Source organism: Streptococcus macedonicus ACA-DC 198 (genome assembly GCA_000283635.1).
Classification (GTDB): domain Bacteria; phylum Bacillota; class Bacilli; order Lactobacillales; family Streptococcaceae; genus Streptococcus; species Streptococcus macedonicus.
In genome coordinates, this window is record HE613569.1 from 952,571 (window position 1) to 1,067,913 (window position 115,343).

At 37.4% G+C, this 115,343-nt stretch carries 98 protein-coding genes and 11 pseudogenes (2 of these 109 running past the window's edge); 40 read left to right on the top strand and 69 right to left on the bottom strand.

Going from position 1 to position 115,343, the window contains the following annotated elements; translation table 11 throughout:
* The 4 genes in view from SMA_RS04875 to SMA_RS04890 are tightly spaced (at most 39 nt apart) and all read left to right on the top strand, a layout consistent with a single transcriptional unit that may run on beyond the window.
* On the top strand, positions 1-277 hold the final stretch of the coding sequence (locus SMA_RS04875; protein WP_014294501.1) for a nucleoid-associated protein. Its footprint begins 701 nt before the window's first position; the window shows 277 of its 978 coding nt (coding positions 702-978); its start codon lies beyond the left edge, outside the window; the stop codon is at positions 275-277.
* Positions 277-879: a lysozyme family protein gene (locus SMA_RS04880; RefSeq protein ID WP_014294502.1), complete on the top strand. Its 603-nt coding sequence runs from the start codon at positions 277-279 to the stop codon at positions 877-879. The genes SMA_RS04875 and SMA_RS04880 overlap by 1 nt, the downstream gene beginning before the upstream one ends.
* A 39-nt stretch (positions 880-918) precedes the next feature.
* Entirely contained in the window at positions 919-2,643 is a 1,725-nt protein-coding gene (locus SMA_RS04885; RefSeq protein WP_014294503.1) for an ABC transporter ATP-binding protein, read from the top strand.
* 1 nt (position 2,644) lies between these two features.
* Positions 2,645-4,381, top strand: coding sequence for an ABC transporter ATP-binding protein (locus SMA_RS04890; protein WP_014294504.1), 1,737 nt, complete (start codon positions 2,645-2,647; stop codon positions 4,379-4,381).
* A gap of 138 nt (positions 4,382-4,519) precedes the next feature.
* Here the strand turns inward: SMA_RS04890 and SMA_RS04895 are convergent, their stop codons facing one another.
* Entirely contained in the window at positions 4,520-5,974 is a 1,455-nt protein-coding gene (locus tag SMA_RS04895) for an alpha-amylase (RefSeq protein ID WP_014294505.1), read from the bottom strand.
* 814 nt (positions 5,975-6,788) lie between these two features.
* On the bottom strand, positions 6,789-7,397 hold the full coding sequence (locus tag SMA_RS04905) for a TVP38/TMEM64 family protein (RefSeq protein ID WP_014294508.1): 609 nt from the start codon (positions 7,395-7,397) through the stop codon (positions 6,789-6,791).
* Positions 7,398-7,764: 367 nt separating this feature from the next.
* On the opposite strand from SMA_RS04905, the gene guaA reads away from it, so the two are divergent.
* From guaA to SMA_RS04960, 11 genes are all read left to right on the top strand, one after another.
* On the top strand, positions 7,765-9,327 hold the full coding sequence (gene guaA / locus SMA_RS04910; RefSeq protein ID WP_014294509.1) for a glutamine-hydrolyzing GMP synthase: 1,563 nt from the start codon (positions 7,765-7,767) through the stop codon (positions 9,325-9,327).
* Positions 9,328-9,551: 224 nt separating this feature from the next.
* A complete protein-coding gene (locus tag SMA_RS04915) occupies positions 9,552-11,585 on the top strand; it encodes a DNA methyltransferase (protein WP_014294510.1) in 2,034 nt (677 codons plus the stop codon).
* 1 nt (position 11,586) lies between these two features.
* Positions 11,587-14,373, top strand: coding sequence for a DEAD/DEAH box helicase family protein (locus SMA_RS04920; RefSeq protein WP_014294511.1), 2,787 nt, complete (start codon positions 11,587-11,589; stop codon positions 14,371-14,373).
* The gene (locus SMA_RS11480; protein ID WP_158309478.1) at positions 14,366-15,151 is read left to right on the top strand and encodes a hypothetical protein; all 786 of its coding nucleotides are present in this window, start codon (positions 14,366-14,368) and stop codon (positions 15,149-15,151) included. The genes SMA_RS04920 and SMA_RS11480 overlap by 8 nt, the downstream gene beginning before the upstream one ends.
* A 131-nt stretch (positions 15,152-15,282) precedes the next feature.
* A complete protein-coding gene (locus SMA_RS04930; RefSeq protein WP_014294295.1) occupies positions 15,283-16,539 on the top strand; it encodes an ISL3 family transposase in 1,257 nt (418 codons plus the stop codon).
* 242 nt (positions 16,540-16,781) lie between these two features.
* The gene (locus SMA_RS04935) at positions 16,782-17,102 is read left to right on the top strand and encodes a hypothetical protein (RefSeq protein ID WP_014294513.1); all 321 of its coding nucleotides are present in this window, start codon (positions 16,782-16,784) and stop codon (positions 17,100-17,102) included.
* Entirely contained in the window at positions 17,099-18,172 is a 1,074-nt protein-coding gene (locus SMA_RS04940; protein ID WP_181878411.1) for a helicase HerA domain-containing protein, read from the top strand. Before SMA_RS04935 ends, SMA_RS04940 begins: the two co-directional genes overlap by 4 nt.
* 1 nt (position 18,173) lies before the next feature.
* Entirely contained in the window at positions 18,174-18,761 is a 588-nt protein-coding gene (locus SMA_RS04945; protein ID WP_014294515.1) for a hypothetical protein, read from the top strand.
* 127 nt (positions 18,762-18,888) lie between these two features.
* Positions 18,889-19,500, top strand: coding sequence for a replication protein (locus SMA_RS04950; RefSeq protein WP_014294516.1), 612 nt, complete (start codon positions 18,889-18,891; stop codon positions 19,498-19,500).
* A complete protein-coding gene (locus SMA_RS04955) occupies positions 19,493-19,699 on the top strand; it encodes a DUF3173 family protein (protein WP_014294517.1) in 207 nt (68 codons plus the stop codon). Before SMA_RS04950 ends, SMA_RS04955 begins: the two co-directional genes overlap by 8 nt.
* A 1-nt stretch (position 19,700) precedes the next feature.
* Positions 19,701-20,933, top strand: coding sequence for a tyrosine-type recombinase/integrase (locus tag SMA_RS04960; RefSeq protein ID WP_014294518.1), 1,233 nt, complete (start codon positions 19,701-19,703; stop codon positions 20,931-20,933).
* 257 nt (positions 20,934-21,190) lie between these two features.
* On the opposite strand, the pseudogene SMA_RS04965 reads toward SMA_RS04960, so the two are convergent.
* Positions 21,191-22,033: pseudogene (locus SMA_RS04965) on the bottom strand (IS110 family RNA-guided transposase); the annotation flags it as partial.
* A 46-nt stretch (positions 22,034-22,079) separates the two neighbouring features.
* Between SMA_RS04965 and SMA_RS12030 the strand changes: the two are divergent.
* From SMA_RS12030 to SMA_RS04990, 6 genes are all read left to right on the top strand, one after another.
* A complete protein-coding gene (locus tag SMA_RS12030; protein ID WP_504739123.1) occupies positions 22,080-22,724 on the top strand; it encodes a GbpC/Spa domain-containing protein in 645 nt (214 codons plus the stop codon).
* 54 nt (positions 22,725-22,778) lie between these two features.
* Positions 22,779-23,306: an LPXTG cell wall anchor domain-containing protein gene (locus SMA_RS12035; protein WP_014294520.1), complete on the top strand. Its 528-nt coding sequence runs from the start codon at positions 22,779-22,781 to the stop codon at positions 23,304-23,306.
* An 89-nt stretch (positions 23,307-23,395) separates the two neighbouring features.
* Positions 23,396-24,721, top strand: a complete 1,326-nt coding sequence (locus tag SMA_RS04975; protein WP_014294521.1) for an MATE family efflux transporter — start codon at positions 23,396-23,398, stop codon at positions 24,719-24,721.
* Positions 24,722-25,253: 532 nt separating this feature from the next.
* Complete coding sequence (locus SMA_RS04980; RefSeq protein WP_014294522.1) at positions 25,254-26,849, top strand: type I restriction-modification system subunit M; 1,596 nt, start codon at positions 25,254-25,256, stop codon at positions 26,847-26,849.
* Position 26,850: 1 nt separating this feature from the next.
* Positions 26,851-27,435, top strand: coding sequence for a restriction endonuclease subunit S (locus SMA_RS04985; protein WP_014294523.1), 585 nt, complete (start codon positions 26,851-26,853; stop codon positions 27,433-27,435).
* 6 nt (positions 27,436-27,441) lie between these two features.
* Positions 27,442-30,387, top strand: a complete 2,946-nt coding sequence (locus SMA_RS04990) for a type I restriction endonuclease subunit R (protein WP_014294524.1) — start codon at positions 27,442-27,444, stop codon at positions 30,385-30,387.
* Between the two features lie 44 nt (positions 30,388-30,431).
* On the opposite strand, the gene SMA_RS04995 is transcribed toward SMA_RS04990, so the two are convergent.
* The 3 genes and pseudogenes from SMA_RS04995 to SMA_RS05000 form a co-directional block, all read right to left on the bottom strand.
* Complete coding sequence (locus SMA_RS04995) at positions 30,432-31,358, bottom strand: site-specific integrase (protein ID WP_196479525.1); 927 nt, start codon at positions 31,356-31,358, stop codon at positions 30,432-30,434.
* A gap of 62 nt (positions 31,359-31,420) precedes the next feature.
* A complete protein-coding gene (locus SMA_RS12380) occupies positions 31,421-31,990 on the bottom strand; it encodes a restriction endonuclease subunit S (RefSeq protein ID WP_448169451.1) in 570 nt (189 codons plus the stop codon).
* A pseudogene (locus tag SMA_RS05000) lies at positions 31,973-33,106 on the bottom strand (restriction endonuclease subunit S); the annotation flags it as partial. The gene SMA_RS12380 and the pseudogene SMA_RS05000, both read right to left, overlap by 18 nt.
* A gap of 167 nt (positions 33,107-33,273) precedes the next feature.
* Here SMA_RS05000 and SMA_RS05005 point away from each other — a divergent pair.
* A complete protein-coding gene (locus SMA_RS05005) occupies positions 33,274-33,972 on the top strand; it encodes a GntR family transcriptional regulator (RefSeq protein ID WP_014294527.1) in 699 nt (232 codons plus the stop codon).
* Positions 33,973-34,284: 312 nt separating this feature from the next.
* Here SMA_RS05005 and SMA_RS05010 read toward each other — a convergent pair whose 3' ends face one another.
* A complete protein-coding gene (locus SMA_RS05010) occupies positions 34,285-34,905 on the bottom strand; it encodes a MurR/RpiR family transcriptional regulator (protein WP_014294529.1) in 621 nt (206 codons plus the stop codon).
* On the opposite strand from SMA_RS05010, the gene SMA_RS05015 reads away from it, so the two are divergent.
* A complete protein-coding gene (locus SMA_RS05015; protein ID WP_039670785.1) occupies positions 34,876-35,166 on the top strand; it encodes a Gfo/Idh/MocA family oxidoreductase in 291 nt (96 codons plus the stop codon). The two genes, SMA_RS05010 and SMA_RS05015, sit on opposite strands and share 30 nt — an antisense overlap.
* 64 nt (positions 35,167-35,230) lie before the next feature.
* Here SMA_RS05015 and SMA_RS05020 read toward each other — a convergent pair whose 3' ends face one another.
* Together SMA_RS05020 and SMA_RS05025 are read right to left on the bottom strand one after the other, a co-directional pair.
* The gene (locus SMA_RS05020; RefSeq protein WP_014294530.1) at positions 35,231-35,488 is read right to left on the bottom strand and encodes a Txe/YoeB family addiction module toxin; all 258 of its coding nucleotides are present in this window, start codon (positions 35,486-35,488) and stop codon (positions 35,231-35,233) included.
* A pseudogene (locus tag SMA_RS05025) lies at positions 35,481-35,645 on the bottom strand (type II toxin-antitoxin system Phd/YefM family antitoxin); the annotation flags it as partial. The gene SMA_RS05020 and the pseudogene SMA_RS05025, both read right to left, overlap by 8 nt.
* Positions 35,646-35,764: 119 nt before the next feature.
* Here SMA_RS05025 and SMA_RS05030 point away from each other — a divergent pair.
* The 6 genes and pseudogenes from SMA_RS05030 (at position 35,765) to xerS (ending at position 41,178) form a co-directional block, all read left to right on the top strand.
* Complete coding sequence (locus SMA_RS05030) at positions 35,765-36,097, top strand: putative DNA-binding protein (protein WP_009854181.1); 333 nt, start codon at positions 35,765-35,767, stop codon at positions 36,095-36,097.
* Between the two features lie 70 nt (positions 36,098-36,167).
* Positions 36,168-37,733, top strand: a complete 1,566-nt coding sequence (gene ffh / locus SMA_RS05035) for a signal recognition particle protein (RefSeq protein ID WP_014294532.1) — start codon at positions 36,168-36,170, stop codon at positions 37,731-37,733.
* Positions 37,734-38,288: 555 nt separating this feature from the next.
* Positions 38,289-38,651: pseudogene (locus SMA_RS11355) on the top strand (group II intron reverse transcriptase/maturase); the annotation flags it as partial.
* Between the two features lie 323 nt (positions 38,652-38,974).
* Positions 38,975-39,205, top strand: coding sequence for an ATP-binding cassette domain-containing protein (locus SMA_RS12040; RefSeq protein ID WP_014294534.1), 231 nt, complete (start codon positions 38,975-38,977; stop codon positions 39,203-39,205).
* Positions 39,206-39,311: 106 nt separating this feature from the next.
* Positions 39,312-39,830, top strand: a complete 519-nt coding sequence (locus SMA_RS12045) for an ECF transporter ATPase (RefSeq protein ID WP_014294535.1) — start codon at positions 39,312-39,314, stop codon at positions 39,828-39,830.
* Positions 39,831-40,107: 277 nt separating this feature from the next.
* Positions 40,108-41,178 (top strand): tyrosine recombinase XerS, encoded by a 1,071-nt coding sequence (gene xerS, locus SMA_RS05050; protein WP_014294536.1) that lies wholly within the window; start codon positions 40,108-40,110, stop codon positions 41,176-41,178.
* Positions 41,179-41,285: 107 nt separating this feature from the next.
* On the opposite strand, the gene SMA_RS05055 is transcribed toward xerS, so the two are convergent.
* From SMA_RS05055 to ylqF, 14 genes and pseudogenes are all read right to left on the bottom strand, one after another.
* Complete coding sequence (locus tag SMA_RS05055; protein WP_014294537.1) at positions 41,286-41,966, bottom strand: XRE family transcriptional regulator; 681 nt, start codon at positions 41,964-41,966, stop codon at positions 41,286-41,288.
* An 82-nt stretch (positions 41,967-42,048) separates the two neighbouring features.
* The gene (locus tag SMA_RS05060) at positions 42,049-42,996 is read right to left on the bottom strand and encodes a sensor histidine kinase (protein ID WP_014294538.1); all 948 of its coding nucleotides are present in this window, start codon (positions 42,994-42,996) and stop codon (positions 42,049-42,051) included.
* Entirely contained in the window at positions 42,993-43,655 is a 663-nt protein-coding gene (locus SMA_RS05065) for a response regulator transcription factor (protein WP_180384465.1), read from the bottom strand. Before SMA_RS05065 ends, SMA_RS05060 begins: the two co-directional genes overlap by 4 nt.
* Before the next feature lie 87 nt (positions 43,656-43,742).
* The gene (locus tag SMA_RS05070; RefSeq protein ID WP_014294540.1) at positions 43,743-45,722 is read right to left on the bottom strand and encodes an FtsX-like permease family protein; all 1,980 of its coding nucleotides are present in this window, start codon (positions 45,720-45,722) and stop codon (positions 43,743-43,745) included.
* A 1-nt stretch (position 45,723) separates the two neighbouring features.
* Positions 45,724-46,476 (bottom strand): ABC transporter ATP-binding protein, encoded by a 753-nt coding sequence (locus tag SMA_RS05075; protein ID WP_014294541.1) that lies wholly within the window; start codon positions 46,474-46,476, stop codon positions 45,724-45,726.
* Between the two features lie 494 nt (positions 46,477-46,970).
* A complete protein-coding gene (locus SMA_RS05080; RefSeq protein ID WP_014294542.1) occupies positions 46,971-47,801 on the bottom strand; it encodes an IolE/MocC family protein in 831 nt (276 codons plus the stop codon).
* A 32-nt stretch (positions 47,802-47,833) separates the two neighbouring features.
* The gene (gene trmFO / locus SMA_RS05085; protein WP_014294543.1) at positions 47,834-49,171 is read right to left on the bottom strand and encodes a methylenetetrahydrofolate--tRNA-(uracil(54)-C(5))-methyltransferase (FADH(2)-oxidizing) TrmFO; all 1,338 of its coding nucleotides are present in this window, start codon (positions 49,169-49,171) and stop codon (positions 47,834-47,836) included.
* Between the two features lie 211 nt (positions 49,172-49,382).
* Positions 49,383-50,103: pseudogene (locus SMA_RS05090) on the bottom strand (DUF3307 domain-containing protein).
* Positions 50,103-50,770 (bottom strand): annotated as a pseudogene (locus SMA_RS05095) (SatD family protein). Before SMA_RS05095 ends, SMA_RS05090 begins: the two co-directional pseudogenes overlap by 1 nt.
* A 117-nt stretch (positions 50,771-50,887) precedes the next feature.
* Positions 50,888-53,029: a type I DNA topoisomerase gene (gene topA / locus SMA_RS05100; RefSeq protein WP_014294544.1), complete on the bottom strand. Its 2,142-nt coding sequence runs from the start codon at positions 53,027-53,029 to the stop codon at positions 50,888-50,890.
* A 94-nt stretch (positions 53,030-53,123) separates the two neighbouring features.
* A complete protein-coding gene (dprA, locus tag SMA_RS05105) occupies positions 53,124-53,966 on the bottom strand; it encodes a DNA-processing protein DprA (RefSeq protein ID WP_014294545.1) in 843 nt (280 codons plus the stop codon).
* Positions 53,967-54,039: 73 nt separating this feature from the next.
* Entirely contained in the window at positions 54,040-54,591 is a 552-nt protein-coding gene (locus tag SMA_RS05110; protein ID WP_014294546.1) for a sugar O-acetyltransferase, read from the bottom strand.
* Between the two features lies 1 nt (position 54,592).
* Positions 54,593-55,372, bottom strand: coding sequence for a ribonuclease HII (gene rnhB / locus SMA_RS05115; RefSeq protein ID WP_014294547.1), 780 nt, complete (start codon positions 55,370-55,372; stop codon positions 54,593-54,595).
* Positions 55,359-56,213 (bottom strand): ribosome biogenesis GTPase YlqF, encoded by an 855-nt coding sequence (gene ylqF / locus SMA_RS05120; RefSeq protein ID WP_014294548.1) that lies wholly within the window; start codon positions 56,211-56,213, stop codon positions 55,359-55,361. The genes rnhB and ylqF overlap by 14 nt, the downstream gene beginning before the upstream one ends.
* 243 nt (positions 56,214-56,456) lie before the next feature.
* On the opposite strand from ylqF, the gene SMA_RS05125 reads away from it, so the two are divergent.
* Positions 56,457-56,867 carry a DUF4231 domain-containing protein gene (locus SMA_RS05125; protein WP_014294549.1) on the top strand — a complete coding sequence of 137 codons (411 nt, stop codon included), beginning with the start codon at positions 56,457-56,459 and terminating at the stop codon, positions 56,865-56,867.
* Between the two features lie 192 nt (positions 56,868-57,059).
* Here the strand turns inward: SMA_RS05125 and SMA_RS05130 are convergent, their stop codons facing one another.
* The 4 genes from SMA_RS05130 to SMA_RS05150 all read right to left on the bottom strand — a co-directional run bounded on the left by SMA_RS05130 (position 57,060) and on the right by SMA_RS05150 (position 61,014).
* Entirely contained in the window at positions 57,060-57,377 is a 318-nt protein-coding gene (locus SMA_RS05130) for a hypothetical protein (RefSeq protein ID WP_014294550.1), read from the bottom strand.
* Positions 57,378-57,894: 517 nt separating this feature from the next.
* Positions 57,895-59,433, bottom strand: a complete 1,539-nt coding sequence (locus tag SMA_RS05140) for an ABC-F family ATP-binding cassette domain-containing protein (RefSeq protein WP_014294552.1) — start codon at positions 59,431-59,433, stop codon at positions 57,895-57,897.
* Between the two features lie 169 nt (positions 59,434-59,602).
* A complete protein-coding gene (locus SMA_RS05145) occupies positions 59,603-60,157 on the bottom strand; it encodes an ECF transporter S component (RefSeq protein WP_014294553.1) in 555 nt (184 codons plus the stop codon).
* Positions 60,154-61,014: a pyridoxamine kinase gene (locus SMA_RS05150; protein ID WP_014294554.1), complete on the bottom strand. Its 861-nt coding sequence runs from the start codon at positions 61,012-61,014 to the stop codon at positions 60,154-60,156. The genes SMA_RS05145 and SMA_RS05150 overlap by 4 nt, the downstream gene beginning before the upstream one ends.
* A gap of 125 nt (positions 61,015-61,139) precedes the next feature.
* On the opposite strand from SMA_RS05150, the gene SMA_RS05155 reads away from it, so the two are divergent.
* Positions 61,140-62,399, top strand: a complete 1,260-nt coding sequence (locus tag SMA_RS05155) for an aminotransferase-like domain-containing protein (protein WP_014294555.1) — start codon at positions 61,140-61,142, stop codon at positions 62,397-62,399.
* A gap of 80 nt (positions 62,400-62,479) precedes the next feature.
* Here the strand turns inward: SMA_RS05155 and dapA are convergent, their stop codons facing one another.
* The 5 genes and pseudogenes from dapA to SMA_RS12050 all read right to left on the bottom strand — a co-directional run.
* Positions 62,480-63,415, bottom strand: a complete 936-nt coding sequence (gene dapA / locus SMA_RS05160; RefSeq protein WP_014294556.1) for a 4-hydroxy-tetrahydrodipicolinate synthase — start codon at positions 63,413-63,415, stop codon at positions 62,480-62,482.
* A gap of 102 nt (positions 63,416-63,517) precedes the next feature.
* The gene (locus SMA_RS05165) at positions 63,518-64,594 is read right to left on the bottom strand and encodes an aspartate-semialdehyde dehydrogenase (RefSeq protein WP_014294557.1); all 1,077 of its coding nucleotides are present in this window, start codon (positions 64,592-64,594) and stop codon (positions 63,518-63,520) included.
* A gap of 346 nt (positions 64,595-64,940) precedes the next feature.
* Entirely contained in the window at positions 64,941-66,533 is a 1,593-nt protein-coding gene (gene cls, locus SMA_RS05170) for a cardiolipin synthase (RefSeq protein ID WP_180267101.1), read from the bottom strand.
* Positions 66,534-66,642: 109 nt separating this feature from the next.
* Positions 66,643-68,313: a formate--tetrahydrofolate ligase gene (locus tag SMA_RS05175; RefSeq protein ID WP_014294559.1), complete on the bottom strand. Its 1,671-nt coding sequence runs from the start codon at positions 68,311-68,313 to the stop codon at positions 66,643-66,645.
* Between the two features lie 133 nt (positions 68,314-68,446).
* Positions 68,447-68,726, bottom strand: a pseudogene (locus tag SMA_RS12050) (GtrA family protein); the annotation flags it as partial.
* Positions 68,727-68,853: 127 nt separating this feature from the next.
* Between SMA_RS12050 and SMA_RS05180 the strand changes: the two are divergent.
* From SMA_RS05180 to SMA_RS05195, 4 genes are all read left to right on the top strand, one after another.
* Positions 68,854-69,540, top strand: a complete 687-nt coding sequence (locus SMA_RS05180) for a phosphopantothenate--cysteine ligase (RefSeq protein WP_014294561.1) — start codon at positions 68,854-68,856, stop codon at positions 69,538-69,540.
* Positions 69,533-70,078 carry a phosphopantothenoylcysteine decarboxylase gene (gene coaC, locus SMA_RS05185; RefSeq protein WP_014294562.1) on the top strand — a complete coding sequence of 182 codons (546 nt, stop codon included), beginning with the start codon at positions 69,533-69,535 and terminating at the stop codon, positions 70,076-70,078. The genes SMA_RS05180 and coaC overlap by 8 nt, the downstream gene beginning before the upstream one ends.
* 111 nt (positions 70,079-70,189) lie before the next feature.
* Positions 70,190-70,762, top strand: coding sequence for an ECF transporter S component (locus SMA_RS05190; protein ID WP_014294563.1), 573 nt, complete (start codon positions 70,190-70,192; stop codon positions 70,760-70,762).
* Positions 70,763-71,004: 242 nt separating this feature from the next.
* Positions 71,005-72,720 (top strand): phospho-sugar mutase, encoded by a 1,716-nt coding sequence (locus tag SMA_RS05195; RefSeq protein WP_014294564.1) that lies wholly within the window; start codon positions 71,005-71,007, stop codon positions 72,718-72,720.
* Positions 72,721-72,901: 181 nt separating this feature from the next.
* Here the strand turns inward: SMA_RS05195 and SMA_RS05200 are convergent, their stop codons facing one another.
* The 5 genes from SMA_RS05200 to gyrA form a co-directional block, all read right to left on the bottom strand.
* Positions 72,902-74,161, bottom strand: a complete 1,260-nt coding sequence (locus tag SMA_RS05200) for an NRAMP family divalent metal transporter (RefSeq protein WP_014294565.1) — start codon at positions 74,159-74,161, stop codon at positions 72,902-72,904.
* Between the two features lie 172 nt (positions 74,162-74,333).
* A complete protein-coding gene (locus SMA_RS05205) occupies positions 74,334-75,302 on the bottom strand; it encodes a DUF1002 domain-containing protein (protein WP_039670830.1) in 969 nt (322 codons plus the stop codon).
* Between the two features lie 87 nt (positions 75,303-75,389).
* Complete coding sequence (gloA2, locus tag SMA_RS05210; RefSeq protein ID WP_014294567.1) at positions 75,390-75,803, bottom strand: SMU1112c/YaeR family gloxylase I-like metalloprotein; 414 nt, start codon at positions 75,801-75,803, stop codon at positions 75,390-75,392.
* A gap of 57 nt (positions 75,804-75,860) precedes the next feature.
* On the bottom strand, positions 75,861-76,607 hold the full coding sequence (locus SMA_RS05215; protein ID WP_014294568.1) for a class A sortase: 747 nt from the start codon (positions 76,605-76,607) through the stop codon (positions 75,861-75,863).
* A gap of 1 nt (position 76,608) precedes the next feature.
* Positions 76,609-79,065, bottom strand: coding sequence for a DNA gyrase subunit A (gyrA, locus tag SMA_RS05220; protein ID WP_014294569.1), 2,457 nt, complete (start codon positions 79,063-79,065; stop codon positions 76,609-76,611).
* 201 nt (positions 79,066-79,266) lie between these two features.
* Here gyrA and SMA_RS05225 point away from each other — a divergent pair.
* Together SMA_RS05225 and SMA_RS05230 are read left to right on the top strand one after the other, a co-directional pair.
* Positions 79,267-80,254: pseudogene (locus SMA_RS05225) on the top strand (IS30 family transposase).
* 168 nt (positions 80,255-80,422) lie between these two features.
* Positions 80,423-81,412, top strand: coding sequence for an L-lactate dehydrogenase (locus tag SMA_RS05230; protein ID WP_014294572.1), 990 nt, complete (start codon positions 80,423-80,425; stop codon positions 81,410-81,412).
* A gap of 60 nt (positions 81,413-81,472) precedes the next feature.
* Here SMA_RS05230 and nox read toward each other — a convergent pair whose 3' ends face one another.
* From nox to SMA_RS05275, 8 genes and pseudogenes are all read right to left on the bottom strand, one after another.
* Positions 81,473-82,840: a H2O-forming NADH oxidase gene (gene nox / locus SMA_RS05235; RefSeq protein WP_014294573.1), complete on the bottom strand. Its 1,368-nt coding sequence runs from the start codon at positions 82,838-82,840 to the stop codon at positions 81,473-81,475.
* Positions 82,841-82,970: 130 nt separating this feature from the next.
* Positions 82,971-84,212: pseudogene (locus SMA_RS11360) on the bottom strand (IS3 family transposase).
* A 71-nt stretch (positions 84,213-84,283) separates the two neighbouring features.
* Complete coding sequence (locus SMA_RS05250) at positions 84,284-85,240, bottom strand: ABC transporter permease (protein ID WP_014294576.1); 957 nt, start codon at positions 85,238-85,240, stop codon at positions 84,284-84,286.
* A 1-nt stretch (position 85,241) separates the two neighbouring features.
* Positions 85,242-86,294, bottom strand: coding sequence for an ABC transporter permease (locus SMA_RS05255; RefSeq protein WP_014294577.1), 1,053 nt, complete (start codon positions 86,292-86,294; stop codon positions 85,242-85,244).
* Positions 86,287-87,825 carry an ABC transporter ATP-binding protein gene (locus SMA_RS05260; protein ID WP_014294578.1) on the bottom strand — a complete coding sequence of 513 codons (1,539 nt, stop codon included), beginning with the start codon at positions 87,823-87,825 and terminating at the stop codon, positions 86,287-86,289. Before SMA_RS05260 ends, SMA_RS05255 begins: the two co-directional genes overlap by 8 nt.
* Positions 87,826-87,988: 163 nt before the next feature.
* Positions 87,989-89,053, bottom strand: coding sequence for a BMP family lipoprotein (locus SMA_RS05265; RefSeq protein WP_014294579.1), 1,065 nt, complete (start codon positions 89,051-89,053; stop codon positions 87,989-87,991).
* A gap of 188 nt (positions 89,054-89,241) precedes the next feature.
* Entirely contained in the window at positions 89,242-89,904 is a 663-nt protein-coding gene (gene deoC / locus SMA_RS05270) for a deoxyribose-phosphate aldolase (RefSeq protein ID WP_014294580.1), read from the bottom strand.
* A gap of 490 nt (positions 89,905-90,394) precedes the next feature.
* Positions 90,395-90,988: a class I SAM-dependent methyltransferase gene (locus tag SMA_RS05275; RefSeq protein WP_014294582.1), complete on the bottom strand. Its 594-nt coding sequence runs from the start codon at positions 90,986-90,988 to the stop codon at positions 90,395-90,397.
* Positions 90,989-91,101: 113 nt separating this feature from the next.
* Here SMA_RS05275 and coaA point away from each other — a divergent pair, with 113 nt between their 5' ends.
* Positions 91,102-92,022 (top strand): type I pantothenate kinase, encoded by a 921-nt coding sequence (gene coaA / locus SMA_RS05280; RefSeq protein ID WP_014294583.1) that lies wholly within the window; start codon positions 91,102-91,104, stop codon positions 92,020-92,022.
* A gap of 74 nt (positions 92,023-92,096) precedes the next feature.
* Positions 92,097-92,348: a 30S ribosomal protein S20 gene (gene rpsT / locus SMA_RS05285; protein WP_081498578.1), complete on the top strand. Its 252-nt coding sequence runs from the start codon at positions 92,097-92,099 to the stop codon at positions 92,346-92,348.
* A gap of 136 nt (positions 92,349-92,484) precedes the next feature.
* Here rpsT and SMA_RS05290 read toward each other — a convergent pair whose 3' ends face one another.
* From SMA_RS05290 to SMA_RS05300, 3 genes are all read right to left on the bottom strand, one after another.
* Entirely contained in the window at positions 92,485-93,825 is a 1,341-nt protein-coding gene (locus tag SMA_RS05290) for a sensor histidine kinase (RefSeq protein WP_014294585.1), read from the bottom strand.
* A complete protein-coding gene (locus SMA_RS05295) occupies positions 93,815-94,489 on the bottom strand; it encodes a response regulator transcription factor (RefSeq protein ID WP_014294586.1) in 675 nt (224 codons plus the stop codon). The genes SMA_RS05290 and SMA_RS05295 overlap by 11 nt, the downstream gene beginning before the upstream one ends.
* 197 nt (positions 94,490-94,686) lie before the next feature.
* Positions 94,687-97,230 carry a M1 family metallopeptidase gene (locus SMA_RS05300; RefSeq protein ID WP_014294587.1) on the bottom strand — a complete coding sequence of 848 codons (2,544 nt, stop codon included), beginning with the start codon at positions 97,228-97,230 and terminating at the stop codon, positions 94,687-94,689.
* A gap of 300 nt (positions 97,231-97,530) precedes the next feature.
* On the opposite strand from SMA_RS05300, the gene SMA_RS05305 reads away from it, so the two are divergent.
* Positions 97,531-98,787 carry an ISL3 family transposase gene (locus tag SMA_RS05305; RefSeq protein ID WP_014294588.1) on the top strand — a complete coding sequence of 419 codons (1,257 nt, stop codon included), beginning with the start codon at positions 97,531-97,533 and terminating at the stop codon, positions 98,785-98,787.
* An 83-nt stretch (positions 98,788-98,870) separates the two neighbouring features.
* Here the strand turns inward: SMA_RS05305 and phoU are convergent, their stop codons facing one another.
* From phoU to SMA_RS05415, 21 genes and pseudogenes are all read right to left on the bottom strand, one after another.
* A complete protein-coding gene (gene phoU / locus SMA_RS05310) occupies positions 98,871-99,524 on the bottom strand; it encodes a phosphate signaling complex protein PhoU (protein ID WP_014294589.1) in 654 nt (217 codons plus the stop codon).
* 30 nt (positions 99,525-99,554) lie between these two features.
* Positions 99,555-100,313, bottom strand: a complete 759-nt coding sequence (pstB, locus tag SMA_RS05315; protein ID WP_014294590.1) for a phosphate ABC transporter ATP-binding protein PstB — start codon at positions 100,311-100,313, stop codon at positions 99,555-99,557.
* Between the two features lie 11 nt (positions 100,314-100,324).
* A complete protein-coding gene (gene pstB / locus SMA_RS05320) occupies positions 100,325-101,128 on the bottom strand; it encodes a phosphate ABC transporter ATP-binding protein PstB (protein WP_014294591.1) in 804 nt (267 codons plus the stop codon).
* A gap of 10 nt (positions 101,129-101,138) precedes the next feature.
* Positions 101,139-102,026 carry a phosphate ABC transporter permease PstA gene (pstA, locus tag SMA_RS05325; protein WP_014294592.1) on the bottom strand — a complete coding sequence of 296 codons (888 nt, stop codon included), beginning with the start codon at positions 102,024-102,026 and terminating at the stop codon, positions 101,139-101,141.
* Positions 102,016-102,933, bottom strand: a complete 918-nt coding sequence (gene pstC / locus SMA_RS05330) for a phosphate ABC transporter permease subunit PstC (RefSeq protein ID WP_014294593.1) — start codon at positions 102,931-102,933, stop codon at positions 102,016-102,018. The genes pstA and pstC overlap by 11 nt, the downstream gene beginning before the upstream one ends.
* Before the next feature lie 9 nt (positions 102,934-102,942).
* Positions 102,943-103,809 carry a phosphate ABC transporter substrate-binding protein PstS gene (locus SMA_RS05335; protein ID WP_014294594.1) on the bottom strand — a complete coding sequence of 289 codons (867 nt, stop codon included), beginning with the start codon at positions 103,807-103,809 and terminating at the stop codon, positions 102,943-102,945.
* A 143-nt stretch (positions 103,810-103,952) separates the two neighbouring features.
* Positions 103,953-105,263 (bottom strand): RsmF rRNA methyltransferase first C-terminal domain-containing protein, encoded by a 1,311-nt coding sequence (locus SMA_RS05340; protein ID WP_014294595.1) that lies wholly within the window; start codon positions 105,261-105,263, stop codon positions 103,953-103,955.
* Between the two features lie 675 nt (positions 105,264-105,938).
* Complete coding sequence (gene gorA / locus SMA_RS05350; RefSeq protein WP_014294598.1) at positions 105,939-107,294, bottom strand: glutathione-disulfide reductase; 1,356 nt, start codon at positions 107,292-107,294, stop codon at positions 105,939-105,941.
* A 12-nt stretch (positions 107,295-107,306) separates the two neighbouring features.
* Positions 107,307-107,639: a DUF6568 family protein gene (locus SMA_RS05355; protein WP_039670838.1), complete on the bottom strand. Its 333-nt coding sequence runs from the start codon at positions 107,637-107,639 to the stop codon at positions 107,307-107,309.
* A gap of 116 nt (positions 107,640-107,755) precedes the next feature.
* Positions 107,756-108,078, bottom strand: a pseudogene (locus tag SMA_RS05360) (putative quinol monooxygenase).
* A gap of 136 nt (positions 108,079-108,214) precedes the next feature.
* Positions 108,215-109,040: pseudogene (locus SMA_RS05365) on the bottom strand (ZIP family metal transporter).
* A gap of 108 nt (positions 109,041-109,148) precedes the next feature.
* Complete coding sequence (locus SMA_RS05370; RefSeq protein ID WP_014294601.1) at positions 109,149-109,706, bottom strand: DNA-3-methyladenine glycosylase I; 558 nt, start codon at positions 109,704-109,706, stop codon at positions 109,149-109,151.
* A gap of 17 nt (positions 109,707-109,723) precedes the next feature.
* Positions 109,724-110,482, bottom strand: coding sequence for an inositol monophosphatase family protein (locus tag SMA_RS05375; protein ID WP_014294602.1), 759 nt, complete (start codon positions 110,480-110,482; stop codon positions 109,724-109,726).
* Positions 110,472-110,747, bottom strand: coding sequence for a UPF0223 family protein (locus SMA_RS05380; RefSeq protein WP_014294603.1), 276 nt, complete (start codon positions 110,745-110,747; stop codon positions 110,472-110,474). The genes SMA_RS05375 and SMA_RS05380 overlap by 11 nt, the downstream gene beginning before the upstream one ends.
* A gap of 83 nt (positions 110,748-110,830) precedes the next feature.
* On the bottom strand, positions 110,831-111,235 hold the full coding sequence (locus tag SMA_RS05385; protein WP_014294604.1) for a Spx/MgsR family RNA polymerase-binding regulatory protein: 405 nt from the start codon (positions 111,233-111,235) through the stop codon (positions 110,831-110,833).
* Between the two features lie 42 nt (positions 111,236-111,277).
* A complete protein-coding gene (locus SMA_RS05390; RefSeq protein ID WP_044563042.1) occupies positions 111,278-112,210 on the bottom strand; it encodes a bifunctional riboflavin kinase/FAD synthetase in 933 nt (310 codons plus the stop codon).
* 15 nt (positions 112,211-112,225) lie between these two features.
* Positions 112,226-113,104, bottom strand: coding sequence for a tRNA pseudouridine(55) synthase TruB (gene truB / locus SMA_RS05395; RefSeq protein ID WP_014294606.1), 879 nt, complete (start codon positions 113,102-113,104; stop codon positions 112,226-112,228).
* A gap of 85 nt (positions 113,105-113,189) precedes the next feature.
* Positions 113,190-114,545: a DUF438 domain-containing protein gene (locus SMA_RS05400; protein WP_014294607.1), complete on the bottom strand. Its 1,356-nt coding sequence runs from the start codon at positions 114,543-114,545 to the stop codon at positions 113,190-113,192.
* Positions 114,538-114,777: a DUF1858 domain-containing protein gene (locus SMA_RS05405; protein ID WP_009854267.1), complete on the bottom strand. Its 240-nt coding sequence runs from the start codon at positions 114,775-114,777 to the stop codon at positions 114,538-114,540. The genes SMA_RS05400 and SMA_RS05405 overlap by 8 nt, the downstream gene beginning before the upstream one ends.
* A gap of 81 nt (positions 114,778-114,858) precedes the next feature.
* Complete coding sequence (locus SMA_RS05410) at positions 114,859-115,290, bottom strand: GNAT family N-acetyltransferase (RefSeq protein ID WP_039670845.1); 432 nt, start codon at positions 115,288-115,290, stop codon at positions 114,859-114,861.
* Positions 115,291-115,341: 51 nt separating this feature from the next.
* A protein-coding gene (locus SMA_RS05415) for a DUF2130 domain-containing protein (RefSeq protein WP_014294609.1) crosses the window boundary here: on the bottom strand, positions 115,342-115,343 show a 2-nt sliver of it. 1,513 nt of this gene lie beyond the right edge of the window; only 2 of the gene's 1,515 nt are visible here; the start codon falls outside the window, past its right edge; its stop codon straddles the right edge of the window (only 2 of its three bases are visible, at positions 115,342-115,343).

The following is a 115,343-nucleotide window of genomic DNA, read 5'->3' on the forward strand; positions in this document are numbered from 1 at the left end:
ATTGGCAGACCAACTTTTTGATAGTAATTTGACTGCTCGTTTAACTTTTGTTGATGAGTTAAAAGAAAGTATTCCAGAACCAATTCAGGTAGCAGATATTGACCATTCACGTCAGACGAAAAAATTGGAAAATCAGAAGTTATCCCTATCCAATGGTATTCAACTGATTGTACCTAATAATGTCTATGACGACGCTGAATCGGTAGAATTTATCCAAAATCCAAATGGAACTTATTCTATCTTGATTAAAAATATAGAGGATATTCAAAATAAATAATGTTTAAGTTCTTAAGACTCCTAATCATACTGGGCTTTGTCATTTTTTGTGGTTACCAAACGTATGTGGTTCACGAAAATGTGCAAAATGTTTTACAGTATAAAGATATGGTCAAGGAGATTTTAGACGACAACGATACCACCGCCAATGTTGATTTGGTCTTGGCGATGATTTACACGGAGACCAAAGGCGATGACGGTGACGTTATGCAATCAAGCGAAAGTTCAGACGGTGTTGCTAATTCTATTACGGATAGCCAGACCAGTATTCGTCAAGGCGTGACGGTACTTTCAGAAAATCTTACCTTGGCAGATGAAGCAGGAGTAGATGTTTGGACAGCTGTGCAAGCTTACAATTTTGGAACTGCTTATATTGATTACGTGGTAAAAAATGGTGGCGAAAATACGATTGCTTTGGCAACGGCTTATTCTCGTGATGTTGTCGCTCCAAGTCTTGGAAATACAACAGGAGAAGCTTATTTTTACTATCATCCCCTTGCCCTTATCTCAGGCGGAAAATTATATAAAAATGGTGGGAATATTTACTATTCTCGCGAAGTTCACTTTAATCTATATTTGATTGAATTGATGAGTTTATTTTAAAGTGGCATCAGAGCCAATGCTCTATTAGAAAAGAGAAGAATGAAAGAATTAGGTCATTATTTTAAAGGGTACCTCAAGGAGACAATCTTGGGTCCCCTTTTCAAATTGTTTGAAGCATCTTTTGAGCTTCTAGTTCCGATTATTATTGCTAGAATTGTTGATACTATTATCCCTCATCATGATAAAAATCACCTTTATATGATGATAGGGCTGTTATTTTTACTGGCAATTGTTGGGGTGCTTGTGGCTATTACGGCACAATATTTTTCTTCCAAGGCTGCCGTTGGCTACACACGTCAGTTGACAAAGGATTTATTTAAAAAAATCATGGGCTTGAGTAAAGAGGACCGTGACCAGCTGACAACATCTAGTTTAGTAACCCGTTTGACAAGCGATACTTACCAAATTCAAACGGGTATCAACCAGTTTTTACGTCTGTTTTTACGAGCACCGATTATTGTTTTTGGTGCGATTATTATGGCATCTACCATTAGTCCTAAAATAACGATTGACTTCTTGTTAATGGTGGTGATTTTGTTTGTGATTGTCTTTACCATGTCGCACTTGCTCAATCCGATTTACGCAAAGATTCGTCAGGCTACCGATAGAATTGTCAATATGACACGCCAGCAATTAGAAGGTGTACGTGTGATTCGTGCCTTTGATCAGGTTGCAGCAGAAGAACAAGAATTTGCGGCAGCCAACCAAGATTATACTGACTTGCAAATTAAAGCTGGTCACCTATCAAGTCTCGTAACGCCGTTGACTTATCTGGTGGTTAATGGTACATTGATTTTGGTGATTTGGCAAGGAAATCTTGAAATCAGTCGTGGGCTTTTGTCACAAGGAATGTTGATTGCTTTGGTGAATTACCTGTTGCAAATTTTGACGGAATTGCTCAAAATGACCATGCTTGTCACATCATTGAACCAATCTTTTATCAGCGCTAAACGTATCACAGAAGTATTTGAAAAGGATTCTGAAGATTTGGCAACTGAGCTGGTACAAAGCGAGTCTGCATTTGCTTTGGTGGTCAAAGACATGACGTTCACCTATCCAACCGCTGCCAAGCCGTCGCTGTCACATATTGATTTTAGTGTGAACGCTGGTGCCTTTTTAGGTGTGATTGGTGGAACAGGCTCTGGGAAATCAACTTTAGTCGAACTTCTCACTCATTTTTACACACCGCAAGAGGGAAGCTTAACTATTTTTCAAAATCAGCACTCTCCTAAAACACTTGGGGAATGGCGTTCTTGGGTCAATGTGGTACCACAAAAGGCAGAGCTATTTCAAGGAACAATTCGTTCAAATTTGACTTTGGGAATTCGTGATGAAGTTAGTGATAATGAGCTCTGGAAAGCTTTGAATATTGCTCAAGCTAGTGATTTTGTGTCAGAAAAAGAGGGACAATTGGATGCCAAGGTTGAGGCATTTGGGCGTAATTTCTCTGGCGGACAACGTCAACGTTTGACAATTGCGCGTGCGCTTGTTAGAAAAGCGCCGTTCTTAATCTTAGACGATTCGACATCAGCGCTTGATTATTTAACAGAAGCGAAATTGCTATCAGCCATTCATAAGGAATTAAAAGAAGTGACTCTTGTTTTGATTTCACAACGCACTAATAGCTTGAAAGCAGCTGATAAGATTTTGCTGCTAGATAAAGGACATCAACTTGATTTTGCCAGCCATGATGAGTTACTCAAGCAAAATGATGTTTACCGCGCTATTCATTACTCACAACACCAAGAAGAAAAGGAAGCGTAAGATGAAGGCAAAAAATCAAAATCATACTAGCCGCCGTTTGTTCAAAGATCTTTTATCAGAAAAAGGACTTGTTTTTGGTGCCACACTTGGAACGATTGCACAAGTCTCTCTGACCGTTTATTTGCCTATTTTGATTGGGAATGCGGTGGACGTTGTTTTATCTCCGAAATCAATTAGTTTAATTGTGCCAATTGTAGCGAAAATGATTGTTGTTGTCGCTTTGAATACCTTGGTGCAATGGGTAAATCCGTTGATTTATAACCGTCTAACGTTTGGTTATATTTACACATTGCGTCAAAAAGTCATGGAAAAATTAAACCAGATGCCGATTTCTTATCTTGACAAGAAAAGTTCAGGTGATTTGGTTAGTCGTGTGACAACTGATGCCGAACAATTGAGTAATGGCCTGTTAATGGTGTTCAATCAATTTTTTATTGGTATTCTAACGATTATCATTACCATTGTGACAATGGCTGATATTGATTTGTTAATGCTTGGTTTGGTGCTAATTTTGACACCATTATCACTTTTCTTAGCACGTTTTATCGCTCAAAAGAGTTATCATCTTTATCAAAATCAAACAAAATCACGCGGGCAACAAACACAGTATATTGAAGAAATGATTCGTCAAGAAAGTTTACTCCACACCTTCAATGCGCAAGATATGGCTATTGACACTTTCACGACGATTAATGATACTTATGCTGATTACTCACAAGGAGCTATTTTCTATTCTTCAACGGTTAATCCGTCAACGCGTTTCATTAATAGCTTGATTTATGCTCTTTTGGCAGGGGTAGGGGCACTTCGGATTATGTCAGGTGCTTTTACAGTTGGGCAATTGACAACTTTCTTGAATTATGTCAATCAATACACCAAGCCATTTAATGATATTTCATCCGTTTTGTCAGAATTGCAGAGCGCCATTGCCTGTGCAGAACGTCTCTACGCTATTTTAGACGAAGAAAATGAGCCTCTTCCAGTAAAAGCTCATCTTAATACAGATAGTATCCAAGGACAAATCGAATTCAAAGATGTATCGTTTGGTTATACTAGCCAAAATACCTTGATTAACCACCTTAATTTATTAATCCCAGCAGCTTCAAAAGTGGCTATCGTTGGACCAACAGGTGCAGGAAAATCAACTTTGATCAATCTTTTAATGCGTTTTTATGAAGTCAATAGCGGAGCTATTTATTTGGATGGTGTTTCTATAGCAGATTATCCTGTGTCAGAATTGCGCCAACAAATCGGTATGGTATTGCAAGAAACATGGCTGAAAGTTGGAACGATTCACGATAATATTGCATATGGAAATCCTGATGCTACACGAGAAGAAGTCATTGCTGCCGCAAAAGCAGCTAATGCTGATTTCTTTATTCGTCAGTTGCCAAATGGTTACGATACTTATCTGGCTGATGCAGGATCGTCATTGTCGCAAGGACAACGTCAGCTGTTAACGATTGCTCGAATTTTTGTCAAACTACCAAAAATCTTAATTCTTGACGAAGCCACTTCATCTATCGATACTCGGACAGAAGTATTGATTCAAGAAGCTTTTGAAAAATTAATGCAAGGAAGAACAAGTTTTATCATTGCACACCGCTTGTCAACCATTCAATCAGCTGATCTTATTGTAGTCATGGTAAAGGGTGACATTGTTGAACATGGTACGCATGATGATTTAATGGCAAAACAAGGCGTTTATTACCAAATGCAAACAGCCCAAGCAGCGTAGAAAAGATGTGAAAGTTGCCATCACTATTTACGTAAATATAATTACGTAAATAGATGTAAGAATTTTTCAATTCTCAGTTTAAATTAGAAAAGAAATTCCCTTAGAAATCGCTATTCTAAGGGAGTTTTTTTGTATTTATTAGTGATTTGGCACCCACGCGCTGACAGATTTTTCATTAACAGGAAAAACGCCATAACCTTGCGTATCAATGGTGACCTCGGTCTGATTATTTTCTAAGACATCTGTAAAAATGTGGTTAGCCCATTTCTCGCCAACAAATAAGCGTTTTGAAGCAGCGTTAGCATTACTGATGAGTGTAGCTAGTGCTGTGGGGTGTTCATCATCCCCAAGACAAGTCCACGCAATGCAATTGGGGTCATCAAAGTAATCTTCTTCCTGTCCATAGACAGCTGTTTGACGAAGCTGTAATAATTGGTCAATCTCTTTTTTGAAATTTTCTTGTGCAAATTCGCCAGAAATACCGTAGTAATCACCATAGAAAATACAAGGCAATCCAGTCTGACGAAGTAGAATCAAAGCGTAAGCAGCAGGCTTAAACCATGCTGCAATAGTTGATTCCAAAGCTTGCCCACGTTGTGTATCATGGTTATCGACAAAAGTAACGGCAGAATCTGGGTGATTCTTGACCAAGGTTTGGTCAAAAATTGTCCGCAAATCATAAGTTTCCATTTCTTGGCTAGCTTCAAAGAGATTTTGATGAAGGCGGACATCTACCAAATCAAAACGATAATCGGTATTTTCCAAGTAATTGTTGTTAGACTGTTCATCACCATTCCAAAATTCACCAAAGACGTAGAAATCGTCGCCGTATTTTAATTTCATATCACGGATAAAATTACCCATGAAGAAAGAATCAATGTGTTTGATAGCGTCTAATCGAAAACCAGCGATACCAGTTGTTTGAACAAACCAATCTGCCCAATCGTAAATGTTTTTAATGACTTCAGGGTGTTTGAAATCCAAATCAGCATACATCAGATAGTCATAATTCCCATTTTCACCGTCAACTAAATCTTGATTTGCCCAACCTTTATTGTCGCCTAGAATTTTAAAAATTCCAGTTTTTCCAGTTTTGACATCATAATCTATTCCTGTAAAATGATACCAGTGCCACTCAAAATCATTATAGGTTTTATGTCGACCTGCAAAAGTAAAATTTGTCCAACCTTCGATTTCAAAAGGCTCACCAAGAACCTTTGTGCGGTCCTCTGGCGACACTTCGACAACAGTAAAGATTTCGGTGTGGTCAGCTGCTGCCTTGTGATTCAAAATCACATCCGCTAAGGGCTCAATACCATTTTCTTTTAAGCTAGCAATGGCAGCAAGATAATCGGCTTTAGTTCCATATTTGGTTCGAATCGTTCCTTTTTGGTCAAATTCTCCGAGGTCGAAAAGGTCATAAACACCATAGCCAACATCGCCAGCGTGTGTAGCCTTAAAAGCAGGAGGTAACCAGATTTTAGAAATGCCCTTTTGAGCTAGTTCGGGAGCATCAGCTGCTAATCGTTGCCAATGTTTCCCGTCATTTGGTAAATACCATTCAAAATATTGCATCAAAGTTTCGTTTGTCATAATAAAGCTCCTAGGAGAAAGACTTTTTTCTTTTATTTTACCAAAAAGATAAAATAAGGCAAGCGTTTGCGTAACAAAAAAATATCTCTCCCTATTAAAACAAGCAAATAATTCTGGTATAATATTTTCAAAAATGATGTAAAGAGGAGTTTAGGAATGATGAAAAATCCATGGGAAACAATTAAGCTAGATGATTATGAAAATCACATGAAACTGGCTTCTGTCAGTTAATTAAAAGCAATGAATCAGATGATGAAAGGGCAACTTGATTATCCTGTATCTAGTGTCATGATTCTTGGAGTTACTGGTGAAAATGGACTTGAACATATTCAAAAAAACAAGGTTCAAGAAAATCTATGGTATTGACGTTAATCAGCATTATTTGGACCAAACAGCGGAACGATACGCTGATTTGGCAGACATTTTGGATTGCAGATGTTTTGCTTTAACAGCTGACTTAGCAAATCTCCCTCGATCGGAATTAGTAATTGCTAATTTATTGATTGAATATATTGGTTATTCATCTTTTCAAAAGATAATCCAAAAAGTTGCTCCAAAATACGTGTCTTGTATTATTTAGCAGAAACCTCAAAAGGATGTTTGGGTATCTGATTCACCTTACTTGCATTCATTTGATTCTCTAGACAGCATTCATCATCAGATTGAAATCAGCAAATTAACGGACACAATGTCCAATATTGGTTATACAAATATAGAAACCTCACGTTATCAATTAACAGATAAAATGTCTTGATTCAATTAGACTTTGAGAGAAACTAAAAAATCTGAGAAACAGATCTCAAATTTTTTAAGTCTAAAGAAAATGTAGTGCCCATTCACCACCGTAAATGAGAATTAACACGTGTCCGATAATGGAAATTGGTTTACAGAGGATAATGATTTTTGAAAGAGTTTTGAAGGACATATTGCTAAACGCGGCTAACATCACAAGTAAATCAGCAGGTGCAAAGGGTGATATCATACATAAAATAAAAATGATAGTAAAGGATTTATGGGTGGCAACCAGTTTTTGATATTTCTTGAAGGTTTCCTCTTTGACGAAAAGCAGGCAAAATCGTTTCCCATACCAACGTGTTAGTAAAAATAAAATAGTAGAACCAAGGATAATACCAATGCAACTCGTTAAAATGCCAACAACTGGATGAAAAGTCATGACAGCTAAAACCATAGTCAAACTAATAGGGACGATTGGCACAACAACCTGCATCATTTGTAAAAGAGTGAAGAAAAGTGCTCCTAAAAATTTATCTTGCCCCACAAGCGTTTGTAATTTGGCTTGATTAGTTAGATAGCCATGCTGATAAAGCCAAATCATAAAGAGACAAGAAGCGATAAAAACAACAGCTGAAATGATATGAATCAAACGCTGCACAAGTTTGTAATTGTTAAACAGAAATCTCATCTCCAATCTTATTTAATGATATTTATTGTAAAACTTTTTACTAACATCAGTCAACTTTTTAAAATTCATTTATCACTTTTTAAAAAATAGGTCTTAAGACGGATGTATCCTATCCTAGAAAGTCATATAATATCATCATCCTAAAAACTTTTCATATAACTCCTAAGTAAGTGGTTTTCCAGCCGCTTGCTTTTCTTTTTGTAAAATTACATTTTCGTCAGTCATCTATTAAGAAGCAGACATCTGCAGCTTAATATTGTCAAAACTTCATAAAGTTATTAAAAATCTACTGCTAAATGCATGAAATTATGCTACAATTAAAAAGAATACTGTTAGCTTAGGGCTGACTTTAATAGAAAGGGTAATAATGACTGACAATTCTAGTTTGAATGATGTTCAAAAAATCATTGTTCTTGATTATGGTAGCCAGTATAACCAATTGATTGCACGTCGTATCCGTGAATTTGGTGTGTTCTCAGAATTGAGAAGCCATAAAATCACAGCAGAAGAAGTGCGTGCGATTAACCCAATTGGTATCGTACTTTCAGGTGGTCCAAATTCAGTTTATGCTGATAATGCCTTTGGTATTGATGAAGAAATTTTTGAATTGGGTATTCCAATTCTTGGTATCTGCTATGGTATGCAATTGTTGACTGACAGACTTGGTGGTAAAGTTGTTCCAGCAGGTCAAACTGGTAACAGCGAATACGGTCAATCAACACTTCGCTTAAAAGCAAATTCAAAATTATTTGCTGACACACCAGATGAACAAACCGTTTTAATGAGCCACGGTGATGCAGTTACCGAAATTCCAGAAGGTTTCCACCTTGTTGGTGATTCTGCTGATTGCCCTTACGCGGCCATTGAAAATACTGAGAAAAACATTTATGGTATCCAATTCCACCCAGAAGTTCGTCACTCAGTATATGGTAATGATATTTTACGTAACTTTGCTTTCAAGATTTGTGGAGCTAAAGGTGATTGGTCAATGGATAGTTTCATTGATTTGCAAATTTCTGAAATTCGCAAAAAAGTTGGAGACCGTAAAGTTCTTTTAGGACTTTCAGGTGGTGTTGATTCATCAGTTGTTGGTGTTCTTCTTCAACGTGCTATCGGTGACCAATTGACATGTATCTTCGTTGACCATGGTCTTCTTCGTAAAGGAGAAGGGGACCAAGTTATGAATATGCTTGGTGGTAAATTCGGATTGAACATCATTCGTGTTGATGCTTCAAAACGTTTCTTAGACCTTCTTGCTGGTGTTGATGACCCAGAGGAAAAACGTAAAATCATTGGTAATGAATTTATTCGTGTATTTGATGACGAAGCAAGCAAACTTAAAGGTGTTGACTTCTTAGCACAAGGTACTCTTTATACAGACGTTATCGAGTCTGGTACAGATACTGCTCAAACAATCAAATCACACCACAACGTTGGTGGTCTCCCAGAAGATATGCAATTTGAATTGATTGAGCCACTTAACACACTTTTCAAAGATGAAGTTCGTGCGCTTGGTACAGCTCTTGGTATGCCAGATGAAATCGTTTGGCGCCAACCATTCCCAGGACCAGGACTTGCTATCCGTGTTATGGGTGAAATTACAGCTGAACGTCTTGAAACTGTTCGTGAATCTGATGCTATCCTTCGTGAAGAAATTGCTAAAGCAGGTCTTGACCGCGACATCTGGCAATATTTCACTGTTAACACAGGTGTTCGTTCAGTTGGTGTTATGGGTGACGGACGTACTTACGATTACACAATCGCAATCCGCGCTATCACATCAATCGACGGAATGACAGCAGACTTTGCACGTATCCCATGGGATGTGCTTCAAAAAATCTCAGTCCGTATCGTAAATGAAGTTGACCACGTAAACCGCGTCGTCTATGATATCACAAGTAAACCACCAGCAACAGTAGAGTGGGAATAAAGTAGTGACACTTTATAACACCAGAAACGTTGATTTTACTGCATTTAGCTAAAACTCAGATGACGTTCGGAGACACAAAATGATTTGAATTGTCTCCAAAACTGTCGCCAAAGAGTCCTCTCACTGAATGGTTGTCGGTGAGAGGACTCTTTGGGTTCTCGCTAACTCGTGTAAGGCGTTCAATGCTATAATTTAAGAGATAAACTATTAAGAAAATGAGCAAAATGGCAAAAATTGAACCGAAAATTTTTGACGAGTTGAAAACGGCTTTGGTATCTTTTGGCGACAAATATTTTGTCGGAGAAGAATTGAACCGTTCCAAACTCACGGATGATTTACGAAATTATGATGAAGCACTTTTAAGCAAATTATTTGAAGTGGATTTCATCATGCAACATTTCATCAAGGAAGTGGCGGGGCAAAAGATCTTTCAGATTGAACAACTTGAAGAAGCCGTTCTCTATAACGATTACTGGGACACAAGCTACACCAAGTATGAAAACCGTGTTGGTTTGGCTTCAAAAGGTAAGTTTTTGCAAGATAGCCAAGATGTCGTTTTGGACTTTCCTTTCAAAGATGGTGTTTTGACTGCTTCAATGACTAAAGAAGATAATGAAGATGGCTATGATGACGCCTTCTTGAACGAAGTTATTGAGAAAAACGAGATTGACCGTCTATTTGACAAGAAAGTGTTTGTCAATGTAAAACGCTTTGGCGATAATCAGGCGGACAGCGGACAACGGACAGCGGACAGCTTAGATAATGGGATTGTTTCTTTTGATAAAGAGAAAGACAATCTGATTATCAAAGGAAATAATCTGTTGACGTTGCATGCGCTCTCCAATCATTATGCCGGAAAAGTGAAGAGTATATTTATAGATCCACCCTATAATACTGGAAATGACGGTTTTGGATATAATGACAGTTTTAAGCATTCTAGTTGGCTCACGTTTATGAAAAATAGACTTGAAATTGCAAGAGAATTACTAAGCAATCAAGGTAGTATAACAATCGCTATTGATTACAATGAGTTGGGGTATCTGTTAACACTCGCAGACTCAATCTTTGGGAAGGAAAATCTTCAAAATATCATAACAGTCCGTCGAGCTAGTGCCTCGGGTGCAAAAGTTATAAATCCTGGAGTTGTAACTATCTCTGACTACCTAGTCGTATATTCAAAAAACAAATCTCAATGGAAGCCTAACAAAGTGTTTGCAGCTAAAGATAGGGATAATCGTTATAATCAATTCATCAAGAATGTAAGTAGCCATTACGAATCATGGGAGTTCATGCCTTTGCTTGAAGCTTTTGCAGAAAGTCAGGGAATTAAGAAAAGCCAGTTAAAAAAAGAACTTGGCGAGGCATTTGATAGAAAACTAGATGAATTTGCTTACGAAAATGCTGATTCTGTTTTTCGATGGGTATCATTGGATGAGGGACAGATAAGTCAAGAAGCTCGTGCTTTGAAACACTTATCGAAAGATAATCCAGATAAGATGTATTACATGGAACGTCCAGGATATAATGATTACTACATGAAAAACGGAAAAGCGATGTTATTCATGAGAGAGCGACTAATTGATGTTGATGGAAAATTAGCGTTCGGGACTGCCATTACAGATATTTGGGATGACGTATTACCTAACGACTTACACAATGAAGGTGGAGTATCGTTTAAGAAAGGGAAAAAGCCCGAAAAACTTGTACGTCGTATTTTGGAATTAACAAGTAATGAGAATGATTTAGTCATGGACTTTTTTGCTGGCTCTGGTACTACTGGAGCAGTTGCGCATAAAATTAATCGGCAGTGGATTCTTGTAGAGCAAATGGACTACATTGAGGATGTGCTAAAGACGAGACTCCTTAATACAACAAACGGGGACCGAACTGCAGGAATCTCCAAGGATGTCGCCTGGCAAGGTGGCGGTTCGTTTGTTTATGCTGAACTATTTCCTAAGAATATGGGTTACTTGCAAGACGTTATCCATGCCAAAAACCTTGATGAATTGAAGTCAGTCTATGAGCGTATGCTTGCTGGAACAGATACGACCGAACCTGCCGATATTTCGTTCCGTGCTGATTTATCCAAAATTGATTGGTTACAGGGGTTTGACGAAAATAAACGCCTACTTGTGAAACTCCTTGATAAAAACGGGCTTTACTACAACTTCTCAGAAATTGACGATAAAAACGTCCGTGACTTAATCTCTGATGAAGACTACACTTTCAACAAGAATTTCTATGAAGGTGGTGACTAGGATGGCAAAAGCAAAGAAAGTACCCGCAAACGCTCGTCAATTTCCCCTTGTGGATCAGGCTGAACAAGCAGAAAAAGACTTGTTCAGTCAGCACCAAGGTTATATCATTCCTGAGTATATCAACGCAAACTTAATTCATACTTTGCGTGCCTATCAGGATAAAGCTATCCGAAATTATCACTATACCCAAACACAGATTAAACCAAACCCTCAACACGTTTTATTTAACATGGCGACAGGTTCAGGGAAAACCGACTTGATGGCAGGGCTTATCCTCTACCTTTATCAAGAGCATGGCTATCGCAACTTCTTGTTTACCGTCAATACCAACTCAGTCTTGATGAAAACAAAGGACAACTTGGTCAACGAAAATAGTGAAAAATACCTGTTCCAAGACAAAATTGAAATCGACGGCAAGCATATTTTCATTAAGCAAGTCGAACGATTTCCTAGAGTCCAACAAGACAACACCATTTACATTAAGCTATCTTCGGTTCAAAAAGTATCGGATGACCTGTTTGTCTTGAAAGAAAATACCATGGGGCTTTCAGACTATGAAAACCAACCTGTTGCAGTCTTAGCGGATGAAGCACACCATTATTCCGCAAGCACCAAGTCAGAGAAGGAAGCTGAAAATACTTGGGAATCAGCCATTAACAAAATCTTGCGTGCCCGTGATGATAAGGAACAAAAAAATCTCCTCCTTGAATTTACGGCAACAGTCGATTTTGATAAAGAAGTCATATATAACAAGTATCGGGATAAGGTGGTCTACCGCTATCCGTTGAATCAATTCATGTTTGATGGCTATTCCAAGCAGGTTAAGCGAATTGAAACGTCCGCAAGCGACCAAGATAAAATGCTAAACGCGGTCTTGCTTTCGCAGTTTAGAAAATACCGTGCGTATTCTGAGGGAGTCACAGGCACATTTAAGCCAGTGATTATGTTCAAGTCCGCAAAAGTAGCGGTATCTCTGGAAGCCAACAAAGTTTTTAATGAGCTGATTCAAAACCTTAACGTTACGGATTTGCTCGCATTTATCAAACGCCAACAAGTCCTTGATAGCAATGATAGTTCAGCTTTGGAGTTAGCCTATAACTTCTACCTCAAAAATGAAGATGACCTTGCAAAAATCGTCCGTGAGATTAAGCAAGACTTTGACCCGAGAAACGTGTTAAATGCTAATGACACAAGCGGAAATATGCTTGAAAAGGGGCAGTATGAGGCACTCAACACGCTCGAAAGCCCAAACAACCTCTATCGTGTGGTTTTTGCGGTTGCAAAACTGACCGAGGGATGGGATGTTCTCAACCTCTATGATATTGTCCGTATTGAGCAGGAAGCTGCGACAAACAAAAATGCCACAATGGTTGAAGCGCAACTTATTGGGCGTGGTGCAAGGTATAATCCATTTGAATTGGACGGTGTGAAAAGCTATCAACGTAGATTTGATGGCGATAGTTCAAACAAGCAATTGTTCCTAGAAACGTTGCACTACCACACCATGAATGAGCCACAATACCTTAAACAGCTTGTAGGCTCATTGAAGCAAATGGACTTGCCAACGGGTCAGGATAAGAAAAATCCACCGGTTGAAATCAAGGTCAAGCCTGCTTTCAAAAAAACAGAAACCTATAAGACAGGAAAAATCTATTATAACGAAGCTGAGGATGTGGCAGATGATTGGTTTGATTCCATTCAGAAATACGGAATCACACACAAGACGGACATTCAAAGAAGTCTGAATTATGGTACTCGTGAAGTGTCTTATCAAGCAACAGTCGCATTGACTGAGACAAAACAAATTCACATTGACAGGTTTGACGACCGCTATATCAAGAAAGCCATCCAACGACTTGAGTTTTATCAATTTGACAACTTGAAAAAGTATCTGCCATTGCTTGAATCCATGAAAGATTTCATCTATGGGGAAAACTGGCTAAACGCAAGCAAGTTGAAACTTTTCCTGACCGTTCCAAAAGAATACAAGTCAACAGATATTACGGCAGACGAGATTTTGAAAGTCACCATTGACCTTTTGAAAGAGTACGAAGTCAAATTCAAGTCTGGCTATGTCAAGAAACGAGGCACAAGCAGGTTTGTTGGCTACCCAATTAGTGAGTATCTAACCAACTATAATAAGCGAGTACCTGAGTATGACACGGCAAACCTCTTGAATGAATCCACTCAAAAAGTTGCAGTTTACGATATGGCTGAGGACTTCTATGTCTATGACCGTGCTATCGTCAACAAGTTGGAATTTGACCTCATCACACGTATTCAAGCTCATGTGAATGAGCTAAGAGCCAAATATAACAAGGCAGTTTACTTGTTCCGCATGGACGAGAATATGCACCGTGAGTCAGCTAAGAGCGAAAAGCTCAAGCTCCATCAATATGGCTCACGGATCAATCGAGCTGGCGAAATTGTAGATATGCACTTGCAGGGCTTCCAACCCGACTTCATCTTGTTCCTTGAAGATAGTGCCTTTTACTTCCAAATATTTATTGAACCAAAAGGCATGAGTGGCGATAGATTCGTCAGCGAGCTATGGAAGCAGGACTTGTTGCTCTATATGACCGACCATCAAGCAGAGATGGAATTTGAAGATGGTGTCGATAACGTCAAGATTAGCGGTCTGAAATTCTTTACCGCAAAAGACGGACAAAACACAATCCCTGAATTGATGGCAATGTCTGGCGTAACCTATCAGAAACCTAATGAACAGATAGATTTATTGATGGTAGCAGACCCTTCTACTGATGTAATAATCGAGGAGGATGAGTGAAATGCCAAAGAAAAGTGTGAATTCACGACCCTATCTCAAAACTTGTGAGTTGATTTATCAATTGGCTTCACAAAGAATTGGCGAAAAATATTGTAAATGGGAAGCAGATAACCCAAAATATAATACCCAATCTCAGTTTTTTCCCGAGGACCGCAAGTTAATTGGTAGAGTACTAAACTGCATAAGGACAAAAAACAATCCGTACCTGATTACTCCAAAAATTCAGGAAGCAATCATAGAGAATCTCGATTTTACAGACGTAAATGAACTTTATTGGGGGGAAGATATTTCCGAGTATTTTCAACATTTTTTTACGACATTACTACTAGAAATTCAAGAATACAAAGATTACACCAAATTTTGGATGGGAATTCCGCTTTCTACTGAGTCCGAGATAACCAAGTTTTATTTAGAAAATCAGGTTCCTATTTTAGAAATCGATGAATCATATAACCAAGAATCTGAGGCATTGATTGACAAATTTATCAACTTCACTTTTAACAAAATTAGTTATTTCGAGTTTGAATCTGCCGAAAGACTTGGGTATTATCGTGAGGATGAGTTAGTGTATAGAATGAAGAGAAAGCCTAATAAACCTAAAATGGATGAAGAGATTGATGAGACAAAGGTGGATAAAAAGGCTAAAGAGTACAAAAATGAAATACTAACTTTTATCGAATTACCAAAGAAATTAGATGTTTTTGTTGAGAAAGTTTTTGTTCCATTCATTAGTTCAATTTGTCTAGATAAGCGATTAGAATCACATATCAAACGCTAAAAGTATAGGCTCTATAATTTCTGTAGTGGGTAAATCCACTGTAGAGATTATGGAGCCTTTTTTAGTGTAGAAAAAAAGTCCCATATGACCTATAATGAAAAGCGACTAAACTCATATTAGAAAGGGTTCATATGGAACAACTAAATCTTATCACAAATTTTCTCAGAATTAAAGACAAAAATATCACTATCACTGATGAATATAATATGGGGACTCACTTAGAACTCCACGGTCACTTGGACTACACAGCCCCTAAATGCCCAAAATGCAAGGGACAAATGGCTAAGTACGACTACCAGAAAACTTCTAAAATCCCCTACCTAGAAACTGCTGGCTACCCTTTGCTTATCCGTCTTCGAAAGCGTCGTTTCAAGTGTAAAGATTGCGGAAAAATGGCGGTAGCTGAAACTCCTCTTGTCAAGAAAAACCACCAAATCTCTGTCGCTGTTAACCAGAAGATCGCTCAATTACTCATCGAAAATCAAGCAATGCAACAGATTGCACACAGGCTATCTATCTCAACATCGTCAGTTATGAGAAAGCTCAATGAGTTCAAGTTTGAAACGGATTGGAATACCCTACCCGAGGTGATGAGCTGGGACGAGTATGCCTTCAAGAAGGGGAAAATGAGCTTCATCGCTCAAGATTTCGACTCCCTAAATGTCATCGCCATTCTCGACGGAAGAACCCAAGCAACCATCCGAAACCACTTTCTACGCTATCCTAGAAAGGTTAGAAATCGGGTCAAAGTGATTACCATGGATATGTTTAGTCCCTATTATCAACTTGCTAAACAGCTTTTTCCGAATGCAAAAATTGTACTCGATCGCTTTCATATCGTGCAACACCTTAGTCGTGCTATGAACCGTGTCCGTATTCAAATTATGAATCAATTCGACAGAAAATCCCAGGAATACCGAGCCTTGAAACGTTACTGGAAATTGATACAACAAGATAGCCGTAAACTCAGCGATAAACGATTTTATCGTCCTATGTTTCGAATGCATTTGACTAACAAGGAAATCCTAGAAAAACTCCTATCCTACTCAGATGAACTACGACAGCACTATGAACTCTATCAGCTTCTCTTATATCATTTCCAAGAGAAAAACTCAGATCATTTCTTTGACCTCATCGAACAGGAAATAGCCACTGTTAATCCTATTTTCCAGACGGTATTTAAGACATTTTTAAAGGATAAGGACAAGGTTTTAAACGCCATGGAATTGCCTTATTCCAACGCCAAACTGGAAGCTACCAATAATCTCATCAAAGTCATTAAGAGAAATGCCTTTGGTTTCAGGAACTTTGAAAACTTTAAAAAACGGATTTTGATTGCTTTGAACATAAAGAAAGAGAGAGCGAAGTTCGTCCTCTCTAGGTGTTAGCTTTTCATCTACCCACTACAGTTGACAAAGAGCCAAAGTATAGACTCTCACTATAAAGGTGGGGGTCTTTTTTGCGGAAACATTTTTTTACCACCCCACCCTTACACTTTGTGAGTGCTTTAATATCCTTATCAAGAACAGCAAATCTTGATGGTAGGCAGTCAGGTTGGTTGCAAACAATTCTGGCTTACTTGGGTGGCTAGTTGCTGATAGTCCACCTCTATCAAGGAGGAAAAAATCAAATGAAAAGAAAGATTTTGAATTCAGCAAACGCATATAGTGGTGCAACATCTGCGTTATACATTGACGAAAACAAGTCAATTATCAACGTTTCATCTGAAATCGAAAAACAATACAACTGGATTGATGGTAAGCGTACTGACGAAGTTGTTGGTTACAGAGCATACTTTGTCCAAGAAGGCGTTATCCCCTTCGTAGTGAAGTTTGAAAAAGAACCTACACTTCCACCGTTTCTCTCAGAAGTCAAATTGGATAATCTCGAAGCAATAGAAATCCGCACCAACGTGTACTTCCGAGCAACAGGGGTAAGAGTGGTTAAATGATGAAACAGTCAGAGCTTACAAAATACCTGCTCCAAGCTCTGAACATGGCATTGCAGATTTTAGGCGAGACATCCTACACCAATTCATTTGATGTAAAGGTATCGGATGAAGGATTTTTCTTCATCCCTCGCCTCCCTGCAAGTTATGTTGTGGATGACGAGTTGTATCAAAAAATATTCCAAATTGCTAATGCTGCTTTATATCCAAAATACACATTATTGAAGCAGACAGGAACTTACTTTGTTCCACTTAAAACGGATGACATCCACATCATGAGAGCTTTGTTCTTCCCTTGGAAAAAAGGTATTTCTCAAAGGTTGTTTGTTGCAGATATTGAAAGATTTGCGAAAGAATTGCCCTTAAATCAAGTGCCTATAATGGAAAATTTCACGATAAATTTGAATAAAGTTACAAGTATGGCAATTGCAGGGAACTCTGGTTCTGGGAAATCGTACTTGCTTACTTACTTGCTTTTCGTTTTGAAGCAAAGCTCGCACATTGTAATCATAGACCCGAAATTTGATTTGCCTAGTAGGTGGGGACGAGATAATGGGGTTAGCGTGATATTTCCAAGTGAAAATCGCAGTAAGTCTGATTTTATTTCGGCAGTGAATGAAGAACTTAGTCAATGCGTTGAGTTAATTCTGAAACGGCAACAAGTTCTGTATCGCAATCCTAAAGCCGATTTTGAACATTACACGATTGTGATAGATGAACTACTAGCTTTAAGTGACGGGGTGGCTAAACCAATCAAAGAAGCATTTTTCAGCTTACTTTCTCAGATTTCTCTTTTGGGCAGGGCGACTAAGTGTCATCTACTTCTTGTAAGCCAACGCTTTGATAATAATGCACTCCCAATTTCTGTTCGGGAACAGTTAAACGTCCTCGTACAAGTTGGAAATATCAATTCAAAGACAGCGCAATTCTTGTTTCCTGATTTAGACCTGACAGGAATTGTCATCCCCCAAGGAATCGGAACAGGCTTGATACAAGTAATAGATTCGGAGCATCCCTTTCAAATTGTGCCACTCCTAACACCAACATTTTTTGACAAGGAAGGAAATTATTAAAATGAAGAAGTCATTTTTTCTCAAAACATTCAAAATAAACGGCTACTTGTTGACGTTACTTGCAATGTTGGCAGTAGTTAATCTCCCGATAAGGTTTATCGTGAGTTTCTTGAAGTCCGAACCAAACCCGTCGCTAATTCAATACACCCAATTTCTGTATGAGTTGTTGTCGATAGGTCTAAAATGGCTAGATGGGGCAACGGAAATCACAGCATTGATACTGTTTCTACTCGTGCTACCTGAACTTATTTCAAGACTGACAAGAGATTCGTTAATTAACTGGGGAAAGTCGATTTGGCTGACTTATCGGCTTAGGAAGTTCTTACTGAGAAAAGTGCAATTTGATGATGAAAGTGATTCAACGGTCGCATTGCATAATAAGTCCATTAGAAGCGCAATCATAGACATTCGGGAAGACACCGTTGTATTTTTGATGAAGTTACCAAATGATTATCAGGCACAGAAGTCGGTAATTGATACGAGAAATATTCTTCGGGAAGAAATATCAAATCGTTTCCCATGCTATGTGTTCTCGAATTTTGACCGTTTCAATAATTGGCTACAACTTGAGGGAACAAACTTTCACTAAAGGAATAGCGGAGCTCTTGCTTGCCTCTGGCAAGAGGAAAGAAGCTCCGCTATAAAAAAGACGATTACCCCACGGGGTTACTACGACCCCCGTGGGATCAGTAATCAATAATCACACGGAGGTAACTATGGGTAAAAAAGAAGCACGTAGCAATAAATGGACGTTCATTGCATATGAAGAAAGCGCTCCAAAGAATCTCAAGTTAGCTTTGGAAGCATTGAAAGTTCCCTTTGCAGTCAGTCCGCTTCATGATAAAGACGTTAATATGGAAACGGGAGAGTTCAAAAAGCCACATTGGCATGGTGTGCTGTATTTTGATTCCCTTAAAAGCTACTCTCAGGTTTCTGAGTTAGTGAGTGAAAAGCTAAATGCTCCAAGTCACGTTGAGACTGTGATGTCTCCGAAAGGACTTTATGATTACTTCATCCATGCTGAAAATCCCGAAAAAACTTTGTATTCCAAAGATGATATTCAAAGCGGGTGTGGATTTGACCTAGATAAGTTTTTAAGTGAACAAGACAACAGTCAACTATGGAACGAAGCGATTGATGTAGTTGAACAAAATAACTTCACTGAGTTTGAAGAGCTTGTGACGTATGCGAGAAAAAATAATTCATTACTTCTAAAGTTGATAATCGATAAAACCTATTTTTTTGCAAAACTTCTGGATTCACGACGATACAAGCAAGATGAGATGAAAAATAATAGTCAAGTTAGAAAGAAGGATGATGATGTGTAAGACTTTAGTGGATAAGGAAATGCTTGTCAGGGCAGGATTTGCCCCTTACACTGCTTCATCAATACTTAGACAAGCCAAACATTTTATGGTACAACAAGGGTATGAGTTTTATGCGGGACGACGGGTTTCAGTTGCTCCCTTGCAGGCAGTAAAATCCGTTATCGGTGACGTGGAGTTGTCCGAAACGGAGGATGAATAATTTGCCAAAAACTAGCTACCAAGATGTCTATCAAGACAACAAAGGGCAATTCTATTATGAGGTAAGCTTAGGTACGGACAAAATCACTGGAAAACGTATCAAGCGCAAAGGTCGCAAGTCACAGTCAGGGAAGAAATTTGAGTCAGCCAAGGAAGCCTACACCGAAGCTATTCGGGTCAAAAATGATTTTCTTCAAACTCAAGGCTATTCAGATTATGGCATGACCTTTGAACAGTTCATGAATAACGTCTACATTCCGCACTACAAAACGGAAGTGACAGAGGACACGTTTGAATCACGGAATCCAACCTTGAAAATCTTGCATGCACGCTTCGGAAAGAAACCACTGCGGAAGATTACCTTGCATGATGTACAGTTTTTCAGGACGTGGCTTTTGGATAAGAATGGTGGAGCTTATGCCCAATCCTATGCTTCCATGGTCTTTGGTATGTTTAAGAAAATACTGGAATTTGCCGTTACCCTAAATTATCTTGATAAGAATATCGCCCAACAAGTAAAGCCCATTTCTAAAGGTAAAACGGATGTTGCTTACTGGACAAAAGATGAATTCGAAAAAGTTCTATCAAAAATCTATGTTGAGGATTTCTATGAACACCTATGCTTCATCATGTTGTGGGTTTACTACATGACGGGCATTCGAGTAAACGAGGGCACAGCGCTCTGGTGGAATGATGTGGATTTTGACAAGAAACAGCTTCGAGTTCATCACATGCTTGTCACTAAGAGCCGTAAAAACTATAAGCGGAAAAATCATACCAAAACAGCAGATGGAAAACGAGTGCTGACCTTGGATGATGATACACTTGAAGTTTTGAAAACTTGGAAGAAGCGACAATCACAGTATGGCGACATGGATTTCATTTTCTCTTACGATGGCTTACCTATGATTAAGTCAACTATCTCCCGAATTATTGCACGCTATGCCAAGTTGGCGGGTGTTCCTATAATTCAAGCAAAGGGGCTTAGGCATAGTCATGTGAGCTTTCTAATCAATGAAATCAATGCTTCTGTATTGATTGTTTCCAAACGGCTCGGGCACAGCTCTCCAGAAATCACGCTCAAGCATTATGCACACTTGTGGCGAGGGATTGATGATGGTGTCGCTGAATCTATGGCGGGGGTTATCACAATATCAACCGCACCAAATAAGCAATTCGCCTTCACGGGCAATCAAGCCGTGAAACAATTGTCTCCAGAACTGTCTCCAAAATAGTGGAGACACCTTACAAACGCAATAACAACGGGCTTTTCAAAGCCAAACCTACTCATTGAGTGGGAGTAGTACTAGATTTTTAGCGACGAAGTCGCAATAAAAATCTTTAGTACTACCTCTGCGATAGCTGTCTCAGAACAAGGAGCAAAAAGCGACGACGTGATGAGTTAACAGCGAACTGCTGAAGATAAAGAATGCAATCACTTAGAAATTCTGGCTCTTTGTCAACTGTAGTGGGTGGCAAAGTTAAGCTCTAGCCTAGCATAAGGGTTGCCACGTTTTGTGATGTGTTCTTGTGCTAAATAATTTCCGGCTTCGTAATGTCTTAAGTCAATACCAATAAAAGCGTTAATTTGATTGGTAGACTGAAAACGGCGGATGTCTCCCAATTTGCCAATGATGCTTGTGGCTATTGTCTCCGCAATACCAGGAATAGAAAGCAGTATCTCATATTCTGGTAAAGGCTGGGCTAGACTAACCATTTGCTCTAAGATCACTTGTCTACGTTCATCAAGTCTAAACAGTTCTTTTGCATAATATCTTACCTCTTCAAGGATTGGAGAGGTTTTCTTGACTGCTGGATAGGACTGATTGGCCAGTACAAGTAATTTATCAGCCAAAGATGTTAACCGCTTTTCAGAAATCCGTTTTGAAGTGGACTTTCTGATAGCCTTTAACAGTTCAGCTTCTGATAGCTCAAAGACCAACTCTTTGATTGGGAAGGTAATGATAAGATTCCAGTATTGTTCACCAGTTGGTTTTGAGAGGACTTGTTCCAACTCAGGGAAAGTCACTTGAAGGACTTTGTGAAGACGATTCTTCATACGAACGATGTCTTCTGTTAGATTTTGATAGAAGCGACTGAGGTCTCGCAAGTTTTGATAAGTCTCTTCTTGCACATAGCTTGACTTACGATTGAGGGTAAATTGAGATATCGCAAGCTTTTTCGCATCAATTTTATCCGTTTTACGTACTCTTAAGCTGTCCAATTACTTCTTAGCTTCTAGAGGATTTAGGCGAGTATAGGGGTAGCTATTATTGTCCAACAAAGCTTGAAGTCTACGAGAGTAGACACCTGTTGCTTCAAAGACGATTTCTGGATTTGCGGAGGATGGTTATTTAAGCGAAGCGGCAGGAGAATCTCCTATCTTCGAATCAGGCTCAGAACCCAATACCGTTGCAGAAGTTGATAACAATGCCACAGCAGTTGACCAAGCAACCGCACTCGCATGGGTAGAAGCTAATGGCGTCGAGTACAAAGACATCATTGCAAATGATATTATCAGCAATCCAAATTACATTAGTAGTGGGAGTTATTATTTCCTACAACAAGGAATTCCAACAGTAGTTACTTATAACAATCTTGAAAATACCTATTTCAATACAACAAAAGTTGCTAGTGTGGTATATACTTACACCCTAGAAAGCCCAGAATCTGGCGACCAAGTCTTGGTAAAATTCTTCAACGATCCAACAAACACTATTCATGTTATCAGCTTGAATCAAACAACGCATATTGGTATGGACGTGCAATTTTTAGATGAAAATGGCGAAGCTATTGACGTCTGTGGAGCTCTACTCTCGTTTGCCTCTCTTAATTCAGGTGCAGTTTATGATGACGAAAGTGAGTCTTATATTTTAAATTCTGATGAATACGTGACGAATTTTGATGGTGATTATATTGCTATTAATGGGTCTTCTGTAAGTTACAATGCTAGTAAAAATCGAGCTCACACCGCTACCAGCAACGAATCTCTTGAACAAGGCAGCCGATTTGAGCAGAATGAATAGGACGGTACGGAGTTATATGGTATGATGCCATTGTCGGCGTGGTTGGAGATGACGGTGAGATTCATTTTTCATTCGGTTCCAACAACCCTTCAACGCAATGGTCAATGGTTTGCTTTTAATTCAAGTATTAAGGCGTATAGCGTTCCCGTTCTAGAAACGGTTGAAGAACCAACTTTGCAAATTGTTAGTGTCAGTTATACTCCATATCAATATCAAGCTCCGACAAGTTCTTTAGATGATATTATCGTATCAGAAGAAAGTTTGGATGACCCAGAAACAACTGTTTTAAATCCGACTACGGATGATATTTCTGCTGATGTCGATGATGAGATTAATACTGACGACGAAGTAACTGCAGGCGATACGGCAGTTATCGTTCCGAGACAAGAAGCGATTGATAATGCTCTTGACCCAATCTATTCTGTCACGATTTCTGATGCCTACATCGCTGATACATTGCCAAAAACAGGAACAGAAAAACAATCACTCTTTGCTATTCTTCTTGGGACTTTATTGACAATGTCAGGACTTATCGGCATTCGTAAAAAAGCGGATAAATGGCTTAGAGCGTTTATGGTTTAATTGCCTAAAAAATTTGTGCAAATAGTCCATTGAATAAATGCAAACAATTGCCCTATAATGACATTAATATGAGTTATGGAGACAATAAGATGACAAAAACAGAGCACTTTTTTAGAGATTTGATGAAGATTGCAATCCCAGTAGCTTTGCAGACTATGCTACAATCTTCTTTTTCCGTGATAGACCAATTAATGGTAGGTCAGCTTGGCAAAACAGCTATTGCAGCCGTAGAAGTAGGCGGTAAGCCAGGATTTGTCTTTGCCTGTGTTAGCGGATCTATTGCCACTGTGGCTGGCATCATGGTTTCTCAGTATATGGGAAAAAATGACCAAAAGAAAATCAACACCAGTATGTCTGTTAATCTTCTGGTGATGATGATTTTAGCTGTTTTCACGATGAGTGTCTGCTTTTTCTTGCCGCACATGATTTCAGGGATATTTACCAAAGACACGACCGTGATTGCTAATGCTGCAGATTTTATTAAAATCTTAGCCTTGGTTTATCCTTTGTCTGGGATTTCTTCAATCCTAGCGGTGCAAATGAGATGTCATAATCATGCCGAATATCCGCTTTATATTAGTGCCGTGGCAGCAGTTGTCAATACCGTTTTGAATTATCTCTTGATTTTCGGACATTTTGGTTTTGCGCCAATGGGAGTTAAAGGGGCAGCCATAGCAAGTTTGATATCACAAATCGTCAATTTTCTCTTAATGATTTATTACTACCGTAAAATCTGTGCTTTCACAGTTGATTTACATATGGACAGCGTTGAAATTCGGCAATACGCTGATATGCTCTTACCAATTGTTATCAATGAATTTCTTTGGGCAATGGGACAAAATGTGAATACCTACATTTACGGGCATATGGGAACTAGTGAATTAGCAGGAATGTCATTGACAGGACCAATTCAAGGGTTATTTATCGGAGCTTTATCAGGACTTTCTCAAGCGGCAGGGATCCTTATCGGACGACGCCTTGGAAAACGTGATTACGACAAAGCCTACGAAGAATCCAAACAGCTGTGCCTCTACGGTTTGGTGGGCTCTTTGATATTATCGATTACCCTTATTGCCACCAAAGGCTTGTATATCGGACTTTACAATGTCGAAGCAGATGTTAGTCAAGTTGGCTCACAACTACTGGTAGTCTTTGCTATTCTAGCCCCAATTAAAGTGCAAAATATGATTTTAGGTGGTGGCATTATCCGAAGTGGCGGTAGAGCCAAATACATCATGATTATCAACATATTAGGCACTTGGCTTATCGGCATCCCCATCGGACTCTTCACAGGACTCGCCTTAAAACTACCAATCGTCTGGGTCTATTTCCTCCTATCACAAGAAGAACTCTTCAGACTAATTATCTCTATCATCATGTTCCGCAGCAAAAAATGGATGAATACTATAATATAAGGTGGAGGAAAAAGCTGTCATTACTAGAATGGTGGCTTTTTAAGTATGATATAGTAAAAATATTAGGGTAAGGGAGGATTTTTATGAAAATAGAAAAAGACAAAAATTTCGAAGAAGAAAGAAGTTATTTAATTAATGAAAGAATGTCGATGAAAACCTTATTTTAGAACTTGAAAAAGAAGCAATAAAAGAGGTTGAGAGGAAAGAACTAAATGACTGAACATGACTGAACAAGAGCAAGTAAAATAAATAGTTGAGAAATATAATAAAGGTCTTTCGAATTTATCAAACAATGCAAGCGCAAAAGAATTTAAAACCGTCATGAAGTACATCGCCGACCAAGCTAGTAAACGCCAACATCAACTAGTTGGATTGGAAGATAAAGATTAACTTCAATATCCTATCTAGTTTTATAGACAGCTAGATGGGGATTTTTTTATTCGAAGACTTAAAGATAACGGTTACCGCGCGTGTTGGAAAATGGTATAATATACTTGATACATTATTTTACACATTAGAAGGAATTATTTTTATGGCTGAGAGCAAAAATTTGTTACAGGTACTTTGGAGTGGAGCAGATGTTCTTCGTGGGAAAATGGACGCGAACGAATACAAGACTTACTTGCTAGGCCTTATTTTTTATAAATATTTATCAGATTCATATTTAGTAAGTGCATATGATCTTTTGAATGATGAAATGCCAGAAACTTTGGAAGAAGCGCAAGCCGCTTATGAAGAAGAAATGCAAGAAGATGATGCAGAGGAGTTTCTTAAAGAATTAAAAGAATCTCTTCACTACACGCTTGAACCACAAATGACTTATACAAGCATGCTAAAAGATGTGAAGCTCAATGCTTTTAATCGTGAAAAATTACAAGCAGCATTTAATCGTATTCACGAATCAGACGAACTTTTCAACGGTTTGTTTGCAGATGTTGATTTGTATTCAAATCGTCTTGGTACTGGGGACCAAAAACAAAGTGCAACAGTTGCTGAAGTTCTTCGAGTTTTAGAAGATGCTGATCTTATTCACGCCGAAGGTGACGTCCTTGGAAATGCTTATGAGTATTTGATTGGTCAATTTGCTTCTGAAACTGGTAAAAAAGCTGGTGAATTCTACACACCACATGGTCCAGCGCAGTTATTGACTCGCATTGCAATTATGGGACAAGAAGATAAGAGAGGATTGCAAGTTTATGACCCATGTATGGGTTCGGGGTCATTGCTTTTGAGTTGTAAAAATTATTCTAATGAGCCTGACTATATCAAATACTATGGTCAAGAACTCATGCCGTCAACTTACAATCTTGCTCGTATGAACATGTTCTTGCATAAAGTTCACCCTGAAAATCAAGTCTTACACAATGCTGATACGCTCGATGCAGATTGGCCAACAGATGTTGAAACTGGATTTGACATGGTTACCATGAACCCTCCATATTCAGCACATTGGTCTGCTGCAAAAGGTTTCCTACAAGATGAACGTTTTATGGATTATGGTGGAAAATTAGCGCCAAAATCAAAAGCAGACTATGCTTTCTTATTACACGGTTTTTACCACTTGAAACAAACTGGAACAATGGCTATCGTTCTTCCGCATGGTATTTTGTTCCGTGGTGCTGCTGAAAAGACTATTCGTGAAACACTTCTTAAAAATGGTTCTATCTATGCTGTTATTGGTTTGCCAGCAAACATGTTCTACAATACATCGATTCCAACATGTATTATCGTTTTGAAAAAACACCGTGAGGGTCGTGATGTTCTCTTTATTGACGCTTCAAAACAATTCGAAAAAGAGAAAAAACAAAACGTCATGAAAGATGAGCATATCGAGCATGTGCTTGACCTTTACAAAAATCGTGAAACAGTTGAAAAAGAAGCTTACCTTGCTTCATTTGATGATATTGCAGAAAATGACTTTAATCTTAATATCCCACGTTATGTTGACACAAGCGAAGAAGAAATTCCAGTTGATTTAAAAGCATTAACCAAAGAAATCGAGGAAACTAATAAAGCGATTGACGAAGCAAACGCTACTTTCCTTGATATGCTAGGCGATTTAACCTTTGCTGATAATGAGACTAAAGAATCAGTAGAAGCCTTTCTTAAAGTATTTGAGGAGATGTAGTATGGCTAATAAAGTACCAAAAATAAGGTTTAAAGGTTTTACTGATGATTGGGAACAGCGTAAGCTTGGAAATGTAGCAAAAATTACTATGGGTCAATCGCCTAACTCTGAAAACTATACAGAAAATCCGTCTGATTATATTCTCGTTCAAGGTAATGCAGATATGAAAGATGGCAGAGTGGTTCCTAGAGTTTGGACTACACAAGTAACAAAAACTGCTGATAAAGGTGATTTGATTTTGAGTGTTCGTGCACCAGTTGGAGATATTGGAAAAACTGATTATGACGTTGTTTTAGGTCGTGGAGTTGCAGCGATTAAAGGAAATGAATTTCTGTTTCAATCACTTGGAAGAATGAAGCAAAATGGCTACTGGACGAAATTAAGTACAGGATCAACTTTTGAAAGTATCAACTCAAATGATATTAAAGAAGCTCAAATTCTTTTACCAAGTCTTGAAGAACAACAAAAAATCGGTACCTTCTTCAAAACGTTAGATAACACTATCACTCTTCATCAACGTAAGTGTGAACAGTTAAAAGAATTGAAAAAATTCATGTTACAAAACATGTTTCCAAAGAAAGGATAAGAGATTATGGCAGAATTAGAATCAGTTTTAGAACAAAAACTGATTGATCAACTGTGTCATGGCGAGTCTCAGTGGACTTATCGTCCTGACATTAGAACAGAAGAAGAGCTTTGGGACAATTTTAGATATATTCTCGAGCAAAATAACAAAGCTAAATTAAACGATGGTCATCTAACTGATAGTGAGTTTGCTAAAATTAAAAATGATCTATCACACGCTTCTTTTTACGATGCAGGAAAATGGCTGGTTGGTGAAAATGGTCAAGTATATGTGCATGTTCAACGTGGTAATGAGACGCTCCACTTATTGGTTTTAAATAATGAGCATGTTGCAGGTGGTACAAGCGTCTATGAAGTTATTAATCAATATCAAACTTTTGGTGACGAAGATGATGCGCGTGATCGTCGTTTTGACGTGACTTTACTCATCAACGGAATTCCGATGATTCATATTGAATTAAAAAACAAAGATCATTCTTATATGGACGGATTCCATCAAATCAAGAAATACATTGCTGAAGGCAAGTTCCGTGGGCTCTTCTCAAATGTCCAAATGTTTGTTGTCAGCAACGGTGTTGATACTAAGTACTTCTCAGCTGCCAGAGACAACGAGTTAAACAAAAAATTCTTAACAGGTTGGATTGACAGTAAAAATCAACCAGTCCCTGACTTTCTCGACTTTGCAAAAGCAGTTTTAAGAATTCCAGAAGCACATGAAATGGTAACGAAGTATATCGTACTTGATAATGATAAGAAAAAACTTTTGGTTTTACGTCCATATCAAATTCACGCTATTGAAGCTATGCGTGATGCTTCAAAACATGGGAAATCTGGATTTATTTGGCATACGACAGGTTCTGGTAAGACAATGACGTCTTACAAAGCGACTCGTAATCTTTTGATGGATATCCCGTCAATTGAAAAGACAATTTTCTTAATTGACCGAAAAGACCTTGATTTGCAAACAAAATTAGCTTTTCAGTCGTACGCTGATAATGATACGATTGATGTTGATGACACAGAAAATGTCAATTCGCTGATTAAAAAGATGACTGATGGAAAACGTCAGATGATTGTAACCACGCGTCAAAAAATGCAAACGATGGTCAATAAGCGTTTGACAGAGGGGACGCCAGAGTATAACAAGATTCGTGCTTTAAAAGTTGCTTTTGTTGTCGATGAATGTCATAGGGCTGTAACACCACAGACTAAACGAGATATTGAAGCTTTCTTTGCTAACTCATTATGGTTTGGATTTACAGGTACACCAATCTTTGAAGCTAATAAATACGAGCAAAAAGGTGATTTAGCACAAACGACACAACAATTATACGGTAATTGCTTGCACAGCTATACTATCAAAGAAGCGATTCATGATGGGGCTGTCCTTGGTTTTATGGTCGAAACACTTGGTAAAAACGGGCTTACTCCAGAAGAAGAGGAGCGTACCTATGGCAAAGAAGCTCATATGCGTCAAGTTTTAGATGTTATTTTGAACAAATCTTTTGCCAAATTTGGTATGGAAAAAGGTAGAGGTGAGACCTATGAAGCTATGTTTACTGTAAGTTCGATTGAACAAGCTCAGAAATACTATGAATTGTTAAAATCAATTAAAGCTGGTAAGGATGAGCTAAAAATAAGTGATGACATTCGTCGTGCTTTACCTGATTTTCCAAAATTTGCGATTACTTATTCAGTTACTGAAAACGATGAAGCTTCTAAACTTAATCAAGATAAGATGAAAGAAGCTTTGGACGATTATAACGATATGTTTGGTACAAATTATAATCTGGCGGGTATCAATGCTTACAATGCTAATTTGAACGATCGCTTAGCACGTAAAGAGAAAAAATACTTAAATCGTAGTCAGCAACTTGATATTGTAATTGTTGTTGATAGACTTTTGACGGGATTTGATGCTCCTTGTTTGTCAACACTTTTCATTGATCGTCAACCGATGTCTCCTCAAAATTTGATTCAGGCTTTTTCACGTACTAATCGTCTTTTTGATACTAAAAAGCAATATGGCCAAATTGTAACTTTCCAATCTCCGCAAGCTTTCAAGGAAGCTATTGATTCAGCGCTAGCATTATATTCACGTGGTGGAGAAGGAAAACCTTTAGCAGAAGACTATGAAGCTGTTAAGGAAGAATTTGTTACTTCGTTAAAATCTGTCCGTAATCTAGCAGATACTCCTCAAGATGTTATTGGTTTATCTGAGAGTCAAAAGAAACAATTTATCTTTATCTTTAGAGATTTGGATCGCTCATTTAATCATCTAAAAGCATTTTCAACTTATGATCCACAAATTTTGAAAGATAATCATTTCTCACAAGAAGAATATGAAGATTATGCAGCGGTTTATAAAAATGTTTTAGCAGAACTAAAAGAAGATAAACCGGAAGACAAAGTAGACGATGAGCCAATCATAGATGATTATGAATTAGTCGCTTTTGATAAGATAAAAATTGACTATGACTATATCATCGATTTGATTAGTGGCTTTGTTGATTCTCTTGGTGATGTTGAGAGTGAAGCAGAATATAATAAAAAACTTAATGAAATAAGAGAAGTAATCGCAGCTTATTCTGAGGACAATCCAAAACTTGGTTCACTACTTGAAAGCATTCTTGAAGATATTGTAAACAATAATGAAAAATACGAAAATCAAGATGTATCAGTTATCATTAATCAAATGCGACAATCAGCAATTGATAAAGAAATTAGATTATTCTCTGAAAAGTGGTTTGTAGATTTCGAAGATGTTAAGTATGAAGCATATCATTTCAAAGATGGTAAACTAGCTAATGAAAGTAAATTAAAGGAAAAAGCTGATTATGCAGCTTACAAAGAAGCAACAGAAGAACCAGTCAAAAAATTTAAATTCTTTAGTGCGATGATTAAAGACTTTAAAGAAGACTTAATGCCTGAAATTGCGCCTTTATTTAATTAAGATAATAAGCCCTGAAGTAATATATATACTTCAAGGCTTATTTTTTACGAATTCAAGCTTGATAATGACCGCATGATAATATCAATATCTTTGCTTTCTAACTCGTTAATGATGTGGAGATATGTTTTTTGTGTTGTTGTCATGTTTGAGTGTCCTAGTCGTCTAGCCACACTTGCTATAGAAACGCCTGCAAAGAGTAGTAGTGAGGCATGTGTGTGGCGTAAACCATGGATAGAAATAATTGGAACACCAGCGTTTTTACAATGACGCGCCAGACGGTCATTGACGGTAGAGTTGTATACTTTTCCTTTGACAAAAATAGGTTTGTCTTCGGGTAAACTTTTTAAAAGCTCAGCAAATTGAATAACGGTTTGCCAGTCAATAGGAATTTTACGGATAGAAGACTCATTCTTTGTAGGAAGAAAGCCGCCATTTTCTTTATAGTTCCATGTTTTTGAGACAGAAAGTGTTTGTCGTGTTAAATCAAAATCTTTTGGAGTTAGAGCTAATGCTTCAGAAAAGCGCAATCCTGTTTTGGCAATAAGAAGAATGAGCCAATCCATATTAATCTCACTTTTTAAATCTAAGTCATCAAGAAGTTTATGGAGTTCATACTGATTGAGAAATTTAGGTTTCTTTTCACGTGGCTGTTTTCCTTTTATGATAGCTTTTCGAGTGGGATCTCGTGGAATAAGTCCCTCGTCTACCGCATCAAGAATCGCACATTTTAAATGATGATGAAAATCCATAGTTGTTTGTCTTTCGTGAACACTAGCGTACTGATTCAAAATTTTTTGATAAGAGATACGATCCAAATGTTGTATCTGCAGTTTGGGAACAAGTTTTTCCAGCCAACGGTAAGCCATATAGTATTTTTGCATAGTGATTGGTCGAATCGCCCCCTCTTTGTAAACCATAATCCATTGTTTGTAGTAGTCACAGAATAACATTTTTTCAGAATTGATTATCATTTCATCCATTTTTTTAAGCCTCCTGACAATAATGTATCACAATGCTTAAAAATTATGCTTTTTCAGAATGTAAATCGTACAAAATCCTTACGCTGATGAAGAGTGATAGTGTTATCTAACGTTTTGAAGAAGGTACCGATTTTTTGTTGTTCTTCAAGACTTGGTAAAAGAATTTGAGCTTCTTTAATATCATTTGAGTTGATACTTTCAAAAGTTGATCCTGTACTTAATTTCGTCCAGTAGCCATTTTGCTTCATTCTTCCAAGTGATTGAAACAGAAATTCATTTCCTTTAATCGCTGCAACTCCACGACCTAAAACAACGTCATAATCAGTTTTTCCAATATCTCCAACTGGTGCACGAACACTCAAAATCAAATCACCTTTATCAGCAGTTTTTGTTACTTGTGTAGTCCAAACTCTAGGAACCACTCTGCCATCTTTCATATCTGCATTACCTTGAACGAGAATATAATCAGACGGATTTTCTGTATAGTTTTCAGAGTTAGGCGATTGACCCATAGTAATTTTTGCTACATTTCCAAGCTTACGCTGTTCCCAAGCGTCAGTAAATCCTGGAAAACGAATTTCTGGATTTTTTTCACCTTTTTTCGGAAACATTTTTTGAAGCATGAATTTTTTGAGCTCTTTTGTCTGCTCACACCTACGCTGATGAAGAGTGATAGTGTTATCTAACGTTTTGAAGAAGGTACCGATTTTTTGTTGTTCTTCAAGACTTGGTAAAAGAATTTGAGCTTCTTTAATATCATTTGAGTTGATACTTTCAAAAGTTGATCCTGTACTTAATTTCGTCCAGTAGCCATTTTGCTTCATTCTTCCAAGTGATTGAAACAGAAATTCATTTCCTTTAATCGCTGCAACTCCACGACCTAAAACAACGTCATAATCAGTTTTTCCAATATCTCCAACTGGTGCACGAACACTCAAAATCAAATCACCTTTATCAGCAGTTTTTGTTACTTGTGTAGTCCAAACTCTAGGAACCACTCTGCCATCTTTCATATCTGCATTACCTTGAACGAGAATATAATCAGACGGATTTTCTGTATAGTTTTCAGAGTTAGGCGATTGACCCATAGTAATTTTTGCTACATTTCCAAGCTTACGCTGTTCCCAAGCGTCAGTAAATCCTGGAAAACGAATTTCTGGATTTTTTTCACCTTTTTTCGGAAACATTTTTTGAAGCATGAATTTTTTGAGCTCTTTTGTCTGCTCACACCTACGCTGATGAAGAGTGATAGTGTTATCTAACGTTTTGAAGAAGGTACCGATTTTTTGTTGTTCTTCAAGACTTGGTAAAAGAATTTGAGCTTCTTTAATATCATTTGAGTTGATACTTTCAAAAGTTGATCCTGTACTTAATTTCGTCCAGTAGCCATTTTGCTTCATTCTTCCAAGTGATTGAAACAGAAATTCATTTCCTTTAATCGCTGCAACTCCACGACCTAAAACAACGTCATAATCAGTTTTTCCAATATCTCCAACTGGTGCACGAACACTCAAAATCAAATCACCTTTATCAGCAGTTTTTGTTACTTGTGTAGTCCAAACTCTAGGAACCACTCTGCCATCTTTCATATCTGCATTACCTTGAACGAGAATATAATCAGACGGATTTTCTGTATAGTTTTCAGAGTTAGGCGATTGACCCATAGTAATTTTTGCTACATTTCCAAGCTTACGCTGTTCCCAAGCGTGATTATCTCCTTCCCCAATTCTTTCAGCGATAGCTAATTTTCTCCAAACTCACAAAAAAATCAAACAAGCATTATTCTCTCAAAATCTTTTATACAGCTCCGCCATTTTCCAAAAGAAATAATACCGTGACTAAAAACTTCCTTGATTTTATGCTAAAATAGAGCTAAGTTATTTAGAACAGAACGGGAGTAGTGGTTATGGTTCCAGCGTATATTAGAATTCATGATGCGTTAAAGAAAAAGATTGACGATGGTTTTTGGGAGATTGGTCAGCGTTTGCCGAGTGAGCGTGATTTGGCGGATGACTACGAGGTGAGTCGTATGACGCTTCGTCAGGCGATTACGCTTTTGGTCGAAGAGGGCATTTTGGAGCGCCGTGTGGGTAGCGGGACTTATGTGGCTAGCCACCGTGTGCAAGAAAAAATGCGTGGGACAACCAGTTTTACCGAAATTGTGCGTTCACAGGGGAAAACGCCGTCGTCACAATTGATTTCTTATCAGCGAAAGCTTGCTAATGAAACGGAAATCCAGCAATTACAACTAAAAGCGACAGATACCGTGGTGCGTATGGAGCGCGTGCGTTTTGCAGATAACGTTCCTTTGGTTTTTGAAGTGGCATCAATTCCAGAAAAGCTCATTCAGTCTTTCAATCAAGAGGACATCACAGAGCATTTCTTCCAAACATTAACAGATAATGGTTATGAAATTGGCAAGAGTCAGCAAACGATTTATGCCAAAAATGCAAGTGAGCGCGTGGCGAATTATCTTAAAGTGCCTAAAAATCATGCGGTGCTGGCATTGACACAGGTATCCTATTTCACAGACGGACGACCATTTGAATACGTTCACAGCCAATACGTCGGCGACCGTTTTGAATTTTATTTGGAGAATAATTAAGGAACAAAAGATGACAATATGTTAGAAAAATTGACTGTTCAGGAATTTGACGATGATAAGTTGGTGATAAATAACGTTGAAATTGCTGGGTGGATTGATGACGATAAGTGCCAATTTTGCAAGGCTCAAAGGTGTTATTTTGAATGCTTTGATGCTTATTTCTGCCCATACTGCAATCGTTGACTAGAGTCTCGCTGCGGTGACTCAAACTGCGGATTCTGCAAGAATAGACCTCATTTTCCAAATAAACTTTGGCAAAAAAGCTAAAAAATCAAGCTGAACACGTTGTTCAGCTTTTTCTTATACTCACAATCACTGCAAGTCTTTCTTGGCTAAGTTTTCGATGGCATTTTTTTGCCTTTGGTTGGTAAAGTAATTTGAGGTGTAGAGCAGGCTATAAAGGCAATTTAAAATGTAATGCATGGCGGTTTGTGAATAGTAACCACCTGCTTTGTTAACGATACTCTCTTTAGCAGGAAAAGTGATGTTTAAGTCAATCTTATCTTTAAAAACTTTGGAAGAAATCAGAATCGTCTTTCCATGACGGGTTTTGATAAGTTCCAATTCTTGAGCGTAGGCATTCAAGATATTGCCAGAATAAGATAAAAACAGAATCACATCATCTTTGTTTGAATGATAAATCACAGCGATACTGTCATGAAATTGATTGACCATGATTGCTTGAATGCCAAGTTTTACAAACATATTTGAAAAAGACAAGCCAACCAAATAAGAATCTCCTGTCGCAAAAATGTAAACACGCTTAGCCTTGGCAATTTGCTGCGCAGCTTTGGCGACTAAGTCTTGTGACACCGAAGCATAGCAAATATCGATAGCTTCTTTAGAAATACTGGCAACGTTTTTGAAGATATTCGCCGTATTTTCGCTTATGGTCGCAAGGGCATGTTTGTTAAATACGAAAAAGACCGCCAAGAAGCGGATCTCAAGAAATTCTATTTGCCAGACAATGACGACTTTGGTTTGGATAAACCAGAAAATTTTGGCACATTAACGTATTACGATGACAATGGGCATTACCATGAAGAGGTAATAGGGACAGTCGCAGGAGATAACGGTCGCTTTTACGACGCCTTGTATGAAACCCTCATCACTCACAAACCAATTTTGGTAACAGAGGAACAAACCATTCTCCAAATGCACATACTAGAAGAAGCCACAAAAGATTTGAAATGACAAAACTCATGATTCGCTTTTTCATTTCTAGGCTCATGAAAAAACTGTCCACTGGACAGTTTTTTTAATAATGGTCTTTGCAAGAATAAAAGTAAATAGTAGTCTCATCAACACTGTAAATTAAACGATGTTCATCGGTTATGCGTCGTGACCACTTGCCAGATAAATCGTGTTTAAGTGGTTCAGGTTTACCAATGCCAGTAAAAGGAGTGTGGTCAATCTCCTTGATTAGGCGATTATTTTTTTTAATTGTCGCTTTATTTCCTTGACTATACCAATACATGTAGTCGTTACACGCATCGTCAGACCATGCTTTAATCATCATCTACCTCGAGCAATTTATGTGTCTGAAAATTAGCTGCTTTGAATTGTTCATCGCCGCGTTTAATTTTATTCATTAGGTAGTTGTTAGACATAATGCGAAATGTTTCTTGCATGCTATCATAGTCACGTTTTGAAAGGACTACGACAGTATCATCTTTAGCTAAATAAAGCAAGAAAAATCATTCTTACTATTATTTTTATCGAAAATGAGGTATCATGATTTTTAACCATTTCTGACTATTAAATTCAGCTAAATTATGGTAAAATAAAGGGTATGGAAATTGAAAAAACCAATCGTATGAATGCTCTTTTTGAGTTCTATGCTGCTTTGTTAACGGACAAGCAGATGAATTATATTGAACTATATTATGCAGATGATTATAGTTTGGCAGAAATTGCTGAAGAATTCGGTGTGAGCCGTCAAGCAGTCTATGATAACATTAAACGAACAGAGAAAATCTTAGAAGCTTACGAGATGAAGTTGCACATGTATTCAGACTATATTGTTCGTAGCCAAATTTTTGATGATATTTTAGAAAAATATCCTGATGATAAATTTTTGAAAGAGAAAATTTCCGTTTTGAGTAGTATTGATAATCGTGATTAATCCGTATTATTCATCAAACAGAAGAATATTTGTAAAATTATAGAGATACTTAGGTAGGAGAAAAGATACTATGGCTTTTGAAAGTTTGACAGAACGCCTGCAAGGGGTGTTTAAAAATATTCGTGGAAAGAAGAAGTTATCTGAAAAAGACGTCCAAGAAGTCACAAAAGAAATTCGTCTGGCTTTGCTTGAAGCTGACGTTGCTCTGCCAGTTGTTAAGACTTTCATTAAGCGCGTGCGTGAACGTGCAGTTGGTCATGAAATCATTGATACACTTGACCCAACACAACAAATCGTTAAGATTGTTAACGAAGAATTGACTGAAATTCTTGGTTCTGAAACAGCTGAACTTGAAAAATCACCTAAAATTCCAACAATCATTATGATGGTCGGTCTCCAAGGTGCTGGTAAAACAACATTTGCAGGGAAATTAGCTAACAAGCTGATTAAAGATGAAAATGCACGTCCGTTGATGATTGCTGCCGATATTTACCGCCCAGCGGCTATTGACCAATTAAAAACACTTGGTAGTCAAATCAATGTGCCAGTTTTTGACATGGGAACCGACCACTCAGCCGTTGAAATCGTGACAAATGGTTTGGCACAAGCCAAAGAAAATCACAACGATTACGTTATCATTGATACGGCTGGTCGTTTGCAAATTGACGAAAAACTCATGGAAGAACTCCGTGATGTTAAGGCTTTAGCAAATCCAAATGAAATTCTTTTGGTTGTTGATAGCATGATTGGTCAAGAAGCTGCCAATGTCGCTGACGAATTCAACAAACAATTGGATGTCACAGGGGTTGTTTTAACTAAGATTGACGGTGATACACGTGGTGGTGCTGCGCTTTCAATCCGTGAAATTACTGGTAAACCAATCAAATTTACTGGTACTGGTGAAAAAATTACGGACATTGAAACCTTCCACCCAGACCGCATGTCTAGCCGTATCCTTGGCATGGGTGATTTGCTGACATTGATTGAAAAAGCCAGCCAAGAATATGACGAGAAAAAATCATTGGAACTCGCAGAAAAAATGCGGGAAAACACCTTTGATTTCAACGATTTTATCGACCAATTAGATCAAGTTCAAAACATGGGACCAATGGAAGATTTGCTTAAAATGATTCCTGGTATGGCAAACAACCCAGCGCTTAAAAACTTTAAAGTTGATGAAAAAGCTGTCGCTCGTAAACGCGCTATCGTGTCATCAATGACACCAGAAGAACGTGAAAATCCTGAATTGCTCAATCCAAGTCGCCGTCGCCGTATTGCAGCTGGTTCAGGAAATAGCTTTGTTGAGGTTAATAAATTCATCAAAGATTTCAACCAAGCAAAACAAATGATGCAAGGTGTTATGTCTGGTGATATGGAAAAAGCAATGAAGCAAATGGGAATAAACCCAAATAATCTCCCTAAAAATATGCCAAACGGTATGGATATGTCATCACTTGAAGACATAATGGGCGGTAATAGTATGCCAGACCTTTCAGCACTTGGTGGCGGAGATATGGATCTTAGCCAAATGATGGGTGGCGGTCTAAAAGGGAAAGTCGGCGAATTTGCGATGAAGCAATCAATGAAACGCATGGCAAATAAAATGAAAAAAGCGAAGAAAAAACGCCGTAAATAAGGTTAGATAAAAAAACGAAGCTGAGACAAAAATCTAGCTTCGTTTTTATTGTACGACGGGCATGTCGTACATCTGAGGTGTAAGTCCTCTGGGACACCCGCTACCGGTGAACCCTATAGCGACTCTGCATCCTGACCATCGTGAGGTGACGGGGAGAGAAAGGGATAACGAAATCGTGGCGCTACGAACAGAAACGTGATATCAAGGCGTATATAGCGGATGAGGTGGCACAAAACACTAAAGTCCCAAAGGGTAGTCGTAACCTATATGCGTAAATCACGAGTGTAAACGAGGAAAGATGTACGGCTTATCCCGTGAGGTCTCATGAGCGTCTTGGACGTAGTAACAACGAATCATGAGAAGTCAGCCGAAGTCATATTAGTGATGAAGATTTTGTAATGGGAATGGAGCGAAGGGCTAAACAACTAATCGAAGTATACCTACTTCACTTGTGTCTACGGTCTGATAGAACTGGAAATGGTCACGTAATGACTAGAAGAGAGTTCGCCAATATAAGATGTCCCTCAGACACCGAAATAAGAAAGGAATACGCACATGTCACAGCTACTAGATAATATCCTATCTCGTTCAAATATGTTGGAAGCTTACAATCAGGTTAGAGCCAATAAAGGTTCAGCTAGAATTGACGGCGTAACCATTGACGAAATAGATGACTATCTCCGCCAGAACTGGCGCCCCACCAAAAAACTCATAATGCAAAGGAAGTACCCCCAACCAGTCTTACGAGTTGAAATCCCTAAAACAAATGGAGGAGTCCGTCAGTTTGGCATCCCAACGGTCATAGACAGAATGATACAACAAGCTATTGTTCAAGTCATCAGTCCTATCTGTGAGCCTCACTTTTCTGAAACGAGCTATGGTTTTAAACCAGAAATAAAATTGCCTGATGCTCTAATCATTCCGATTTCGGTTATGTTTCGTTTCTTTTATAAGGTCAAAGAAGATTATCAGCAAGTCACAGAAGCCATGTATCTGCATGGGCTTGTTGGGCGACAATTTTTCCGTCAACCGCTACGCATGATTGAATATTGTTTTGTTCCTTTATTGCTTTGCTTGTCACGCACAGCAGACGACGTTGCTATCTCTACCACAACAAGAGGAATGGTCGTTGAGCAAAAACGTTCAACGATTTCAAATACAAAACTAAGAACCCTTGATTATGTTCTTATATTAGCTATTAGCGATGTTAGCAGTATTAGTGTTAAATTTTTGGAGTCAATATGCTTAAAATAAAAAATTTTACGTTAACTTATGACGAACCTGTTCTGGAAAATGTCAATCTCAGCTTTAAATCTGGTGAAATCACAGTATTAACTGGGACATCAGGAAGCGGAAAGAGCAGTCTTTTAAAGGTTATCAAAATGGTGTTATTCCATATTCTCAACCAGCTGAACTATCAGGTGAAATTGCTTATCAAGGTAAAGGTTTGCTTGATATGGCTTTTGCATTAGAAAACCGCCATTTACCACCAAAAACCATTTTTCAGCGTATCAATCAATTCACACAATGTTTTCGTCTTATCAGGTGGTGAAAAGCAGCTTTTAGCCATTACCAGCATTGCTTGCATGGATAAACAACATCTATCTTTTTGACGAACCGTTGTCATCGCTTGACCGAGAAGCTATTGCACGCTTTAAAAAAGTCTTGGTTAAATTGAAAGAAATGGGCAAAATCGTCATTATTGTCGAACATAGATTGTATTATTTAAAAGAATTAATAAACCAATTAATCGTTATCAAAGATAAAAAAGTGACTAGTTATCCAGTAATTGACATTACAGACGACTTTACTCAAACACAGAATCTTCGTCAATTAAACGAAATCAGCAAAACAGAGTTAATCGTACCGTATCAAAAGCATTCCAAAAAATCACAAACTTTGCCTGAATCAAGCGATTTAATTTGCCGAAATTATCGCTATAAACACCGTGATAATAAGGATAATATCTTTGATTTCAACCTTGGATTGGATAAAGAGATTAACTTTATTATTGGAAAAACAACCTTTTTACGTTGCCTATTGGGGCTCAATAAAACGAACATGCAAGCATTAAAAATCCAAAATCGACGTCAATAAATAACATAATATTTGTTGACTTTTTAGCGCAAAAAAATAGAAAAAATAAGATAAAACAATACAGAAAAAAAGTAAAAGTAGTTCCGAAAAAATATTAATTGCCAAAAAACGATAAAAACAACGTTTAAGGACATTAATTGTGATCAATTTGACATTCTTTGTTTCAGTTAATTTCTAATAACATCTTTTAACATCTTTCCGAAAAACTGTAATTTTCTTGAAAAATAAATCAACCTGTGATATACTCCTATTATAAAGACATCTCAGGAGATTTTAAATGAAACGTGAAAAATTACTTGAAAAAATTGATGAACTTAAAGAAATAATGCCATGGTACGTCTTGGACTATTACCAATCAAAACTTTCAGTTCCTTATAGCTTCACAACTTTATATGAATACCTAAAAGAATATCGCCGATTTTTCGAATGGCTTTTGGATTCTGGCATTTCAGATGTTACTAAAATTGCTGACGTTGAGTTAACAACCCTGGAACATCTTTCTAAAAAAGACATGGAATCATTCATCCTTTATCTGCGTGAACGTCCCTCTTTGAACACTTATTCAACAAAACAAGGTGTCTCACAAACAACGATTAATCGGACGTTATCAGCACTTTCAAGCCTGTTTAAATACCTAACAGAAGAGGTTGAAGATGAAAATGGTGAGCCCTACTTCTATCGAAATGTCATGAAAAAAATCGCTACTAAGAAGAAAAAAGAAACGCTGGCAGCTCGAGCTGAAAATATAAAAGGCAAACTTTTCCTAGGTGACGAGACCATGGCATTTATCGACTATATCGATACAGAGTATCAAAATAAGCTCTCTCACCGCGCCCTCTCCTCCTTCCAAAAGAATAAGGAGCGTGATTTAGCGCTTATTGCTCTTCTGCTTGCCTCTGGTGTCCGTCTTTCAGAAGCTGTTGATCTTGATTTGAAAGACTTAAACCTTAACATGATGGTTATCGAAATCACTCGTAAAGGTGGAAAACGTGATTCTGTCAATGTTGCTAACTTTGCTAAGCCTTATTTAGAAGCTTATTTGCAAATCAGAGCGTCTCGCTATAAGGCAGAAAAACAAGACCAAGCTCTCTTTTTAACAGAATATCGCGGTGTTCCTAACCGTATTGATGCTTCAAGCGTTGAAAAGTTAGTTGCTAAATACTCTCAAGATTTCAAAGTTCGTGTAACACCCCACAAACTGCGCCACACACTTGCAACACGTCTTTACAATGCTACTAAATCACAAGTCCTAGTTAGCCACCAATTAGGACATGCCAGCACACAAGTTACCGATTTATACACCCATATTGTCAACGACGAACAAAAAAATGCCTTAGATAAGCTTTAAAAATTAACCTGAACTATTAATGGTTCAGGTTTTTTATTATCCCCTTTCTGACAAATAAATAAATGAATGAATGTTCTAAATTTTTACATAACATTATTTATGTAAAACTAAACTTCAAGTGGCATGAAATTGCCGACAATCTTACCAATGATTCGAGGATTTTCATTATAAGGCGCGAATTTATCGGCATAGTGTTTGTTGAGTGAGACTAAACGAAGTCCGTCCTCTTCTCGATAAACTTTCTTAATATAAGTTTGCCCATCCCAATCAACAGCATAAATAGCACCGTCATAATCAAAACCTGTTTGCTTAATCAAGACGACCTCACCATTTAAATAAGTGGGTTCCATTGAACCCCCAAAGACCCATGAAGCAAAGTCATGGTCAAGCTGTTCATCATAAAAAACAGTATCATAGTTACCGTCACCAAAATAAGAATATCCAGTACCTGCAGATAATTTTTCAACAACCTTGTAAGCATAATACTTAGGCAACTGAACTATTTTTTCTTGCTCTTTGAGTAAATCGTCAGCATAATTTTCGAGTTTGTGACGATTGTCTTGATTGAGTTTGCAATAGGTATCAACAATGTGATATTCAGATACAAAATAAGTTTCCTCGACACCGAGCAACTGACTCAAGAGGTTAAGATTTTTTTGATTTGGCTTTGTTTTGCCATTTTCCCAATTAAAGTAGGAAACTCTAGAAATATTAAGTAATTTAGCTACTTCTGCCTGTGAGTAACCTTTTTCTTCTCTAATATTTTTTAACTTTTCTCCAGAAAACATAAGCCCCCTCTTGTTAGTTTATAAACTAACAATATTATAAAAAAATAAACCTAAAAAAGCAAGGGCTTAGCCCCTACTTCTGTTAATTTTTATGTGATGAAATTTCAACTTGTGTTCCTTTATCGATTTGACTATCGATAAAGATGTTTAGGTTAAGGGTGTCTAAGACTTGTTTGGTCATGTACAACCCTAGACCGGTTGCTTTTTGGTGTTCATGACCGTTAAAACCAGTAAAACCTTCATCAAAAAGACGTGGTAAATCTTCTTCTAGTATTCCAATACCATCATCAGATATAACGATATTTCCATCGCTTATACTAATGATAATTGTTCCATCTGTTTTGGAATACTTAACGGCGTTATCAATAATTTGTGAAATAGCAAAGCTTAGCCATTTTCGGTCAGAAATCAGCTCCCAATCACCAGCAATCTCAATAGAAAGATTTTTTAGCAAACACGGAATACGATATTTTTTGATAATCTTTGTTGTAACATCCTTGACAGATAGTTTTTCAAAGCGAAAATCGTCTTTGTTTTGACTGAATTTTAAATAAGTCAATAACGTATCAAGATAGTTTTGAAGTCGTGTCAATTGTTGCTGTACTTCGTTTGAGTCGAGTTGGTCAGTCTGTGCCATTAATGAAAGGGCTGATATGGGAACTTTCATTTGATGTGACCACATTTTGACAAGATTTTGTAAATTTTCAGTTTGCGTCTTTTTAGCTAGTAATTCATTAGCGCTAGTTTCTTTTAGTTTGATGATAATATCTTTATAAGAAAGTTCTGATGGCAATTCTAATTCATCCAATTCTTTTACATAAATAAAATGATGTAAAATAGATAATTTCTGCTTAAATTTAAGGTATTGCCAAATGCTGATAAAGATTAAAATCGTGAAATTGATTAAAATACTAACTTTAAAGTAATCTAATGGCAGGCGATATAAGGCAAAAATAACAATGAATAATATACTTAAAAGGATATAAGTTAAATACCAGACGGAATATTCTTTAAAAAATTGTCGAATCATTTTATAAGGTAGCCAACTCCTCTCACGGTGTGAATACGATCAAAACCTAATGGTTGTGTTTTCTTGCGGAGTCGTGTTATGTTAACACTAAGGGTGTTTTGGTCAATGAAACTTTCATTTTCCCAAAGCTTCTCGAGTAATTCCTCTTTGGGAACGACTTGATTTTGATGTTCAAAGAGAATTGCTAAAATCTTATTTTCTGTTGGAGATAGGGTGATATGGTCGTCACCGTTTGACAAAATCCCGTCACGTGATAGAGAAAAATGTTCTAATTGGTAATTATCCGAGGTAAACTGGTAAGCACGTCTTAAAAAGGCTGAAATTTTGGCATCTAAAATCGTTAGAGAAAATGGCTTTGACACAAAATCATCTCCACCCATATTAAGTGCCATGACAGTATCCATTTCATCATCACTAGATGAGATAAAAATAATCGGCAATGTCATGCTTTTACGAAGTTCTGTTGTCCAATAAAAACCATTAAAATATGGCAACGTGATATCAATCAAGATAAGGTCAGGTTTGATTTCTTCGACTTCCTGCTTAATAGCTCGAAAATTAGTGACACTAAAGACATCGTAACTTTGACTAAGATGTTGTTTTAAAAGTTTAACGATAGTTTCATCGTCCTCGACAATATAAATCTTTCCTTGTTTCATAGTTTTATTGTAACAAAAAATGGTCATCACGACCATTTTTTAGTAAAAATTTTCAGACTCTTTCAAATGACTGTTCGAAGATAGGAGTTAACGTTCAATAATTTTATAGTAAGTTCTACTTGTGAATTTATAGATAAAGAAATAGATTATGGTGATGCTTAGTACTGTAATACCACTGACGGTATAAATCATATTTGAGCTTGTTACTCCAAACAAGAGCAACATTTGTTTTAGCATGACAAGCGCTACGGCGAAGTGTAAAACTGCAAAACCGAGTGGCATAAAGAATACGAGTAGAATTTGAGAATTAATTGCTCGCTTCACTTCTTTTTCTCCCATTCCCACCTCTTGCAAAATTTTATACGATTTTTTATCTTCAATCCCTTCAGAACGTTGTTTATAGTAAATGATCAAGGCTGCACCAAGCAAGAAACTAATACCAAGTAAGAATCCTGTAAAGAGAAAGCCACCTGTAAAGCCATACATGTCCTCAAGGAAAGATGATTTGGTAACGACAATTCCTGTTGCTGCGTTGCCATCTGAATCAAGATATTGACCTGTTTTGTCTGAAATGTAACCATCATTATTTGTAATTTTAGCGATTTCGGCTTTAGAAAGGTCAGCATAACCAGTGAAATTACTTTGGAATTGGAGATTATGTTGAGTAAAGAGCTCTTGAAGTTCATTTAAAACATTTTTATCACTAACGATTAACAACGCTGGATTATATGTATTAGCAATATCAGGGAATATAACACTTCTTAGATTTTCGACATTGTCAAATTCTTTTCCAAAAAGAGTTAATTTTTCCAGTTGGCTATTTCCTTTTTGAAGATAGAAAGCAGTTTGATTTTTCTTTAAAGTTGGTAGGCTATTACCTAAATCTTTAAAATCATCTTGGGTCATGATATATATATACCCCATTTTTGCCAAATCAGGAGTTTCTACATCTTGGTCTGTTATTGTGATTTCTTTATCGGTTGATACTGGAATTCCTGAGAAGCCAGTATAGTAGGTGATGTAGTCACTTTCTGGTTTATCTAATTTATCGATAACTGCTGTTTTGAAAAAAGCTTTCGCATCTGTATCAGACGTTGAATAGATTGTAATTTGAGTGTCTTTTGGGAACTTATCGTCAGCTTGTTTTTGAGTATTGACATACAAAGACGTTGTTGTGGCAATCGTTACAAAAGCCATAACGGCTAGTAGCGTAATATTAGCAAGTCCGACAGCATTTTGTTTTATTCGGAAAATCATTTGTGCTGTGGTTACGAAATGTTCAGGTTGGTAAAAATATTTTTTGTTTTTACGACGGCGTTTTAGGTACCAAGTCATAAAACTGATGTAAAAAAGGTAGGTTCCAATGATAACAAGAACAACCGCGATAAAGAAACGATATAGGACGACAAGCGCAGCTATTCTCGTTGAAGAAATTGAAAGATAATAACCTGAGCTTAAGCAAATGATGCTTAACAACGCAAAGAGAATATTGCCGCGTGGCTCTTTTTCACCCTGTTCTTGTCTCCTAAATAAAGCTAGTGGCGATGAACGACGGATATTAAAGAGGCTGATAAGTTCTAGGAAAAAGAAGATTGCAGCGAATGCAAACGCTGTGCTAATAAATGCTGCTGGTGATAAAGTCATTACCAACTGATTATAGTGTAAAAGATTAATAAAAATCAAATAAAATAATTGTGAAAAGACAGCTGATAAAAGACTTCCTAAGATAATCACACCCACAAAAATAACAATCAGTTCAATAGTCGATACAAGACTAATTTGAAACCTGTTCATCCCAAGGATGTTATAAAGCCCGAATTCCCTACTTCTTTGTTTTAAAAGGAAATTATAACTGTAAATCTCCATGATAATCGAGAAGATAAAAAGGACAATAATGGATAAACCAAGTGTTGCGGCACCATACGACATGCTTTTTCCAACAGGACTAAATAAAATCAGCAAGGTTGAACAATTTAGAAGAAATAAAATGGTGCTTGTGAGTAAAAATGGTACAAAAATATTGACAGATTTTTTGAGATTTGACCAAGCTAATTTAGCATAGAACATATTACTCACCTCCAAGAAGTGCGCTCATTGAAAGTGCAATATCCTTGCTGAATTCTTGATTGGTTTTGTTACCACGGTAAATTTGGTGGAAAATACGACCATCTTTGATGAAAAGGACACGTTTAGCATGACTAGCAGCGTTTGCTGAGTGTGTTACCATAAGCAATGTTTGACCGTCATTATTAATATCCTCAAAAAGGTTTAGAATATCTTCAGAATTGCGATAATCTAGCGCTGCCGTCGGTTCATCAGCCAAAAGTAACTGCGGATTTGTGATAAGGCTGCGAGCGATAGCAACACGTTGTTTTTGACCGCCAGACAATTCAAATGGGCGTTTTGCTAACAAATCCTCGATATGAAGTTTTGGAGCGAGTGTTGCTAGTCTATTTTCCATTTCTTGGTAGTTAACACGACCAAGTACCAATGGTAAGAAAATATTATCCTTGACAGAAAGCGTATCTAATAAATTGAAATCTTGAAAGACGAATCCGAGATTGTTTAAACGAAATTCTGCTAATTGGCTTTCTTTGATTTTTGTGATTTCTTTCCCGTTTAGAATAACAGAACCTTTCGTTGGCTTTTCCAGAGTTGCTAAGATATTAAGCAATGTTGTTTTCCCAGAACCAGATTCTCCCATGATAGCGATAAATTCATTTTTATCTACTTTGAAATCAACATCTTGCAAAGCACGTGTTACTTCTTTTGAAAAACGTGTGCGAAAAACTTTTTCTAAGTGATTAATCTCCAGTAACATATTTTCTCCTTTGTTTCATTATACCTTCTTTCGATTAAATAAAAACTCTAATCGGAATGTTTTTGCTAAAAAGCAATTAATTCAAATTTAGTATTCTAATACTAATAGTATTTCAAAGGTCTTCTTCCACTCCAATACCAAAGAGTGAGACTTACTACTCCCACTACGACGATAAGAAGAATTGTAATAAGACTATAAAATCTACCATTTCAAAAACCTCCTCCTATTATTTTGTGATACGGAGGGTGTAACAGACAATATAAGTAATGGAATCTAAAATAACCATGACTAACCAAATCAGAAGATTACTCTATAAATTGATATGTCTTTTGATTTCTTGACTCATATGACTGCTCCTCTCTTATTGACAAGTTTATTTTATCGAAAATCAGGTAGTTACTTCCTTACAATTTGAAAGTTAAATCTTACAAAAATGTAAGGTTGCTTTTTGGCAACAAAAAAGCCCAAAACAAACGTTTCAGGCTTAACAGTTACTACTTACCATTGATTGCTTGTGCTACTTTTATAAGGTATGCGTGGCTTTCAAGCTGCTCAATGGGATTATTTAAATCTTTTAGGTTAATTTCGTAAATACTTGTGGCATTTTCGTTGAACAATGGCAGAGCTTCTGCCCAATTGATTTTTCCATGACCTAGTATCAAACTATCATGCGTTTCACCTAAAGAGTCAACTAAATGATAGTGAATAATAGTCTCTTTCAAAGTTTCTAGTGAGCATTGCAAAGCTTTATTATCCCCATGCAGATAAATGAAAGCATGAGAAATATCATAAGCAAGTGGATAGCCTTTTTGAGCTAACAATTGGTCGAATCCAGGCTTACCAAATGAAAATAGTTTTGAAATACCATTTTCAAACATGATATGATTTTCACCAAGCTCACAAAATTCATCCATGCGAGTAAAAAGATAATTTTGCGCTTCTTTAATGTTTTCAAAAGGTTCTAGCAAATCTTTTTCACGCAGTTCATAAGAGCCATGAACTAAGACTTTACAATCGAAATCTCGAGCGATTTTCAATAATCCCTGGGTTGAATAGTTGATAAAATCGACTAAATCAGCCTTATTTTTAGGGTGCGCCACAAGTTCTAAAAATTGACCTTGGTATTTCATCGGATGATGAAGAACAATCGCTTTGACACCACTTGCTTTTACTGTTTGAACAGCTTCTCGAAGGTGTTGTAAGCCGCTAGCAGTGAAGTCAGTTTCAGACGTGAAAAATTCAAAGACATCTGGATGATATTTTAGGCGACTTTCCATTTGCTCAAGGTCGCAACTAGCTTTTAGTCCTAATTGAATTGGAAACATTTTGTCACCTCTTTTAATATAGTATTGGAATACTAAACGTTAAGATAATCTTGCAAATCGTTTAAAGCACGTTCAGCAACTTTTTCATAACGTTCTTTTTTATCACGGATACGTGGTCCGTCAAGCTCTTTAATGATACCGAAGTTAACATTCATTGGTTGGAAATGTTTGCTTTCGGCATGTGTAATGTAATATGGAAGAGAGCCGATAGCAGTCGTTTGCGGGAAGATAACCGCTTCTTCTCCTTTAAAACGACGTACAGCGTTGATACCAGCAACTAGCCCTGAAGCAGCTGATTCCACATAGCCCTCAACCCCTGTCATTTGACCAGCAAAGAAAAGGTCTGGATTTTGGCGTGTGGCAAATGTTTCGGTCAAAATATTTGGAGAATCCATGTAAGAGTTACGGTGCATTACGCCATAACGGACAAATTCGGCATTTTCAAGACCTGGAATCATGCGGAAAACACGTTTTTGCTCACCCCATTTAAGGTGTGTTTGGAAACCAACGATGTTAAAGAGACTACCAGCAGCATTATCTTGACGTAATTGAACAACGGCATATGGTGTCTTGAATTCACCGTCACGAGGTCCTTTGTAGTCATCTGGGTATTCTAAGCCAACAGGCTTCATTGGACCATAGAGCATTGTTTTAATGCCGCGTTTTGCCATAACTTCAATCGGCATACAACCTTCAAAATATTTTTCTTTTTCAAAGCTATTAAGCGGAGCTTCTTCGGCATTGACAAGCGCTTCATGGAACGCCATAAATTCCTCTTTGGTCATTGGACAGTTAAGATAGGCAGCTTCTCCTTTATCGTAACGTGATTTCAAATAAACCTTGTCCATATCGATAGAATTTTTATCAACGATTGGCGCTGCGGCATCATAGAAATAAAAACCGTCGCCACCGTTCAATTCATGAATTTTTTCAGCAAGTGCATCTGATGTTAAAGGACCACTAGCGATAACAGTAATGGCATCAGTTGGAAGTTCTGTGATTTCTTCACGAATGACTTCGATAAGTGGGTGATTTGTCACTTCATCTGTTACCATTTGTGAGAAACCGTCACGATCAACTGCTAAAGCACCACCAGCGGGGACGCGCGTGCTTTCTGCTGCCTTCATGATAACAGAGTCTAGACGACGCATTTCTTCTTTAAGCAGACCGACAGCGTTTGTTAAGCTATCACCGCGCAGCGAATTTGAGCAGACCAATTCCGCAAATTTATCTGTTTTGTGTTGTGGTGTTGCTTTCTTACCACGCATTTCATAAAGTTTTACTGGAATGCCACGTTTAGCAATCTGATATGCAGCTTCAGAGCCCGCTAAACCAGCTCCAATAACGTTAATGTATGATGATTGAGACAATATACTAATACCTCCAAAAACAAGCTTAGGAAGTCCTAAAACTCATTTTCCAGATAAGGGAGAAAGCCCTTATCCAAATCTTTCTAATTTTAATACTTGATTATCATAACATAAATTTTGTGAAACTCAAATAATATTATATAATCTATTTACATAAATAAATTTACGTAAAACACTTTAAACTAATTAATATCTCAAAAGATAGAATCATTTAAAACAAACAAATCCAAGCAGATAGTAAAACACTTAAAATGCTGAAAAGTGACCCAATGAGATAGTGTGCCGCAAATGTGGGGCTTTCGGAAATTTTATTATAACGAGCGATTGATTTAGCAGTAAAGACAAGTCCGATTGAGGCGAATTGATTGAAAATGATACAAAGACTCATCACAATACGCTCAAAAAGTCCAATCGTTGCTCCAGCATCTGGAATCGTGTCGATTTTTCGACTGTCCTCTGGCTGATATTTTTGAAAGAAAATCTTGAAAATGACATTGGTTGGTTTTGTAATCAAGACGATGAATTAGGATAATATTAAGTGCTTCTTCTGTTAGGAAATTTGGCAGAAGTGCTCCTTTAGCAAGCGGGGCAAGTAAAAGTATAATTCCCAGATGTAACATTTGATCCAAAAGGAAAGTTATCAACGGATTTAGCTTGAAACTATTAGCCACATGAGGTTTTCCAAAGTCAATAATAAAATGGCTAAGCAAAATAAGCAAACTAATGCCTCAGATGTTTGGGATAAAAATAGTTACCAAAATTAACGGAACAGCTACCCAAATGAGATGAGTCAAAAGGTAAGTTTTATCGGTATTTTTACGGTCGGCAACTGTTTGGCTTTGCAACTGAAAGTCTGACAAAAAGTGACAAATCAGTAACAGGGTTAATATAGGATTTTGACTAAGATAGTGAGAAAGACCTGTGATTGACATTAGTTTAACTCCTCTCCAGCCTTTTTAAGCAGATTTAACGCACAATTCCGTGTTCGTAGGTAAACTTTGATATTGCTGCTTTTCAATCGTTTTGACAGAACACTTGTGTTTAATTCGAGATGTTTTCCTAAAATTCGTTGGTCAAAATGCTCATCATAAATGCCAAGTTTTAAAAGTTCCTGCAAGATAATTTCTTGGCTAGCGCGCCAGTCGGACTTAATTGCTTCGCTACTGGCAATCAAGTGTATTAATAATGTTTACCTTGGTATCATCTTCAAAGGAAACAGCGATTTGCGTATTGCCGTAATCATTTTTTTGGTGGATGTAATTGATTGCTTTTCTAGCGTGCCAATAAGCGGGACCGTCAGCACCAATGCTTTGCTCTGGGTTAATATCTGTCAGAATTTCTCCTAAACCAAGACCAAAACGTACTTGATAAGGCTGCATTGCGAAGTTAATACGGTCAATTATCTGAAATAAAGGGGCGTTCAAGGTTAACAATCCTTGATATTCATCGCCTTAAGTGATAGATAATTTTGAAACCAAGACATCTTTAAATTCAATATTTAACTCGTTTAGGCAGGTCTCCAATGTTTTTTGGACTTGGTAACGATTATCGATTTTTTTTGGAATCAATAATATCTCCAATTAATGCAAAATAATTCATAGCGTACCTCTCATAAGTCTATTATAACAGACTTATCAAAAAAGTCCGTTATAACGGAAAGTATATTTTCCATACAATCAAAAAGAAACTGAGCATCTCTGCTTCAGCTTCTTCGTTTTATTTAATTTTCGCTTCTTCGTAGTCGCATTCTTCATTACTGCAGACGACTTGTTTACCACCACCGCGTATTTTCTTCTCAACCAAGAAGTCTCCAGATTTTGGACAAGAACGTCCGACAGGTTTATCCCATGATGTAAATTCACATTCAGGATAACGGTCACAACCATAGAAAATACGATTACGTTTGGTTTTACGCTCAATTACTTGACCTTTGCCACAGACTGGACAAGTCACGCCGATTTCTTTAGTGATTGCTTTTGTATTGTGACACTCTGGGAAATTGCTACAAGCGTAGAATTTACCATAACGACCCAACTTGATAACCATTGGGTGTCCACAAAGATCACAATCAAAGCCAGCTGGTTCATCTTTGATTTGAATTTTTTCGATTTCTGTTTCGGCTTTGGCAAGTTCTTTTTCAAATGTTTTGTAAAATTCGTCGATAACTTTTTGCCATTGCTGTTTGCCTTCTTCGACTTCATCAAGTTTACCTTCCATATCAGCGGTAAATTTGACATCAACAATATCAGGGAAGAATTCAACAATCAAATTATTAACGATTTCACCAAGTTCCGTAGGTTCAAAACGTTTCGCAGCTAAGCGAACATAGTAACGTCTTTGGATAACGTCAAGTGTTGGGGCATAAGTTGACGGACGCCCAACGCCATTTTCTTCCAATGTTTTAATAAGTGTTGCTTCAGAATAACGAGCTGGTGGTTGCGTAAAGTGTTGTTCAGGATTTGTTGACACTTTCTTAACAATATCACCTTCAACCATGTTAGGCAACATCTTATTCTTGTCAGAATCGTTATATACGGCTAAGTAACCGTCAAATTTTACTTGACTACCATTGGCAGTAAAGCGTACGTTATTTTGCTCCAAATTAACTTTCATTGTGTCAAAGACTGCTGCTGTCATTTGACTGGCAACAAAACGATTCCAGATCAATGTGTAAAGTTTTAATTGGTCTTTATCTAAGTGCTTAGCGATTGATTCTGGTGTTAGATTGACATTTGAAGGGCGAATGGCTTCGTGAGCGTCTTGAGCTCCTGAAGCATTTTTAACACGGCTACCGTGTTTAGAGTATTTTTCACCGAAACGTTCTGTGATAAAGTTTGCGGCATCATTTTGTGCGATTGGGCTGATACGTGTTGAGTCAGTACGCATGTAGGTAATCAAACCTTGCGTTCCACTCTTACCAAGACTGATACCTTCGTACAATTGCTGTGCAACCATCATGGTTTTACGTGTACGGAAGTTGATTTTATTAGCAGCATCTTGTTGGAGAGATGATGTCGTATAAGGAAGTGGTGCATTGCGACGACGTTCTTTCTTTTCAACCTTAGCTACGGTAAATTCGTCACTAGTTAATAAGGCAAGAACCTTTTGAACATCTTCGTTCGTTTCGAGTTTTAATTTTTTGCCATCAATGCCATAGAATGAAGCTTGGAATTTCTTCGTTCCTTTTTTAAAGAAACCGTCAATTGTCCAGTATTCTTCTGGTTTAAAGGCTTTGATTTCATTTTCACGGTCAATAATTAGTTTTAATGCAACGGACTGAACACGCCCTGCTGAAAGACCTTTTTTAACTTTTTTCCAAAGCAACGGAGAAATAGAATATCCCACGATACGGTCAAGAACTCGACGCGCTTGTTGAGCGTCGACTAAATTCATATCGATTTGGCGTGGTTCAATAAAGGCATTTTTGACAGCGTCTTTAGTAATTTCGTTGAAAACAACACGGTTTTTGTCATTCTCATCAAGATCTAAAATATGAGCTAAGTGCCAAGAAATTGCTTCTCCTTCACGGTCCGGGTCACTTGCAAGATAAACTTTTTTAGATTTTTTCGCTTCTTTTTTAAGGTTGTTAATCAGTGGACCTTTACCACGAATATTAATATATTGTGGTTCATAATTATTTTCAAAATCAATAGACATGCTTGATTTTTTCAAATCGCGGATATGTCCTACTGAGGCTACAACTTTATAATTACGTCCGAGATATTTTTCAATTGTTTTTGCCTTAGCTGGAGATTCCACAATAACCAAATTTTTCTTGGCAGCTGTTTTTTTCTTTGTTGTTTTTTTACTTGATTTTTTAACAGCTGTTTGGGCTTTCGTAGTAGTCGTCGTTGCCATAAGTTCACTTCCTATCAGTAATAAACTTATAACATGATAACCCGCTTTTCTTAAACTGTCAATAAAAAAGTTGTATTTAATAGAAAAAACTTGCTTATATTTGATATTCCGAAAGGATATCTAAGCCTGATATAACGCATTTTGCGCCTTCTTTTATCAAATGATGACAGCCATCAGATTTTCCATCTAAAATATTTCCTGGAATGGCAAAAACGTCTCGTCCTTCTTCCAATGCTCTTTCGCACGTAATCAAACTGCCTGAGCGCAGCTTAGCTTCTACTACGATAACGCCTTGTGATAAACCTGCAATAATACGATTTCGCTCTGGAAAATGGAATTTCAGCGGTGCTTCTCCTGCTACGTACTCACTTAATACGAGGTGATTTTTAGCCATGTACTCCTGCAACTGCTTATTTTCTTTGGGATAATAAACGTCCAGTCCGCAACCGATAACGGCAATCGATGCACCACCGTTTTTTAGAGCTGATAAATGCGCACTGGTATCAATGCCACGTGCCAGGCCGCTAACAATAGCAAAATGATTTCCGAGTTCTTTGATGATTTTCTGTACAGATTTAGTTCCTGTTGTTGAGGCTGTTCGCGCTCCTACCACCGCCATTTTGGAGCGATTGAGTAACTCTAAATTTCCTTGATAAAACAGCAAAACAGGTGGATTATAACAATATTTGAGCTCTAATGGGTATTCGCCATCTAGTATGGAAATACTAGGAAAACGATTAAATTCTTTGTGCAATTCTTTGGTGTCTAGTGCTTTGTATTTTTCCATAAAAAGGATAGGATTTTTACATTTTGAGACGACTGCCATATTACGCAAAGATAGTGATTTCTCTTGCTTTTCTTGATAATCCAAAATAGCTAAAATGTTAAGATTTGTTAATCCTGCTTTTTTTAATTTAAACAGTTCAAAATTATTCATGTTTTCTACCTCACTAATTTATTATTCGAAAAAAAGCCCTGAAAAACAGGGCTTAGTGAGCGTATTTCACGTATTAATCAAGCGTTTTTATGATTTTTGCAGGATTTCCAGCAAGAACCACGTTATCACCAAAAGATTTTGTGACGACTGCGCCAGCACCAACGACAACGTTGTCTCCTAAGGTAACCCCAGGTAAAATGGTCACGCCGCCGCCAAACCAGGCATTATCTCCAATAGTGATTGGTGCACCGTATTCAAGACCTGAAATACGTTCTTTGGCATCAAGTGGGTGTAACGGTGTTAACAATTGACAATTTGGTCCAAACATTGCGTTGTCACCAATGTGAATCTCGCAGATATCAAGCATGGTACAGTTATAATTGGCATAGAAATTCTCACCCACATAAATATTTGAACCATAATCACAAACAAAACGTGGATTCATTGTTAATTTTTCACCTGTTGACCCAAACAGAGTTTTTATAATTTCTCTTTGCTTATCACGATCGTCCTCGTTATTAAACAACTTCATTTTTCGGCGTGCTTCCAGACGCATGGCAGTTAGCTCTGCATCTCCAGCATCGTATAGTTGCCCAGCTAACATTTTTTCTTTCTCGCTTGTCATATTAAGGCTCCTTTAGCATGGATTTTATTGGTTCGAATGTTTTACGGTGAATTGGTGTGATGCCATATTTTTTCAGTCCTTCTAAGTGCTCTTTGGTTCCATAGCCAACATTTTTTTCAAAGGCATACCCAGGATAATCTTTGGCACAGTCAGCCATCATGCGGTCACGTGTTACTTTAGCAAGGATAGAAGCTGCTGCAATTGATAAGGAGTTGGCATCACCTTTGATGAGTGATTGTTGTGGGATCGAAGTTTCCAAATGCATGGCATCAATTAAAAGATAATCAGGTTTTACCACCTCACCTTTCAGTTGATTAATGGCTTGCAACATACCGACTTTTGTAGCTTCGTAGATATTAATCTGGTCAATGACATTATTGTCAACAATTCCGATTCCAATTCCTAAAGCACGTGCAAGGATTTCTTGATAAATTTCCTCATGGTGTTTCTTAGGAATTTTTTTAGAATCATTGAGGTGTTTAATTTTACAATTTTTTGGAAGAATAACGCATGCTGTGACAACAGGGCCTGCTAATGGTCCTCTACCAACTTCATCGATTCCAGCAATGGCTTGGTAACCTTGTTGATAAAGTTCTTTTTCGTAGCGCAGCATATTTTCCAAGCGCAAGTCTTCATCAATATTCGCTTGAATGGCTTTTTTACGATGCTGAATCGCCTTTTGGACACCTGCACGACTATCTGACTCATAAGCTTGCCAGCGTGCGTCATCAAGGCTCTCAATCGCTGCTAGCACTTCTTTGACTTCTTTAACAGTCGCCATTTTCAACTTCTCCTACGACGTCCAGAGTGTAACGACCAAGTTTGCCTTCGCGGACATCTTTAACAAAAAGGCTGTAAAAACGGTCATAATCATCACGAAAGCCCAATTTTTGTGTCATAGCCATAATAATCTCAGGCGCTTCTTCTTCTAAGTTGATACCTTTGAAGCGTTCAACAAGACGTTCTGGATAGTATTTTTTAAAGAAATTAATTCCAAAAATCGTTACTTCATCCATTGGCAAAAGCTGGTCCTTGATAGCACCTGTTAAGGCGAGTTTGAGCCCTACTACTTCATCTTCGAATTTTGGCCAAAGAATTCCTGGGGTATCTAGGATTTCCAAGTCTTTATTAGATTTAAGCCATTGTTGTCCTTTAGTAACCCCTGGTTTATTACCAACAACTGCAATTTTTTTACCTGCTAAACGATTCATTAATGTTGATTTACCAGCGTTTGGAATACCGATAATCATTGTGCGCAAAGTTTCTTTTTGAATGCCACGTTCACGTAATTTAGCTATTTTGTCAGCCATTAGTGATTTGGCGGCATCGGTTACCAATTTTACAGTAGCTTGTTCTTTAGAATTAACAGCTAAGGTTTTGATACCTTGTTTTTCAAAATAGTTACGCCATTCTTTTGTTCGATTGCTATCAGCAAGGTCGGCTTTGTTCAGAATCATCAATTTCGGTTTATCTCCGACGATTTTGGTTAACATTGGATTTTGGCTTGATAGTGGTAAACGAGCGTCAACCAAAATTGTTACAAAATCAACGTGTTTTAGATTTTCCTGAACTTGTCGGCGTGCTTTTGACATATGCCCAGGAAACCATTGGATATTAGCCATGTAAAATAAATTCCTTTCATCGATAAGTGTTAAAACTTATATTTTATTATCATTCTTTAGTTTTTATTGCAATTAAAAGCAATTATCAAATCATTTTCTATTATACCATAAACTATTTCTGATTATGGGGAAAAGCTTACCGCGCAGCTATTATCATAAAGAGAAAAATCTATTCATTCTTGACTATCTTTTGCCAAGGCGATACAATGAGAACGTATCAAAAGGCTTACTAAAGGAGATAAGATGGACGATTATACTGAAATGACAATTGAAACTTACTTGGCGGAACGTTTAACTAAAGAAATTGCTGCTTACGAGAAAAAGAGTCACTTTCACCGTGCATGGTTTATTGTTTTTAAGGTGATTCAAATCATTGTTTTGGCGGTTGTTCCGATTTTAGCAAGCCTTCCAATTCCTTGCTTTAAATTGCTTGCTGTCATTGCTTCGTGCCTTGTTTTGGTTCTTGAAGCTCTGCTTGCCGTTTCAAATCACAAAGATAAATGGCGTATTTATCACGCCACATCAAAAGAACTTGCTTCAGAAAAATTCACCTTTGAAACGACATCTGGCATTTATAATAAAGAAAAATCAACCGAAGACCGCTTCGCTCTGTTAGTTGACCGTTGTGAAAATATTATCAAAAATAAAGAGTAAAAAATGCCCCTGTATTTAAAACAGGGGCATTTTTTTTATTTGTAAAAGTAGTATTGGAATACTCATTAGGCTTAGATAGTATAAGATATAAAACCGTTCACGGCTTTGATGAAATTCTAAATCGATAAACATTACCTGCCAAACCATAGGAAAAGTACCAATTTTCGATGTTTCAGAATAAACGTTGGCTTATTAGTCAATGGTTTGATAGTTCCTTTCAAATGTTTTTTCGGATATTACACGCTGATTAGTAATATCAAGATAATCACCGATATAACCCAATTCATACATGCTATATCCTGCAAAGCCGCCACCAAGACTTCCTACTACTCCTGTTTTTAGATTTTCAGTAGTCGAAGGATTAAGCCCTGCCATTAAAATCCGAAGATGGTTGTCTAACCAATGCAAGTAACCTTTAGCAAAAGCGTCTTTTACCCAATCAGGCCGTGTAGATTTATCTTGACTGATTTGCCAGACGGTAGCAACTTTCCTTTTATAAAGAGCTTTCATTATCGTTTCTCCTTTCTTTTTTAACAGCTGTAAAAAATAAAATTGAAAAACCGATTAACCCAATACTGTTTAATATTAATTTCAGAGTGGATAATTCTTTTTGAAAATTAAGTAGGCAAAAAATGAGAAATAATGTCAAAAAATAGCTGTTTGTGTTGATTTTTTCATCGTATTACCTACCTTCCTTTGCTTCAAAAATAGCTTTCACAAGAACCAACGTTGAAACGACCAAAAATAATCTGACGAGTGTTCCCGTTGTTGATATAATGGCTCGTATGCCAAATGCCAGAAAAATACCAGCAGCAATTAATTTTCTGAGCAAGATAACCCCCTTTTAAATCATATAACAAATCTAGTATTAAAATACTAAATCTAATTAATATCTATTTTTTGTTTATTATACCAATTTTAGCGAGCAACTCATCACCCAAGTTGTAAAATGTCATTTTTTAGTCGCGAATGGGAGAATTTGTTCAGAAAATCAAAAAAAGAGACACAAGGTCTCTTTTTCTATATGTTACATAAGTTCGTTAAAGTCCCAGACTTCTGTCCAACCTTCGTAAAAATCGGGTTCGTGGCAAACCATGAGAATGCTTCCTTTGTAGGCTTTTAAGGCACGTTTGAGTTCTTCTTTGGCATCAACGTCCAAGTGGTTGGTTGGTTCGTCAAGGACAAGAACGTTATTCTCACGATTCATTAATAAACAGAAGCGAACTTTGGCTTGTTCACCACCTGAGAGCACTTGAATTTGGCTTTCGATGTGTTTTGATGTCAAACCACAGCGAGCAAGTGCCGCACGGACTTCTGCTTGATTGAGTGCTGGGAAAGCATCCCAGACAGCTTCAAGGGGTGTTTGACGATTTCCAGCTGAGACTTCTTGTTCAAAATAACCGAGCTCGATATAATCACCTCGTTCTACATTGCCTGAAATTGGCGGGATAATACCAAGCAAGCTTTTCAGCAAAGTCGTTTTACCGATACCATTGGCACCAATGATAGCCACTTTCTGATTGCGCTCAAAAGTAAGATTGAGTGGTTTTGTCAATGGGTGGTCATAACCAATTTCTAAATCTTTTGTCTGGAAGATGAAACGACTTGGTGTACGTGACTCTTTAAATTCAAAAGAGGGTTTCGGTTTTTCAGATTGTAACTCGATGCGTTCCATCTTATCCAATTTTTTCTGACGTGACATTGCCATATTACGTGTTGCAACACGCGCCTTGTTACGATTAACAAAATCTTGCAAGTCTGCGATTTCTTTCTGTTGACGTTCATAAGCTGCTTCTAATTGTGCTTTTTTCATGGCATAAACAGCTTGGAAATTATCATAATCACCAGTATAACGAACCAAATCATGATTTTCCACGTGATAAACGATATTGATAACATCATTTAAGAATGGAATGTCATGTGAAATCAAGACAAAGGCATTCTCGTAATTCTGTAAATAACGTTTCAACCATTCGATGTGTTCGGCATCAAGGTAGTTAGTCGGTTCATCCAAAAGTAAGATATCTGGCTTTTCAAGCAACAGTTTTGCCAATAACACCTTGGTACGTTGCCCACCAGAAAGTTCGGTAACATCAGAATCCATACCAAAATCCATCACACCAAGGGCACGCGCGACTTCATCGATTTTAGCGTCTAAGGTGTAAAAATCACGTGATTCCAGACGTTCTTGTAGTTCCCCTACTTCTTCCATCAAAGCGTCCATATCAGCACCATCATCCGCCATAGACATATAAATCTCGTTGATACGTGCTTCTGTCTTGAAAAGCTCATCAAAAGCTGTTCGCAAAACGTCACGCACGTTCATTCCTGCCTCAAGAACCGTGTGTTGATCCAAATAACCAGCCGTTACGTATTTTGACCACTCTACTTTTCCCTCATCTGGCTGCAAATGACCAGTAACAATGCTCATAAAGGTTGATTTTCCTTCACCATTGGCTCCGACAAGACCGATATGCTCCCCTTTTAACAGACGAAATGAGACATCCTCAAAAATCGTGCGCTCACCAAAACCATGACTTAAATGTTTAACTTCTAAAATACTCATTACTTATATACTTTCATTCGTTTTTTATTGAAAATAGCTGCGCTAGCAGTCTAATTTTTCAATAATCTTTTCAATTATAGCATGAGTTTAAAGACTAAATCAATGCTTTCTTTTATGAAAACGTTGATTCTCAGTAAGTAAAAAAGCTCTTGTTCAAGAGCTTGAAAAATCATTCAGAGATGGTTTTGGGTTGTGCGTGATGTGAAAAGATTTGTTTGAGAATTGGGTAGAGAATTGGAACAGAGATAATCGTTACCAGAGCTGAACCGAATGTGCCACCGATTTTAACCAAGGCTGCTATGAAAGCGACTTGAAACTGAAGACCACCGACAATGCTATTGATAATCGTGTATTTGACAAGGTTGCTAATAATTTTTGTTATCGCTGCAACAATCCCAACAATGATAATATTGCGCGTTTTATCATCAGAGTGCATTAATTTTTCAAACACAAAATGAAGAACCAGACAAACTATTAAAGACTCTAATATGGTAATCCAAACTTCTGCAGCATATCCATTTAACACATCGAATAAACCTAGTCCGATAGCTGCTACTAATGCACCTAATCGTGAACCGTAAAGTAAAACTGCAACAACCACTAAAGCATTTCCGAAATGGACAAATTGAGTTCCAAGAGGAATACGCAAAAATTGGACACTGATGAAAATTAAAGCCGCATATAAGCTTAATTCGACAAGTTGACGTGTAGTGAGATGTTTCATTCTTTTTCCTCCTTCAAGCGCTTCATTTGAATGGCTAAATCCAACAAATAAGGTTCATAACAAAGTCCTAATTTCAAATCTCGTTTCAACTCTAAAGTCAATTGCAAGGTTTTATCAATAAAATCAAGCGCTACTTCTGCTGTTTTATCTAACGATAAGCCATGAAAATAACCAGCTCCTAAAACAGCACACAATAAATCACCTGTCCCAAAAAAATGATGCGGATAAACCTTAGACATATGATAAGTGACGCTGCCGCTTTGTTGATTGAAATGTGCTAATCCGATTTGCCCTGTTTCAAAAGAAACACCTGTTAAAATCACGTGCTTATTATAAAATTTTTCTAGCCTTAAAAGCAATTCTTCAATATCTTTTCTTGTATAATCTTCACCGAGATAAGGAACATCTGCTAGTAAACAAGCTTCAGTAATGTTTGGCGTAATGACATCAGCATTCTGGCAAAATTGCTGCATGACGGTCACAAAATCTTGCTGATAGCCTGCATACAAACGCCCATTGTCAGCCATGATAGGGTCAACAAAATGTGCCAGTTTTCTTTGTTTAGCAAATTTTGCTATTTGATGCAATTGTTCTTGAGATTTGAAATAACCAGTCACCAAGCCATCAACAGAAAAATTTATGGTATTCCACTGGATTAAAAAGCCTGTTGTCGCTTGATTCAATTCTGTAATACTGATATTTTCAAAACCACCTGTATGCGACGATAAAAGCACTGTTGGCAATGGAATGACCTCAATCTGACAAGCTGACAAAACAGGTAAGGCCGTTGATAAGGCGACCTTGCCTAAACCGACAATATCATTGGCAACAATAACTGACTTTGTAGGATTCTTCATAAAAAGCAACTTTCTAATCTTTTCTCTAAAATAGCGATATCTTTAGATTAAGAGATTAAAAATATTGTAAGAAAATTCAATTTATAATACAATGGAAACAATTAAATACTGTACGGGGACAGTCCATGACAAGTAAATATCAAGAAATCATGACAGCTATTGTAGAACAAATTGAATCTGGAATCTTAAAAAAAGGAAATAAAATCCCTTCAATTCGTACCCTTAGTCAAAGCTATCATTGTAGCAAAGACACGGCACAACGGGCACTCTTGGAACTCAAATTTAAAAATTACATCTATGCTGTTAACAAAAGCGGTTATTATGTTCTTGAAGGCAAAAGTCAAAAAGAAGAGCCACTTAATTTGAGTTTGACAGAATATAATAACATGGCGTACGAGGATTTCACGACATGTTTGACAGAAACGTTAGTTAATCGCGAAAATTACCTTTTTAACTACTATCAACAAGAAGGATTGCAAGAATTGATTCTATCCTTAAAAAACTACTTGGAAAAAGGGGCTATTTATGCTAAGGAAAACGATATTTTAGTCACTTCAGGAACCCAACAAGCGCTTTATATTCTTTCACAAGTTTCATTTCCAAATAAAAAGACAACGATTCTCTTAGAACAGCCGACTTATCACCGTATGATTGATTTAGTGTCTTCACAAAATCTTCCTTACCAGACGATTGATCGTGACTTTAACGGCATTGATTTAACCACATTAGAACGATTATTTAAAACGCAAGACATCAAGTTTTTCTATACGATTTCACGTTTTTCAAACCCACTCGGGCTATCTTATACCGCAGTTGAAAAGCAAAAAATTGTAGAATTAGCTCAAAAATATGACGTTTACATCATCGAAGATGATTACATGGGAGATTTCACGAAATCGACGGATTTGCCCTTGCATTATTATGATACGTCAGGTCATGTTATCTACTTAAAATCATTTTCAATGACCATTTTTCCAGCTTTGCGTCTTGGGACAATTGTGCTGCCTCAGCCATTAATGCAGGCTTTTCTGGAGCACAAAAAAATGATTGACTATGACACCAATCTCATTATGCAAAAAGCTTTGTCTCTCTATTTGGATAGTGGCATGTTTGAAAAAAATCTGAATTATCTGAGTCAGGTCTTTCATGAACAAGTTGCTAAAACAACCGTGCTTCTCTCACAATTTCCAAATATTCAGCATTACAGCGCATCGCTCCAGCACCTTCTGATCGAATTGCCACAAGATAGACATTTAGGAGAACTCAAATTTACCAATAAAATCAATTATTTAGAAAATAGTTATCTGACAATTCCTCAAAAGCGTTTTATCCAAATTTCAAATGATAATCATCTATCAGAAACGCTAAATATTATTGCAAAATAATTTATTCAGTAAACAATTTAAGTTCTAATAATGCAAATAATCCCCAGAAATTTAGCTTTCTGAGGATTTTTATGTTTACATTAATAATCTGGACGTAAAACGCCTGTGACTGTTTCTTTGGTAGCTTCAACATCACCGTCAATGACAACGTCGATAATGCGTTTCGCATCTTCTGGTGGGCATGATACCAATGGTAAACGCAATGGACCAGTTTCAAATCCAAGGTAATTTAACACCGCTTTGACTGGTGCAGGACTAGGATAAGAGAATAATGCATTGACTTTCGGAATGAATTGACGTTGAATAGCTGCTGCTTTTTTAATATCGCTGTTTTCAATCGCTGTAAGCATTTCGTGCATTTCGTCACCGTTAACGTGAGAGGCAACAGAAATAACACCGTCAGCCCCAAGATTCATCGCATGAAAGGCATCACCGTCCTCACCTGTATAAATCAAGAAATCATCAGGCTTGTGCTCGATAAGGTAAGCCATATTAGCAAGGCTTGTACATTCTTTCACACCAATAATATTTGGGTGTTCAGCCAAACGCAACATGGTTTCTGGTATCATTTCAACAACAACACGACCAGGAATATTATAAATGATAATTGGAAGCTCGCTCGCATCGGCAATTGCTTTAAAATGTTGATACATACCTTCTTGAGATGGTTTGTTATAATAAGGAACAATAGCAAGACCAGCAGCAAAACCACCAAATGCAGCAACTTCACGCGCAAATTCGATAGAATCACGTGTGTCATTTGTACCAACACCAGCGATTAACGGCACACGACCATTAACGATTTTCTGAACAGCAGCGAAAAGCTCTAATTCTTCATCATGGGTTAGTGTTGGACTTTCAGCAGTTGTTCCCGCTAACAAGATTCCGTCAGTGTGGTGAGCAAGCAAATGTTCAACAAGTTTTGGCAGAGCATCAAAATTAATTGATCCGTCGGCATTAAATGGGGTAATCATCGCAGTGATGATTTTTACATTTCTTAAATCTTCAATAGCCATAGTAATCTCCTATTCTGTTAATTATGTGAGATTTAGGGATTTGTTTACAGTAAATATGCTCAAAGACCAGTCTCCTAGGAAACTGGCTTGAGTTATTTATGATTATTTGAGTTCAAATTTAAGTTCTTTAGTTGGGTGTACAAGACCACGTTCATGGAGAGTTTCAGCAATTTGAACAGAATTCCATGCTGCACCTTTAAGAAGGTTGTCTGAAACAACCCACATATGGATACCATTTTCAACGTCTAAGTCTTTACGGATACGACCAACGAATGTTTCGCGTTTGCCAACAGCATTAGCAGCTTGTGGGTAAACTTGATTAGCAACATCATCTTCAAGGACAGCTCCTGGGAAGGCGGCAATTGCCGCTTTAACTTCTTCAATTGGTGCTACTTCTTTTGTTTCGATGTAAACAGATTCGGAATGGGAGAAAAGAACTGGCACACGAACACAAGTTGCAGAAACTGGAAGGTCTGGTTTTTCCATGATTTTCTTCGTTTCGTTTGTCATTTTCATTTCTTCGTAAGTGTAGTCATTGTCAGTAAAGACATCAATTTGCGCAAGAGCGTTAAATGCGATTGGGAAGTGTTTCTTATCACCACCACATGGCAAAATATCAGCGTGAACATCTTTTGGTTCAGCACCGTCATTGACTACTTCTTTGATTTCACGAATAGTTTCGTTAATAGCTGATTGACCTGCACCAGATACAGCTTGGTATGTTGAGACGATAATACGGCTCAAGCCCCATTTTTGGCGGACAGGTTCCAAAGCAACCATCATTTGGATAGTTGAACAGTTAGGACAAGCAATGATACCGTTGTGAGCATCCAAAGCGTGAGCATTGACTTCAGGTACGATAAGTGGCACATCTGGATTTTGACGGAAATATGATGTGTTATCGACAACAACTGCTCCTGCTTTAACAGCATATGGAGCGAATTTTGCTGACACAGAACCACCTGCAGAGAAAAGAGCAATATCAACGCCTTCAAATGAATCTTCGGTTGTCAATTCAACAGTAACATCTTGTCCCTTATACTTCAATACTTTTCCAGCAGAACGTGAAGATGACAAAAGACGTACTTTGTCAATAGGGAGTGTTGATTGTTCTAATTGTTGAATCATGCGAGTTCCAACGGCGCCTGTGGCACCAACGACAGCGACTGTATAGCCCATTTCAATACCTCTTCCTGAAAAATAGTGTACTATTCTCAATTTTCTAAGAAATTATAGTAGGTACATTATACAATTTTTTGAAGTAAAAGAAAAGACTGAATTTTACTTAATTTTAAAAATATTTCGACAACAAAAAAATCCCTACCAAAAAGTAGGGAAACGAGGCACTCAAACGAGTGTGACAAAAAGGTTCACACAAATTGTCAAAGTCCGCTCCTGCGTTTCTAGTCGAACTAGAATGACCTCCTCTGCGCAAATAAACTCTCAAATTGAGTTAATTCGGCTCATCGCATATAACTAGTATATCACAGATAGTAAGATTTGCAAAGAGCTACTCCTACATCAACTACATCAACGGTGCGATGGTTTTGACAAGGAGTCCGATGAGTTTTTCGTGTGCTGGGCGGTTGTTAACCATTTCAGGGGTAACGCGTTTGCAGTCTTTTAGGGTTTGCAAACAGTCCTTATAAATATCTGGAATGGCATCAACTTTGTACATATAGGTAGCGCATTCAAAATGGTGATACAAACTACGGTAATCAAGGTTAATTGTCCCAACAACAGCCTTGCTATCATCGCTAATAAAGACTTTAGCATGAACAAAACCTGGTTTATAAAGGTAAATTTTAACACCAGAGCGCATGAGTTTGCTGAAATAAGTCTTAGCTAGAGCATATGGAATTGGTTTGTCAGGAATTCCTGGCATAATAATTCGGACATCTACACCACGTTCAGCCGCAAAGCAGATAGCATGCTCCATTTCACTATCTAAAATTAGGTAAGGTGTCATGATATAAACGTAATCTCTAGCGTGGTTGAGGATGTCGATATAAACATTTTCTCCTACTTTATCGGTATCCAAAGGAGAATCCCCATAAGGAATGACATAGCCGTTGGCACGCCTTGACTTATCATGTTCAACTAGATAAGGTTCAATAACCAATTCTTTTTCGGTTACAGACCACATTTGCAAGAAAAGCACGACAAAACTGTTAACAGCTTCGCCCTCAAGCATGATTGCAGTATCTTTCCAATGACCAAAACGTTCTAATTTATTAATGTATTCATCTGCCAAATTCACGCCACCTGTGAAGCCAACTTTACCGTCGATAACAATGATTTTTCGGTGGTCACGGTAATTATAATAAGTCGAGATAAATGGTGAAATCGGTGAAAATACCTTGGCTTGAATTCCTAGTTTTTTCAAACGTTGTTTGTAGTCAAAAGACAAGGTTGAAAATTCAACCATGCCGTCATAAAGAACACGAACTTCAACGCCTTCTTTCACTTTTTGCTCGAGAATACTAAGAATTTCCCCCCACATAAGTCCTTCAGCGATGATGAAAAATTCCATAAAAATGTACTTTTCGGCTTTAAGTAGCTGTTTTTTTAATTCTTCAAAAAAAGCTTCGCCAACCGGAAAATAAGTGACCTCTGTATTTTGATAAGCTGGGAAATTTCCACGGCTGCGGTGAAAATATTGTACCAAATGATAGGTCGTCGATGTGTTACCTTTTAAAACTTTCAAAATCTCTTGATTGTCTGGCAAATATTTAGCACTGCTATCAACCAATTTGTTCATTTGTTGCATGAGTCCACGATAGCCCCAGTCGATTTTGGTGTAAATGAGAAAAAGTGACCCCAATAATGGCGCAATCATAACCAAAATCAGCCATGTGACGCGCGAGAGAGCATCCATTTCACTATTTACCAAATACAGAACAGCTGTAATAGCCAAAGCACGCTCGATAATTTCCATCCAAATGCGGTATTGATTAAGCCAAGCAAAGGAAGCTATCAAGAAAAATAGTTGCAGTATCAAGAGAACAGAAATAACGGTTGTTCGACTAAAAATCCCTCGAAGAAAACTACGTCGGCTCTTGTCCAACAAGCGCATAGCTTTATCTTTGTTTTTATTTTCGATAATCATAACCTCCATGTTCATCTGTTCTTGTTAACCATTATATCATATTTTCCACCTCATTTTCCTATTGAAATACCATAACTAAAAAAAGCCAACCGAGGTTGACTTTTTGACTATGTTGATTTTAGAATAATCCGATAGCTGTACCGTCTTCAGCAACGTCCATGTTAAGTGCAGCTGGTTTTTTAGGTAAACCAGGCATTGTCATCACATCACCTGTGAGAGCGACAATGAAGCCTGCACCAGTTTTTGGTACAAATTCGCGGATTGTGATATCAAAGTCTTCTGGTGCTCCGAGGAGTGCTTGGTTATCAGAGAAGCTGTATTGTGTTTTAGCCATACAAACTGGCAATTTATCCCAGCCGAATTGGGCAAATTGTTTCAATTGTGTTTTGGCTTTCTTGCCAAAGATAACTTTGTCACCGCCATAGATTTCAGTCACAATCTTAGTAACTTTTTCTTCAAGAGAATCTTCGTCTGAATAAAGGCGTTTATAATCGGCATTACCATTTTCAACAGCATTAACAACAGCATTGGCAAGGTCGATACCGCCATCAGCACCATTTGCCCAAACGCTAGCAAGTTCTACTGGAACGTCGATTTCAGCGCAAAGTTCTTTAAGCGCAGCAATTTCAGCTTCAGTATCTGCGACAAATTCATTGATTGCTACGACTGCTGGTACGCCAAATTTACGAACATTTTTAACGTGACGTTTAAGGTTAGCAAATCCAGTGCGAACCGCTTCAACATTTTCTTCACCAAGATCTGTTTTAGCTACGCCACCATGCATTTTAAGGGCACGAATTGTAGCAACAATAACAACCGCATCTGGTGTTGTTGGAAGATTTGGTGTTTTGATATCAAGGAATTTTTCAGCACCAAGGTCAGCACCAAACCCTGCTTCTGTGATTGTGTAATCAGCTAAGCGAAGCGCTGTTGCTGTTGCAAGAACTGAGTTACAACCATGAGCAATGTTGGCAAATGGTCCGCCATGAACAAAAGCTGGTGTTCCGTAGATCGTTTGCACAAGGTTTGGTTTGATAGCATCTTTAAGGATAAGTGTCAAAGCACCTTCGACTTTAAGGTCACGAACGTAAACTGGTGTACGGTCATAACGGTAAGCAACCACGATATTTGCCAAACGTTCTTTCAAATCGTTGATATCAGTTGCTAAGCACAAGATTGCCATGACTTCTGAGGCAACAGTGATGTCAAAGCCGTCTTCACGTGGAATACCGTTAACAGGGCTGCCAAGACCGATTGTGACATGACGAAGGGCGCGGTCATTGAGGTCAACAACACGTTTCCAAATAATACGACGTTGGTCAATGCCAAGCTCGTTTCCTTGATGAAGGTGATTATCGATAATTGCTGAAAGGGCATTGTTTGCCGTCGTAATCGCATGCATATCACCCGTAAAGTGGAGATTAATATCTTCCATTGGAAGAACTTGGGCGTAACCACCACCTGCTGCTCCACCTTTGATTCCCATGACAGGACCAAGAGATGGTTCACGCAAAGCAAGCATAGTTTTTTTGCCGATTTTATTTAAAGCATCAGCAAGACCGATTGACATTGTTGATTTTCCTTCACCTGCTGGTGTTGGGTTAATCGCTGTTACAAGAACCAATTTACCTGGTTTGTTTTCTTGAACAGATTTGATTTTATCGAAAGATAATTTGGCTTTGTATTTACCATAAAGTTCAATATCATCAAATGTAATACCGACTTTTTCAACAACTTCTGTGATTGGTTTGAGTTCGACACTTTGTGCAATTTCGATATCAGATTTCACGGGATTCTCCTCTAGTTACTTAATGATTAATAAAAATATTATAACATACTTTTTCAAAAACGCACGTTATTTCTTATAGTGAATATTAATGTTCGTTTTTTATGTTTATGAAATTTAGAAAAATAGTTTTAAATTAATTGAAAACAAATTTTCGTTGAACAAGATAACTTAGGATAAAGAGGATTGTCTCGGTCAAAAGTTTTGAGAGAATTAAACTAAGTCCAATGCTAATCAGAACTTTTAACATAAAATAATTACAAGTCAAAATGACAGCGACTAATAAGAAATACCGAACAATCGAAATCAAAAGTGGATTACTTCGATTGGAAACAAGATTTGCATTCAGTAAGCATTGGGTTGTTGGACTGATAAGGCCGCGCTAAAATAACAGAAATTAAGAGATTTTTAGTCAAAACGTAAGCTTAATTAAGCCTATCGAATTTGGCTAAAGATTTTCTGAAAAATAGCTAAAAGAAAACTTAATTCTTGATTTTGTATTAAACAATTTACGAAAAAAATGTTTTTTTGTACAATAAATCTATGAAAATCTTAATCACATCTGGTGGAACAACCGAAAAAATAGATTCTGTTCGTGGTATTACTAATCACGCAACAGGAAGTTTAGGAAAATACATTACAGAAATATTTTTAGAAAATGGACACGAGGTAACTTTAGTAACAACCAAAGGAGCTGTCAAAACACAAAAACAACCAAATTTGACAACCTATATCGTCTCAAATGTTGACAGTTTGGTTGAAACTTTAGAGCCACTTGTCAAAGCACATGACGTTTTTATTCATAGCATGGCTGTGTCTGATTACACTCCTGTCTATATGACTGATTTAGATGAGGTTGAAAATGCCGAGCATATTTCAGATTTGCTGACACAGCAAAATACCGAATCAAAAATTTCATCTAAGGCAGACTATCAAGTGCTCTTTTTAAAGAAAACACCGAAGGTTATCAGTTTGGTCAAAACATGGAATCCTGACATCATGCTGATTGGCTTTAAATTGTTGGCTAACGTCAGCAAGGATGAATTGTTTGCGGTGGCGCGTACTAGTTTGAAGAAAAATAAAGCACACTATATCGTCGCCAATGATTTAAATGAAATCAACGGAACACAGCACCACGCTTATTTGCTCAGTGAAAACGACGTAACCGAAGCCAAAACAAAATCTGAGCTGGCTAAATTAATTTTTGAAAAGGTGACAAATCATGACTAAAACAATCGTACTGGCTGTTTCAGGGAGCATTTCTGCCTATAAAGCAGCTGATTTAAGCAATCAGTTAACCAAATTAGGGTATCAAGTGCATGTTTTAATGACTGAAGCTGCAACGCAATTTATAACGCCACTAACATTACAAGTTTTATCAAAAAATCCTGTTCATCTTGATGTTATGAAAGAAGATGACCCAAAAGTTGTTAATCATATTGAACTAGCAAAACAAGCCGACTTATTCGTAGTTGCTCCTTCTTCTGCTAATACAATTGCTAAATTAGCTCATGGTATCGCAGATAATATTGTCACAGCAACTGCGCTAGCTTTGCCGACAGGTACTCCAAAATTAATTGCGCCAGCTATGAATACCAAGATGTATGACAATCCGTTAATGCAACGCAATTTACAAATCTTGCAAGAAGTCGGTTATCAAGAAATTGAACCGCGTTCAAGTATGCTTGCCTGCGGTGATGTTGGACGTGGTGCTCTTGCTGAATTAGACGCTATCATTCAAAAAATTCAAGACACCATTGAGAATTAAAAATCAAAATCGATACTTGTCGAGACAGTTGTAAATTTGTATAATGAATTGGGCATTTGGAAAACTAAAAATTCCAGATGCTACATTTTTTCATTCCATTTAGGAGGAATTATGAAAAAAAATAAAGCAGCAACCAATGTTGCTATTATTGCTATCTTCTTTGCTATTATGCTTGTGATAAATTTTCTAACAAGCTTAGTATTTAACCTTTGGCCTGTTCCAATCAAGCCTACGCTTGTGCATGTTCCAGTTATTATCGCTTCTATTATCTATGGACCACGAATTGGTGCTATCCTAGGTGGATTAATGGGGATTATGAGTGTTACCGTAAACACTCTGACATTGTTACCAACAAGTTATCTCTTTTCTCCATTTGTTGAAAACGGGAATTTTGCTTCGCTAATCATTGCTCTTGTTCCACGTATTCTAATCGGTATAACACCTTATTTTGTTTATAAATGGTTACATAATAGAACTGGACTCGTTATCGCTGGTGCGATTGGTTCGATGACAAATACCATTTTCGTTTTAGGAGGCATTTTCCTACTTTTCTCAAACGTTTATAACGGAAATATCCAAGCTCTGCTTGCTGTTGTTTTTGGAACAAATGCTATCGCTGAAATGATTATTTCTGCCATTTTAACACTTGCACTTGTTCCAAGTTTACAAAAAATTAAAAATTAACGTTGAAAATCATGAGCTAAAAAGCTTATGATTTTTTACTTAAAGCTAGTAAAATTTTCAAGTTTTTTCACAAAAAAGTGAGTGTTTTCAAGGGTTAAACAACCGTTTGCGTAATCTTCGAAAAAATCCCTCAAAACCCTTATATATCAATATATTTACTTATCTCAAATTAGGACTAGAAAAATCTTTTACAAAGTGGTATAATGAAAGCGTTTAGAAGAACAGAGAAAAGGAGCTCCATTATGACTTACACTGAAAACTATCAAAAATGGCTTGACTTTGCGGAACTGCCTGACTATCTCCGCGAAGAATTAGTAGCCATGGATGAGAAGACCAAAGAAGACGCCTTCTACACAAACCTTGAGTTTGGTACTGCAGGTATGCGTGGTATCATTGGTGCTGGTACTAACCGCATTAACATCTATGTTGTCCGCCAAGCAACTGAAGGTTTGGCAAAACTCATTGAAACCAAAGGTGAAGACGTTAAAAAACGTGGTGTTGCGATTGCTTACGATTCTCGCCACTTCTCACCAGAATTCGCATTTGAATCTGCTCAAGTTTTAGCAAAACATGGTATTAAAGCTTATGTCTTTGAATCACTTCGTCCAACACCAGAACTATCATTTGCAGTTCGTTATCTTGGCACATTTGCAGGTATCATGGTAACTGCCAGTCATAATCCATCTTCATTTAACGGTTACAAAGTTTATGGTGAAGACGGTGGACAAATGCCACCAGCTGACGCTGATGCTTTGACTGACTTTATCCGTGCTATCGAAGATCCATTTGCTATCGAATTGGCTGACCTTGAAGAAAGCAAGACTTCTGGTCTTATCGAAGTTATCGGTGAAGCTGTCGATGCTGAATACCTTAAAGAAGTTAAAGATGTAAACATCAACCAAAAATTGATTGATGAGTACGGTAAAGACATGAAGATTGTTTACACACCACTTCATGGTACTGGTGAAATGCTTGCTCGTCGCGCACTTGCTCAAGCTAGTTTTGATTCAGTTCAAGTTGTTGAAGCTCAAGCTGTTCCAGACCCAGATTTCTCTACTGTAAAATCTCCAAACCCAGAAAACCAAGAAGCTTTTGCTCTTGCTGAAGAACTTGGTCGCAAAATTGACGCTGACGTTCTTGTCGCAACTGACCCAGACGCTGATCGTCTCGGTGTTGAAATTCGTCAAGCAGACGGTTCATACCGTAACCTTTCTGGTAACCAAATCGGTGCTATCATCGCTAAATACATTCTTGAGGCTCACAAAACTGCTGGAACTCTTCCAGAAAATGCGGCTTTGGCAAAATCAATCGTTTCAACTGAATTAGTAACAAAAATCGCTGAAAGCTACGGCGCTACAATGTTTAATGTCTTGACTGGTTTCAAATTTATCGCTGAAAAAATTCAAGAATTTGAAGAAAAACATAATCATACTTACATGTTTGGTTTCGAAGAAAGCTTCGGTTACCTCATTAAACCATTCGTACGCGATAAAGATGCCATTCAAGCTGTTCTTATCGTTGCTGAAATCGCAGCTTACTATCGCTCACGTGGTTTGACATTAGCTGACGGTATTGAAGAAATCTACAAAGAATACGGATACTTCGCAGAAAAAACAATCTCAGTTACGCTTAGCGGTGTTGATGGAGCTGCTGAAATCAAGAAAATCATGGATAAGTTCCGTGACAACGCTCCTGCACAATTCAACACAACTGACATTGTAAAAACGGAAGACTTCTTGGCTCAAACAGTTACAAGTGCAAACGGCATTGAAAAATTGACAACTCCACCAAGCAATGTATTGAAATACACACTTGCAGACGATTCTTGGATTGCGGTTCGCCCTTCAGGTACTGAACCAAAAATCAAATTCTATATCGCTACAGTTGGTAAAGATTTAGCTGATGCAGAAGCTAAAATTGCTAATATCGAAAAAGAAATCAACGATTTCATTAAATAATTCTTGGTTGACTAATATCAAAACGACTCCTTCTCCTGAGGGGGTTGTTTTTACTTTCTAACTATATTCATTTTAAAGTAAAAAGATTTAAAAGAACTTAGTTACATAATTATATTTATGAAAACAAAAACACCTCATAATCATGAGGTGCCTAAATATATAAATAGCCAAAGAACCAAGATTAGATGTTACCAGTTAGCCATGCGATGATAAAGAATAAAGCGAAACCAAATAGATAAACAAGACCAATGATTGATAACCTTTTAAGCCAAGGTTTAACTTGATGTTCTTTGTTATTTACTAATGAATAATTAAGATAAGCGAAGAATGGCGTTGTGATGAATGATGCAATCATTGCAAAACGAAGCATTGTTGCAACATTACCAGCAAAAAGATAAACAATGACCAATCCAATAACTGCTGTCAATGTCATCCAACCATAAAGTGTTTTTTGAGAAGCTTCCTTTTTGTCAAGAAGTAGACGGAGCGCTTCGTTATTCGCACGTGAATACCCGTCAATAACTGTGATAACCGTTCCGAAAATACATAGGAAAGCAATAAGCGTAATTAAGAAACGAGACCATTCGCCAAGAACAGAAGCGTACATATTGACAAATTGAGCAATGTAAGCTGCTGAAGCGCTTTGCACTTCTTCACCTGAACCAAATTGAATAAGGGTACCCAAAGCACAGAAAATGAGGGCTAAAATGGCTGTTCCGATATAACCAGTATTGAAATCAAAAATAGCATCTGCTTCTGACATTTTGACTTGTTTGCGCTTTTCGACAGACCACATTGAGCTGATTGCTGAAATTTCAATCGGACAAGGCATCCAACCCATCAATGATACAATAAATGGCAGAGCTGCCATACGCCAAGGCGTAGGAGCTTCAAAATTTGGTGCGTATTCAGAGTGTTTAAATAGAGCAATAACCACAGCTACAACAGTCGCAATTGTCAAGGCTGTCATGACCCATTTTGCTAACGAATCAAGAAATTTGTAACCACCAATCAACAACATTGCCCAAATAATCACGATGATAATTGTTGTTAATTGAGAAATGCTTAGCCCAAATCCATTTGGAAAAATGTTGTAAAGAATAGCTGCACAAAGAATACCAACCCCTGCTGTGTTAACGATAGCTGAGAAAATATTCAAAACAAAGAAAATCGCTAACCAACCTTTACCTTTTTCAGCATATCCTTCAATCAAACTCTTGTCATTTTCCATGGTATATTGTGACCCAAAACGGAAAAATGGGTACTTGAAAATATTGATGAGAAGAATCACTAGCGCTAATTGCCAGCCATAGATAGCTCCTGCTTGAGTAGAAGATACAATATGTGAGCCGCCAACCGCGGCAGAGGCCATCAAGATACCTGGACCAAGAGCTTTTAGCTTAGTTCGCCAATTCGATTGTTGTTCTATATTTTCAGTCATAAAATGACCTCTTTCTAAATAAACTTTTCAATATTCAGATAATTCTGAATTGCGTAAACCTTATTTTACAACTTGCCTATCAGAAAGTCAACCTTATTTTAGGAAAAAGTTTAAAAAAATGAACATTAAAAATCCCCGCTTTTCAAAGCGAGGAAAATCATAAATTTACAACTTAGTTAAATAGATTTTTAAAGAAATTAACAATTGCTTGCCAAATATTTGCTAGGAAGCCTTTACTTGATTCCAAAGCGTCTGTGGCATCAAAATTAAGATTAATTCCTTTAAATGTTGAACTTGCATTTGAAACAATGCTATCTTTCAAAGAAGCAAGTGTTGATTTAAAACTACTGCTATCAATGATACTTGATTTTGAAAGGTTAAAAGCAAAGTTAACAATCAAGGTGATTTGCTCACTTGACAAAACATCTTTTAGCTTATAATTATCAAGGGTTTCTTCAACGATTTTACGAACATCTTCTTTTGAAACGCCATCACCAGCATCTGCAACGGCTGATTTAATGTCGGTTAAGGCAACGTTCAACTTGTCAGCATCATAACCGTCTGTTCCTTGATTCTCAGAGTTGATAGTCGATAGAGCTTCTAATTCTTCTTGAGCTAATTCTTTACTTTCATCAGAAACATCAGCACCATTTTCTTCTAAAGAATAATAAATCCCAGCTAACGCTGACTCACCTGTAACAGTGATTGGTGAAGCTACTGTAATAGCTGCGTGCTCAATACCTAGTGTAACGGCTGCATTTCGATACATATCTTCGGTAACTTTTGTAATATTATCCGGTGTGACAATATTAACTGTCAAAGTCTCTGAAGAACCTAATTTTTGAATTTTCACAGATGAATACAATTGTAAACTAGGATCATCCGCGACGTTCATAATATTAGCATAGGCACTTGTAGTAATAGTCTTAACGCTTGTATCCGTTGAACTGTCATAACCTAACAAAGCCAACGTTTGTGTGCGCTGGTCGTCTGACAAAGAGTATCCTAAAACATAGTCAGGTTGAACATAAGTTTCATCAATGACATCCTGAACAGAGTTACTTGACGCTTGGACGCTTTTAACAGTGACAATAGATAAAACTGCTAAAGCACAAGCCATCAATGTCTTTTTAAATTTCATCTTAATCATTTTCCCTTCTCTTAGAGACCCTATTATACCATTTATTGAGAATTCAGTCTGAAAAAAACTGTTTTATCTCCTGCTAAACTACTCATGTAATTCTAGTGGCAGACCATCTGGGTCGAAAAAGAAAGTCATTTTTTCACCTGTGTAATCATCATAGCGCACAGGCTGAACATAAATTCCCATGCTTTCCAATTCAGCTTTGTAAGCATCAACATCATTGACGTAAAAAGCCAAATGACGTAGCCCACAAGCCTCCATATGATACTCAGGTTGCCCAATGCGTTTTGGCGGTGCAACATAATCTGGATCGCTGAGCTTATTTCCGAAAATCTCTAATTCAATCATTCCACATTTTAAATCAAGTTTGTAATCGTGGCGCTCTAGTCTATGATTTTCACGAATAATTTCAAAACCTAATTTATTGACGTAAAAATCACGTGATTTTTCATAGTCAGAAACAATGAGTGCGACATGGTGAACTGCATTTAATTTCATTATTTTCTCCTTTCTCCTTAACAAGAAATAAAAGCGGGGGTTGTCCCAGCTTTTACCTTAAAATGTCATTTGATTATAGGAATACTCAAATGCTTCAAGAATATCATCTGATGCCTCGTTATAAGCTACGGAAGATTCAAGATTTCCTTTAACGACAATACGTTCAGTTGCGTCTTGGTCCATGCAGGTAACAAGCGTCACTTGAGATTGTCCAGGAGTATCATTAATAACATCTGAGCGATCTGGGGTAACTGATTCAATCTCTGTAATCACATAAGTGTAAATAGTTGATTTATCTGTTAAATAAATTTTCATTCCCACTTTTGCGTTTTCTAGAGGAGAAAAAAGCATTTTGGAAGAACCAACCAAACCAAACACGTGATGACTAGCTAGAGCATAGTTATTTTCACCACCCATGACTTGGTTTTCTTTCATTGTTCCAGCTCCATAGGATAATTCTGTATTTCCTAGTCCTTTAAAAATTGGCAAATTAATACCAACATCTGGCACTGCTATGCCACCAATAACGGGCAGATTAGCACTATTTACCTGAGCTTTTAAAACAGATTGAATGGAAACAGGTTCTACTGATGAAAAATCATAAATAACATCAGCACTCTCATTTTCCTTGATTTTCTTCTTAGAAACTTTAGTGATTTGATAATGATTTGACTCTTGACCAATCAAAAAATTACAAATAGATTTGTGAAAAATCAAAGCTATACCAACAATCAATAAAAGCAAAGATAAAAACAATCTAAGAGTGTTCCAAAAACGATGTGTTTTTTTCTCTTTTTTTACCATACTACTCTAGGTCTTCTCCAGTTTTTTCTTCCTCTTCTTCTGGTTCAACAAGTGCAAACGTCATAATTTTAGCGTCTTGGTCAAGTCTCATGATTTTAACACCTAGTGTGGCACGACCTGTTTGTGAGATGCTAGCAACATTTGTACGAATAATAACCCCTGTGTCAGTAATAACCATAATATCTTCGTCCCCATTAACGGTTGCTAACCCCGCTAACTGACCATTCTTTTCCGTAATATTTGCAGTCTTAATACCTTTACCGCCACGACCTTTAGTTGGGTATTCAGAAGCCAATGTACGTTTTCCGTAACCTTTTTCAGTGATAACAAGCACTTCTTGGTCATCTGAAATGCGTGAAGCTCCGACCACTTCATCACCTTCACGAAGATTGACACCACGGACACCCGTTGCAGAACGGCTCGTGCTACGAACGGCAGACTCATTGAAACGAACGCTGTAACCAGTTTTAGTACCGATAATAATATCGTCGTTACCATTTGTTCTGATAACGTTGATTAATTCATCACCATCTTTAAGATTAAGGGCTTTTAGTCCGTTTTGACGAATATTGCTAAATTCAGATTCTTTGGTACGTTTAACAACCCCTTGACGCGTAACGAAGAAAAGATAACTTTCGTTGTCATCGTGTCCAGATTGACTAATGATTGTCTGAACAATTTCGCCTTCATCTAATTTCAAAAGGTTAACAATTGGTAATCCTTTGGCTGTACGTCCATATTCTGGAATTTCGTAACCTTTCAAGCGATAAACACGACCTTTGTTTGTCATAAAGTAAACATGGTCATGAGTGCTTGTTGATACCAATTCACGAACAAAGTCATCATTATTAACACCAGTACCTTGGACACCACGTCCACCACGTTTTTGGGCACGGAATTCATCTTGCGCTAAACGTTTAATATACCCTTTATTTGAAAGAGTGATAAGAACATCTTCCTCTTCAATCAAGTCTTCATCTTCAAGAGAAAGAACTTCTCCAACCATCAATTCTGTACGACGTGGGTCAGCATATTTACGCTTGATGTCATCCATTTCTTCTTTGATGATTGTGACAACACGTTCTGGTTTTGCCAAAATATCAGCTAAATCAGCAATCAAAGCAAGTAAATCATCGTATTCGGCTTGGATTTTTTCACGTTCCAAACCTGTCAAACGACGAAGACGCATATCAAGGATAGCTTGACTTTGACGTTCAGACAAATCAAAACGGCTCATCAATTCGCCTTGGGCAATCACATCTGTTTCACTGTTTCGGATAATGCTGATAACCTCATCAAGGTGGTCAAGTGCAACTAGCAAACCTTCTAAGATGTGAGCGCGTTTTTCAGCCTTAGCTTTATCAAATTCTGTACGACGAACAATTACTTCTTTTTGGTGTTTAATATAATCAACGATGATTTGTTTCAAAGAAAGAATCTTTGGCACACCATTTTCAATAGCAAGCATATTAAAGCTAAAGTTTGTCTGCAAACTAGTTAATTTGAACAAGTTATTTAAGATAACATTTGCTGAAGCATCACGGCGTACTTCAATGACGAAACGAATACCTTCACGGCTTGATTCATCACGAACAGCTGTAATTCCTTCAATACGTTTTTCTTGCGCTAAGCGAACAATGTGTTCGTGCACTTTTGTCTTGTTAACACCGTATGGGAATTCTGTGACAACGATACGTTCGCGTCCACTCTTAGTTGTTTCAATTTCAGTACGAGAACGTAAAACGATTGAGCCTTTACCTGTTTCGTAAGCTTTACGAATACCAGATTTACCCATAACAAGTGCACCTGTTGGAAAGTCAGGACCAGGCAAGACTTCCATTAATTCATGTGTTGTTACGTCAGGATTGTCCATAACCAGCTTGACAGCGTCAATAGACTCTCCTAAGTTGTGCGGTGGGATATTTGTCGCCATACCAACGGCAATCCCTGTAGCACCGTTAACAAGCAAGTTTGGAAAACGTGACGGCAAAACAAGCGGCTCACGCTCACTACCATCGTAGTTATCTTGGAAGTCAACAGTATTTTTGTTAATATCACGAAGCATTTCAAGAGCAATTTTGCTCATACGTGCTTCTGTATAACGCTGAGCGGCAGCACCGTCACCATCCATAGAACCGAAGTTCCCATGTCCATCAACGAGCATATGACGATAGCTCCACCATTGTGCCATACGAACCATGGCTTCATAAATAGACGAATCACCATGTGGGTGATATTTCCCCATAACATCCCCAGTGATACGCGCAGATTTCTTATGAGGTTTGTCTGGTGTCACACCTAGCTCATTCATTCCATATAAAATACGACGATGAACTGGTTTTAATCCATCACGTACATCAGGAAGTGCACGAGCGACAATAACAGACATGGCGTAATCAATAAAGCTTGTCTTCATTTCTGAAGTCAAATTTACGTCAATTAAATTCTTATCCTGCATTAAGGAAAAACACTCCTTTTCTAGTGTAAAACTCTACTATATTATACCACATTTTTGGCAAAAATAGCGCTTTTTCGCCAGAATAACTAGCTTTCTTGCTTTTCTTCTTTTTTTAGCACATTGTTAAGTCAAGTGCAACAAAAAAGACATGTTCGTCTAATATACTAGTATTCCCCAACTCAGTATAGAAAGGCGATGAACATGTCCCAAACTCATTCTACCAAAAAGTCTCGTTATTCTCACTTATCACCCTCTGAGCGAGGTGAAATTAGTGCCTATTTGAAGATGGGGAAAAACCTGCTGAGATTGCCCGTCTATTAGGGCGAAATCGTTCGACAATTACCCGTGAGATTAAGCGTGGCACAGTAACACAAGTCCAAAATAAAAATGGAAAACAAATTTATTATCAAACCTATTTCGCTGACAGTGGTCAACGTATCTATGAAGAAAATCGGAAAAAGAGTACCTACCTGAAATTGGAGCAGTGCTCTCCAACTTTCTTTGAAAAACTAGATAAGGCTGTTAAGTCCAATGTTCGTCGACATAGTGTAGATACGTTTGTTCACGAATACAAAGAGGAACAGCCAACAGAAACCATTCCTTCAACGAAGACATTATATCGCTATATCGCAGCTGGTTTTATTTCTATCAAGCCAATAGATTTATCGAAGATGGTGACTATCAGAAAGCGGTCTAAATATAAAACAACAGTCAATAAGAAGCCCCTTGGAAAATTTATTGAAGAGCGTCCAGAAACGATTAATAACCGTTCTGAGTTTGGACACAAGGAGAGTCTGTTATCATGATCTTGGTCGAACGTCAAACACGATTTGCCTTGGCGTGTAAGCTACCGAATAAGCAAGCAGAAACCATCAATGAAGTTGTAAAAAAACTCTTGGCTGAACACCCGATTACTTCTATCACATCAGATAACGGCTCTGAATTCAGTCTCTTATCGGATTTAGAAGAGGTTGATATTTACTTCGTCCATCCCTATTCCTCTCATGAAAGAGGAACAAACGAGAATTTTAACGGTCTTTTGAGAGAATTTCTCCCTAAAGGACAACCTTTCAACTCATTAACCGAAAAGGAACTCGTACATTATATCGAAGCTATCAATGAGAGGCCTAGACGACTCCATCATTACAAAACTGCAAAATTTCTGTTTGGGCTAGTCCAAACAACCTAACAATGGAATACTAGCCTATTCAAGATCTTATTGCACTTGATTTAACAACGCGCCTTTTTCTTTTTTTAAAGTTTTTACAATTTAGTTCGTGACATATCTCACTTAACGTGTTAAAATATTATCGTATGGGCGAGAGCCCCTAAAAAAATTAAGGAGATGTTTAGATAAATGACTGCAACTAAACAACACAAAAAAGTTATCCTTGTTGGTGACGGTGCCGTAGGTTCATCTTACGCATTTGCACTTGTAAACCAAGGAATCGCACAAGAACTTGGTATCATCGAAATCCCACAATTGTTCGACAAAGCCGTTGGGGATGCTGAAGACCTTAGCCACGCTCTTCCTTTCACTTCACCTAAAAAAATCTACGCTGCTAAATACGAAGACTGTTCAGATGCTGACCTTGTTGTTATCACTGCTGGTGCACCTCAAAAACCAGGTGAAACACGTCTTGACCTTGTTGGTAAAAACCTTGCTATCAACAAATCAATCGTAACTGAAGTTGTTAAATCTGGTTTCAACGGAATTTTCTTAGTTGCTGCTAACCCAGTTGATATTTTGACTTACTCTACATGGAAATTCTCTGGTTTCCCTAAAGAACGCGTTATCGGTTCAGGTACTTCACTTGACTCAGCACGTTTCCGTCAAGCATTGGCTGAAAAAATTGATGTTGATGCACGTTCAGTTCACGCATACATCATGGGTGAACACGGTGACTCAGAATTTGCAGTTTGGTCACACGCTAACGTTGCAGGTGTAAACCTTGAAAACTACCTTAAAGATGTTCAAAACGTTAGCGAAACTGAATTGGTTGAACTTTTCGAAGGTGTTCGTGATGCTGCTTACTCAATCATCAACAAAAAAGGTGCTACATTCTACGGTATCGCTGTTGCGCTTGCTCGTATTACTAAAGCAATCCTTGATGACGAAAATGCAGTTCTTCCACTTTCTGTATTCCAAGAAGGTCAATACCCTGGCGTAACTGACTGCTACATCGGTCAACCAGCTATCGTTGGTGCTCACGGTATCGTTCGTCCAGTTAACATTCCTTTGAATGACGCTGAACAACAAAAAATGGAAGCTTCTGCTAAAGAATTGAAAGCTGTCATCGACGAAGCTTTCTCTAGAGAAGAATTCGCTTCTGCAGCTAAAAACTAATTTTAGTTTTTAACATAATAAAAGCTATCCTGATTCAGGATAGCTTTTTTTGCATTCTATTTATTTCGCATTCAATGCTGCCATTGTAATGTAGTTGTATGGTTTGTTGAAGTGCGGTAGGAAGAATAAGTCTGTCAAAGCAAGTTTATCAATCGTTACTTGTTCTTGGATAGCAAGAGAGAATAAGTGAATTCCCATTGAGATGTCTTTTTTCGCCATTATTTGTGCACCAAGAATGACACGTGATGTTTTATCATAAACAATTTTTAGAGTAACTTGGAAATTATCTTTTTGAATGAATTCTGGTTTTTGATTATCCACATACTCGACTTCAAGAGCATCAAAGCCTTTTGCTTTTGCCTTTTCTAGAGTCAATCCTGTCGAAACCATATTCAAGCCATAAATTGAAATACCATTTGAGCCTTGAACACCTACTCCTTCTAGTTTATGACCACAAGCGTTGTGTGCTGCAACAATTCCTGTACGGACAGCATTTGAAGCAAGGGCGATGTAATCTGTTGATTGTGTCGCATTGTTATAAATCGTAGCACAATCACCGATAGCATAGACATCAGGCATACTTGTTTCTTGGTATTTATCAACTAAAAAGGCACCATTTGAGAACAATTTAATTTTATCTTGAGCCAATGCTGTATTAGGACGAAAACCAACTGCTAGGATAACCATATCGACATCATATTCTGATTTATCAGTGATGATTTTTTCCACTTTTGTCTTACCAACAATTTCCTGCACAGCTTCTCCAAATGCTAAATGAATTCCGTGTTCTTGTAAATTATTTGCCATTGCGTCACTCAAATCGCGGTCATAATATCCAGCTAAACAAGTCTCTGCAACGTCGATAAGCGTTACTTCTTTTCCTTTGCGTTGGAAAGCTTCTGCTAATTCAACACCGATATAGCCTGCTCCGACGACAGCTACACGAGAAATAGCTTTCTCTTTCAACCTCTCAATAACATCTTCGGCATTCTGATAAAGTTTAACAAATTGAACGTTTTCGAGTTTTGATTCAAATTCAAGCGAATCTTCTTTCATGCTAACACCCTTAATTGGCGGGATGATTGGCTGTGAGCCTGTTGCCAAAATCAATTTATCATATGTTTCAAAATGTTTTTGCCCATCAACAAGTGCTGTGATTTCTTTTTTATCATAATCAATCGATTCCACAGGAGAATTCATATAAACTTTAGCACCAAGTTGTTCTAATTCATCCTTGTCTGAATAGAATAATCCTTCAGGTCCAGCGATTTGTTCTCCGATCCATAATGCCATACCACAACCGAGAAATGAAATATTTGAATTTTGATCAAAAACAACCACTTCATTTTCAGTACCATAATTGGTTAACATTGTCTTTATGCAAGCTGTACCAGCATGATTTGCTCCAATAACAACAATTTTACTCATAGAAAGTAACCTCTAACTAATTAAATTTAACATGACTAATATACCATACCTATAAAACGCTTACAAATGATTTGCTTATAAAAAAATAAGCTGGTAAAACTGTACTGACCCCAAAAAGTTGGACAATAAATTATTGAAAGAATTTAGTTCTGTATTGCACAGGACTGAGTCCTTTTAATTTTGCCTTGATACGTTTATTGTTGTAATAAAAAATATAATCTGTAATGGCTTGTTCCAGCTTGTCAATCGACTTAAAAGTCTTTTCATAACCGTAAAATATTTCAGACTTTAAGATGCCAAAGAAAGACTCCATCATCCCATTATCTGGACTATTTCTTTTGCGTGACATTGATGGACGAATCCCTTTGGATGCCAAGAAATCATGATAAGACTGATGTTGGTATTGCCATCCTTGGTCGCTGTGAAGAATAGTTCCTTGATAAGAGTCATCTGGAAATGCTTTTTTAAGCATGGTTTGAATCTGTTTTAAATCAGGTGAGCGTGACAAGGTAAACTCAATAATTTCACTATTGTAGCCATCAAGAATAGGGGATAAATAAACTTTCTCCTTAATGTTTGTAAAGCGAATTCAGTGACATCTGTATAACACTTCTCATAAGGCTTAGCCCCTTCAAACTGACGTTGAATTAGATTATCAGCTTTCTTCCCAATCTCTCCCTTGTAAGACGAGTATTTACGCTTACAACGAGTACGAGCAGCGAGTCCCATGAGTTTCATTAACCGTTGAACCTTCTTATCTTTATTAGCTCTATTAAACCGTTTCAACTGATAATAGTAAGTAGAATAAGCTAGCTTGGCAGTTTTCAGTAGGAGGTCTAATCGAAATCCTCCTGAGACCAGTTCTCTAACTATCTCCGCGTTTTGCGCTGTAAGGCTTCGTCCCTCAAGCGCAATTCCCTCAACTTTTTTAGATAAGCTACCTCGGTACGCAGACGCTCATTCTCTTTCAGAACATGCTCTAGCTCAGTCATTTCTTTACCAGTTTTTTTTGGTTTACATCCCATCTTACTCGGTCTCCCTCGTTGTTTATCAACAATAGTATACCCGTTTTTCTTGTATTGAGAAAGCCAATTAGGAAGTGTTCCTTGATTGGGAGGGCATAGTCAAGAGAAACCTGTATTTGTGACTGACCATTTCTAAGAACTTTATGAATCATTTCCAACTTGAGTTTGGGAGGATAATAGGTATTTTTTATTTTTTTAACAATCTCTACTCCATATCGCTCCATGAGTCGAATCATATAATCGACCGTTAATTTAGTGACACAGTATCTCCTCGCTAACTCTCGAAGAGAATATCCCTGTTTTCATAGAGTGTATATCTCCAATTTATCTTCATAGCTTAGTTTCATCAAAAAACACCCCAATTGTTAGATTTTCTATCTAACTTTTGGGGTGCGGTACAAACCAACTTATTTTCACTTTATTTAGATTTTATATAGTTAACACCATCAGCCTTAGGTGCTACTGCTTTACCGAAGAAGGCAGCCAAAACAACAATTGTCAAAACGTATGGTGCTACTTTTAGGTAAACAGATGGGATACTTGAGAAGAATGGCAATTGTGCACCAATAATCGCAAGTGACTGTGACAATCCAAAGAACAAGCTCGAAAGCATTGCACCAATTGGATTCCAACGACCAAAAATCATGGCAGCTAAAGCAATGAAACCTGGACCAGCGATTGTTGTAACCGCAAAATTATTAGAGATCGTTTGCGCGTAAACAGCACCTCCGATACCACCAAAGAAACCTGAAATCATAACTCCAGCATAACGCATAAGATAGACATTGATTCCAAGCGTATCAGCGGCTTGTGGATGTTCACCAACAGAACGCAAACGAAGTCCAAAACGTGTTTTGAAAATGATAAACCATGAAATAAACGACACTAAAATGGCAACGTAAGCAACTAACGACGTATTGTTAAAGAAAATTTGTCCAATAACTGGGATATCTTTTAAAATTGGGAATGAAAAACGTCCAAATGTTTCTGAGATGGTATCAGTCTGTCCTTTTCCAAAAAGGTAACGACATTGAAAGACTGCAAACGAAGGTGCAATCAAATTCAATACAGTTCCAGAAACAACATGGTCTGCTCGAAAATTAATTGTTGCGACAGCGTGGATTAGCGAGTAAAGCACACCAACGAATCCCGCAACGATTGAGGCAATCCATGGTGTAGCATTTCCAAAAACATCTGCAAAACTAAGGTTAAAGAGAACACCAGAAAATGCCCCCATGACCATAATCCCTTCAAGTCCCACATTTACAATACCAGCACGTTCAGAGAAAGTTCCGCCGATACTAGTAAAAATTAAAGGTGCAGAGTAGATTAACATGGAAGAAACTAACAGGGCTAACATTGTTGTAAAACTCATTTTACTTTCCTCCTTCTACTTTTTTAGTGTTAAGGAAATGACGAATCATATAATCTGCTCCAACGAAAAAAATAATGAAAGCAGAAACAACGTCAATAACTTCTGACGGAATACCAATCATACCTGTTTTACCAATTGAAAGAACAGCATACAAGAACGCAGCAAATGGAATACCAATAGCATTATTAACCGCAAGAAGCGAAACCGCCATACCGTCCCAACCGATGCTTAATGAACTTGTTTGGGAATAAACATTTTCAAATGTTCCTAGACCTTCTACTGTTCCACCAAGACCAGCAAGTGCTCCTGAGATAATCATTGAAATGATAATTAGGCGTTTAGCAGACATACCAGCGTATTCTGCTGCATGTGGGTTAATACCAACAGATGTGATTTCGTAGCCAAGTGTTGTTTTCTTCATCATAAACCAGATGATAATAACAGCGATAAAAGCAATGAAAATACCAATATTCATACGTGAATTGTTTGTTAGTGCTGAGAGCCATTCTGTCTGATAAGAGGCATTTTCAGAAACTTTGATAGTTGCTTCTGTTGTACGCATGATATTGTCAGGAAAAACATTTTGGATAAGGTACTGTGTTGAATACAAAATGATATAGTTCATCATAATTGTGACAATAACTTCACTCGTTCCAAGGAATGCGCGCAAGATACCAGGAATTGCACCAGCTATACCACCAGCAACGAGTCCAACAACGATAGTACAAATCACTGAAATTGGTTTTGGTAAATCAGGAAAAGAAAGTGCGAACCACACTGACATTACCCAACCGATCAAAGCTTGACCTGGAAGTCCAACGTTGAAGAAACCGGCTTTTGAAGCAACCGAGAAACCAAGAGCAATTAAGATAAGCGGACCCATGGCACGGAAGATTTCACCGATATTTTTAATAGAACCAAATGCAGTATAAAGTAGGTCGTTATACCCCCAAAGAGGATTATAACCAAAGCAAAGCATGAGGATTGCCCCTAATAACATACCGAGAACAACGGCAATTAAAGGAACAGCCCATTTTTGTGTTTTCTTAGACATTAGTATCCTCCTTTTCCACTTTTCCGCCAGCCATTAAAATACCAAGTTCTTGTTTATTGGTTTGGGCAGCGTCTAAGATACCTTGAATTTTACCATCATGAATAACGGCGATACGGTCGGAAACATCAAGGATTTCATCTAGTTCAAAACTAATAACGAGTACAGCTTTCCCTTTATCACGCTCAGCAACAAGACGTTTGCGAATGTATTCAATCGCACCAACGTCTAGTCCACGTGTTGGTTGGTTAACAATCAACAAATCTGGATTACGATCAATTTCACGAGCGATAACTGCTTTTTGTTGGTTACCACCAGAAAGCGCACCGCCTGCTACCAATTCACTAGCAGCACGGACATCAAATTCTGCCATCAAATCACGGGCATGTTCGTTTAATTTATTATAGTTCATGAAACCGTGTTTACTAAATGGTTCTTTATAGTATGTTTGAAGAGCGATATTTTCAGCAATTGTCATATCTAGAACCATACCATCACGATGACGATCTTCAGGAACATGACCAACACCTAATTCCGTAATCTTACGAGGACGTTCATTCGTCATGTCCACGCCTTTAATGATGACGTTACCTGATTCGACCTTACGAAGACCAGTGATTGCTTCAATAAGTTCACTTTGCCCATTACCATCGATACCAGCAATACCAACAATCTCACCTGCACGGACATCCAGAGAAAGTTCTTTGACCGCAGGAACACCACGATTTTCGTTAACAACTAAATCCTTAACAGAAAGAACAACGTCTTTTGGATTAGCAGGAATTTTTTCGGTTTTAAACGAGACAGCACGTCCAACCATCATCTCTGCTAATTCTTCACTTGTTGAATCAGCAACTGGTACTGTTTGAATAGATTTTCCGTGACGAATAACTGTGACCCTATCAGCAACGGCACGAATTTCATCCAATTTATGTGTGATTAAGATGATTGATTTTCCTTCTTTAACTAAGTTACGCATAATATCAAGTAATTCAGCGATTTCAGAAGGTGTTAAAACAGCTGTTGGTTCGTCAAAGATAATAATATTGGCACCGCGATAAAGTGTTTTTAAAATTTCAACACGTTGTTGTGCTCCAACAGTAATATCTGAGATTTTAGCTGACGGATCGACTGCTAAACCGTATCTTTCAGATAACTCTTTGATTTCTTCAGTTGCTTTTCTTAAATTAAGAATCCCACCTTTTTTGGTTGCCTCGTTACCTAAAATAATATTTTCAGCCACAGTAAAAGCTTCAACCAACATAAAGTGCTGGTGAACCATTCCAATTCCCATTTTAGCTGATTTTGAAGGTGAATCTAAGTGAGCAACTTCTCCCTTCACTAAAATTTCACCGCTTGTTGGTTGTAAAAGACCGGCAAGCATATTCATCAAAGTCGATTTTCCGGCACCATTTTCCCCAAGAAGGGCATGGATTTCACCTTTTTTGACTTCTAAATTGATATGGTCATTAGCTACAAAATCACCAAATTTTTTAGTAATTTCACGCATTTTAATGACTGTTTCTTGTGTCATATGTGATCCTTTCAGTCTAATAATTAATAATTTTAGGTCAGTTAAGCCCACTAAATTCTCTAAGAAGAGTTTTTTAATGAACTTAACTGAGGTAAAATTGCTATTTTCCTCAGCCCTGAAAAAAGGCGACCTATTTGGTCGCTTCCTTCAAGAATGATGATTTTTAATCACTCAAACCATCATCAACAGTGATTTCACCATTGATGATTTTTTGTTTGGCAGTTTCAACCGCTTCTTTAATGCTATCAGAAAGGTTGTCTGTGACAACATCAACACCACCGTCTGCAAGTCCGTATGTTTTTGTTGTGTTTCCGTTGAATTTTTCACCTTTAAGCTTTTCGTTAGAAATATCTTGAACGACTTTTCCTACTTCTTTAATTGTAGAAGTCAAAACAAAGTTAGAATCAACGTTATCAGATGATGTATAGTCACCTTCTTCTGATTGGTCACGATCGACACCGATTACCCAAACTTTTTGGTCGCTATCAGCTTTTAATTTTTCATTGATTTCTTTGGCTTGTGAGAAGACACCTGTACCAGAACCACCTGCGGCATGGTAGATAACATCTGCGCCACCTGCGTACATAGTAGCAGCGATTGTTTTACCTTTAGCAGAGTCTGAGTAAGAACCCACGTATTGAGCATCAACTTTGATTGAGCTATCAACTGATGCCACACCAGCCTTGAAACCAGCTTCAAAACGTGTGATTGTATCTGATTCAATACCACCTACAAATCCAACGTGTTTTGTTTTTGTTTGCATAGCAGCTGCGATACCTGCAAGATAAGCACCTTCGTTATCAGCAAACAAGACACTTTCAACGTTATCTTGATCAGAAACAGTGTCGTCAATGATAACATAGTTAACATCTTCATTTTCTGGGGCAGCTTCTTCAACTGCATCATGAAGATTGTAACCAATAGCAAAAATCAAGTTATAACCGTTTGAAACAGCTGAATCAAGGTTAGTTGCATAGTCTGACTCACTATCTGATTGGAAGTAAGTGTAGTCAATATCTTTTGTTAAATCATTTTCTTTACCCCAAGCTTGCAAACCTTCCCAAGCTGATTGGTTAAATGATTTATCATCAACACCACCTGTATCTGTTACAATAGCGACTTTTACGCTAGAATCAGAGCTAGAGCTAGATGAATTTGAACGGCTACAAGCACCGAGTGCTAATGTTGCTACTGCAGCAAGTCCAAGACTAACAATTTTCTTGTTCATGAAAATGAACCCTCCTAAAAAACTTATAAGCAACACAGTTGCTAAATATATATCAAGCCAATTGGCTCAATGACACTTTTAAGAAGACTTTTTCAAGCCTTATAGACTGTGGTAATAAGCCACTTGACCGTCATCGCGACCGTCCACCTTTGCTTTTCTATTTCATAACGTAAAAAATATTATTAATGTTAGTAACTACTATTAGCAGTTTCACCGTTGACAATTGCTACACCTGCAGAAGTTCCAATTCGTGTTGCACCTGCTTTAATAAAAGCTTCAGCATCTGCATATGAGCGTGTACCGCCTGCGGCTTTCACTCCGATATTTGGTCCAACAGTTTTACGCATCAATGTCACGTCGGCGATATTTGCGCCTGCAGTTGAAAAACCAGTTGAAGTTTTGACGTAATCCGCACCTGCTGCAACCGCTAATCGGCAAGCTTTTACTTTTTCGTCGTCTGTCAAAAGACAAGTTTCAATGATAACTTTTACTAACTTATCACCGCTTGCTTCTACAACAGCACGAATATCAGCTTCAACAGCGTCATATTGTCCTGATTTTAATTGACCGATATTGATAACCATATCGATCTCATCTGCACCATTAGCAACAGCATCTTTCGTCTCAAAAGCTTTCACACTAGTAGTGTTTCCCCCAAGAGGAAAACCAATAACCGTACAAACATTAACTTCAGTACCTTTTAAAGCCTTAGCGGCATATGATACCCAAGTTGGATTAACACAAACACTAGCAAACTGATGCTCTACTGCTTCTGCAATCAGCTTATCAATTTGAATTTGAGTGCTTTCAGGTTTTAATAAAGTATGATCGATATACCTATTAATAGCCATTTTTACTTCCTTCCGAAAATTCTTTTCAATTAATTAATAATTACACTCTCTCCATTCTACCATTTTTTTTAAAATATGTAAGTACTTTTTACCGATTTTTTAATAATTAGTAAAAATGGCAAAAACCGAAAAATTATTAAAACGATTTTATAATTCATTACCTTCAAAAAAGCCTTGTTACAGCAAGGTTTTCAATTTACATATGACATTTGTGTCATATGTCATATTCGCTATTTCTGAACTTTTTGAGACAAAATCGCTCCTAAGGGAAGGAATTTACAATATTTAAAAATAATATTTTGACGTTTTGTAAGCGATTTATATTGTGTTTTTTTATGACTTTTCAAAGCATAATTATACTGTTAAAACTGACTTTTATGTCATATTTATTTTATGACATCTGTCATAATTATTGATATTATGGGAATCTATAAAAAAATCTTTACTAAACAAGATTTATCATCTCATTTAATAAAGATTATTTATTCAATTATTCCGTTTTTGTGCTTCGTAAAATATAATACCCTTTATCACGCTTTAGGATATCAACATTGCCAAAAATTTCTTGCATTTTAGATTTAACACTTGGCGCTCCTTGTTTCTTTTGGATAACAATTGTTAAGCTACCACCGTCATTCAGATAATTGATACTATCTGCTATAATCGTATGAACAACTTGTTTTCCTGCACGAATCGGAGGATTGCTAATAATGTAATCAAAAGTACCAGTTACCTTTTCATAGATATTAGATTGGAAGATACATGCTGTAACATCGTTTGTTTCAGCATTCTTCAGCGCCAAATCAATAGCTCGGTTGTTAATATCAATCATTGTTGCTTGAACACCTTGAACTTTTGCTAAAGAAATACCTAGCGGACCATAACCACAACCTAAATCCAAAAGCGTTTTACCTTTTTCAAAATCCACCGAATTCAAAAGCACTTGGCTGCCGTAATCAATCATTTTTTTAGAGAAAACACCTGAATCGGTTAAAAATGTGAAGGGTTGTCCCAAAAGAGTAACCTTCAACTCATGAATATCATGAGCGCTATCAGGATTTTCTGCATAATACATCTTTGTCATTTTCTACTATTTCCTCCTAGAATGCTTTTTCATTTTAACATAAATTGTAACGGTTTTCAATTAAGGATTAAAGTGCTATAATAGAGCACATAATCCTCAGCAAGGAGCTTCGTATGACGAACGAATTTATTAATTTTGATAATATTTCTCGAAAAACTTGGCAAGAATTGCATCGCAAAACACAGCCGCTTCTGACTGCTGAAGAATTGGAATCAATTAAAAGTTTGAATGACAATATCAACATTCAAGATGTGGTTGAAGTTTATCTTCCTTTGATTAGCTTAATTCAGATTTACAAAAATGCTCAAGAAAATCTTTCATTTTCAAAAAGTATTTTTCTGAAAAATGAAGTGAGTAAACGCCCATTTATCATTGGTATTTCGGGATCGGTTGCTGTCGGAAAATCAACGACTAGCCGTCTTTTACAACTTCTCCTATCACGGACTTTCAAAGATAGCAAAGTTGAAATGGTAACGACTGACGGTTTCATTTATCCAAATGATATTTTAATTGAGCGAAATATACTTGACCGCAAAGGATTTCCCGAAAGTTATAACATGGAACTTCTGCTAAATTTCCTCGATACCGTTAAAAATGGCATGGTCGCCGAGATTCCTGTTTATTCGCATGAAATTTATGACATCATTCCTGACCAAAAACAAACGATTGATACCCCTGATTTTCTGATTGTCGAAGGAATCAACGTTTTTCAAAACCAGAAGAATAAACGACTGTACATGACAGGATATTTTGATTTTTCAATTTACATTGACGCAGAAAACGATAATATCGAAAAATGGTATTTGGAACGTTTTGAAAGCTTGTTAGAATTGGCAAAAGCAGACAAAAACAACTATTATCACCGTTTTGTCAATATGTCACAAAGCGAAGCCTTAGCTTTAGCTAAAAATACTTGGAAAACAATTAATTTAGTCAATCTTGAAAAATATATTGAACCAACGCGAAACCGTGCTGAATTGATTTTACACAAGGCTGCAGACCATAAAATTGATAGTATTTATTTGAAAAAGTAAGTATTTTTTCTGAAAGGGTGATTAAGACTTGCCAAAAGTCAATAATTCCTATATAATAATATAGTTAGATTAATTTGGAGGTGAAAACATTGGCAAATATTAAATCAGCTATCAAACGCGCTGAACTTAACGTTAAACAAAACAAAAAGAACTCAGCACAAAAATCAGCTATGCGTTCTGCTATCAAAGCATTCGAAGCTAACCCATCTGAAGAGCTTTTCCGCGCTGCTTCTTCTAGCATCGATAAAGCTGAATCAAAAGGGTTGATTCACAAAAACAAAGCTAGCCGAGATAAAGCACGTCTTGCTGCTAAATTGGCTAACTAATATCCAATGAAAACTCCAAATGGAGTTTTTTTCTTTTACAAAAATATTTTTTCTAGCAATTAAAGTTTACAATTGCCAAAGAAAAACGAATATAATCAAAAAGGAAGCTGAGAATTTATCAGCTCCCTTTATTTTATTAATGACGATTAAAACGGACTTCAAAAATAGTTCCTTTTGGTTGGTTATCTTTGACTTGAATATCGCCTTTTAAAACGTCAACAATTTGCTTAGCAAGTGACAATCCTAGACCAAAACCGCCTTTTTGACGTGTCCGTGCTTTATCCACACGATAAAAACGGTCAAAAATCTTAACTTTATCAGCGTCGCTAATTCCTGGACCGTTATCAGCAACTGTCAGAATTGTTTGTTTGTCTGTTGTTTTAACGGTAAATTCAATGACACCATCATTGTCGGTGTATTTTATGGCATTATCAAATAAGATAGTCATCAGTTGTTTTAACAATGTACGATCTGATTTGATTGGTCGGTCTACCAAATTATGTCCGACAAATGTCTTGCCATTTTCTTCAGCAATCATATCGTAATTTTCAAAGATTTCATTGAAAGTCGGTGGTTGAATATCCTCCAACTCAACTTTCAAACCATCATCACGACGTGCCAAATTCAGCAGATTTGTGGTCAAAATTCGCATATTTCGAACTTCGTCTAAACTGGCGGCAATACTTTCACTATTATCCAAAATTGTAGCATCAGGTCGCCTAAAGAGACTTTCTAAACGATTCTGCAAAACAGTAAGCGGTGTACGCAACTCATGACTAGCATTTTCGACAAAGGTTTTTTGTTTTTCATAGCTTTCCATAATTGGTTTTCTTGTCCAATTGGCAAGATAAACACTTGCTACGACCGAAATAATCCAGAAAATAACCATAACAGTGATCGTAATTGTTACATATCGTTCGCTAGCTTCATCTAACTGACGAACACTAACAAGGAAAGTAGCGTATTTTATACTAGGATACTCGCTACTACTCACTTTTACAGTCAGCACATGGTATTTCTCGGTTTGACCAAAAATGGTCGTAATCTTCTGTTCTTTGATTTCGCCGACACTACCTTCATCAAAAGTTGTCGATAACGTTCCAAATTGAACAAAAGCATCCAAAGCATTTAAGATTTTACCGTCTTCATCATAAAGAAGAACGCTAACGTTACTTAGACCAATTCTGCTGGTACTAGGTTTCGCTTTCCCAGAACTACTTGTTCCTCCTGAAAAAGTGTCCGTAGGAGAATCATTCGATTGCAAAGTATCGCTACGTTCCATAGTTCGCACGACATAATCATTGGCATTGTCTGCTGCATTTTGCAAACTCGTATCAACAGAGGAATAAAGACCATAGCGCATAATCTGCAAAATGATAACTGTCATGATGACAAAAATTCCCGTGAAGACAGCAAAGAAATGGAAGAAATGTGAAAATGTCCCTGATGATAATTTTTTCTGTAATTTATTCAACATTTTTCAGAATATAACCTACACTCCGTAGGGTTTGAAGATTTTTGGCAAAGGTGGTGTCTTTGAGTTTTTTTCGAATTTTTGAAACGTAAACTTCAACAACCGAAATCGTTGTATCACTATCAAAGCCCCAAATACGGTCAAAAATTTGTGATTTTGGTAAAATAACATTTTGATTTTGTAAGAAATAAACCAACAAATCAAATTCTTTACCAAGCAGCTCGACTTCTTTACCGTTAGCTATTGTTGTATTGGTAGAAGTGTCAACGGTTAATTCTTCATAAGATAAGGTATTGAAGTTGTATTTACCCGAACGTTTTAAAAGAGCTTGAATACGCATTTTTAGCTCTTCAAGGTAAAATGGTTTAGTAAGATAATCATCTGCTCCCAACTCGAAACCATGTCCCTTATCACCAAGACTTTCTTTGGCAGTCATAATAAGTACTGGTGTTGACACACCTTTTTCTCGTAACTCTTTAAGCACTTGGAAACCATCTTTTTCAGGTAACATCAAGTCAAGCAAAATAAGGTCATATACGCCACTTTCAGCTTCGTACAAACCTTCTTCGCCGTCAAATACCTGCATAACATCTGCAAAATCATCTAAAAAATCAAAAATGGAATTAGATAGACTCAAATCATCCTCTACTAATAATATCTTAATCATACATATACTCCTTGCATTTATATTATTATATCATGACTTACTACTTTAGTTTAAGTTTTTACAAGAACTTTCTTAATTTTCATAGTAATTTTCTGATAAAAAGCATATCTGACTGAGCTTAAGATTATCTAAAATAGTAACGGTTACAATTACTAGTATTGAAAAAACGTCTGAAAAAAATCTCAGACGTTTTATTTTTATTCAACTTCTGCAAGTGCTTCTTCGACAGCAACCTTACTTGTGCTAATCAAATCAAGGCGAGCAGAGATTTCTTTGATTCCCATTGCAATATTGCGGCTGATTGCCATATCATCAAGTTGTGGTTCAAAGAAAGCTTTGTATTCTGCAAGACGTTCAGCTGTTTTGAATGAATTGGCAGGGTAGATAACAAATTTATCAAAACTCATGTCACCACCAAGCACTGATTTAATCCAAGCCCAGTTTTCACGTGCCCAAGTCCAGATCGCTCCTTGCGTAAAATCTTTTTCAAGGAATGGACGGTACCAACTCATTGCTAAGTCTTGTGGTTTCACAATGTCTTTGTTTTTCAAAGCGCTCAAGATACGCTCAACAGTGGCTTCTGATTTTGTATTTGATAAAGCAGAAGCCAATTGACGACGAAAGTTACCATCGTTTGTTTTCACGTAAGTATCGAGGTAAAGTGAAACAAGTTCTTCTGTTTCAGCGTGCTTGATTTGATTTGCCAAAACAGATAAGCGAATTGAAGCTGGAATAGCTTCGATATTATCTTTGTATTGATGGAAAATAGCTTCCGCTTTTGTCACAGCATCTTCGTTATCTGCGTACAACATCAACGAAATCGTATTTTGACGAACCATTTCATCTTCATCAGATTCTCCTGCTTGTGGTTCAAAGCCGAGGCGGTTGTAATTCTTTTGCATGAGGTGGCTAACCAAGGCTTTAAATTGTGCTTGAGCTTGACTTCCTTCTGTCAAGAAAACATCCAAACCTTCAACAACTTGTGAAATAGCTTCCGCTACCAAATAAGAAGTTTCATCAGCAAGTTTTGTCAATAACGGAACAAGTTCTGCGTATGAAATCTCACCACTTTCAGCAAGTAAACGGCGTTCTTGGATGACTTGAAGTTTTGAAACAGTATCAAGTTCAGTCAATTGTTCAAGAACAGCGTTCAACAATTCGCCTTTATAATTTGTGATGTAGTGAGCGGTATTTTCTGTATTGAGACGAAGAGCTCCTTCATTTTGAGCTACTAATTGGCTGTAATTTGGAATTTCAAGACGAGCTTCAGTCAACGTTTCTGGAAATCCTTGCCAATTGCTATTAAGTGGAATTGGCCAAATACGGTTTTCATCAACACCTTCACCGATGAAGAATTGTTTTTGGCTAAGAACAAGTGTATCATCAACAACTTCTGCTGTCACAACTGGATAACCAGGTTGTTCTAACCAAGCGTCCATGAAGGCTGCAACATCTTTTCCAGATGCTTCTGATAACGCATCCCAAAGATCACGACCAATAGTATTGTCATATTGGTGTTTGTCAAAGTAAATTTTCAAGCCAGCACAGAAATCGTTATCACCAAGCCAACGACGAAGCATGTGCATCAAGCGACTTCCTTTAGCATAAACAATGGCTGGGTCAAACAAAGTATTGATTTCATCAGGATGCTGAACTTCGACGTGCACAGATTGAACACCGTCAGTGGCATCACGTTGAAGCGCCAATGGGAGACCTGCTGTTTGGAAATCTTCAAAGATATTCCATGAAGGCTCAATGGCATCAACAGAAACGTACTCCATCATATTGGCAAATGATTCATTGAGCCATAAATCATCCCACCATTTCATTGTGACAAGGTTACCAAACCATTGGTGAGCCAATTCGTGTGCAACAACAAGTGCGACATTTTGACGACTCTTAACGGTAGAGTTATCGTCAACCAAAAGATAAACTTCACGGTAAGTAACCAAGCCCCAATTTTCCATCGCTCCAGCTGAGAAATCAGGAAGGGCAACATGGTATGAAAGCGGAATTGGGTATTTGACGCCATAATAATCCTCGTAGAAATCAATAACACGAACAGCAATATCCAAAGCAAAGTCTAATGATTTAAGAGCGTGTGCTTTTGTTGAGAAAACACCAACTTCAGTACCATTTTTAGTTTTTGCAGTTTTACCTTGCAAATCCCCAAGAGCAAATGCGAGAAGGTATGATGACATGCGAGGTGTCGTATCGAATGTCCAAAGACCAGTTTCCTTACGACGGTCAGCATCAACTTCTGGCATATTTGAAAGCACGATTTCACCTTCAGTTTGGTCAAATTTAATGCTCAAATCAAAAGTAGCTTTTGCTTCTGGTTCGTCCACACAAGGGAAAGCTTCGCGGGCAAAGTGACTTTCAAATTGTGTTGAGATGATTTCTTTTTTGACACCATCAACAGTGTAATATGAAGGGTAGATACCTGTCATATTATCGGTAATCTTACCTGAGAATTCAAGAACAACTGTCATTGTACCTGTTTCTGGTAGTTCAACATGGACAGCTTCGTTGTTGTTATCAATGGTAAACTCTAAGTTTTGATTGTCTAACAAAACAGAAGCAATGACTAAATCTTTTTGGTGGAATGAAATAACATTATCTAAAGCCTCACCGCTAATCGCTACGTTACCTGAAAACGTTTTTGATTGACGGTTAATGTCAAGAAAAATATTATAATTTTCAGGAACAAATTTTTCAATAAAATGTTCTACAGTTTTCATATAACTCCTTTAAATTATAGAAATGAGGACTAACAATCGTTCTCCCCATATCCCTTAATCTTTTAAATAATTCTGACAATACTTACTATGAAATAATCGTGTCATTAAATTAATGATGGTTAAGTACTATCAAACTACATTATTATATCACAAACCTAAATATCTGTCAGTTTTAAAAAGGCTCTATAATTTCTGTAGTGGGTAAATCCCCCACAGAGATTATGGAGCTTTTTCAGTGTATCAAAAAAGCCCCATAAGACTTATAATGAAAAGCGACTAAACCATCATTAGGAACACCTTATGGAACAACTTAAGAATACCACAGAACTCATCGGATTAAAAGACAAAAATATTAAAATCAAGACGGTTTTTAAGGCTGATACCCACATCACGATTGAGGCTAGCCTAGACTATCAGCCTCCACTCTGCCCTCACTGCAAAAGTCAGATGAGCAAGTATGACTTTCAACGAGCCTCTACCATCCCAATCCTTGACGTCCAAGGCATACCAACGGTCCTCAAACTCAAGAAGCGACGCTTTCAATGTAAGGGCTGTCGTCGTGTGACGGTTTCTGAGACTAGCTTAGTCAAGAAACATTGCCAAATCTCAAAGCCTGTCCGCCAGAAAATCACACAATACCATACCGAAAAGTTAACTAATACTGCCATCGCTAAGAGACTCCACCTTTCAGTATCTCTTGTCCAACGTCAGCTGGAAGCTTTCACCTTCAAGGAAGACCTTACTCGTCTTCCTGAGGTTCTATCGGTAGATGAATTTTCTCGAAACAAGGGACAACTAGCTTTTATTGCTCAAGATTTTGAAACCAGAAAAATTGTCACTCTCCTTGAAAACAACCCACAAACCACCATCAAAAACTACTTTTATCGCTATCCTAGAGCTGTTCGTGAGGCGGTTAAAGTCGTTACTGTGGACATGTCTGGGTCTTATATTCCAATCCTGAAACAGCTATTTCCTAAAGCTAAAATCGTACTCGACCGCTTCCATATTGTCCAACACCTTGGCAGAGCTATGATGAGCACTCGAATTACCATCATGAAGAGCTTTGATAAAAAGTCTCTCCCTTATCGAGCTATGAAAAATCACTGGAAAATACTCCAGAAAGACAATCGCAAACTCTCTGATAAACGCTTTTATTCACGAACCTTTAGCCAAACCTTGACTCCGAAAGAAATTGTTAAGAAGATTCTAGATTTATCGGACGAATTCCGTTATTACTATGAGTTGTATCAACTCTTATTATTCCATTTTCAAGAGAAGAATACCGACCATTTTATGGCGCTGATTGACGACAACCTTCCCTTTGTCAATCCTGTATTTACCACTGTCTTTAAGACCTTCAAGAAATACAAATCCTACATTGCAAACGCCCTGGAGCTCCCTTATTCTAACGCTAAGCTAGAAGCCACTAACAAACTCATCAAGGACATTAAGCGTCAAGCTTTCGGCTTTCGAAACTTCAAAAACTTTAAAACTAAAATTCTCATCGCTTTGAACATCAAAATAGAGAGAACAAATCTGATTCTCTCTAGATGTTAGTGATAAGTCACCCACTACAGTTGACAATGAGCCTTTAAAAAATAAAACAAAAAGAAGGTCGCTCCTTCTCTTTGTCTCTCGTATTACAGCTCAATGATTTTACCAGTTTTAAGGTAAACAACCCATTCACAAATATTACGAGCGTAGTCACCAATACGTTCTAAGTAAGTGATAACTTGTAGGTATTCTTTCCCGGCAAAAACGGTGTCAGGTTGTTGTCGGATTGACTCAACGGCCATATTTTGAATGTCATGGAAATAGTTATCAATCACTTCGTCTGATGCGGCCACTTCGTAAGCATGTTCTTCATTTCCTGTGATATAAACATCCAAAGCTTCTTCTACCATGTCGCGCACAGCTTTACCCATTTTTTTGATTTCTGCTTCGACTTCTGGTAAACGTTCTTCGCCTTTTACACGGATGGTTGCTTTAGCGATTGAAGCTGCGTGGTCACCCATGCGTTCAACATCGCTTGAAGCTTTTAAAACTGTAATAACAGTACGTAAATCTTGAGAAACTGGTTGTTGCAATGCAATGATTTCAAGTGATTTTTTCTCTAATTTTGTTTCGAAATTATTGACAATTTCATCACCTTCGATAACTTCTTTAGCTAATTCACGATCATGGCTGATGAATGCTCGAACGGTCTTATTGATTTGTGAAAGGACTTCAGTCCCCATTGCGTAAAATTGATTGTGTAATTTTTCTAATTCATCGTCAAATTTTGACCTTAACATAATACCATCTCCTTTTTCAAGCTGCTAAGACTAACCAAATTTTCCTGTAATATAATCTTCTGTTTCTTTTCGTTTAGGATTCATGAACATTTCATGTGTTTTTCCATATTCGATAAGATTACCACCGAGGAAAAATCCTGTTCGGTCTGAAATACGTGAAGCTTGTTGCATTGAACGTGTTACGATAAGCATTGTATATTTATCTTTCAAACCATAAAGTGTATTTTCCACTTTGCCTGCTGAAATTGGGTCAAGCGCTGATGTTGGTTCATCTAATAAAATGATTTTAGGCCTTGTTGCTAAAACACGAGCTACACACACACGTTGTTGCTGACCACCTGATAAGCCAAGCGCAGAATCGTGCAATCTATCCTTAACTTCGTCCCAGATAGAGGCACCGATAAGTGATGATTCGACAGCTTCATCAAGAACTTGCTTATCTTTAATTCCTTTCAAACGTAAACCGTAAACGACATTTTCATAGATTGACATTGGAAATGGATTAGGTTGTTGGAAAACCATGCCGATTTCTTTGCGAAGTTCAACCGTATCTGTTCGTGGGCTATAAATATTATGACCGTTATAAGTGATTGAACCTGTCAATGTTACTTCAGGATTAAGGTCACCCATGCGGTTAATCGACCGCAAAAGTGTTGATTTTCCTGAACCAGAAGGTCCGATTAAGGCTGTGATTTCATTAGGATAGAAATCCATAGACACATTATTTAAAGCTTTTTTCTTGTTATAGTAGACAGATAAGTCACTCACTCTTAAAATAGGTTCTGTCATGTCTTTCCTTTCTAACCAAAATGTCCAGACACATAATCACTAGTAGATTGCAATTTCGCATTTTGGAAGATGTTGTTCGTTTTATCGTATTCAATCAAATCTCCCAAATAGAAGAATGCTGTGTAGTCACTAGCACGAGCTGCTTGTTGCATATTGTGCGTTACGATGATAATGGTATAATCTTTCTTCAATTCAAACAAGGTATCTTCCAACTGCATTGTAGCAACTGGGTCCAAAGCTGACGCTGGCTCATCCATTAGAAGAATGTCAGGTTTAACAGCAATGGCTCGCGCGATACACAAACGTTGCTGCTGACCGCCTGAAAGCGTGAAGGCTGATTTATGCAAATCATCTTTCACTTGGTCCCAAAGCGCAGCTTGTTTTAAAGAGGTTTCAACAATTTCATCTAAGAATTGTTTGTTTTTCACACCTGCTCGTTCATAGGCAAATGTGATATTTTTATAAATAGATTTTGCAAATGGATTAGGACGTTGGAAAACCATACCAATCTGTTTGCGCATTTCATAAACATTGATATTTTTGGCGTTAACATCAATACCTTCATATGAAATTTCACCCGTTACTTTAGCAATATCAATAGTGTCATTCATTCGGTTCAAACTACGAAGAAATGTCGATTTGCCACATCCAGATGGACCAATAAGGGCAGTGATTTTATTTTTTTCAAACTGCATATCAATCCCCTTGATTGCCTCTTTTTGACCATAATAAACATGAAGATCTTTCGTTGCTAAGGCAAGCTTTTCTTCTGGAAATGTAATAATATGTCTTTCGTTCCAATTATATTCTGTCATTTTTTCTCCTTTAGTTTGCTGACGTTAATTTCGCATGAAGTTTCTTACCGATATAACGAGCTGATAGGTTGAAAATGAGGATGAAAACCAAGAGAACTGCAGCGCTTCCTTGTGAAACTTGTGTTGCATCAGGAATAGTGCCTTCACTATTGACTTTCCAAATGTGAACAGCGAGCGTTTCAGCTTGACGGAAGATAGAAATCGGACTTGTCACACTAAGTGGGTTCCAATTTGACCAATCAAGAGCTGGCGCAGATTGCCCCGCTGTGTAAATAAGCGCGGCTGCTTCACCAAAGATACGTCCTGAAGCAAGCACAATACCAGTAACAATACTTGGTAAAGCTTCTGGTACAACAACGTGAACAACTGTTTCCCAACGTGATAAACCAAGGGCAAGTCCTGCTTCACGTTGCGTATGGTGAACATTACGAAGACCATCTTCAACATTACGTGTCATTTGTGGCAGATTAAATACGGTTAAGGCAAGGGCACCAGAGATAATTGAGAAACCGTATTGAAATTGAACAACAAAAATAAGGTAACCAAACAATCCAACAACAACTGATGGTAGAGATGATAGAATTTCAATACAAGTTCTAATGAAATTCGTAAAACGCCCTTTTTTAGCGTATTCAGATAAGTAAATTCCTGCTCCCATTGATAGCGGAATTGAAATAATCAGTGTAATCACTAAAAGAAAGAGAGAATTGTACAGCTGAATACCAATACCACCGCCAGCTTTATAAGCTGATGATTTTCCTGTCAAGAAAGACCAGCTAACGTGTGGTAAACCATTAACCAAAATATAAAGTAGCAAAGATGCCAAAATTGCAACAATAATTCCAGCAATTGTATAGAGAACTCCTGTTGCTAATTTATCAATTTTTTTAGCGTGCATAATTTCTCTTTCTTTCTCTTGTAATAAATTTCACGAGCATATTAAATCCTAAACTCATAATTAGCAAGACTAAAGCTAGTGACCAAAGAACATTATTTTGGACAGTTCCCATGACTGTGTTACCAATTCCCATTGTCAACACAGAGGTCAAGGTCGCTGCTGGTGTTGTTAATGATGTAGGAACAACGGCAGAGTTTCCGACAACCATTTGAATGGCTAAGGCTTCACCAAAAGCACGAGCCATACCAAAAATCACCGCTGTAAAAATCCCAGGTCGAGCGGCATTCAAGATAACACGCCAGATTGTTTGCCAACGAGTAGCCCCCATAGCAAAGCTGGCTTCTTTATAATGTCTTGGGACTGCTTTCAAACTATCTACCGTCATAAAGGTAACTGTCGGTAGAATCATGACAAAAAGGACACAGACACCTGATAAAATACCAAAACCTGTTCCACCAAAAATCGAACGAACAAATGGTACGATAACTTGCAGACCAATAAAACCATAAACAACAGAAGGGATTCCTGTCAATAATTCGATAGCTGGTTGCAAAATCTTAGCACCGTATTTTGGCGATACTTCTGTCATAAATACCGCTGCTCCAATAGCAATCGGAGTCGCAATTAAAGCAGATAGAATAGTTACAATAAATGACCCCAAAATCATTGGTAGAGCTCCAAAAGAGCCTGAATTTGGATCCCATTTACTTCCAAAAAGGAACGTTAGTGGGTTGACACCATCAACAAAGAAGGTAGACAATCCTTTTTGCGCAACGAAAATTAAAATCATTGCAACGATAAAAACAATTAGCACCAAACAGAAAAGGGTTAACCCTTTCCCGAATTTTTCTAATTGAGAATTTTTTGAAGGTGAGGTTAATTTTTTCTCAAGTTCTTGATTTCTCATAACGTCTCCTTATTTTTCAGTTACTGTGCCATCAGCTGACTTAGTAACCTGCATATCATTGACTGAAATATAACCCATTTGTTCAACAATGCCTTTTTGAACTTCATCACTCATGATATAATCCAAAAATTCTTTTGTCAAGCCTGTTGGCTCACCTTTAGTGTACATATGTTCATATGACCAAAGTGGCCAATTGTTTGTTGTTACATTTTCAGCAGTTGGTTCATAACCATTTAGACTGATTGTTTTCACAGCATCATCAACATAGGCAAAAGCAAGATATGAAATCGCACCTGGAGTCTGTGATACAATAGATTTCACCATACCATTTGAATCCTGCTCTTGGCTTTGAACGGCTGACTCACCATTCATAATAACATTATCAAATATTGCACGTGATCCTGAGCTTGCTGCTCGGTTAATAATTGAAATTTCCAAATCTTGACCGCCAACTTCTTTCCAGTTTGTAATTTCACCTGTAAAAATCTTTCGAAGTTGTTCTGTCGTTAAATTATCAACTTTGACATTATCGTTAACAATCACAGCAAGTCCAGCTACTGCTACTTGATGATCAACCAATTGGTCAGCATCGATACCGTCTTTTTCTTCAGCAAAAACATCACTATTCCCAATTTGGACTGCTCCTGATTGAACTTGAGAAAGTCCTGTACCAGATCCTCCACCTTGAACATTAACTGTTTTTCCAATATTGGCTGTTCCAAATTCGTCAGCTGCAGCTTCAACTAGAGGCTGAAGCGCTGTTGAACCAACGCAGGTAATTGATTCACCTTTATCAATCCAACTAGCACAACCTGACAAAATGATGGAAACTAAGGTAATTAGCAGTAAAAAGCTAAGTTTTTTCATTTTTTTCATTTGTGATTCCTACTTAATCTTGAAAATAAAAAGTAATTTACATGAAGTGTTACAAATACTTCACAAAGAAATATTAACATATCAAGCAGGCAATTGCAAAGTGTTTTTCTTCCTATTTTAACACAAATTGTATCTGTAACAGTTTACGAATAAAAACGCAGTCCCTTAGGGAAGTAATTTTTCAGAATATTTCCAGTAATTTTGGCAAAGCCTATGCCATTGCCATTTATTGACACTAGATACCAGCCGTTTTGAATTGGCTCTTCCAATTTGACAATATTTCCAGATGCATAAACCTTGAACTGTTCTATATCAATTTTCACGAACTGTTCTACGTCATCAGGTGATAATGAAAGCCCCAAAGCAAACGAAGGTTCAAATCGATTTTTCTTAAAGGTTCCCAAATGAAGCCCATTACGTGCGATTTTTAGTTTTCCTAAGTCTGGCAAACCTTCTGGCAATAGATAAAGATTATCTCCAAAAGTTTGTAAGATTCCTGCTAAATCAACTTTGATATGTTGCTTTGCGAAATCTCGCCAAAGTTTTAATTGAGCCTTGGTAAGGTTAGATTTTACAGGCTTAACAGAACGTGTTTCTGCTGTTCTTGTATCACGTAGTTTTGCAACAAATTGCCCTTCTCCTTTAAAATGATGTGGGTACATGCGCGCAACTTGTGGCAAATCTATCCCTTCCACCATGCCATTTATTTTTTCAATATCAACAAGTTCCAGATAATCATACTTGTCTAAAAGCCACTTAACCACTCCTTCGTTTTCTTCTAGCGACCAAGTGCATGTTGAATAAACAAGCGTTCCACCAATGGCTAACATTTTCATGGCTTCTTCTAAAATTTCTTTTTGAAGCGCAGCACATTCTGCAGGATAGTTTTCATGCCAATATTGCGTGGCTGCAGGGTCTTTACGAAACATTCCCTCACCTGAACACGGTCCGTCAAAAACGATAAGGTCAAAATAGTATTTGAATACTTTTGCAAGTTTTTGTGAACTTTCATTGGTAACAACAACATTTCGAGCCCCAAAACGTTCAATATTTTCTACGAGAACTTTACTACGCTTGCTAGAAATTTCATTACTGACTAAGACGCCAGTATTATTCATATAGCTAAGCAAATGCGTCGATTTGCCACCTGGTGCTGCTGCTAAATCAAGCACGCGCATATTTTCCTGTGGTGCTGCGACTTGAGCAACCATTTGTGCTGCTGGTTCCTGCGAATAAACAAGCCCTGAAACATGTTCTGGAGACTTGCCAGAAACTTTGCCATAATGCCCCCATGGTGTATTAGGAATTGGGGTATCAAATGTCTGTTGAACATTTTTTAGAGGATTCACACGAAATCCTGAGATAGCTTCTTGGTCAAATGTCGCTAGAAAATCATCTGCTTCATCTCCAAGAATATTACGGTATTCTTCAATAAATTTTTCAGGTAATAACATACTTATATGATAACAATTTCACATACCAATTACAACTATCGCGCGGCTTTTTAAAATAAAAAAGCTAAGGTTTATTGGCTTAGCTCTGCTGTCTTATTTAGTATTAATCTACCATCGTATAACTTGATTAAATTGTGAAAAACTAATCCTTGCCCAATTTGATTTCTGGGAAATGCTATGCAACATATTTGAACATCGGTTGAAGTTCGCTATCAGGCGTTTTTCCAATATTTTTAATTGAAATGCTTTTCTGCTTTTTGTTTTCTGTAATTGCTTTTTATTTTCTGTAATACCGATAAGCATTGAATTTCGTCCAATTGTAATAAAAGTCCGTTTGATTTTAATGACATAATGATAAAGTTGTTGAATATCATTTAAATCCATGATAGCAAAGAAACCATAGTAAGAAACCAAATGTATAAATAGTAAGTTTTAATTTATCGTTAGAATATCCTGCTATATCTTGCAAATGTTCAATCAAACCATTTAGCTCTGGATATTCTGCATAAAACTCGCTGAAAGCTTTAGTCGTTTTTGCTGATGACATAACGATTTAATTTTAATTTCAAAATTGCATAAAAGGAATTACATACCAATCATTAACATACTAAAAAGCTTGAAACAATTACATCTCAAGCTCTAATTATGGTATTACAATACTTTCCTATATCAAAACTATCTCATCGTCACAAATTCTTCTGCGCCTGTTGGGTGAATAGCTACCGTATTATCAAAATCTTCCTTGGTAGCGCCCATTTTGATAGCAACTGAGAAGCCTTGAATCATTTCATCGACGCCATAGCCGATTCCATGCAAGCCAATGATTTTTTCATCTTTTCCAAGAGTAACTAGCTTCATCTTACTTGGTTGACGATGACTGCCTAAAGCTGTGTACATTGGTGTAAAACTTGAGCGATAGATTTTGATTTGTTCTTCGCTAAACTCTGCAATGGCTTTTTCTTCTGAATAGCCGATTGAACCAATTGCTGGGTGACTAAAAATAACAGTCGCTACATCTTTATAATCCATTTTAGCACTTGGTTTGTCATTGAAAAGACGCTCTGACAGCTGACGACCCGCCTTGACAGCGACTGGTGTTAATTCCAATTTACCATTGACATCACCAAGAGCGTAAATGCCGTCAACTGATGTGTTTTCGTAGTCATCAGTTTTGATAAATCCTTTATCATCAAGTTCTACACCCGTCTTTTCAAGACCAAAACCAGTAACATTTGCCTTACGACCAATTGCCCAAATAAGCATGTCAACTGTATAAGTCTCACCATTTTCCAGAATCAATGTCAAACTATCATCATCGTTCTTGATAACTTCTTTAGGAATCGAAAAAGTGTGTAACGTCGGACCATTTTCAACCATAGCATCCACCAAAGTATCAATAATTTCTTTATCAAAAGTTCGTAGAGGACGCTCACCGCGAACAAAAAGGTGCGTTTTTGAACCGAGTGCGTGCAAGATACCAGCTACTTCCACGGCAATATACCCTGCACCTACTACCGCAGTACGTTTTGGCACTTCATCTAACTCGAAAAAGCCGTCCGATGTGATACCGTAGTGCGCCCCAGGAATATCAGGATAAAGCGCATGACCACCAGTAGCAATTAAAATATGCGGCGCTGTGTAATACGTTCCTGCCACTTCCACAGTATGTGCCTCAACGAAGGTCGCATAATCATAAACACGTTCAACACCATTATTATCAAAACCGCGTTCGTAAGAAGCATGAATACGGTCAATATAGGCTTCACGATTGGCTTTCAGAGTTTTAAAATCAAAAGTAGTTTGACCAACTTGAAAACCGTATTCACTAGCGTAGATGTTTAGCGTTTCAGCTACCTGTGCGCCGTACCACATGACCTTTTTAGGAACACATCCTAGATTGACACAAGTTCCACCGACTTCCTTTGCTTCAAAAAGAATGACTTTTGCGCCGTGCATAGCGGCACGATTAGCTGAAGCAATTCCGCCAGAGCCACCACCGATAACAATGTAATCATATTGTTTTACTTCCATACAGTCTCCTAATCAATGCGTTATAAAATCTAAAATAGCTTCTTCTGATAAGGATGAATCGCAGACAACTTTCACATGACCTGATTTGGCTACCAAAAGCCCTGGAACTGTTGGAACATTATAAGTTGTGCGAAGCTCTTGGGTGTCTGAATCTTGATTTTCACTATTTAAGAAATGAACAGTTAATTGATTATCTTTCGCCACTTGCGTTAGTTTTGGCTCAAAACGGCGACAATATGGACAAGTCGGACGTCCGATAAAAAGAATAAAATTATCCGCAGTTTGAAGTTGTGTATTAGCCTCCTTGGCTGAAATAGGTGTAAAATAATCTGCAAATGTTGTCATAACAATACCTCCAAAAATATTACCTTTATCATATCTCATACGACTAAATTTCTCAACTTTCTGATTCGAAAATCAAAAAGAGGATTGATTTTGCCCAATCCTCTTATCGCATGTCATTATTTTCGGATAAATTCACTATCAACTTCGCTATCATCAGACATGTAACGTTCTACAGTCATGTGTAAGTCGTATTTTTATCGAAGTTCAGCTGAGTGTCCATCATTGGTGAGGCATGATGCACATCAATAGCTTCCTGATTTTCCCAACTGTCAATTAACAAAACCGTTTCAGGGTCATTTGCTGGAAAGAAATAATCATATCTCAAGTTTCCTTTTTCAGCTCGAATTGCTGCTGCCGTACCTGATTTTTCCGTTTCTCCCATGAATTTTTTAGCATTGCCGTTAGCACCCTTGTAATATAAATTAACTGTAATTGCCATAAAATCATCTTTCCTAGCCTTTTCTTTATTTTATTACATTTTGAAAACATTTCCAAATGATATACACAAAACCAGCAAGCCCCTAGCGAATGTCCGCTAGGGGTAATCAAAATAAGCTTAACATTCCACGATTACATTATCCCAAAGCGACATCCATCACCATCATAATGACAAAACCAACCATAAGTCCAAGTGTGGCAATATCGGTATTACCGTTGTTTTGCGACTCTGGAATAAGTTCTTCGACAACAACGAAAATCATGGCACCAGCCGCAAAGGCAAGAGCATATGGGATGATTTGTAGCATGACAATAACAAGAGCTGCTCCTAAAACAGCACCGATAGGCTCTACAATCGCAGACATCGCTCCCATAAAGAAAGCACGCCAACGTGAACTGCCGTCAGCACGAATAGGAATGGAAAGCGCCGCCCCCTCAGGGATATTTTGTAGCCCAATACCAATCGCAAGTCCAATTGCTCCGATAAGAGCCACATTCGTCATGTTACCAGATGCTAGTGCTCCAAAAGTAACACCAACAGCTAAACCTTCTGGAAAATTATGAATCGTAATAGCTAAAAAAAGCAAAGCTGTTTTAGATAAATTTTTCTTCGGTTGAATCCCTTCTGCCTCCGAAACATCTTTTCCCAAGTGCAAATGTGGAACAAGGGCGTCAATTAAGCGTAAACTAAAACCACCCAACAGAAAACCAACCGCTGCTGGCAGCCAAGCAAGTTTACCATAGTCTGCTTGTGCGTAATCAATAGCTGGCGCTAACAAGGACCAAAAAGAAGCCGCAATCATAACTCCAGCCGCAAATCCCATCATCACATCAAGCAACTTACGACTAACTTTTGTAAAGAAAAAAAACAATAGCAGAACCAAGAATGGTACATCCCCATGTAAACAATCCTGCTAACAAGGCTAACAAAACAACGTTTTGTGTCATCAGCCAATCTATCATAAAAATTCTCCTTTTAAATATTTATCTATCTCATTAAAATCTTTTCTGTAAATTTATTTCATTGTAACAAAAAATACCAAAAAAACCTAGTAAAATCACTAGGTTATACTATCGATAATCACAATTAACGAGATGGTCGTTAACAATACCAACGGCTTGTAGGAATGAGTAGGTAATAACGGGCCCAACAAATCCAATGCCACTTTTTTTCATGTCTTTGCTTAGTCTCTCTGATAAATCAGACACCGTCGGCACATCTTCTGGCGTTTTCCACTTATTATCAATCTGCTTGCCGTTTGTAAAACTCCAAAGATAGGCATCAAAAGAGCCGAATTCTTTTTGAATTTCTTGCACAATTCGAGCGTTCTTTCGAACACTAAAAATCTTATTTCGGTTGCGAATTAAGCCCGAATTTGACAATAATTGTTCCAATTCGTCATCTGACATTTTAGCGCAGGTGTCAATGTCGAAATCATGAAAAGCACGGCGATAGTTTTCACGTTTGTGCATGATTGTTTTCCATGATAAGCCAACACTTGCCCCTTCTAGGCACAGCATTTCAAATTGAAACCGGTCGTCATATGCCACCTTACACCATTCGTTATCATGGTATTCTTCTAAAACATGGTCACCTTCGTACCATGCGTGGCATTTTCCGTCAGTCATTGACAATCCTTTCTGTATCAATCCAAATAAGTTTGAATCGTGGATAGTTTCTGCTTAGGAACAAACATCACTTTTTGGCGCGTTGCAAAATCTGGCTCTTTTCCGTCAAGCGTTAACAAAACATAGCCTAATTTCTCTCCCATGATTTTTGCCGCAGCATAATCCCAGGGTTGAATATATGAGAAATAAGCTAACAATCGCCCTGTCATAACATACGCCATACTAAGACCAGCTCCGCCATAAACACGAACACCTAGTGTCTGGTCAACAAGGTCACGAATTCCACAATAATTGCATGAAAACATACTAGCATTGCAGCCGATTAAAGTTCGTTTAAGCGCCACATCTTGGTAAGATGTAAGTCGTTTGTCGTTGGCATAAACGTCAAATTGCCCACCACCGCTATACAAGATGTCGTTAGCAACATCATAAATCAAACCAAACTGCCCTTTGCCATTTTCGTAATAAGCAATCATTACCGCAAAATTAGCCCCTTGAACAACAAAATTGACCGTACCGTCAATCGGATCTAATACCCAAACATTGCCGTCTGAAATAGGGTGGTGAATATTATTTTCTTCAGCCATAATATTGTCGTTAGGATAAGCTTGCTTAATCCTAGTAATTAATAATTCCTGAGTTGCCTTATCAAGATTCGTCACCAGATCATCAAAACGCGTTTTTTCTTCAATCTGCAGGTCCTGAACCATATTATCTTTGATAAAATCCCCCGCAGCATGAATTAACGCTTTAGCAAATGTAAACTTATTTTCCAAGAGAAATATATCCTTTCACCTTAGCTTTTGCGGCTTTTACAGCTTGATAAGTTGAATAACCGCTGTTTCTTTCAAATTCACGATCAATTTGTTTTTCTTGCGCCTTACTCTTCACAATGGTTTTAAAAATAGCATAGCTGTCCAAGATATCCTTTACAGAAACCTTTGTTTCATAAGCGGCTTCAACTTGATTCAAAAAATGAAGCACTGAGGCAATTTCTTCAGTGCTCCAAGACAAATCAAGAGGATAGCTGTAATTTTTCATCTTAAGATACCAAAAACTCTCAAATAACTTTGCAGTGCACTAGTCTAGCAAAATCATCAGAAATTAGTTTGAGTTATTCCTTTCTATCCTTCAATTTCTGCTTTTATGGTTGCTTGACGCAATTCTTGTTTACGATAATCTCGTGGCAGAAAGGCACGAATCTCGTCTTCGTTAAATCCGATTTGCATTCGCTTGTCATCTAAAATAATCGGACGACGCAATAATCCTGGATTTTTTGAAATCAAATCAATCAAGTTTGAAACAGATAATTCATTAACATCCACGTCTAATTTTTGGAAAACTTTAGAACGTGTTGAAATAATATCTTCTGTTCCATTCTCAGTAAATGCCAAAATCGACATTAATTCTTCACGACTGAGAGGGCTGGTGATAATATTATGCTCTTGAAATTTCACATCGTGTTCGTTTAACCAAGCGCGAGCTTTTCGGCAGCTCGTACAACTTGGTGACAAAAATAAAGTAATCATATAACCACCTCTCCCATACTGTTGCTTTTATTATACAAAATTTTAAGGAACTTGGCTATCTTTTTTCCAATTTGCAGCAACTTCCTTATCAGATTTCAATTGTTCAATCAATTCATCAGCGCCTGCAAATTTTACCATATCTCGGATTTTATCTAACCAGATTACTTCAACTGTCTCACCATAAATCTCATCTTTGAAATCAAAAATATTGGCTTCCAGACGTAATTCAGTACCACCAAAGGTGACATTTTTGCCAACACTTGTCATGGCACGATAACATTTTCCGTTGACAATAACATTGGAAACATAAACGCCGTCTCCAGGTAGAAAAACGTTATCAATCGGCGCTAGATTAGCCGTTGGAAAACCAATAGTTCGCCCACGCGCATCACCATGTACGACAATACCACGCGTGCTAAAATTGTAACCTAATAAACGATTAACTTCTTTAATATTGCCATCAAAAATCAACTGACGAATTCGTGTTGAACTAATTTTTTCACCATTATCTTGAACTTCTGGCACAACGACAACGTTACCATTGAATTGCTGTGCTAAATCAGTAGCATCTTTACGGTCGTGTCCGAATTTATAATCAAATCCGACAACAATTGTCTTGGCACGCAACTGTTTGATGTAGTTTTCTAAAAAGTTTTTTGCAGAGAGTTTTGAAAAAGTTGACGTGAAATCAATCAAATACAGATAATCAACACCATATTCCGCAAACTTCTCATAGCGCTTTTCAGGCGAGGTTAAACTAAACAATAAATCAGGCGTAAAACGTGATAGAGCAAGACGTGGAGACTCATTAAATGTTAGGACAGTTAGTGCTAAATTATCACGTTTAGCAATCTCTTTTGCTTTATCAAATAATGCCTTGTGCCCTCGATGAAGCCCATCAAAGTATCCTAATACTAACATACTATCTTTGGCATTCGTTATGTCTTTGTAATCTTTTATTCGTTGAATTTCCATTTTTTCCATTCTAAATCAGATAAATACTTTATGCGGTTTGTAAAGGTCATCTCGCGGCTCAAGAATTGCCACCAACTTATCCTCATAAAATCCCGCAAGTTGTTCATCTTTTCTATCTAAAGCAATTTTTCGTCCAAAAGAAATCTTGATTTTTTGGTCTTCGGTCAAATCAACACGTGGTAAATCCATAACGCCGTATTCGATAGGAAGAAGAAATGAAAAATCTTCCAAAGCTACTTTATCAGTGATTTCTGCCAAAGTTAAGGCGTTTTCTAGTCGTAAGCCAGCTGAAGCTTCGCGTTCTAAATATGACATATGACTAGCGTAGCCAAGTTTTTTTCCTAAATCAACTGACAACGTACGAATATAAGTTCCTTTACTACAAGCCACTTCAAAATCAAAATAACAACAATCATCTTTAAATTCTAACGGGCTAGTGCGTTTGAAATCATAGATTGTCACATGGCGTTCAGGTCGCTCAATTGTTTGACCAGCGCGAGCATATTCATATAATCGTTTGCCGTTGACTTTAACCGCTGAGTACATAGGAGGAATTTGAGTGATTTCACCGATAAAACTTCTCAAAGCCAAGTCAACTTCTTCTACTGCTACATCACTAACTGGCGTTGTCTCAAGACATTCACCACTAGCATCTTCCGTTGTTGTCGAATACCCCAGACAAATCTGCCCACGGTAAATTTTGCCAGCTTCTGTCATGTATTCAATCACACGTGTTGCTTTACCAACAGCAATTGGCAGAACTCCAACAACGTCAGGGTCTAGCGTTCCTCCGTGACCAATTTTCTTTTCATGCAATATTTTTCGAAGCTTAAAGACTGCGTCGTGACTCGTCATTCCTGCTTCTTTTTTTAAATTAATAATTCCGTTAATCATAACCTTTATTATAACTTTTTTTACTAACAAAAGACAAGCTAAAACACTATTATAAGAGTTTTAGCTATATTCTTATCTATTCTGTTTAAATGTCGCGATTGTTATCGCTACCTAACTCAAAGAAATCTTGAATTTCTTGAACGTATTCTAAGACGCCTTGAAATTCACCATTTTCATCACGAACAGCAGCGTAGGTGACATGAACAAATTTGCCGAGTTTTTCTGACTTGAACCACATCACAACTTTATTTCGCTCACCAGAGCGCAAAAGCGTAAAAATTTTCTTGACTTTATCTAAAACTTTTGGTGGATGACAAAGCTCAACATGGCGTCCAATCTGACTTGGTGTCCGTTTAAAAATCATTTCATCTGGTGCTTTACTATCGTTGTAATATTGGAAAATATCATCTTTATTGACGAAAGTGATTTCTAATGGTAAATGATTGAGAATAAGATTAGCTTGCTCAACGGATAGGTAACCATTACCGAATGACTGTTGACTCGTACGGTCAAAACTTTGGCTTTCCTTTTTAGGTGTAAAGCTAATAGTGAACTGCCCTTCTGGCGTATCAATGACTTTGGTCAATTGAATATCAGTTGTTGAATTTTCTTGACTATCTTCTGTTTGGTTTGTCGAATGCGCAAGGTCTTGTTTTGTATCCTCAAAATTTTCACGGTGAGGCTGCCATTTAGCTGTTGGTTTTACAATCGCATAACCATAAACATCACTTTCTTCGGCAATCGCAAGCCAATCGTCTTGAGTTAATGTTTCTAGTAAAATCATCAAGAGAATAGCTTCTTCCTTGAAAATCATTTCTTCGAATTCTTTTGCGAATGCTTCAAAGGCTGAAGAAACTTCCACGATTGTTAGGTCAGGTAACTGCTCCACAGCAATTTGCGCTTTTTCAAAAAGTGCTCTAATGTTATCATCAACACTCCACATGACTTTTGGTGGTGCATCATGCCCATATCGTTCCATCACTGGGAAAAAGAGGTTTTCTTTACGATTATAATGATTCTGGAATTGCCCTAAAAGACTCATCTGATGCTTCAATCCACGTATCAAATCTGGACGAAATTCCTCGTTTTCAGCCTTTTCATAATTTTCGATAATACGACGAATGCGTAACATGGCAGCACGTAAAGCAAGATTTTCTTGTTTAAAAACATAGACTGGATGCCCTTCTTGCTCCGCATCTGGCACATCAACATCTGAGATAGCACCTTTAAAAAGATTAGCATGAACATTACACAAGCTCATGACATCCTCAAAAGTAATGCCAGTATCAGTCCCCATTAGCTCATGTTCCATCATTGAGATTTCCAAGGCTGACACACCTGTAAAATACTGGTCAAAATCCTCTTGAACAGACTTAGCGTCAGCACCATGATGCAAACGTAACAGAATATCTTTTAGTATTTCAATACGATTTTCAGTCATAACTGCCTCCAATCACTTCATAACCATTAAATTCAAGTGTTCGTTGAATTTTTTCAAGTGAAATATTAGCTAACTTTGCACCAGCTTTTAGAGACGTTACTTTCCCAACTGTGTTTAGCATGGCAGGTTTTGACAATGGCTTAAACCCCAAATCTACCAAAATCTCCTTCACTTCTGGGTGTTCCTTAATCGTCTCAGCGACTGGTTTTGATAAATCTATAATATTGTTCATAATAATTACCTCAATATTTGATAGCTTTATTATAACACATCAGAAAAGTGACAATGATTTTGAAACTATTAACAATTAACATCATTTTAGATAGAGAGAATAAGCACAACTAGCTTCCTTGAAACCATAATTTTCATAAAAACGATGAGCTATTTGTCGTTCTAAAGTATCCCCACTATTTAGCGCTAAAGCGTGAATATTTTCAGATAGTGCACAATTTTTGACAGCATCTAGCAAGGCTGTCGCAACACCGTTACGGCGATAGTTTTGTAATACTGCCAGAATAAGAATATGATAGTAGGCACCTTCATTTTCAAAAAATAACATTTTAGCATAACCAATCATCCCAATGATTTCATTGTCACCAACCGCGACTAAAAGATGGTAATCAGGATGAGAAAGAACTGTTTTTAATCGTCTAACCAATTCAGCTTCCTTGACAGGATGGCCAAGTTCAGCATAAAGAGGGGATAATTTTTCAATATCTAATAGTTGAGCAGGTCTAATAATTATTTTCAGTCCTCACACATTTTAGGAAAAGAAACAACACCACATTGAAAGGTACT

Coding starts and splice junctions, on each gene's coding strand:
- SMA_RS05300 (WP_014294587.1), bottom strand. CDS start 97,230: ATGAAAACTGTAGAACATTTTATTGAAAAATTTGTTCCTGAAAATTAT.
- SMA_RS05290 (WP_014294585.1), bottom strand. CDS start 93,825: ATGTTGAATAAATTACAGAAAAAATTATCATCAGGGACATTTTCACAT.
- SMA_RS05230 (WP_014294572.1), top strand. CDS start 80,423: ATGACTGCAACTAAACAACACAAAAAAGTTATCCTTGTTGGTGACGGT.
- SMA_RS04930 (WP_014294295.1), top strand. CDS start 15,283: ATGGAACAACTAAATCTTATCACAAATTTTCTCAGAATTAAAGACAAA.
- SMA_RS05275 (WP_014294582.1), bottom strand. CDS start 90,988: ATGACAAAGATGTATTATGCAGAAAATCCTGATAGCGCTCATGATATT.
- SMA_RS05265 (WP_014294579.1), bottom strand. CDS start 89,053: ATGAACAAGAAAATTGTTAGTCTTGGACTTGCTGCAGTAGCAACATTA.
- SMA_RS04980 (WP_014294522.1), top strand. CDS start 25,254: ATGGCTGAGAGCAAAAATTTGTTACAGGTACTTTGGAGTGGAGCAGAT.
- SMA_RS04995 (WP_196479525.1), bottom strand. CDS start 31,358: ATGATAATCAATTCTGAAAAAATGTTATTCTGTGACTACTACAAACAA.
- SMA_RS05080 (WP_014294542.1), bottom strand. CDS start 47,801: ATGTTTCCAATTCAATTAGGACTAAAAGCTAGTTGCGACCTTGAGCAA.
- gloA2 (WP_014294567.1), bottom strand. CDS start 75,803: ATGAAATTAAATGCAGTTCACCATGTCGCACTCATTGTTTCTGACTAT.
- SMA_RS12380 (WP_448169451.1), bottom strand. CDS start 31,990: ATGCTTCAAAAAATGTTTCCGAAAAAAGGTGAAAAAAATCCAGAAATT.
- SMA_RS04880 (WP_014294502.1), top strand. CDS start 277: ATGTTTAAGTTCTTAAGACTCCTAATCATACTGGGCTTTGTCATTTTT.
- SMA_RS05055 (WP_014294537.1), bottom strand. CDS start 41,966: ATGTTTTCTGGAGAAAAGTTAAAAAATATTAGAGAAGAAAAAGGTTAC.
- SMA_RS05070 (WP_014294540.1), bottom strand. CDS start 45,722: ATGTTCTATGCTAAATTAGCTTGGTCAAATCTCAAAAAATCTGTCAAT.
- SMA_RS04940 (WP_181878411.1), top strand. CDS start 17,099: ATGATGAAACAGTCAGAGCTTACAAAATACCTGCTCCAAGCTCTGAAC.
- coaA (WP_014294583.1), top strand. CDS start 91,102: ATGACGAACGAATTTATTAATTTTGATAATATTTCTCGAAAAACTTGG.
- xerS (WP_014294536.1), top strand. CDS start 40,108: ATGAAACGTGAAAAATTACTTGAAAAAATTGATGAACTTAAAGAAATA.
- SMA_RS05215 (WP_014294568.1), bottom strand. CDS start 76,607: ATGGTAAAAAAAGAGAAAAAAACACATCGTTTTTGGAACACTCTTAGA.
- SMA_RS05180 (WP_014294561.1), top strand. CDS start 68,854: ATGAAAATCTTAATCACATCTGGTGGAACAACCGAAAAAATAGATTCT.
- SMA_RS05380 (WP_014294603.1), bottom strand. CDS start 110,747: ATGAAAAATTACAGCTATCCTCTTGATTTGTCTTGGAGCACTGAAGAA.
- SMA_RS05075 (WP_014294541.1), bottom strand. CDS start 46,476: ATGTTACTGGAGATTAATCACTTAGAAAAAGTTTTTCGCACACGTTTT.
- SMA_RS05335 (WP_014294594.1), bottom strand. CDS start 103,809: ATGAAAAAAATGAAAAAACTTAGCTTTTTACTGCTAATTACCTTAGTT.
- coaC (WP_014294562.1), top strand. CDS start 69,533: ATGACTAAAACAATCGTACTGGCTGTTTCAGGGAGCATTTCTGCCTAT.
- SMA_RS04950 (WP_014294516.1), top strand. CDS start 18,889: ATGGGTAAAAAAGAAGCACGTAGCAATAAATGGACGTTCATTGCATAT.
- SMA_RS04905 (WP_014294508.1), bottom strand. CDS start 7,397: ATGAGATTTCTGTTTAACAATTACAAACTTGTGCAGCGTTTGATTCAT.
- SMA_RS05125 (WP_014294549.1), top strand. CDS start 56,457: ATGGACGATTATACTGAAATGACAATTGAAACTTACTTGGCGGAACGT.
- SMA_RS05165 (WP_014294557.1), bottom strand. CDS start 64,594: ATGGGCTATACAGTCGCTGTCGTTGGTGCCACAGGCGCCGTTGGAACT.
- SMA_RS05385 (WP_014294604.1), bottom strand. CDS start 111,235: ATGATTACTTTATTTTTGTCACCAAGTTGTACGAGCTGCCGAAAAGCT.
- SMA_RS04955 (WP_014294517.1), top strand. CDS start 19,493: ATGTGTAAGACTTTAGTGGATAAGGAAATGCTTGTCAGGGCAGGATTT.
- SMA_RS04885 (WP_014294503.1), top strand. CDS start 919: ATGAAAGAATTAGGTCATTATTTTAAAGGGTACCTCAAGGAGACAATC.
- ylqF (WP_014294548.1), bottom strand. CDS start 56,213: ATGGCTAATATCCAATGGTTTCCTGGGCATATGTCAAAAGCACGCCGA.
- pstC (WP_014294593.1), bottom strand. CDS start 102,933: ATGAGAAATCAAGAACTTGAGAAAAAATTAACCTCACCTTCAAAAAAT.
- SMA_RS05060 (WP_014294538.1), bottom strand. CDS start 42,996: ATGATTCGACAATTTTTTAAAGAATATTCCGTCTGGTATTTAACTTAT.
- SMA_RS04985 (WP_014294523.1), top strand. CDS start 26,851: ATGGCTAATAAAGTACCAAAAATAAGGTTTAAAGGTTTTACTGATGAT.
- SMA_RS05015 (WP_039670785.1), top strand. CDS start 34,876: ATGTTTGTTAAATACGAAAAAGACCGCCAAGAAGCGGATCTCAAGAAA.
- SMA_RS05390 (WP_044563042.1), bottom strand. CDS start 112,210: ATGGAAATTCAACGAATAAAAGATTACAAAGACATAACGAATGCCAAA.
- SMA_RS05200 (WP_014294565.1), bottom strand. CDS start 74,161: ATGACTGAAAATATAGAACAACAATCGAATTGGCGAACTAAGCTAAAA.
- SMA_RS05155 (WP_014294555.1), top strand. CDS start 61,140: ATGACAAGTAAATATCAAGAAATCATGACAGCTATTGTAGAACAAATT.
- SMA_RS05140 (WP_014294552.1), bottom strand. CDS start 59,433: ATGAGTATTTTAGAAGTTAAACATTTAAGTCATGGTTTTGGTGAGCGC.
- SMA_RS05030 (WP_009854181.1), top strand. CDS start 35,765: ATGGAAATTGAAAAAACCAATCGTATGAATGCTCTTTTTGAGTTCTAT.
- SMA_RS04935 (WP_014294513.1), top strand. CDS start 16,782: ATGAAAAGAAAGATTTTGAATTCAGCAAACGCATATAGTGGTGCAACA.
- nox (WP_014294573.1), bottom strand. CDS start 82,840: ATGAGTAAAATTGTTGTTATTGGAGCAAATCATGCTGGTACAGCTTGC.
- SMA_RS05255 (WP_014294577.1), bottom strand. CDS start 86,294: ATGTCTAAGAAAACACAAAAATGGGCTGTTCCTTTAATTGCCGTTGTT.
- gyrA (WP_014294569.1), bottom strand. CDS start 79,065: ATGCAGGATAAGAATTTAATTGACGTAAATTTGACTTCAGAAATGAAG.
- SMA_RS05020 (WP_014294530.1), bottom strand. CDS start 35,488: ATGATTAAAGCATGGTCTGACGATGCGTGTAACGACTACATGTATTGG.
- SMA_RS11480 (WP_158309478.1), top strand. CDS start 14,366: ATGAGTGAAATGCCAAAGAAAAGTGTGAATTCACGACCCTATCTCAAA.
- rnhB (WP_014294547.1), bottom strand. CDS start 55,372: ATGGCGACTGTTAAAGAAGTCAAAGAAGTGCTAGCAGCGATTGAGAGC.
- SMA_RS05260 (WP_014294578.1), bottom strand. CDS start 87,825: ATGACACAAGAAACAGTCATTAAAATGCGTGAAATTACTAAAAAATTT.
- SMA_RS05130 (WP_014294550.1), bottom strand. CDS start 57,377: ATGAAAGCTCTTTATAAAAGGAAAGTTGCTACCGTCTGGCAAATCAGT.
- SMA_RS05190 (WP_014294563.1), top strand. CDS start 70,190: ATGAAAAAAAATAAAGCAGCAACCAATGTTGCTATTATTGCTATCTTC.
- topA (WP_014294544.1), bottom strand. CDS start 53,029: ATGGCAACGACGACTACTACGAAAGCCCAAACAGCTGTTAAAAAATCA.
- SMA_RS05065 (WP_180384465.1), bottom strand. CDS start 43,655: ATGAAACAAGGAAAGATTTATATTGTCGAGGACGATGAAACTATCGTT.
- truB (WP_014294606.1), bottom strand. CDS start 113,104: ATGATTAACGGAATTATTAATTTAAAAAAAGAAGCAGGAATGACGAGT.
- SMA_RS05110 (WP_014294546.1), bottom strand. CDS start 54,591: ATGACAAGCGAGAAAGAAAAAATGTTAGCTGGGCAACTATACGATGCT.
- SMA_RS05400 (WP_014294607.1), bottom strand. CDS start 114,545: ATGACTGAAAATCGTATTGAAATACTAAAAGATATTCTGTTACGTTTG.
- pstB (WP_014294591.1), bottom strand. CDS start 101,128: ATGACAGAATATAATTGGAACGAAAGACATATTATTACATTTCCAGAA.
- SMA_RS05205 (WP_039670830.1), bottom strand. CDS start 75,302: ATGAAATTTAAAAAGACATTGATGGCTTGTGCTTTAGCAGTTTTATCT.
- SMA_RS05295 (WP_014294586.1), bottom strand. CDS start 94,489: ATGATTAAGATATTATTAGTAGAGGATGATTTGAGTCTATCTAATTCC.
- phoU (WP_014294589.1), bottom strand. CDS start 99,524: ATGTTAAGGTCAAAATTTGACGATGAATTAGAAAAATTACACAATCAA.
- SMA_RS12040 (WP_014294534.1), top strand. CDS start 38,975: ATGCTTAAAATAAAAAATTTTACGTTAACTTATGACGAACCTGTTCTG.
- SMA_RS04945 (WP_014294515.1), top strand. CDS start 18,174: ATGAAGAAGTCATTTTTTCTCAAAACATTCAAAATAAACGGCTACTTG.
- SMA_RS05305 (WP_014294588.1), top strand. CDS start 97,531: ATGGAACAACTTAAGAATACCACAGAACTCATCGGATTAAAAGACAAA.
- SMA_RS04915 (WP_014294510.1), top strand. CDS start 9,552: ATGGCAAAAATTGAACCGAAAATTTTTGACGAGTTGAAAACGGCTTTG.
- SMA_RS05195 (WP_014294564.1), top strand. CDS start 71,005: ATGACTTACACTGAAAACTATCAAAAATGGCTTGACTTTGCGGAACTG.
- guaA (WP_014294509.1), top strand. CDS start 7,765: ATGACTGACAATTCTAGTTTGAATGATGTTCAAAAAATCATTGTTCTT.
- SMA_RS04895 (WP_014294505.1), bottom strand. CDS start 5,974: ATGACAAACGAAACTTTGATGCAATATTTTGAATGGTATTTACCAAAT.
- SMA_RS04990 (WP_014294524.1), top strand. CDS start 27,442: ATGGCAGAATTAGAATCAGTTTTAGAACAAAAACTGATTGATCAACTG.
- SMA_RS05145 (WP_014294553.1), bottom strand. CDS start 60,157: ATGAAACATCTCACTACACGTCAACTTGTCGAATTAAGCTTATATGCG.
- SMA_RS05340 (WP_014294595.1), bottom strand. CDS start 105,263: ATGTTATTACCTGAAAAATTTATTGAAGAATACCGTAATATTCTTGGA.
- SMA_RS05405 (WP_009854267.1), bottom strand. CDS start 114,777: ATGAACAATATTATAGATTTATCAAAACCAGTCGCTGAGACGATTAAG.
- dprA (WP_014294545.1), bottom strand. CDS start 53,966: ATGAATAATTTTGAACTGTTTAAATTAAAAAAAGCAGGATTAACAAAT.
- SMA_RS05370 (WP_014294601.1), bottom strand. CDS start 109,706: ATGACTGACGGAAAATGCCACGCATGGTACGAAGGTGACCATGTTTTA.
- pstB (WP_014294590.1), bottom strand. CDS start 100,313: ATGACAGAACCTATTTTAAGAGTGAGTGACTTATCTGTCTACTATAAC.
- deoC (WP_014294580.1), bottom strand. CDS start 89,904: ATGGCTATTAATAGGTATATCGATCATACTTTATTAAAACCTGAAAGC.
- SMA_RS05250 (WP_014294576.1), bottom strand. CDS start 85,240: ATGAGTTTTACAACAATGTTAGCCCTGTTAGTTTCTTCCATGTTAATC.
- SMA_RS05005 (WP_014294527.1), top strand. CDS start 33,274: ATGGTTCCAGCGTATATTAGAATTCATGATGCGTTAAAGAAAAAGATT.
- cls (WP_180267101.1), bottom strand. CDS start 66,533: ATGGAGGTTATGATTATCGAAAATAAAAACAAAGATAAAGCTATGCGC.
- SMA_RS05150 (WP_014294554.1), bottom strand. CDS start 61,014: ATGAAGAATCCTACAAAGTCAGTTATTGTTGCCAATGATATTGTCGGT.
- SMA_RS04890 (WP_014294504.1), top strand. CDS start 2,645: ATGAAGGCAAAAAATCAAAATCATACTAGCCGCCGTTTGTTCAAAGAT.
- SMA_RS04975 (WP_014294521.1), top strand. CDS start 23,396: ATGACAAAAACAGAGCACTTTTTTAGAGATTTGATGAAGATTGCAATC.
- SMA_RS05355 (WP_039670838.1), bottom strand. CDS start 107,639: ATGACAACATTTGCAGATTATTTTACACCTATTTCAGCCAAGGAGGCT.
- gorA (WP_014294598.1), bottom strand. CDS start 107,294: ATGGAAGTAAAACAATATGATTACATTGTTATCGGTGGTGGCTCTGGC.
- SMA_RS04920 (WP_014294511.1), top strand. CDS start 11,587: ATGGCAAAAGCAAAGAAAGTACCCGCAAACGCTCGTCAATTTCCCCTT.
- dapA (WP_014294556.1), bottom strand. CDS start 63,415: ATGGCTATTGAAGATTTAAGAAATGTAAAAATCATCACTGCGATGATT.
- ffh (WP_014294532.1), top strand. CDS start 36,168: ATGGCTTTTGAAAGTTTGACAGAACGCCTGCAAGGGGTGTTTAAAAAT.
- pstA (WP_014294592.1), bottom strand. CDS start 102,026: ATGCACGCTAAAAAAATTGATAAATTAGCAACAGGAGTTCTCTATACA.